The following is a 114,785-nucleotide window of genomic DNA, read 5'->3' as shown; positions in this document are numbered from 1 at the left end:
CTCGACGCGGTAGATGTCAGGGACGTTGATCTTGCCGTTGGCCCGCTCTTCCATGACCGCGACGTCGCGCATCGACGAGAGCAACGCGGAAGGCTCGTCTCCTGCGAGAAACTTCACCGGCGTACGGGACTCATCCGATGCCGCCTTTTCCCGTATTCTATCGACGACACGCTCAGACGCCCACAATTCGAATAACTGCTCGCGCTCCATCGGAACGAACTGACGGCGAAGCGCTTCGAGCGCAGGCTGAATCCACGGATAGTCTTCGTAGAGCTCTTCGAGCCGACTGCTCGATGCCTGACGGACGCCCTCTTGAAGACCGAGATGATCGACCGCGCGCCCTGCTGGAGCGGGATAATGTTCAGCCGCCTTTTTCCAGGCGGTCAGGAAGATGCGTGGAGAACAGGTCTGGGCCGCATCACTTAGGTGAAGTGGTAGCCAGGAATAGACGCGACCGCGCTTCTTGTTGCTCCCCATGAACTCCCCTGCGAGCCCGTTAATGATTCGGGCTTGTGTCTCCTCAGACGACCAAATCTGGGCGCCCGTATTCGGGAGCGCCGCAATCGCGTCCTCCCGCTCCGCAAGCTCCTTGAGCGGACCGCTGGCCTGTGGATCGCGGAGAAGCTCGAACAACAGCAGGCCGTACAGCTCAGCTGGCCGCCAGAACAGGTCGACATGATCGTTCTTAATCTTGGAACTGTCCGGGAAACGGAACAGCTCCTGATCGGCAAACTGGTCGACCCGCATGAAAATCTTCGCGCGGATCGCCCGGAAAGATTGCAGCCCGACAGCCAGCGCCAGAAGCGCGCGGGTCAACTGCCGGATACTTTCCCAATCCCGCCCAAGACGATCGAGCGCATCGAACACCACCAGAAGTGTCTTGCCGGTGCGCGCCGACTCGTCATCGGCCTGCGACAGTATCCTCGAATAGAGATTGGGATCAGTGCCCAGGGAAGCGATGATGCCGTCCAACGATCCGCTGTGCTTACCCGGAAGAGCTCTCGACGCGATCCGGATCATGACCGCCCGCCAGATCAGGTCGGGGTCGCAGCCGCCAGCGTAGAGCGACGTAATCTCGTCGACCGTCGGTGCGGTCGGGCTTTCCTTGCTCGAACCGTTGAAGCCGATGACCACATCGGCGTTCGCGAGCTGCGGATGCTTGTAGACTTCAGCAAGGCGGCTACGCAGATCCCCGCTGAGCAGAGCATGGGTCCAGAAGCTTTTGCCCATACCCCGATTGCCGACGACCAACTGGCGGCGAAGATCGAGAACCCCGCGATGGCCTGCGGGCAGGAAAGCCTCCTCGACCGAGATCGTTGCATTGGGTTCGACCCGCGGTGACGGGTCGAATGCGGCGATCGCGTCACGGAGGACTGCGAAATCTGGCTGGATAGCGTTCACGCGTTCGGCTCGCTGGCAAACGTGGAAGCGTTTATCGCAGCGTCGAGACCGGACAGGAATTCACGATAGGTCTGCTCGTAGAAATTTTGGGTGAGCTGATCGGCATTACGGCCGGGATCGAAATCGACGAAGCTTTGACTGAAGGGCACGATGAGCGGCCAGTGCGGAGCGGACTCGTCCGAGCGCGCGAAGCGAAGCAGATCAATCGCTTCCGCGCCGTCGGTTTCAGCATCGTAGAGATGAGCTGAATAAAGTTCGTACATTTCATCGACAAAGCGTTCCGACACACTCGCGTCAAGGCTCGCCTTGGCGTAGACCGGCTTTAGCATCATGCGCCAATCCGCGTCGCGGCCGGCTGCGGTATCGCGCTGTGCAAGCAACTGGAGCGCCGCGAACAACGCGCGATACCCTTCGATCGTCTGCTTCTGAGCCGTTCCGAACAGGAGAACCGTTGCACCCAAACCCAACACTGCGGGCGCCGCCAGCTCGGACAGGCCCGCGCGACTGTCGATAAAGACCACGTCGTACTGCTCGCGCGCTGTGATGCGGGCGATCATTTTCGAGATCTGCGCTGCGACCGGGATCGAATTGCCCCCCACGACATCTTCGATCATCGCCCGAGAAAGCTTCGGCAGGATATTTTCGGGCTGATTGTTGGATCGCCTGCCCAGCGCGGGAAGAACATCGACGCGTCCGCCGCCGCCCTGGGTCAGCCCGCTTGAGCCGATGAACCGATACAAGTCGCTGTCCGCGATGCCGCCGAGGCCGTCCTCGACAAGGTAGTCGATGGCACCAAACTCCGGCGTACGGTCTGACGCAAGCAGGAGATCGCCGAGACCCGGCGCTTCGAGGTCGAGATCGACCACAAGCACGTTCCGGTTGCGGCGGGCCAGGTCGGCGGCGGCAATCGCAAGCGCCGTCGACCGACCCACCCCTCCCTTTAGGGTAGCGAACACGACGCGGGGCGGATCTGTTGCCACCGAAGTCGGCTCGTCCAGCCAGCCTGCGCCCACGATGCGCCGATCGATGACTTGGCAAAATCGGTCCCCGACCTTGACCGGAAGCCGCTCGGGCGCGGACAGCAACCGCTCGCTTCCGCTGTCGCCGCGAAAGCTGATCGGCCGATCCGTTCGAGCATAGCTTCCCAGCGCCTCGATCAGCGCGGCCCCGAGTTTGTCGCGTTCCGCATCGTCCGCGGCTTCGCGCCCCGCGATGAACGTCAGCTGCCCGGAGGCATCGCGAAGCGCAGTTCCCGCTTCGACAAACTCGCCATCGACGAGGTCGGCGAGCGTGGCGACAAGGACAGCGAGGGAATCGTCGAAAAGGGGTCCGGCCATCACTACGCGTCCATTGTTTCGACGAGACTATGCGCGCTTGCTTTCCAGGCTTCGATCCACCCGGGCTGCACCTCCGCCGCCGGAGCATAGCGCATATCCGTGCTCCAGTTTTGAAAATGATTGGAGTTGGCAATCGCGAGCAGTTCGCCTGACCGCCGTCCCTGAGCCGTGTTGCGCAACTGCGTCTTCAGCTCGGGAAAATGGGCATAATAGGGATCGTCGCGTCGCTCTTTTGGCGGCAGCGGCGCCATGCCGCTGGTCCGCATCAGGGCCTTGATGGCCAGCTCGCCTGCCAAGCCATAAAGATAGCCAGCGACCGCTCTGCATCCCGGCTGTGCCCCGGCAGAAGCGAGCTGATGCAATTCTGTCGCTGCTCTCAAATGGCGCCGCGCCGAGCCCTGCAGATCCTGCCCGTACGCCATCTAATCACCCCCAAGACCCATGTGACAGTCGCGACCGTCGCCCGTCAATTGCCCTGTCCGAAATCTCGGACGGCCCGAGTCGTACGACTATTATGCCTAAAAGCACTGCACCGAAGTCCACAATTGGGCCTCGGCAACTCTACAGGCTTTCTGAACAATCGTCCGTTTAGCGTGCAAGCGATCCGAAAGCTGCCAGTCCGCTTCCGACCCAAACCTCACCCGCCCCGCCCCATCTTCCACGCCTCCCAACTATCCTCCCGCGCCGCCGCCTCCCATTCGCGCTGGGCCTCGGCGATCCGGCGTTCCGCGTCGCGGCGGGCCTTGCGCCGTTCGACGTTGGTCGGTCCGCCCGAGAGAGCGGCGTGCGGGAGCTTCGCGTCGAGCGGGAGGGGCGGGCGCGGGGGATCGCCCAGCTCTTCCCAGACGGCGCGGCGGATCTCCTCCAGGTGGCTGCTGATCGGGCTGGCGAAGAGCGCCTCGGTATCGCCGTAAAGGCCCGGCCGGCGCGTCCACGCGTCGATCAGCGCCAGGCCGCGGCCGCTGCAGTCGAGGATCAGCTCGATATGGGTGAGCTGGCGCAGCGTGAAGTCGGCGGCGACGACCTCGCCGGCCGGACGGTGCCGGCGCTCGGACCAGACCTTGCGCCGTAGCGCTCCAGAATGGGGGAGGCCCCCGGCGATCGTTCCAGGACGGATCGACATTCATCGGGTTGAACGACGACTGAGAAGGAGGGGAAAGTGTCTCGGATCGCCGGAAGTTGTTGGTTCCAGGGCTCAGGCGGCCTGGATGCCTACTCGCCGCGCCGGCGTTCCGTGCCAGAGCCTGGCCTTGTCGAGCGCCCATTGGTCGTCGACGTCGATCCAGTTCAGGTCGCCGCAGTCGAGCGTCAGCGCCGTCCCCTGGTCCGCGAGGACGCGCATCCCCTCGGTCAGCGACGGCGCTTCGAGCCCGCGAAGCGCCGCGAACAGGGCCGGCCCGATCGCGAACACGCCAGTGTCGAAACAGTCATAGGGCTCCAGCCCCTTGCCGATGGCGACGATCCGCTCGCCGTCGGTCTGCACGCGGGTGACGTCGTCGAGGTCGACCCAGTCGCTCCCGATCCGCCGATCGATCGCCAGCCGGGCGCCGGCCGACGCCCCGGCCCGGGCGGTCCGGCGATAAAGCTCGGGCTCCACGAGATGATCGCACATCGCGAGCAAGGCGTCCTCGCCGCCGACGAGCGGCTCGGCGGCCAGGACCGACACGCCGTTGGGCTTGCGGTGGTCGTCGGTCCTGACGGTCTCGACCGCGAGCGACCATGGATGCGCCGCGATGTGCGCCTCGATCCGTTCGGCGCCGTAGCCGAGCACGATCACCGCCCGCGCGAGCCCCGCTTCGGCGAGGCCGCAGAGCGCATGGCCGAGCAGCGAACGGCCGCCCACCATGCACAGCGGCTTCAGCGGCGCCGCGGCGCGGAGACGGCTGCCTTCGCCCGCCGCGAGCAGGATCGCGGTCTCGATCATCTCACTGGACGGTGATGAAGTCTTCGACCGCGCGTGCGGCCAGGTCGTCGGTCATCTGCGTGCGCGGATGCTTGCAGAAGAAGGCCGACGCGGCGTCGATCGGGCCGGCGAGGCCGCGGTCCTTCGCCAGCTTGGCACAGCGGATCATGTCGATCGCCACGCCCGCCGAGTTGGGGCTGTCCTCCACCGACAGGCGCAGCTCGAGGTTCATCGGCACGCCGCCGAACATCGCGCCCTCCATGCGCAGGAAGCAAACCTTGTTGTCGTTCTGCCAGGGGACGTAGTCCGACGGGCCGATATGGACGTTCTCGTCCTCCAGCCGCTCGGCCGCGACCGACTGCACCGCCTCGGTCTTGGAGATCTTCTTCGACGCGAGCCGGCGGTGGTTCGCCATGTTGAGGAAGTCGGTGTTGCCGCCGGTATTGAGCTGGTAGGTCCGCTCCAGCTTGACGCCGCGCTTGGCGAACAGGTCGGTCAGCACGCGGTGGACGATGGTCGCGCCCAGCTGCGCCTTGATGTCGTCGCCGATGATCGGCACGCCGGCCTGGGTGAAGCGCTCGGCCCATTCGGGGTTGCTGGCGATGAACACGGGGATGTTGTTGACGAAGGCGACGCCCGCCTCGAGCGCGCATTCGGCGTAGAATTCGCTCGCCGCCTGCGATCCCACCGGCAGATAGTTCATCAGCACGTCGGTCTTGGTCGCCCGGAGCATCGCGACGACCTCGTCCTTGGTCGGCTCCCTGGCGTCGGAGACGAGGAAGGTGCGGTCGTCGGCATAATCGGCCATGTGGTCGGCGACGCCGTCGAGGATGCGGCCCATCTGCACGATGGCGCCGGTGGGCTCGATCGATTCGCAGAAGATCGCGGTGCAGTTCGGCTTGGCGAAGATCGCCTCGGCGACGTCCTTGCCCACCTTGCGCCGGTCGACGTCCCAGGCGGCGACGACGTGGATGTCGCTCGGCTGATAGCCGCCGAGGTCCCAGTGCATCAGCCCGATCGTCTCGTTCGCGCCGTCGCGGTAATGGGTGAGGCCCTGAACAAGCGAGCTGGCGCAATTGCCGACGCCGACCACGGCGATGTTGATGGTCTTCATGACTTCGTCACGTCCTTTGAGTGGGTAGGGTAGTAGGTGAAGAATGATGCTCGCGCGCCGTGCCCGCGCTTCGGATCAGGCGGGCCTCGACGGCGCGGTGCCAGACCAGCCCGGCGATCAGGATCGCGCTGAGGGGGCCGAGCTCGAACCACCAGAACAGCCGGGGATCGCCGGCCAGGCAGGCGAGGAAGATCGTGCAGACTCGCACATTGGCCGACAGCAGGCTCATCAGCCGCATCGGCCCGACGGCCCGCGCGCCGTATGCGTCGGCAAGCCGTGCCGGGTCGTTCTGGCGACGCAGGCTGTCGTCGAAGGGCGCCGCGAACCGGTCCAGCGTGCCCGCGACCAGGTCGTAGAGCCTTGCGGCCGGATTGCCGCTTGGGATCGGCGCGACGGCCGCGATGCCCTTGCAGCGGCGGTGGAACCGTGCGCGCTCGCCTTCGTAGAGATTGGACTGCAGCGCATGGGCCGCCCCCGCGGTACATGCCAGCGCCCAGCCCTCCGCCGTCCCGATCGACAGCGCCAGAACGACATAGATCAGCACGAAGACGCCGTGATCGCACAGGCCGTCGAGCGTGCGCCCCAGCGGGCTGGCGGTGCCCGTCGCGCGGGCGATCATCCCGTCCAGCCCGTCGGCGATCAGCCAGCCGATCGACAGGAGCAGCCCGGCGAACGCGAACGGCCGCACGTCCCAGTGCGCATAGGCAAGCGCCGCCAGCGTGCCGAGGGCCAATCCGCCCAGCGACACGGCATTGGCCGAGATCCCGCGCGCAATGAACCACGGCAACAGGAACCGGCCTGCGGGGTGGATGATCCAGAGGTTCGTCGGATCCTCGATCCGGCGATCCCGCGACCGATCCGGCGGAGGAGCTGTCATCGGAGTGTCACGTACCGCGCCGCGTGCCTGTTCAGCAAGCGATTTGCAACGGAACCGTCATGCGTGGGACATCTGCTTGTCGCATTCCCGGTCAGGTCGGGCTGGAGACGGCGCGTTCGCGCGGGAATCAGTCGATCCGCCAGCTTCCCAGCGATCCGGCCATGGCCTGCAGCCAATCGAGCACGGCATGGACGTGATGCCCGTTGCCGAACAGCAGGTCGTACACGGTGGCGAAGACGACGGCGGCGATGACGATCAGCAGCTTCATCGGCATGATCCCTCTCGACTCGATAGAATCGCGCGAAATGATCACCGGACGGTAAATAGCGCGCCGGGCGGGGGAACCCGGACGCCTTCCGAGCGTCTCGCGTTGCGAGCGCCGCGGCCAAGACGGCGCCAACCGCAGGAGCTTCCATGGCAAACGAGACGAAGACGACAGGCGGCAGCGCGGCCGATATGGCGCAGAACGCGGCCGAGCGCTTCCAGGCGGCGGGCAGCGCCATGGCCGACCACGGCCAGCAGCTCGGCATCAAGATGCTCGACCAGGCCGAGGCGAACACGCGCGAGGCCTTCGCCGCGATGCGCGCCGCCGCCGGCGCCAAGGACATCGGCGAGGTGATGCGCATCCAGAGCGACTATCTGCGCGACCAGGGCAGCCGCGCGGTGACCCAGGCGCGCGAGATCGGCGAGATGATCGCCAGCTTCGGCCGCGCCACGATCGGGGGCCTCACCGGCAAGGAATAGCATGGCCCGTATCCCAATCCTCCCCCGCCAGGGGGAGGTGGCACGCGAAGCGTGACGGAGGGGGAGGACGCACGCCGATGGTGAGTCGCCGTCCTCCCCCTCCGTCAGCCGGCGGCTGACACCTCCCCCTGGCGGGGGAGGATTGAAACGGGTCCGCACCTCCCATTGATCCCAGCGCCGGCTGGCGCTCGGCGGCGGAAGCGTTAGGAAGGTCCGGTCACCGCCGGAGCCTGCGCTTTGCGTCTTGTGTTTGCATGTCTGTCGCTGCTGCTGGCCGGCGCCGCGCCGGCGCCGCGCGCGCCGCTCGTGCTCGCCGCCGCGAGCCTGCAGGAATCGATGAGCGCGGCTGCCGATGCCTGGGCGCGATCGGGCCATGCGCGGCCGACCATCTCCTTTGCGGCGTCCTCGGCGCTGGCGCGGCAGGCGATCGCGGGGGCGCCGGCAGACCTGTTCGTCTCCGCCGACGAGGAATGGATGGACGCGCTCCAGCAGCGCGGGCTGCTGGTGCCGGGGAGCCGGGCGGATGTCCTGGGCAATCGGCTGGTGCTGGTGGCGCCGCGATCGAGCCGGACGGCGGTACGGCTGGTGCCGGGCGCCGATCTCGCAGGAGCGTTGAGGCGCGGGCGGCTGGCGATGGCCGATCCCGATGCCGTGCCGGCGGGCCGGTACGGCAAGGCGGCGTTGACGCGGCTCGGCGCCTGGCGCGGGGTCGAGGGCAGGGTGGTACGCGCGGAGAACGTCCGTGCCGCGCTGGCGCTGGTCGAGCGCGGTGCCGCGGCGATGGGGGTGGTCTATGCGACCGATGCCGCCGCCTCACGCGCGGTGAGAGTGGTGGCGGTGTTCCCGGCCGGCAGCCATCCGCCGATCCGCTATCCGCTGGCGCTGCTCAAGTCGTCGCGGAGCCCGGACGCGCGCGCGTTCCGGGCGTTCCTGCTGTCGGCGCGGGGGAAGGCGATCTTCGCGCGTTACGGGTTCTCGGTGCGATGAGGCTTAGTACGTCGCCACAAGCGATCGTCACCCCGGACTTGGTCCGGGGTCCACCGTGCAGCATCTCCGCAGCGTGAGCGTGTGCGGCACGGTGGATGCCGGACCAAGTCCGGCATGACGGGGAGGGGAGATGTGCGACCTTGATCCTCTCCGCGCAGGAATGGGGCATCGTCCTCCTCTCGCTCAAGGTCGGCGTCGTCGCGATGCTCGGCCTGCTGCCGATCGCCTTCGGCCTGGCCTGGCTGCTCGCCCGCGCCCGCTTTCCCGGAAAGATCCTCCTCGACGCGCTGGTCCACCTGCCGCTGGTGCTGCCGCCGGTGGTGACCGGCTGGTGGCTGCTGCTGCTGTTCGCGCCGGCGGGGCCGTTCGGGTTTCTCTCCGAGCACGTCCTGTTCCGCTGGACCGGCGCGGCGATCGCGGCGGCGGTGATGGCGCTGCCGCTGATGGTGCGCGCGATCCGGCTGTCGATCGAGGCGGTCGACCGCCGGCTGGAGGATGCCGCACGCACGCTCGGTGCCGGCCGCTGGCGGGTGTTCCGCACCGTCACGCTGCCGCTCAGCGTGCCTGGCGTGCTCGCCGGCACCGTGCTCGGCTTTGCCCGCGCGCTGGGGGAGTTCGGCGCGACCATCACCTTCGTCTCCAACGTCCCCGGCGAGACTGAGACGCTGCCGCTCGCGATCTACGCCGCGCTGCAGGTGCCGGGGCAGGACGCGGCGGTGTGGCGGCTGGCGGCGGTGTCGGTGGCGATCTCGCTGGTCGCGCTGATCGCCTCGGAGCTGCTGGCGCGCCGCGCGGGGAGGGGCGCCCATGCGCTTTGACGTCTCGGTCCGAAAGCGCTTCGCCGACGCCGAAATTGCCGCGTCCTTCGCCAGCGACGCTGCGCTGACTGTGCTGTTCGGCCCGTCGGGGGCAGGCAAGAGCAGCGTGCTCAACATGATCGCCGGGCTGGTGCGGCCGGACGATGGCTGGGTGCGGGTCGACGGGGCCACGCTGTTCGATGCCGCGACCGACGTGCCCGCCGAGGCGCGCCGCGTCGGCTATGTCTTCCAGGAGTCGCGCCTGTTCCCGCATATGCGCGTGCGCGACAATCTCCTCTACGGCCGTCCCCACGACCGGCGGCTGGGGGATGAGATCGACTTCCTCGGCATCGGCCATCTGCTCGACCGCTGGCCGGCGACCTTGTCCGGCGGCGAGGCCAAGCGGGTCGCGATCGGCCGCGCGCTGCTGCGCGATCCTGCCGTCCTGCTGCTCGACGAGCCGCTCGCCTCGCTCGACCGCGCCCGGCGCGAGGAGGTGATGCAGGTGATCGAGCGGCTGCGCGACGAGGTGCGCCTGCCGATCCTGCTGGTGACGCACGACCATGCCGAGGCCGAGCGGCTCGGCGGACAGATCGTGGAGATCGGATAGCGATCTTGCTAGATCCATAACAAGTTATATAACTTCGCATCGAAAGGGCGATGCGATGAACGATATATTGAGCGGCGGCTATCTCTTCCTTGGCAGCCGCCTGAAGCGGCTCGGCGAGCGGATGCAGGCGGACGTGCTGCGGATCGTCGAGGCCGAAGGGCTGCCGATCCAGCCGGCGCAATATCCGCTGCTCGCCGCGATCGAGCGAGATGGGCCGATCACCGTCGGGGAGATCGCGGCGGCGATGGGAGTGAGCCAGCCCGGCGTCACGCGCAACCTGGCGAAGCTGGTCGAGACCGGGCTGGTCGAGACGGTCGACGGCGGACGCGATGCGCGCCGGCGGGCGGTTGCACTGACCGAGGCGGGACGCGCGGCGATGGCGCGATCGAAGGCGACGGTGTGGCCGCGGGTCGAGGCGGCGGCCGCCGAGCTGGCCGCGGGCGGAACCGGGCCGCTGCTCGAACAGCTCGATGCGATCGAGGCGTCGCTTGCCGCGGCGCCGCTCCACCGGCGCACGGTCGCGGCCTCGGGCCTGGCGATCCGCGGCTGGGCGCCCGAGCTCGCGCGCCACTTCCACGACATCAACCTCGAATGGGTCGCGGCGATGTACGAGGTCGAGGACACTGACCGCGAGACGCTCGAGCATCCGGAGGAGATCATCGTCACCCCGGGCGGCGACATATTGTTCGTCGAGGACCGGGAGCTCGGCATCATCGGCACCTGCGCGCTCAGGAAGAGCGGCGACGGCGTGTTCGAGCTGACCAAGATGGGCGTGCGCGAGGCGGCGCGCGGCCGCAAGGCCGGCGAGTTCCTGCTCCGCGCCACGATCCGCCGCGCGCGCGAGCTCGGCGCGACGACGCTCTACCTGCTCTCCAACCGCAAATCGGCGGCGGCGATCCACCTCTACGAGAAGGTCGGCTTCGTCCACGATGCCGGGATCATGGCCCGCTACGGTGCGCGCTACGCCCGGTGCGATGTGGCGATGCGTTACGCGGGCGAAGCGGCGCCGAGATAGTCGAGCTTCCCCACCGGCACGCCCTTCATGCGCAGGATCGCGTAGGCGGTGGTCACGTGGAAATAGAAATTGGGCAGCAGGAAGCCCTGCACATAGCTGAGGCCGGTGAAGGACATGCCGCCGTGCGGGGTCTGCAGGATCACCTCGGCGGCTTCCTTGCCGTCGATCGCGGTACGCGGCACCGACTTGATGAAGTCGACCGTCCTCGCGATCCGTGCCTGCAGCTCGGCGAAGCTCGTCTCGTCGTCCGCCATGGGCACGTTCTCGACGCCGCCGATGCGGACCAGCGCCAGCTTGGCGGTGTCGCTCGCGCGCTGCACCTGGCCGGTCAGCGGCGCCATGTCCGGAAACAGCCGCGCCTCGATCAGCTCGCCATGCGCCATGCCCTGCTCGTCGGCCCAGGCCCGGCCCTTGTCGAGGAACGCCGCCATCGCCGCGAAGCCGCGCAGCAGGGCCGGAACGGTGAGATCGTAGAGTTCGGTCGCCATGCCCGCGCAATTAGGTAGCCGCGCCGTCACTGTCGAGCGACGGAAAAAGAGATAACAATATAAAGATATCTTTATATCTTACTTGACGTCGTGCTCCCGATCGGCGACATTCCCACCGTCGAGGTTCTCCGCCCTTGCGGCGGAGCTAAGACGGGAAGCCGGTGCGGGCCTCGTGCCCAACTCCGGCGCTGCCCCCGCAACTGTGAGCGGCGAGCGGCGGCCGATACGTGTCACTGGGGCGGCAAGCGCTCCGGGAAGGCCAGGCCGGCGTGACGACCCGTGAGCCAGGAGACCTGCCTCCGACGCGATAACGTCCACCGGCGGGGTGTCCGGGTCGGTCGCTGACGTGCCGCGGCCGGGAAGGCTCGTCCGCGCGCGCCCGTGCCCGTCCGGTCGCCCCGCCTTCATCGGGGTATGAAGACCAATGACCGTCACCGTCGCCACGCTCGGCTTCCCGCGCATCGGGCCGCGCCGCGAGCTCAAGTTCGCGCTGGAGAAATTCTGGTCGGGCCAGTCGTCCGGGACCGAGCTGCTCGAATCCGCCGCCGCGCTCCGCGCCGCCGCCTGGGCGCGGCAGAAGGCGCTCGGCGCCGACTGGCTGCCGTCGAACGATTTCTCGCTCTACGACCATGTCCTCGACACCAGCGTGATGCTGGGCGCGATCCCCGATCGCTACGGCGCCGCGCCGGGCCAGGTCGACCTCGCCACCTATTTCGCTATGGCGCGCGGTTCGACCGGGGACGGGGAGGGCTGCGGCCACGGCCATGCCGGCCGCACCGCGCTCGAGATGACCAAGTGGTTCGACACCAACTACCATTACATGGTCCCCGAGCTGACCGCCGGGCAGCAGCTCGCGCTCGCCTCGACCAAGCCGGTCGACGACTATCGCGAAGCGAAGGCGCTCGGCTACGAGACGCGGCCGGTGCTGCTCGGCCCCGTCACCTGGCTGACGCTGGCCAAGGGGCGCGACGTCGATCCCTTCGACTTCCTCGACCAGGCGCTCGGCATCTACGTGACCGTGCTGGAGCAGCTCGCCGCCGCGGGCGCCAAATGGGTGCAGATCGACGAGCCCTGCCTGGTCCTCGACCTCACCGAGCGCCAGCGCACCGCGCTCACCCGCGCCTATGCCCGGCTGGCGCGGGTCGGCGTCGACATCATGCTCGCGACCTATTTCGGCGGGCTGGAGGACAATCTCGCGCTTGCCGCCAACCTGCCGGTTTCGGGGCTCCACGTCGACCTCGTCCGCGCGCCCGACCAGCTCGACGCGGTGCTCGCCAAGGCACCGAAGAAGCTGCTGCTGTCCCTGGGCGTGATCGACGGCCGCAACATCTGGCGCGCCGACCTCGCCAAGCTGCTCGACCGGCTGGAGCCGATCGCCGCGGAGCGCGACCTGATCCTCGCGCCGTCGTGCTCGCTGCTCCACACCCCCGTCGACCTCGCGCTGGAGACCAAGATCGATGCGGAGGTAGCGCAATGGCTCGCCTTCGCGGTGCAGAAGGTCGAGGAGCTGGCGATCCTCAAGACCGCGCTCAACCAAGGCCGCGCGAGCGTCGCCGGTGCGCTGGCGGCCGCCACCAATGCCGCCGCCAACCGCCGCACCTCGCCGCGCATCCACGACCCCGCCGTGGCGGCGCGCGTCGCCGCGGTCACGCCCGACATGCGCGAGCGACGTTCCGGCCACGTCGAGCGTATCGCAGCGCAGGCGGCGGTGCTCGGGCTGCCACGCTTCCCGACCACCACCATCGGCTCCTTCCCGCAGACCGCCGAGGTCCGCCGTGCCCGCGCCGAGCGCAATCGCGGCACGCTGGACGATGCCGCCTATGAGCAGTTCCTGCGCGAGGAGACCGCGCGCACCGTGCGCTGGCAGGAGGAGGCCGGCCTCGACATGCTCGTCCACGGCGAGTTCGAGCGCAACGACATGGTGCAGTATTTCGGCGAGCAGCTCGCCGGCTTCGCCTTCACGGTGAACGGCTGGGTGCAGAGCTACGGCTCGCGCTGCGTGCGGCCGCCGATCCTCTACGGCGACGTGTCGCGGCCGCGGCCGATGACGGTCGAGTGGTGGCGCTATGCCCAGGGCCTCACCGACCGGCCGATGAAGGGGATGCTGACCGGACCCGTCACCATCCTCAACTGGTCGTTCGTCCGCGACGACCAGCCGCGCGAGGCGTCATGCCGCCAGATCGCGCTGGCGATCCGCGACGAGGTGCTCGACCTCGAGGCGGCCGGCGCCAAGGCGATCCAGATCGACGAGGCGGCGCTGCGCGAGGGCCTGCCGCTGCGGCGCCGCGACTGGCCGCATTATCTCGACTGGGCGGTGGACTGCTTCCGCCTCACCGCCGCGGGCGTCGGCGACGCGACCCAGATCCACACCCATATGTGCTATTCGGAGTTCAACGACATCCTGCCCGCGATCGGCGCGATGGACACCGACGTGATCTCGATCGAGACCGCGCGCTCGCAGATGGAGCTGCTGGAGGGCTTCGCCGACTATCGCTACCCGAGCGCGATCGGCCCGGGCGTCTACGACATCCACTCGCACCGCGTGCCCGACGTCGAGGAGATGGTCGCGCTGATGCGTCTCGCCCAGCTCCACCTCGCTCCCGAGCAGCTGTGGGTGAACCCCGACTGCGGGCTCAAGACCCGCAAGTGGGACGAGGTGAAGCCGGCGATCGCCGCGATGGTCGAGGCGGCGCGGCGCCTGCGGGTCGAGGCGCTGGAGCCGGCATGACCGGCACGCATGGCGGTGTCGTCCGGCTGATCGACATGATCTTCCCGGGCGACACCAACCATCACGGCACGCTGTTCGGCGGCGTGGCGCTCGCGCACATGGACAAGGTGGCGTTCCTCGCCGCCTCGCGCCACGGGCGGGCGCCGTTCGTCACCGCCGCATCGGAGCGGATCGATTTCGCCGCCCCGGCGCTCAAGGGCGAACTGATCGAGGCGAGCGGCCGCGTCGTGCGCGTCGGCCGGTCGTCGCTCGACGTCGAGGTCGAGCTGGTGGCGGAGGCGCTTCTCTCCGGCGAGCGGCGGCTGTGTACGCGCGGCCGCTTCACGCTGGTCGCGATGAACGGGGAGGGCGCGCCGCTCCCGCCCCTCGCTGAGCCGGCGCCCGAGCCGGACGGGCTGCGCATGGCCGACATCGTCTTTCCGCCGCAGACCAACCATTACGGCACGCTGTTCGGGGGCGATGCGCTCAGGATGCTCGGCAAGGCGGCGTTCGTCGCCGCCACCCGCCATGCCCGCGCGGTGATGGTGATGGCGGCATCCGAGCGCGTCGACTTCCGCTCGCCGATCGCGGAAGGCGAGATGATCGAGCTGATCGCCACCGTCGACGCGGTGGGGCGCAGCTCGCTCAGGACGCGTGTCGAGCTGTGGGCGGAGGACCTCCTCACCGGCGACCGTCGGCACGCCGCCTCGGCCGCCTTCACCATGGTCGCGGTCGACCCGGCAGGTCGGCCGCGGCGGGTGGAGGTATTCTAGGACTCATCGCCATTTGGAACGAATCCTCCCCCGCCAGGGGGAGGTGGCACGCGAAGCGTGACGGAGGGGGCGGAAGCACGCCGATAGTTTGTCGCCGACCTCCCCCTCCGTCAGCCTGCGGCTGACACCTCCCCCTGGCGGGGGAGGATCAAAGGCGGCGCTCGCTTTCCTCCGGAAAATCCCGATCTAAGATGGACGGGAGGGAATCGCCCTGGGGGGACATGACGGAATGAGGGGGCTCGTGAGGGCATGGTTCGGTGCGCTTGCTGCCGGGGCGTTGGCATGTGCAGCGCCCGCGCATGCGGAATGGTATGAGGCGCGCACCGATCATTTCGTGATCGATATCGACGCCGACGAACCGGCCGCGCGCGAGTTCGCCGAGCGGCTCGAGCGGTACGATGCGGCGCTGCGTCGGCTGTACGGCCTTCCCGACGACCCGGCGACGCATGCCAATCCGGTGCGCATCTTCGTGCTCAAGGCCGGATTGTTCACGCGCGTATGCCAGTGCGGCGGGCTTGCCGGCTACTACCGTCCGCGCGCGGGCGGATCGGTGATCTTCAGCCTCTATGCCCCCGGCTTCGACCGTCATGCCAAGGCGGGGGACATGACCTCGCAGGTGACGCTGCTCCACGAATACGCCCATCACATGATGTATTCGAGCGAGCCGATCGCCTATCCGGTCTGGTTCTCGGAAGGCTTTGCCGAGTTCAACGCGAACGTCGAGTTCCGCGACGACGGGTCGATCGTCATCGGACTGCCCGCCAATTACCGCGCGGGTCTGATTCGCACCCAGGGCGACTATCTCTCGATGCCGCTGGGCGAATTCTTCACCACCGCGACGGCGTCGCCCCTGGTCTATGGACGCGGCTGGCTGCTCACCCATTATCTGATGCTCACGCCGAAGCGGCAGGGGCAGCTCGCCAAGTATCTCCAGCTGATGAACCGCGGCAAACCGAGCCTCGACGCGGCGGGCGAGGCATTCGGCGACGTGCAGGCACTGTGGCGCGAGATGTTCGCCTATTTCGAGGGCCGGATATTGCTGCCGCCGCTCGGCGTACCGCCGCCGGCGAAGCCACCGCATGCGACCGTGACGAAGCTCTCGCCGGGCGTCGCCGCGCTGATGCCGCTGCGCGCGCGATCGGTGAACGGTGCGCGTGGCGGACTTGCGCGCGAATTGGCGCGCGATGCCGCGAAGATCGCCGCAGACTATCCGGCGGACGCGCGCGTGCAGACCGAATATGCCGAAGCCGAGCTTGTGGCGGGGCATCCGGATCTCGCCGCGGCGGCCGCCGATCGCGCGCTCGCGCTCGCGCCCGGCTCGCTGCCGGCGATGCTCGCCAAAGGGCAGGCGGAGGTGCGGCGGCTCGTCGCCGCGAAGTCGACCGATGCCGCTGCCTGGACGGCCGCGCGTGCGTGGCTGATCAAGGCCAACCACGCCGATCCCAACGCGGCGGCGCCGCTCCTCGCCTATTTCCGCAGCTTCGCCGCTGCCGGAACCGAACCTACTCCCGGCGCGGTCAAGGGTTTGCGTCGCGCATTCGTCCTCGGCGCGGAAGACCCGCAGGTACGTATTCAGCTCGCCCGCCACCTCTTCGATCACGACGATGCGCCCGGCGCCCGCACGCTGCTCCAGCCGATCGCCTTCGCTCCTCATGACGACGACGACAAGAATGTTGCGGCCCAGGTGATCGCGCTGATCGACGCAGGCAAGCTTGCTGAAGCCAAGCCGCTGATGGCGAAGATGGCCGGCACTGCCGAGAGAAACTGAGCGCCTGGCAGGCGGTGATATGGTCGCTACACCGCCCGCCTCGGCTTCAGGCGCGGTCGCCTGAACCAGAAGCTCCACACCGCGAAGCTGCCCAGCATCGCCATCGCCAGGCCCGAGCAGGTCATCACCAGTCGATAGGCAAGCCCGCCGACCTTGGCGGCGTGAAGCGGGTAGGCAGTGTTGAACACCTGCGCCCCTCGCGGCAGCGCCAGCGCGTCGCGGGCGGCGAGCAGACGACCGGTGGCGGCGTCGAACCACAGCATCGTGCGGCCGTTCGGGAGCCATTCGGCGGCGCGCCGCATCCTGAAACTGATCGGCTCGCCGGGCTTACGGGGCAGGGTGAGCGTGCGGAAATCCGCATCGGGGAACCGGGCATGGGCCGTGGCCAGCATCGCCGCCCAGTCCGGATGCGCGGCCAGTGCACCGCCGGAGAGCTTGGGCGGCGCCATCGCCGCCCGCGCCTGCGCCGGGGAGGAGAAGGGCGCCATTACGATCGCCGCGACGGGTTTGAAGATCATCATCGTCCCCGTCACCGCCGACAGCAGGAGCAGCGGCGCCATGACGATGCCGAGGTCGCGGTGCTGCATCACGATCGCCGGCCGGCTCATCCGCTTCGGCCACAGCCGGAACGCGAAGGTCCGCCGCGTCCGCCACCACAGGATGGTGCCGGTCACCACGAACAGCACCGCGCACAGCCCGGCGATGCCGATCACCGTCTCGCCGACGTCGCCGGTGAACAGATGGTGGTGGAGGTCGAACAACCACAGCTCGGGCCGCTCCCATTGGCTGCCCCAGCGCGTGACGATGGCGCCTGCCTGATCGGCGTAGGCACCGGCGCCGCCACTGAGACGGAGCTGGTGCAGGCCGAAGCCGTCGCTCGCATAGACGATGCCCTGCACGCCGTGCCCGTCGCCGATCAGCCGCGTGGTCACGGCAGCGAGCGCGGCGGGATCGCGGTTCAGCGCATCGCCGGCATGGGGCAGGGTCCAGCCGAGCCAGGCGTCCTCATGGACCAGGATCGCGCCGGTCAGCCCCATCATGCCGAGGACGAGCCCGACCAGTCCGCCGGTCCAGCGATGGATGAGGTCGAGCCACTTCATCGTCAGAACCGCCACGTCATTAGAACCGGTAGTCCCAGCCGAGCGTCAGCGTGCGCCCGCGCCCGGCGAAATAGCTGAGGTTGTCAGTCGGCAGCCGGGTGTCGCTGCTGTAGTCGATGTACTGGAGGTTGAAGAGGTTCTGCGCGCTCAGCCGGATCGCGCCGAGCCGGCCGGCGTCGTAGCGCACCGTCGCGTCGGTCAGTGTGTAGCCGCCGAAGTCGTTGCGTGGATCGCGCTTCAGGCCCTTGAACGTCCGGGACAGATAGAATTGCGTCTGCACCAGCGCCGAGAACCGGCCCCGCGCATAGCTCGCGGTCAGGTTGAGCCGGTCCGGAGAGATGTTGGTGCCGTCGAGGTCGGTATCGACCCGGCCATCGGCATCGCTGTCGTAGCGCCCGTCGAGATGCGCATAGCCGATCCCCAGCCGCGCGCCCTCGATCGGCAGGCGAACGCCGAGATTGACCTCCAGCCCCTGGATCTCGACCCGCTGGCGCTGCACGTCGAAAATGCCGCCAGGATTGGCGATCAGCAGCTGGCCCTTGTCGCTCGACGACCAGAAATAGGTGACGCTGCCGTCGAGTGGCCCGCGCTTCACCTCCACTCCGATCTCGCGGTTGTTCGAGACGATCGGGCTGATGTCGAGATAGGTGTCGAGGTCGACGTTCAGCTTGTTGATCGCCCGCGTGATGCGGCCGACATCCGGAGCGGTGAAGCCTTCGGCATAGCTCGCATAGGCGCGGATGCCCTCCGTTGGCTCGACGATCACGCCACCATTGATCAGCAGGTCCTCGAACTTCGGCTTGCCGCCGGCGACCGCGACGCCGCCGTAGGTCGACGGACCGCAGGGCGTGCCGGGCGGCAGCGTGGGCGAACAGGCGACGAAGGTGGTCGACGCCAGCGTGTGATAGTCGTCGATCTTGATCTCGACATTCTCCCACCGCGCGCCGCCGGCGAGCCGCACCAGCCCGTCGAACAGCTTGAGGTTGGCCTGGCCGAACGGCGCGAGGCTCCGGAAATCGGTCGGCGGCACCCATGTGCGGCCGGTGGCGATCAGCCGCTGCTCGGTCTTGTCCCACAAGGCGTCGAAACCGAGCGTCACGGTCAGCGCCTCGAAGCCGGGAATGGCGCGTTCGTAGCTGATCTTTGCGCCGATCTTGCGCGACCGGTTCTGCGACTGATCGAACAGCGTGTTGAGGGGAGCGATCGCCGGGTCCTGGAACGTGGGAACCGGAGCGACCTCGCCGCCGAAGGTGTCGCGGCTGCGGTTGAAGAAGACCTGGCTGACGAAATTGCCGCCCCACAGCGCGGTGTCGGTGATCGACAGCGCGACGCTCTCGGTCCGGCTCGCGGCGGGATCGCCCGGCGCGTCGCCGCGGACGGCGCTGGTCGGCACGCCGGTCGCCCGGTTGCCGGGAATGGCGAGATAGTCGCCGTTGCCCTTGAGCTGGAACCGGCTGGCGATCAGGTCGATCCGCCCGGTCTCGCCGAGCTGGTATCCGAACCGCCCGAACAGCGACAGCGCCCGCGAATCCAGCGTCTCGCCCTGGGTAGAGTTGACGCCGATCCGGTGCCCGTTGCCGTCGTAATAGGCGCCGCGCGTCTCATAGGCGGCGCCGACGCTCGCGTCGAAGCGGCCCGCCTTGTACTGCACCAGTCCAGCGGCCTTGCCGCCGAAGCCGTCGTCCTGGAACCCTTCGCTCGCGGTGCCCTGCAGCAGCGCGCGGCCGCTTAGCCCCTCGGTCTTCGGGGCGCCGACCGTCACCTGGTTGACGATGCCGCCGGTGCCGCCGATCCCCTGCAGCGCGTTGGAACCGTAGATCAGCTCGACCCGGTCGACGAAGAAGCCGTCGATGGTGAAGCCGTCGCGGCTGCCGTCGCGCAGCGGCGTCGACTGCGGGATGCCGTTGATCGCATAGAGCGGCGAGCGGCCGCGCAGCGACTCCCCGGCGCCCGACAGCTTCTGGCGGGTGGGGGAGAAGGACGGGGTCAGGTTCGCCACCGCATCGGTGACCGATCCCGAGATCGCGATCTGCTGGTCGAGCGCGGTCTTGTCGATGATGTCGATGGTGAGCGGCAGCGCGTTGGGCGGCAGCACGGTGCGCGCGGCGGTGACGACGATCTCGGTCCCGTCGCCGTCATCCTCGACCGCACGCTCCTGCGCGCAGGCGGGGTGAATCGGCGCAAGCAGCGCCACCAACGGCAACGACCAGAACGAACGACGAAGCATCAATGCCCTCCCAGCGCGGCGCGGCTAGCAGGGCGATCGGGTAAATGCAAATCAATCGCATTAGCTGGCGACAACTAAGCCCCTCCCCTTCAGGGGAGGGGTCGGGGTGGGGCCTGACCCCAAGCAATATGGCATGCCGCACTGCCCCACCCCCTACCCCCTCCCCTGAAGGGGAGGGGCTCAAGTCAAGTCTCCTAACTGTGACACTGAAAGCAACAAAGTCCGCGGACGCCACGCGATACCTCGCTGCCGCCGCTTGATATGTTGCTAATTTAGCCATATTATTGATGGCAATAATAATCGAGAGCGGGGGGAGAGGTGTCGCCGGCGATTAGCGCCCCGTCAGCCGATTGGTCCGCATTCCGCCGCGCCTGCCGATGCGCGATGCCGGCGGGTTCCGTCCGTTCGCGCAATGCAACCCTGACACGCCGAGACGCCGCTCCGCGAGGCCCTTTGCGAGGCCCGGAACGCAACCGGTCGAGATCGGGAGGGCGGCCCCGACGATAACGCCGCCAAGGAGAGGAGAAGCGACATGAACACGATCGTTGCGTCATGTGCCTGCCGCATGTTGCGGCCTTCGCTTGCTGCGGCGGGATTGGCCGCGGCATTGACCCCGGGAACGGTTCTGGCCGATCCACCCTCGACCCTCTACGGCCTCGCCTGGGAGGAGACGTTCAGCGGCAGCGCGGTCGATACCAGCCGCTGGAACTTCCGGACCGACGTCAAGGTGCTGAGCGCCCAGCTCGCCGCCAACGCGGTCATCGACAACGGCCAGCTCAGCCTGCTGATGAAGCAGGAGAATGTGAGCGGCATGAGCTACACCGGCGCCGGCGTCGTCAGCAAGCAGCAGTTCGGCTACGGCTATTTCGAGGTCCGCGCCAAGAACACCACCAACACCGGCTGGCACAACAGCTTCTGGATGATGGCCGGCGACGGCAGCAACACCTACGCCGCCGGCCGCTATCTCGAGATCGACCAGGCCGAGATCGAGACGGCGGACCAGACCCATATCCCCAGCGGACTCAACATCTGGAACGGCCAGGCAGGCACTGGCGGAAAGCTCGCCGCTCCGCGCTGCGCGACCTATGCGCCGGGCGTCAACCTGACGGCGGCCTACCACACCTACGGCGCCGACTGGCGGGAAGGGGCGATCGACTTCTACTTCGACGGCATCAAATATTGCACGATCGCCTATTCGACGACCCAATACCGCCAGGACCCGGTGAACATCTGGCTGACCGCGATCGCCTATCGGGCGCCGGTCTCGGTCGGCGGCACGCCGCAATATTACGACACGGTCCGCTTCTACAAGAAGGACCAGTATGTCATGAACGGCCGCTACGGCTATAGCGAGAGCGGCTCCGGCTGGCAGGACAGCACGCTGGCGGGCTTCGGCCTGATGCCGCAGCGCTATTCATGCACCGCCGGCGACAAGTCGACCTATGCCCCCGGCTTCAACCAGTCGGGCAGCTACCACGTCTATATCTGGAAGACGGCCAATGCCAACGCCGACACCCAGGGCGAGGTGAAGGTGCAGGCGGCGTCGGGCACGACCACCACCACCATCAACTTCGCGACCGGCAGCTCGGGTTGGGTGGACCTCGGCGTCCACAGCTTCAACGCGGGCACCACCAATCCCGCGATCGGCGTCACCAACACCGTCCACGCCGGCTGCCAGCGCGCCGGCGCGGTCAAGTTCGTGCGGGAGGTGTAGATGCGCGTGCGGCGCGCGATCGTGCTGGGCACGGCGGCGCTGGCGATCGGTACGGCCGGCGCCCTCCTGCTGTCCGACGCCGACAAGGACGCGGGCGAGGAGGGTGTCGTCCGCATCGTCTCCGCGCCGTCGGAGGAAGCTCTATCCGTTCCCGCGGAGCCGGCCGCGACTCCGACACCGCCGGCTCCGGTCGACACTGGCGACAGACCGGGCCGGAGAGACGATCCGCCGGCCCCGCACGAGCCCGGCTCGCCCAACTATGCCGAGATCGGCGTGCTCCCGGCGATCTGAACACTCGCGCCGAACAGAAAGCCGCCGCCCGGCATCCCGGACGGCGGCTTCCTTGTCCTTGATCCCGGCCGCGGCCGAGGACGCTTACGGGTTCAGATACTCGCCCGCGTCCTCGTCCGTGCCGTGACCCGACGGCGTCACCGCCGCGAGCGGATCGTCGCCCGTGCCGCCGCTGTCGCGCACGTCGCGGGCCAGCTCCGCCGCATGCTCCTGCGCCGCGCTCTCCGGCGCGATCAGCGTCGCCTGGAGCGCACGCTGCTGCGCGCGGAGCGCCGCGTCGCGGCTGGTCGCCGCCACGCGCAGGCGGTTCATGCCGGCACCGGTGCCCGCCGGGATCAGGCGGCCGACGATCACGTTCTCCTTGAGGCCGTTCAGCGTGTCGACCTTGCCCTGCACCGAAGCCTCGGTGAGCACGCGGGTCGTCTCCTGGAACGACGCGGCGGAGATGAACGACCGGGTCTGCAGCGACGCCTTGGTGATGCCGAGCAGCACCGGCTTGCCCTGCGCCGGCTGCTGGCCGGCCGGGAGCTTGGCATTCTGCTCGTCCATCTCGTCGCGGTCGACCTGCTCGCCCGCCAGCAGCGTGGTGTCGCCGCCGTCGGTGATCTCGACCTTCTGCAGCATCTGGCGAACGATCACCTCGATGTGCTTGTCGTTGATCTTCACGCCCTGGAGGCGATAGACCTCCTGGATCTCCGACACGAGATATTCCGCCAGCGCCTCGACGCCGAGCACCTCGAGGATGTCGTGCGGATCGGGGCTGCCGCCGATCAGGTTGTCGCCACGCTTGACGTAGTCGCCTTCCTGGACGTCGATCACCTTCGACTTGGGCACCAGATACTCGACCACCTCGCCGCCATCCTCGGGCTGGATGCCGATCTTGCGCTTGGCCTTGTAGTCCTTGCCGAACACGACCCGGCCGGAGACCTTGGCGATGATCGCGTTCTCCTTGGGCTTGCGCGCCTCGAACAGCTCGGCGACGCGCGGCAGACCGCCGGTGATGTCGCGGGTCTTGGCCGATTCACGAGCCACACGCGCGACGACGTCGCCCGCCTTCACCTCGGCGCCGTCATCGACCGACAGCACCGCGCCCGGCGCCAGCATGTAGCGCGCGGTCTCGCCCGAACCGCCGTCGAGCAGGGTGAGGCGCGGACGCAGGTCCTCCTTGGTGCGCGCCGAGGCGCGATATTCGGTGACCACGCGCTGGGTGATGCCGGTGGCCTCGTCGGCCTGCTCCGCCATCGTCTTGCCCTCGATCAGGTCCTGGTACTTCACCGTGCCGCCGGTCTCGGTGATCACCGGCATGGTGAAGGGGTCCCACTCGGCCATGCGGTCACCCTTCGAGACGATATGGCCGTCGTCGAACAGCACATAGGCACCATAGGGGATCTTGTGCACGGCGAGCTCGCGCCCGTCCATGTCCACGATCGCCAGCTCGCCCGAGCGGCTCAGCACCACGCGGCGGCCGCGCTGGTCCTCGATGATGCGCAGGTCGCGGAACTGGACGGTGCCGTCGGCCGGCGCCTCCAGGTTCGACTGCTCGTTGAGCTGCGCCGCGCCGCCGATGTGGAAGGTGCGCATCGTCAGCTGCGTGCCCGGCTCGCCGATCGACTGCGCCGCGATCACGCCGACCGCCTCGCCGATGTTGACCGGGGTGCCGCGGGCGAGGTCACGCCCGTAGCACTTGGCGCACACGCCGAACTGCGCCTCGCAGACCAGCGGCGAGCGGATCTTCATCGACTGGATGCCGATCGCCTCGATCTGCGCGACCGCGGCCTCGTCGAGCAGCGTGCCCGCCGGGATCGCGACCTCGTTGGTCTTGGGATCGACCACGTCCTCCGCCGTGGTGCGGCCGAGGATGCGCTCGCCCAGCGACGCGATGGTCGAGCCGCCCTGCACGATCGCCTTCATCTCCAGCGCGCGCTCGGTGCCGCAATCCTCCTCCATGACGACGCAGTCCTGCGACACGTCGACGAGACGGCGGGTGAGGTAGCCCGAGTTGGCGGTCTTGAGCGCCGTGTCGGCCAGGCCCTTGCGGGCGCCGTGGGTCGAGTTGAAGTATTCGAGGACGGTCAGGCCTTCCTTGAAGTTCGAGATGATCGGCGTCTCGATGATCTCGCCCGACGGCTTGGCCATCAGGCCACGCATGCCGGCAAGCTGCTTGATCTGCGCCTGCGAGCCGCGGGCGCCCGAGTGGGCCATCATGTAGATCGAGTTGATCGGGGCTTCACGGCCGTCGTCGAGCCGCTTCACCGCCTTGATCTCGTCCATCATCGCGGCCGCCACCTGGTCGCCGCAGCGGCTCCAGGCGTCGATCACCTTGTTGTACTTCTCCTGCTGCGTGATCAGGCCGTCCTGATACTGCTGCTCGAAGTCCTTCACCTGCTCACGGGTCTCGTCGACCAGCTTCTCCTTCTCGGCCGGGATGACCATGTCGTCCTTGCCGAACGAGATGCCCGCCTTGAACGCGTGGCGGAAGCCGAGCGCCATGATCGCGTCGGCGAACAGCACCGTCTCCTTCTGGCCGGTGTGGCGATAGACGGTGTCGATGACGTCGCCGATCTCCTTCTTGGTCAGCAGGCGGTTGACGGTCTCGAACGGCACCTTGTGCGACTTCGGCAGGCACTCGCCGAGCAGCATGCGGCCCGGGGTGGTCTCGTAGCGCTTGAGATACTCGTTGCCGTCCTCGTCGGTCTGCGGCACGCGGCTGATCACCTTCGAGTGCAGCGTCACCGCACCCGCATCCAGCGCCTGGTGCACCTCGGCCATGTCGGCGAGCAGCATGCCTTCGCCCGGCTCGCCGGTCTTCTCCATCGACAGATAGTAGAGACCGAGCACCATGTCCTGCGACGGCACGATGATCGGCTTGCCGTTGGCGGGGCTCAGGATGTTGTTGGTCGACATCATCAGCACGCGCGCTTCCAGCTGCGCCTCGAGGCTCAGCGGAACGTGCACGGCCATCTGGTCGCCGTCGAAGTCGGCGTTGAACGCCGAGCAGACCAGCGGGTGGAGCTGGATCGCCTTACCCTCGATCAGCACCGGCTCGAACGCCTGGATGCCGAGGCGGTGGAGCGTCGGCGCGCGGTTGAGCAGCACCGGATGCTCGCGGATCACCTCGTCCAGGATGTCCCAGACTTCCTTGCGCTCCTTCTCGACCCACTTCTTGGCCTGCTTGAGGGTCATCGACAGACCCTTGGCATCGAGGCGGGCGTAGATGAACGGCTTGAACAGCTCGAGCGCCATCTTCTTGGGCAGGCCGCACTGGTGCAGCTTGAGCTCAGGCCCGGTCACGATGACCGAGCGGCCCGAATAGTCGACGCGCTTGCCGAGCAGGTTCTGGCGGAAGCGGCCCTGCTTGCCCTTCAGCATGTCGGACAGCGACTTGAGCGGACGCTTGTTGGCGCCGGTGATCGTGCGGCCGCGGCGGCCGTTGTCGAACAGCGCGTCGACCGCCTCCTGCAGCATGCGCTTCTCGTTGCGGACGATGATGTCCGGCGCGCGCAGCTCCATCAGCCGCTTGAGGCGGTTGTTGCGGTTGATGACGCGGCGGTAGAGGTCGTTGAGGTCCGAGGTCGCGAAGCGGCCGCCGTCCAGCGGCACCAGCGGGCGCAGCTCGGGCGGGATGACCGGAACGACGTCGAGGATCATCCACTCCGGACGGTTGCCGGACTCGAGGAAGCTCTCGACGACCTTCAGCCGCTTGATGATCTTCTTGGGCTTCAATTCGGACTTGGTGACCGCCAGCTCCTCGAGCAGCGCCTTGCGCTCGCCCTCGAGGTCGAGGTCCATCAGCATCGCCTTGACCGCCTCGGCGCCGATGCCCGCCGAGAACGCGTCCTCGCCATATTCGTCCTGCGCGTCGAGCAGCTCGTCCTCGGTGAGGAGCTGGAACTTCTCGAGCGGGGTCAGGCCGGGCTCGGTGACGATGTAGCTCTCGAAATAGAGCACGCGCTCGAGCTGCTTGAGCTGCATGTCGAGCAGCAGGCCGATGCGCGACGGCAGCGACTTCAGGAACCAGATGTGCGCGACCGGGGCGGCGAGCTCGATATGGCCCATGCGCTCGCGGCGGACCTTCGAGACGGTCACCTCCACGCCGCACTTCTCGCAGACGATGCCCTTGTACTTCATGCGCTTGTACTTGCCGCACAGGCACTCGTAATCCTTGATCGGACCGAAGATGCGCGCGCAGAACAGGCCGTCACGCTCGGGCTTGAACGTGCGGTAGTTGATCGTCTCGGGCTTCTTGATCTCGCCGAACGACCACGAGCGGATGCGGTCGGGCGAGGCGATCCCGATCTGGATCTGGTCGAAGGTCTCGGGCTTGGCGATCGGGTTCGCGAAGTTGGTCAGTTCGTTCATGGGTAGCTACCCTCTTCTGAATTCTTTTCTCCTCTCCCGTTGGGAGAGGAAGGGGCCCGCTCGGCGAAGCCGAGTGGGAAGGTGAGGGCGATTGTTCCGGCGTCACCCTCACCCTTCCGCCGCGTTCCGCGGCTCCCTCCCTCTCCCAACGGGAGAGGGAGAGTGGTGCCTTACTCCGCCGCCTCGGCCAGGCCGTCGCCTTCGCTCTGGTCCTCGAGGGACTTGAGCTCGACGTTGAGGCCCAGCGAGCGCATCTCCTTGACGAGCACGTTGAAGCTCTCGGGGATGCCGGCCTCGAAGGTGTCGTCGCCCTTGACGATCGCCTCGTAGACCTTGGTGCGGCCGACCACGTCGTCGGACTTCACCGTCAGCATCTCCTGGAGCGTGTACGCCGCGCCGTAAGCCTGCAGCGCCCACACCTCCATCTCGCCGAAGCGCTGGCCGCCGAACTGCGCCTTGCCGCCCAGCGGCTGCTGGGTGACGAGCGAGTAGGGGCCGATCGAGCGCGCGTGGATCTTGTCGTCGACCAGGTGGTGGAGCTTCAGCATGTAGATGATGCCCACGGTCACCTTGCGGTCGAACGCCTCGCCGGTGCGGCCATCGAACAGCGTCGACTGGCCCGAGGTGTCGAGGCCGGCGAGCGCCAGCATGTCCGACACGTCCTTCTCGCGCGCGCCGTCGAACACCGGGGTGCCGAGCGGAACGCCGGTCTTGAGGTTCTCGGCCAGCTCGACGATCTGGCTGGCGTCGCGCCGCTGGATGTCGTCGGCGTAATGCTCGCCATAGACCTCGAGCAGCCGCGTCTTGACCGCCTCGGGCATCTCGCCACCCTTGGCGTCGGGATTGGCCTCGCGCCAATCCTCGAGCGCGCGGTGGATCTGCTGACCCAGGTTGCGCGCGGCCCAGCCGAGGTGGGTCTCGAAGATCTGCCCGACGTTCATGCGCGACGGCACGCCCAGCGGGTTGAGCACCAGGTCGACCGGCGTACCGTCCTCGAGGAACGGCATGTCCTCCTGCGGCAGGATGCGGCTGATGACGCCCTTGTTGCCGTGGCGGCCGGCCATCTTGTCGCCCGGCTGCAGCTTGCGCTTCACCGCGACGAACACCTTGACCATCTTGAGCACGCCCGGCGGCAGCTCGTCGCCGCGCTCCAGCTTCTCGCGGCGGTCCTCGAACTTGTCCTTGATGCGCTTCACGGCCTCGTCATACTGGCCCTTCACGCCCTCCAGGTTCGCCTGGACCGCGTCGTCCTGCACCGCGAACTTCCACCACTCGTGGCGGTCGACGCTGTCGAGCAGCTCCTCGTCGATCACCGAGCCCTTCTTGATGCCCTTGGGCGCCGCGGTCGCGGTCTGGCCCAGCAGCATCTCCTTGAGCCGCGACCAGGTGGCGCGGTTGAGGATGGTGCGCTCGTCGTCCGAGTCCTTGCGCAGGCGCTCGATCTCCTCGCGCTCGATCGCCAGCGCACGCTCGTCCTTGTCGATGCCGTGCCGGTTGAAGACACGGACGTCGACGATCGTCCCCGACACGCCCGGCGGCAGCCGCAGCGAGGTGTCGCGCACGTCGCTCGCCTTCTCGCCGAAGATCGCGCGGAGCAGCTTCTCCTCCGGCGTCATCGGGCTCTCGCCCTTCGGCGTGATCTTGCCGACCAGGATGTCGCCCGGCTCGACCTCGGCGCCGATGTAGACGATGCCCGCCTCGTCGAGGTTGCGCAGCGCTTCCTCGCCGACGTTCGGGATGTCGCGGGTGATGTCCTCCGGCCCGAGCTTGGTGTCGCGGGCCATGACTTCGAACTCGTCGATGTGGATCGACGTGAACACGTCGTCCTTCACGATCCGCTCGGAGATCAGGATCGAGTCCTCATAATTGTAGCCGTTCCACGGCATGAACGCGACGAGCGCGTTGCGGCCGAGCGCCAGCTCGCCGAACTCGGTCGACGGGCCGTCGGCGATCACGTCGCCGGCGCGCACCACGTCGCCCACCTTCACCAGCGGGCGCTGGTTGATGCAGGTCGACTGGTTCGAGCGCTGGAACTTCATCAGCGTGTAGATGTCGACGCCGCTCTCGGTCGCCTCGACGTCGCCGGTCGCGCGGATGACGATGCGGCTGGCGTCGACCTGGTCGACCACGCCGTCGCGCTTCGCCGCGATCGCCGCGCCCGAATCCCGCGCCACCGTCTCCTCCATGCCGGTGCCGACGAACGGCGCCTCGGCCTGGACCAGCGGCACCGCCTGGCGCTGCATGTTCGATCCCATGAGGGCGCGGTTGGCGTCGTCGTTCTCGAGGAACGGAATCAGCGAGGCCGCGACCGACACGAGCTGCTTGGGGCTCACGTCCATCAGCGTGATCTGCTCGGGCAGCGCCATCAGGAACTCGCCGGCCTGGCGGGCGGAGACCAGCTCCTCGACGAAGCGGCCGTCGGCGTCGAGCTCGGCGTTGGCCTGCGCGATCGTGTGCTTGGCTTCCTCCATCGCCGACAGGTAGACGACCTCGTTGGTCACCTTGTTGTCGACGACCTTGCGGTACGGCGTCTCGATGAAGCCGTACTTGTTGACGCGGCTGAAGCTGGCCAGCGAGTTGATCAGGCCGATGTTCGGGCCTTCCGGCGTCTCGATCGGGCAGATGCGGCCATAGTGGGTCGGATGGACGTCGCGGACCTCGAAGCCCGCGCGCTCGCGGGTGAGGCCGCCCGGCCCGAGCGCCGAGACGCGACGCTTGTGCGTCACTTCGGACAGCGGGTTGGTCTGGTCCATGAACTGCGAAAGCTGCGACGAACCGAAGAACTCGCGCACCGCGGCGACCGCGGGCTTGGCGTTGATCAGGTCGTTCGGCATCACCGTCGACACGTCGACCGACGACATGCGCTCCTTGACCGCACGCTCCATGCGCAGCAGGCCGACGCGATACTGGTTCTCCAGCAGCTCGCCGACCGAACGCACGCGGCGGTTGCCGAGGTTGTCGATGTCGTCGACCTCGCCCTTGCCGTCCTTGAGGTCGACCAGCGTCTTGACGACGGCCAGGATGTCCTCGGTGCGCAGCGTCGTCACCGTGTCCGGGCAGTCGAGGTCGAGGCGCATGTTGAGCTTGACGCGGCCCACCGCCGACAGGTCGTAGCGGTCGGGATCGAAGAACAGCCCCGCGAACAGCGACTCCGCGGTCTCCAGCGTCGGCGGCTCGCCGGGGCGCATCACGCGGTAGATGTCCGACAGCGCCTGCTCGCGCTCCTCGGCCTTGTCGGCCTTGAGCGTGTTGCGGATCCACGGACCGGTGGTGACGTGATCGATGTCGAGCAGCTCGATGCGGTCGATGCCCGCCTTGTCGAGCTTCTCGAGGTTCTCGGCCGACACTTCGTCGCCCGCCTCGATGTAGATCTCGCCGGTCTGCTCGTTGATCAGGTCATAGGCGGAATAGCGGCCGAAGATCTCCTCGGTCGGGATCAGCAGCGTCTCCAGACCGTCCTTCTGCGCCTTGTTGGCGGCGCGGGGGCTGATCTTCTGGCCGGCCGGGAACACGACCTCGCCCGACTTGGCGTCGACGATGTCGAACATCGGCTTGGCGCCGCGCCAGTTCTCCGGCGCGAACGGGATCTGCCAGCCGCCCGGACCGCGGACATAGGTCACGCGGTTGTAGAAATAGTTGAGGATATCCTCACTGTTCAGGCCGAGGGCGTACAGGAGGGTCGTCACCGGCAGCTTGCGCTTGCGGTCGATGCGGACGTTGACGATGTCCTTGGCATCGAACTCGAAGTCGAGCCACGAACCGCGGTAGGGGATCACGCGCGCGGCGAACAGGTACTTGCCCGAGGCGTGGGTCTTGCCGCGGTCATGGTCGAACAGCACGCCGGGCGAACGGTGCATCTGGCTGACGATGACGCGCTCGGTGCCGTTGATGAAGAAGGTGCCGTTCTCGGTCATGAGCGGCATGTCGCCCATGTAGACGTCCTGCTCCTTGATATCGATGACCGACTTGGCCTCGGTATCCGGATCGACCTCGAACGCGGTCAGGCGCAGCGTGACGCGCATCGGCGCGGCATAGGTGATGCCGCGCTGGCGGCATTCCTCGACGTCGAACTTGGGGTCCTCAAGCACATAGTCGTCGAAGTCGAGATAGGCGGTGCCGGCGAAATCCTGGATCGGGAAGACCGAGCGCAGCGTCTTCTCCAGGCCCGAGACATGGCCGGTGGCCTTGTCGGAGCGGAGGAACTGCTCGTAGCTCTCACGCTGAACCTCGATCAGGTTCGGCATCTGCACCACTTCGTGGATGTCGCCGAACACCTTGCGGATGCGGCGCTTCACAGTGCCGCTCTCGATCGCCTTGGTCGCCATATGTGTGTTTTGCCTCGTCAGCCGTCGAAACTCTCGCCCCGTGAACCTGGGGCCGGCCGCAGCGGAAGACACGAAAGGCCGCATGTCTCCGGTGTTCGGAAACTGCAGCCTTCGAAGCGTCTTCTAGCCCACGAACCCCAATCCGACCGATGCGCTGCGCGACGACGCATCATTTCCCGAGGCTGTGGTGGAACGCGCCATATAGGAGGGGCGCCAAGCGCTGTCAACGCGTTGCCGAATGCTTCTGTCAGCTTCGCCTCGTCGCTCACGATCAACGCCTTGCCGACGGTTCCGTCCGTTGCGGAGCCGGATCGTCCGCCCGCTCGTTGTAGCTGCGTCATGAAACACAATGCTTACAGCTTCGCCCGCGCGGCCCTGCCGACGATATCGGCCGCCGCGCTCCTTGCCATGCCTGCCGCTGCGCAGGACACGACGCAGACCGCGCCGCCGCCCGTGCGTCCGACGGTGACGACGCCGACCCCGGCGCCCGCCGCACCGCCGCCGGTCGCGACGACGGCTCCGGTTCCTGCGACGCCGGCGCCCTCGACCACGCCGGCCGAGCCCCAACGCCCCCGAGCGACGATCGCCCCGGAGGCGCAGGCCGCGCTCGACGAGGAGGCGGCCCGCCAGGAACGCGCCGCCGCGGCGCGCGCGGAACGCCGCGAACGCGCGGCGGCGGCCGAACGGTCGGAACGCCGCGCAGCGCCGCGGCGGGCCGAGGCTCCCGCACAACGCGCTGAACGCGCTGCGCCTGCACCGGTAGCCGCTCCGGCTCCGGCCGAGCCGGCGAGCGCCCCGGTTGCCCAGGCGACCCCGACGCCGCCTCCGCCGGCCGCGCAGCCTGCGCCCGCGCCGGAGCAGGCGGCTCCGGCCGAAACCGTCACCACCACGACCCAGACCACGCAGACCGAGGCGCAGCGTGGCGGATCGATCTGGCCGTGGCTGATCGGTGGCGCGATCGTGCTTGCCGGTCTCGCCTTCCTCCTGTTCCGCCGCCGCGAGCGGGACGACTATGTCGAAACCTACGACGAAACCTATGAGGAGCCGCACCTCGCGCCCGAACCGGTGATCGCGACCGAGCCGCAGCCTTATGTCGCCGAACCTGCCGCAGCCGCCTATGCCGCCGGCGCCGAGCCGATCCCTGCCGAGGAGAGCGTCGCACCCTCGACCCCCGAGGAGGTGAGCGTCGGCGAAGCGGAGTCGGAGGACGTCGCCGCGCTCACCGCCGCCGCGCCGGCGGCCGACCGGCCGTGGATCGAGATGGCGATGCGCCCGCTCCGCGCCGGTACCAGCGCCGACGAGGCGCTGGTCGAGATCGAGCTCACCGTCGCCAACGCCGGCAATGTCGCGGCGGAGGACGTACGCGTTTCGACTTTCATGCTGCCTGAAGCCGATGCGGGTGAGATGGAGCGGCTGCTCGTCTCCCCGCCCGCCGATGCCGCGGTCGAGCCGGTGACGATCGCGCCGGGCGAGGGCACCCGCATCGAGGCGACGCTGGCCAGGCTGCGCGCCGACCTCGCCGGGGTCGACCGCTTCCGCCCGATCGTGGTCGCCGATGCCCGCTATCGGCTGCCCGACGGCAGCGAGGGACGCACCTCGGCCTCGTTCGTGATCGGTGTCAGCGATGCGGACGGCGAGCTCCGGGGCTTCGATATGGCCGACCGGCGGATGCACGACGACGACGTCGAGGCGCGGCTCCACGGCACCGCGGAGCACGTCTGATCCTTAACTAGGTTGCTAGCCTGTTGATTTCGTCGGGCTCCGGATGTTTGATCGCGCATCCTTCCTCCGGAGCCCGTCTTCATGCTCAAGCCGATCCTGCTCGCCGCCACCGCGCTCATCGCCGCCGCGCCGCTCATCGCCCAGACCGCCCCAGCCGGCGGGGACATCCCGCCCAAGTTCGCGGTGCCGCCCTCGCCCGAGCAGGACTATGACAAGCGCGAAGTGATGATCCCGATGCGCGACGGGACCAAGCTCTACACGGTCATCGTCGTGCCGAAGGGCGCGACCAACGCGCCGATCGTGCTCACCCGCACGCCCTACAACGCCAAGGGCCGCGCCGCGCGCACCGACGACAGCCCGTCGATGCTCTCGACCCTGCCGCTCGCCGACGAGATCTTCGTGAAGGACGGCTATATCCGCGTCTACCAGGATATCCGCGGCAAGTACGGCTCGGAGGGCGACTATGTCGTGACCCGCCCGCCGATCGGCCCGCTCAACCCGACCAAGGTCGACCACACCACCGACGCCTACGACACGATCGACTGGCTGGTGAACAAGGCCAACCTGCCCGAATCCAACGGCCGCGTCGGCATGATCGGCTCGTCCTACGAGGGCTTCACCGTCGTGATGGCGCTCCTCAATCCGCACCCGGCGCTCAAGGTCGCCGCGCCGGAGAGCCCGATGGTCGACGGCTGGATGGGCGACGACTGGTTCCACTACGGCGCCTTCCGCCTCGCCAACATCGCCTGGATCGGCGGGCAGACCGGCTTCAAGGGCAGGGGGGCGCCCCCTCCGACCGGCGGCTGGGACGATTACGACAATTTCCGCACCGGCTCGGCCGGCGACTGGGCGGCGAAGTCCGGCTATGCCCAGCTGCCGTTCTGGAAGCGCATGTCGGAGCATCCCGCCTACGACGCCTTCTGGCAGGGCCAGGCGCTCGACAAGCTGGTTGCCGCCAATCCCTCCAACGTGCCGACGCTCTGGGAACAGGGCCTGTGGGACCATGAGGACATGTGGGGCGCGATCCACAGCTGGGAAGCGCTCAAGAAGGCCGGCAAGGTCGGCAACAACTATCTGGTGATGGGCCCCTGGCGCCACAGCCAGGTCAATCGCGAGGGGCGTGAGCTCGGCCCGTTCGAGTGGAACGGCGACACCGCCGCCCAGTTCCGCGAGGACATGGTGCTGCCCTTCTTCAACCAGTATCTGAAGGACGGCCCGCCCGCCAACCTGCCGACGGTGGCGATCTACAACACCGGCGAGAACCATTGGGACAAGCTCAAGGACTGGCCGCTCGCTTGCCAGGAGGGCTGCCCGTCGCCGCTCAAGCCGATCTACCTCGGCGCCGACGGCAGCCTCGGCTTCGACGCGGGCGCGGCCGGCGGCGACAGCTACGTCTCCGATCCCGCCAAGCCGGTGCCGCACCTGCCGCGCCCGGTGAACTTCGGCGACGGCCGCTGGGGCGATTATCTCGTCACCGATCAGCGCTTCGTCGACGGCCGGCCCGACGTGATGACCTACCAGACCGAGGTGCTGAAGGCGCCGGTCCGCGTCTCCGGCGCGCCGATCGCGGACATCTTCGCCAAGACCACCGGCACCGACGGCGACTTCGTGGTCAAGGTGATCGACGTCTATCCGTCCGAATATGCCACCGATCCCAAGATGGGCGGCTATCAGTGGCCGATCGCGATGGACATCTTCCGCGGCCGCTACCGCGACGATCCGGCGAACCCCAAGCCGATCCCGGCGGGAAAGGTGCAGGAATACAAGTTCCGCCTGCCGACGGTGAACCATGTCTTCCAGCCCGGCCACCGCATCATGATCCAGGTCCAGTCGAGCCTGTTCCCGGTCTACGACCGCAACCCGCAGAAGTACGTCCCCAACATCTTCTACGCGAAGAAGGACGATTATCAGAAGGCGACGGTCACCATCATGCGCGGCGGCGCGACGCCCAGCCGGGTGCTGCTGCCGGTGGTGCCGGTCGACCAGTCGGCGGTGAAGGCGGCGGACTGACGCGGGGCGGCGCGCTACCGGGCCACCTGGAAGCTGGCGCCCGGTTCGTCGTCGAATAGCTCCCATGTCCTGATCCGGCGGGATCGATTCGACGACGATTATCGCCGCCGGGAGGGGGCACGCGTCCATCGTACGATGGAGAGTCCGCTTGGCGCTCCCCCCTTTTTCCAGTATTTCCCGTGCAGTCGGTGGCGTTGCTTAACGGGGGCAGGGCGTGCGCGATCCGATTTCGCTGGCCGTGCTGTCGGACATCATCGGCGCGATCTACGATTGCGCGATCGACCCGGCGCTGTGGCCGGCGACGATGGACATGATCTGCCGCGAGCTCGACTTCCGCACCGGCGCGATCGGCCTGATCGCGCTTCCCGACGGCGAGCAGTTGCTGTCCGCGACCACGGGCTTCGAGGCGCCGTGGCTCGACCGGGCGAGCTTCTTCGGCCCTGAGCTCGTCGCGCAATGGGGCGGTCCCGAAGTCCTCGCCAGCCTGCCGGTCGAGGAGCCCGCCGTCCTCTCGCGGGTGAACCCGGCGGCGATCGCCCCCGACACCAGCGACCGTTTCCATATCGAGTTCAACCGGCCGCAGGGGTTCGTCGATTCGATCTCGGTCGGCCTCGTCCGCGATGCGCGGTCGATCGGCTTCATCGGCTTCAACCGGCATGAGAGCGTGGGCCTGGTCGGCGAGCGGGAGGTCGAAACGCTGCGCCTGCTCATTCCGCACCTTCGGCGCGCCGCTGCGATCAGCCGGCTGCTCGACATCAAGACGATCGCGGCGGCGACCTTCCAGTCGGTGCTCGACACCCTGGCGACGCCCGTGGTGCTCGTCGATGCCCGCCTGCAGAAGATCCACGCCAACCGCGCGGCGGAGGACATGCTTGCGCGCGGCGATCTGCTGCAGCTCAAGAACAACCTGGTGACGCCGCGCACGAAGGGCGCCGCAGCCGCACTTGCGGTCGCGGTCAGGCAGGCGGCCGACGACGAGAGCGCACTCGGCCGCAAGGGCTTCGGCATCCCGATCCGCGGCCTGCGCGACGAGCCCCGCGCGCTCCATGTCCTGCCGCTCCAGCATGGCCGGCTGCGCCCCGGCATCGCCCCTGCCGCGGTCGCCGCGATCTTCGTCTCGCCACTCCAGACGCCGGCCTCGCCGCCTGCCGAGATCATTGCCGCGCTGTTCGACCTGACGGCGGCAGAGCGGCGCGTCCTCGAGAAGATCGTGTCCGGGCACACCGTGACCGAGACCGCGGAGGCGCTCGATATCGGCGTCAGCACGGTCAAGACCCATCTCGTCCGCCTGTTCGACAAGATGAACGTCCACCGCCAGGCCGACCTCGTCGCGCTCGCCGCCTCCTTTGCGCTGCCGGTGCGGAGCTGATCGCCGCCATTGACGGCGCCCCTGCGAGCGCCGATGCGCCCGTCATGAGTCTCGATCCCTTCGCCAACCTGACCGCCGAGCTGCCCAGCTTCGTCACCCACCTCGAATGCTCGATGACCGGCGAGCGCTACGAGGCGGACACGCTTCACGGCCTGTCCCGCGCCGGCCGGCCGCTGCTGGTGCGCTACGACCTCGACGGCGTGAAGGCGGCGATGACGAGGGAGGCGCTGGCCGCCCGCCCGGCCGACCTGTGGCGCTACCGCGAGCTGCTCCCGGTGCGCTCGCCCGCGAACATCGTCAGCCTCGGCGAGAATGCGACGCCGCTGGTCACCCTCGACCGCGTCGGCGCCAAGCGCGGCGGGCGCCCCCCGATCGTCAAGGACGAAGGCCGGCTCCCCACCGGCTCGTTCAAGGCGCGCGGGCTGGTGATGGCGATCAGCATGGCCAAGGCGCTCGGCGTCGCCACCATCGCCATGCCGACCAACGGCAACGCCGGCGCCGCCGCGGCGGCCTATGCCGCGCGCGCCGGGATCGAGGCGATCATCTTCTGCCCCGACGACACGCCCGAGATCAACGTGCGCGAGATCGCCGCGCAGGGCGCGCGCGTCTACCGCGTCAACGGCCTGATCGACGACTGCGGCGCCATCGTGGGGGCAGGGGCCAAGGCCAACGGCTGGTTCGACCTCTCGACGCTCAAGGAGCCCTATCGGATCGAGGGCAAGAAGACGATGGGCCTGGAGCTCGCCGAGCAGCTCGGCTGGGAGCTGCCCGACGCGATCTTCTATCCGACCGGCGGCGGCACCGGCCTGATCGGCATGTGGAAGGCGTTCGACGAGCTGGAGGCGATCGGTTTCATCGGCCCCAGGCGCCCGCGCATGTATGCGGTCCAGGCGGAAGGCTGCGCCCCGATGGTCAGGGCCTTCGAGGCCGGTGAGCGCCACGCTGAACGCTGGGAGAACGCCCACACCGTCGCCGCCGGCATCCGCGTGCCGCGCGCGGTTGGCGACTTCCTGATCCTCGACGCCGTCCGCGCCTCGGGCGGGGCGGCGCTGGCGGTGTCGGACGCGGCGATCCTGGCGGCGGTCGACGAGGCCGCCGGTGACGGCCTGCTGCTCTGCCCCGAAGGCGGCGCCACGCTCGCCGCCTATGATCGCGCGCTGGCGGAGGGCATGGTCGGCAAGGACGAGCGCGTCGTGCTGTTCAACTGCGCGACCGGCCTTAAGTATCCGATGCCGGACAAGTCGCGCACGCTCGACCGGCATGGGGAGATCGATCTGGCGAGCTTGTAGAACTGTCTCCGGTCAGCTGAATCTGTTCCCCGGCGAAGGCCGGGGCCCAGTTGCGAGCCGGTCGGAGCTGGGCCCCGGCCTTCGCCGGGGAAACGGGCTTAACTGAAGATCCCTACAGCCGCCCGCAATCGCTCGGCGCCCTTCGCCCCGCGAAGCGAGCATCGATCCAGTCCAGCGTCGTCCGCGCCTCGGTGCGCGCCACCGTCGCGTGCTCGCCGCCGGGCACGGAGATGTAGCGCACCGTCTTCCCGCGCGCACAGGCGCGCCGGGCGAAATCGAGCGTCACCGCCGGCGCGACGATGACGTCGGCGCTTCCCTCCGCGATCAGCAGCGGCACCGGCACGGCATCGGGGGACGGGCTGTTGGCACGCATCAGCCGCCCCCACGGCTCCTCGCGGCTGAGGTCGAGGTTGCGGATCGCGCGCTGGACCACGGCGATGCCGACGATCGTGCCCAGCCGCGGCTTGGCGTTCGGCTCGATGCAGTTGTTGTCGGCCAGCCGCGTCATCACGTTCTGCGTCGATTTGCGGCCGAAGGTCGACATCGGCGCGCCGTACAGCCGCGACCAGCTCGTTGCCGTGAAGGCCGTCAGCATCGCCCGCGCACGCAGGTCGCTGCCTTCCGACATGTTACGGGCGAGATCGGTCGGCGGCACGATCGCGGCGATGCCGACCAGGTCGAGCTCGGGCGCATAGCGCCGCGCCACCTGCCCGGTCCACAGCGCCGCATGGCCGCCCTGCGATTCACCCCAGACGGCGAAGCGCGTGCCGGCCGCCGCACCCCGAATGCTCCGGGCGGCTCTCACCGCGTCGAGCACCGACCGGCCGGTGTCGACCCCGATCAGATAGGGATGCACCATATCGGAACCGAGCCCCGGATAGTCCGGCGCCACCACGGTATAGCCGCGCCCGATCACCTCGCCGAGCGAAGGGATGACGGTGAAGTTGCTGGCGTCCCGCGACGGCGCGCAGCGCTGCGCCACGCCCGTCGTCCCATGCGTCCAGGCGATCACCGGACGAGGCGTGCCGCCAAGGTCAACAGCTGCGCGCGCATCCGGCGCGATCACCATGCCGGTCACCCGGATCGGCCGGTTCCGCTCGTTCGTCGTCCAATATTGCACCCGCCATGCCCGCATCCCCGCGGGAGCGTCATCGACCGGCTGGGCTGCGATCAGCGTTCCGGCGCGCTGGGCCATTGCGGCGCCGGGCACGGCCAGAAGGGCCGTTGCCAGGATGCTCCCCAGGATTCCTCGCAGGCGACGCATGGCGGCATTCTACCACGTCGCGGCGTGTGACGGAATATTACGGTCCCGGAACCGGTCCTTCACCCCGGCTGCCGTTCGGTCGGCACCGGCGTCAGCTCATAGATCCACAGCGCCTTGGGCTCGCTGCGCGGCACCACCAGCCGCCAGCGGAAGGGCCCGACCCGCTCGACCACGCCGGCGACGTCACGCGAGCGGTCCGCGCCATAGGCGATCGAATTGTCCCCCGGCTTCTTCTGCTGCGCGCCGAGGAAGACATAGCGGTCGCTCTCGTCGGCATAGAGCCAGCCGTTGGGCAGGTCGCTGCCGGTCTGCTTGTTGAAGCTCAGCCGCCCGTCCGCCTCGCCGCCGACGAAGCAGAATTGCGTTGGAAAGCCCTGCGTCCGCCCGCGCTCGACGCGCAGCACGCGGCAATTATAGGACCCGGGCGGCAGGGCAGGGTGATCGAGCGCCGCCTTGGGATCGAGCAGCGTGGTGTCGCCCATCGCCGCCGCGCGCCGGCCGCGTTTTGCGGGGGCGGTCAGCGCCTCGCTCCACAGCGCCGGCAGCGAATCGAGCGCGGCGGCGTCGGCGGGGTCGGCGGTGTCGCGCCAGCCGGGCTTGGCCGGCGCGGGCTCGATCGCGACGGTCGCCCGCGAACGGGTCGTCGACGAGGCGCACGCACTGAGCGCGCAAAGCAGCACGAACAGGGGCCCAAGGGCTCGCATGGGATGTCATCTCGCGTTAGCGGGAGTAAACGGACAATGAATCCAAATGGTAAATAATTGGTTAACGCCGCCACGCGCTTCGCCGCAAAAGCCCCGTGCAGCCGCGGTTCAGGCACCGCGCGCTAGGCCCGAAGCCATGAGGGGCCTGGTCATCTTCGCTGCCGGCGTCGCGGGCGGTTTCGCCGCGCCTGCCGCCATGGCGCAGAACAGCCAGTCGCCGATGATCATCACCGTTCCCGGCGTCGAGCGTTACAGCCTGCCCCCCTCGGGCACGCAGACGCCGGCCCCGACGCCTGCGCCCACGCCGACCCCGACGCCGAGCGCCGCGCCGGTCGCCGCGCCCCCGCCGGTGGTCCCGACGGTGCGGGAGACCTCGCGTCCGTCGCCGCCCGCTGCCACGCTACCGCCCCGCACAGAACCCGCCCGAGCAGCTCCCGAGCCGATCGCAACCCCGACGCCGAGCGCCAGCCCGACTCCGGCGATCACGCCGACCCCGTCCGCGCCGGAGCTCCCACCGGCCGCGGCGCCGTCGCAAGCGACGCCTGCTCCCGCGCCATCCGGACAGGGCGTCCCGTCCTGGCTATGGCTCGCCGGCGGGGCCGCGCTGGCATTGGCTGCAGCGGCCGGTGCCTTCCTCTGGCGCCGCGGCCGTCGATCCGATGCCGTCGAGGAGGAGGAGCTCATCCTCCAGCCGGAGGTCGCGCCCACCCCGCCGCTTGCCGCCGCGTGGCCGTCGCCACCACCGGCGCCGCCATCTCCGGCGCTATCGCCCGTTACTCCCGCCGCACCGGCGCAGCCGCTCACCGTCGAGCTGTTTCCCGCCGGCGTCAGCATCGGCAATGGCGCGGCGACGGTCGAGTTCGAGCTCGCCGTCATCAACACCGGCGGGCAGGCCGCGGACGGTATCCGGATCGCGGCGGGCATGGTCGCCGCCGGCCCCGACCTCGAAGCGCGCATCGCCGCGTTCAGCGCCAGCGCCGGCGCCATGCCGGCCAGCGAGCCGCTGTCGCTCGCTCCTGGCGAGGTGCACCGCGCCCGCGGCAGCCTCACCCTGCCGGTCGAGGCGATGCACGTCGCCAACGTCGGCGGCCGCCCGATGGTGGTGCCGGTGGTGCTGATCCACCTGCGCTGGCGCGGCGGGCTCAGCATCCGCGGCCAGGGCAATGCCTTCATGATCGGCACCGGCGACGCCGGCGTGGCCAAGCTCGGCCCGATCTGGCTCGACCGCGGCCAGCGCCGCTACGCCCCGGTCAGCGCGCGGCGCTTCGACCCGGCCCCCGCCAGGCCGCGCGCCGCTTAGAACCAAAATCCTCCCCCGCCAGGGGGAGGTGGCACGCGAAGCGTGACGGAGGGGGCGGAAGCAGGCCGCTAATGGGTCGCCATCCTCCCCCTCCGTCAGCCTGCGGCTGACACCTCCCCCTGGCGGGGGAGGATTTGAAGATCGATCCGCTCTAAAGCCTACCTCACCGCTCGCTGTCGAGCGCGGCCATCTGTGCCGCCGGATACCGGTCTCCCGCCGCCGCGTCGCGCGGAACGGCCGCCTCGATCGCGGCGAGGTCCTCCGGCGAGAGCGTCACGTCGAGCGCGCCCAGCGCCTCGCTCAGCCGGTCGCGCCGGCGCGCGCCGATCAGCGGCACGATGTCCTTGCCCTGTGCCGCCACCCAGGCGATCGCCGCCTGCGCGACGCTGATCCCGCGCGCCGCCGCCACGCTGCGCAGCGCCTCGACCAACGCCAGGTTCCGGTCGAGATTCTCGCCCTGGAAGCGCGGGCTCATCGCACGAAAGTCGCCCGCGCCGACGGCGCCGCTCTGCCAATGCCCGCCGATCAGCCCGCGCGAGAGCACGCCATAAGCGGTGGTGCCGATGCCGAGCTCGCGCAGCGCCGGCAGAATCCTGTCCTCGGGCCCGCGCGAGACCAGCGAATATTCGATCTGCAGGTCGACGATCGGATGCACCGCCGCCGCGCGGCGAATGGTCTCCACGCCGACCTCGGACAGGCCGATGTGACGCACGTATCCTGCCTGAACCATCTCGGCGATCGCCCCGATCGTCTCCTCGATCGGCACCCTCGGATCGAGCCGCGCCGGCCGGTAGATGTCGACATGATCGACCCCGAGCCGCTGCAGCGAATAGGCGAGCGCGGTCTTGAGCGCCGCCGGGCTGCCGTCGAAGCCGAGCCATCCCCCCGCCGGATCGCGTTGCGCGCCGAACTTCACGCTGAGGAGGTAGCGATCGCGCGGCACGCCCTTCAACGCCTCCGCGAGCAGCATCTCATTGTGGCCCATGCCGTAGAAGTCGCCGGTGTCGAGCAGGTTGATCCCGGCGTCGAGCGCGGCGTGGATCGTCGCGATGCTCTCGCCGCGGTCGGACTCGCCGTACATGCCCGACATGCCCATGCAGCCTAGGCCCAATGCCGAAACCATCGGGCCGGTCGCGCCAAGCTGGTGCTGTTCCATCGTCATCTATCCTTCATTGGAGGGGGATGACGCCAATATGCGCGCTGGCGCGGCGTTCGATAATTGGGCATGATCTGCACATGCTGTGCGCGAAATTGCACAATGGCTGAGCTCGACCTCGCCGACCTGGGCGCGGTGGTCGCCGTCGCGCGCCATCGCGGCTTCCGCGGCGCCGCGGCGATGCAGGGCGTCTCGCCCTCCAGCCTCAGCCAGGCGGTCCGCCGCGCCGAGGAGCGGCTCGGCGTCCGCCTGTTCAACCGCACCACCCGCAGCGTCACGCTGACCGAGGCGGGGGAACGGCTGCTCGATCGGCTCGCACCGGCGCTGGGCGAGGTGAGGGCGGCGCTAGACGCGGTCAACGCCTTCCGCGACAGCCCGACCGGCACGCTGAGGCTCAACGTGCCGACGATCGTCGCGCGCCGTATCCTGCCGCCGATCCTCACCGGCTTCCTCGCCGCCCATCCCGGCATCGCGGTGGAGGTGCAGGCGGAGGACGCCTTCGTCGACGTGCTGGCCGCCGGCTTCGACGCCGGCGTCCGCTACGACGAGCGGCTGGAGCAGGACATGATCGCCGTCCCGATCGGCCCGCGCGTTCAGCGCTTCGCCACCGTCGCCGCGCCCGCCTATCTCGCGCGCCATGGCACGCCGGCGCACCCGCGCGACCTGCTCGCCCACCGCTGCATCCGCCACCGCTTCGTCCACGGTACCCGCTCGACCTGGGAATTCGAGCAGGGCGGCAGGCTGGTCCGCGTCGACCCCGCCAGCGTCGTCGCCACCAACGTCCTCGAGCTGGAGCTGGCGATGGCCGAGGCGGGCATCGGCATCCTCACCAGTTTCGAGGAGCTGGTGGCGGATGCCCTCGACGCCGGCCGGCTGGTGCCGGTGCTGCCGGACTGGTGGCAGAGCTTCTCCGGCCCGTTCCTCTACTATCCCAGCCGACGCCTCATGCCGGCGCCGCTGCGTGCGTTCGTCGACTATCTGCGCGGAGAACAGGGTAGGGCCTTGCCCTGACGTTGCTTTTGCGCGCGTTCGTGCGATAGTCGGCCTACGGGCCTGGCGCGGACGCCCGTTCAGACGATTGTCGTCCAAGTCCGCTCCAGCGGCCGCGCCTGCGGCCAAGGAGCGCCTGATGACGTCCATCGACAGCGATGCGGCACCGCCCGCCATCGGCCTTGCCCCCCTCTTCCTCAAGTTCCTGCGCTTCGGCTGCCTCGCCTTCGGCGGGCCGGTCGCGCAGATCGCGATGATCCGCCAGGCGCTGGTCGAAGAGGAGCGGTGGATCACCGGCGCCCGCTTCAACCGGCTGCTCGCCGTCATGCAGGTCCTGCCGGGACCCGAGGCGCACGAGCTCTGCGTCCATATGGGCATGGTCGCCCGCGGCCGCTGGGGAGGGCTGTTCGCCGGCCTCGGCTTCATGCTGCCCGGTTTCGTGCTGATGCTGGGGTGCGCCGCGGCCTATCAGGCGCTGATCGCGGGGCGGGCAGGGCTCGCCGGCGTGCTGCTCGGCGTGCAGATCGTCGTGGTCGCGATCATCGCCCGCGCGGTCGAGCGGATCGGCCGGCATGCGCTTACCGACCGGCTGCTGGGCCTGCTTGCGCTGGCGAGCCTGATCGCCACGCTGGCCGGCGTCTCCTTCTGGATCCCGCTCGCCACGGCAGGGCTGGTCTATGCCTTCGCGATCCGGCCGGGCGTTGCGATCGCCTTTGCCGCCGGCGGACTGCTGCTCGCCTTCGCCTTCCACGCCCTCGGCGATCCATCCGCCGCCGCGTCGCAGATGCTGTCGGGCGAGGCGACCGCCGCCGCGCTGTTCGTCGCCGGTCTCAAGGGCGGCCTGCTCACCTTCGGCGGGGCCTATACCGCCATCCCCTATGTCCGCCACGACACGGTCGGCCGCGGATGGATGTCCGACGGCACCTTCCTCGATGGCGTGGCGCTGGCCGGGATGCTGCCGGCGCCCTTGGTGATCTTCGGCACCTTCGTCGGCTATGTCGCGGGCGGCTGGATCGGCGCGCTGGCGGTGACGGCGGGCATCTTCCTGCCGGCCTTCGCCTTCTCGATGATCCTGTTCGAGCGCCTGGAGCGGATCGTCGAGAATCCCGCGCTGCACCGCCTGCTCGACGGGATCGCGGGGGCGGTGGTCGGGATCATCGCTGCGACATGCCTGCAGTTAGGGCTCGCGGTCCTCGACCGGGCACCGGCGCTCTGGCCAGTGGCGATCGTCTTCGTCGCGGCATTGACGGCGGCTTGGTTCTGGAAAGGCCGCTTCGCCGTACCGGCGCTGGTCGCCCTCGGCGGAGCAATAGGGGCGGCGCTGTTCTCCTGAACAGCCAAAAAGAAAGGGCGGCCCCGACCGGGACCGCCCTTCCATGTCAACCAAGCAGCGAAGCTTACTTGAGCTCGACGCTCGCGCCGGCTTCCTCGAGCTGCTTCTTGATCTTCTCGGCCTCGTCCTTGTTGACGCCTTCCTTGACGGCCTTCGGAGCCGACTCGACCAGCGTCTTCGCCTCGGTGAGGCCGAGGCCGGTGATCGCACGGACCTCCTTGATGACGTTGATCTTCTTGCCGCCGTCGCCGGTCAGGATCACGTCGAACTCGGTCTTCTCCTCGGCGGCCGGGGCAGCGCCACCGGCGCCACCGACGGCCGGGCCGGCAACGGCGACGGCAGCGGCGGCCGAAACGCCCCACTTCTCTTCGAGCAGCTTCGAGAGCTCGGCGGCCTCGAGGACGGTCAGTTCGGAAAGCTGGTCAACCAGCGCGTTCAGATCAGCCATTTCAATACTCCAATCGGATCAGGTTAAAGTCGGTAGATTGCCAGCGGCTTATGCCGCTTCCTTGTTGCCGTAAGCGCCGAACACCCGCGCCAGCTGGGCCGCGGGCGCCTGGGTGACAGTCGCGAGCTTGGTGGCGGGCGCCACCAGCAGGCCCACGATCTTGCCACGCAGCTCGTCCAGCGACGGCAGCGAAGCGAGCGCCTTCACGCCCTCCACGTCGAGCACCTGCTTGCCCATCGCGCCGCCCACGATTTCGAACTTGTCGTTCGTCTTCGCGAAGTCGACCGCCGCCTTGGCGGCAGCGACCGGGTCGACGGAGGTGGCGAGCGCGGTCGGCCCGGTCAGCAGGTCGGAAAGACCCGCGTAATCGGTGCCCTCGAGCGCGATCTTGGCAAGCTTGTTCTTCGAGACCTTGAAGCTCGCGCCGGCGTCGCGCATCTTCGAACGCAGCTGGGTCGACTGGGCGACGGTCAGCCCGAGGTTGCGGGTGACGACCACCACGCCGACCTCGTTGAAGGTGCGGTTCAGCTCGGCGACGGACTCGGCCTTTTGCGAACGATCCATGCCATTCTCCTCAAAATGAGCCGTGCCTGGGGCACAGCCCGGTCCACTCGCCCGGCCCTTGTGGGGTCGAGCGCATTTGTCCGTGAGGGGCAGGATCATGTCGGCCGCGGCAACGCCTGGCCCGATCCGATGCGCCGGCAGCCGGCGCCCGGAAGAATTCTGTCCCCGTCTAGGCGGGAGATTAAGGCCGGCAGATCCCGGCCACCCGCTGTCTCGGACGGCGCCGGCGCGGGGCGAACCCATGCCGGCAAGCGGGCGCCAATAGCCGGGTGTGGGGAAAAGTCAATCCGGTCGTCTTGGAAGAAGGGGTTCACGCGAAGGCGCGAAGGCGCAAAGAGAAGAAGGATTTGTTCACGCGGAGACGCGGAGACGCGGAGGTGTCTCGCCTGTGGCCCCGTCTCGCGTCAGCGAGACCTTACACCTTGAAGCACGCGACGAGCTTGAAGGCCGCTGGCGCGGCTGAGATCGCAACAGGCGACGTATCTCCGCGTCTCCGCGTCTCCGCGTGAACAAATCCTTCTGTTCTTCTTCTCTTCGCGTCTTCGCGCCTTCGCGTGAACAGAATCATTCCCGCGCGGGCCGAGACGGCCTTACTTCTCCTCCGTCACCCCGGTCGGCGCGCTCTCGTTCGAGCCACCGCCGCTGCGGTCGACGCGGGCGGTCATGCCGGTGGCGTCGGCGTCGTCGTACATCTGCTCGTCGGCGGAGCGGTCATCCGTGACGGCGGGAGCCGGCGTGGCGGTGGCGTTCGCGGTCGGCTCGGCCACCGGCGCCTCGTTCACGACCGGCGGCGCCTCGTTGACGACCTCCTCGGTCGTGGTGTCGACCGCGTCGTTGGTCGGCGCCGGCGTGGGCTCGGAGCCCGAGCAGGCGGCGAGCGTCAGCGCGAGCGCGGAAGCGGCGGCGAGGGCGAGACGGCGGGTGTTCAAGTCGGATTCTCCTGTCGATGGTCAGTTGGCGACCGCGGCCTGCGCGACCGAGCGCTTCTCGATCTTGTCGGCGAGCAGCTTGTCCCAGCCATAGGGATCGCCGCGGAAGTTCATCGTGCCGTTGGCGCTGGCGAAGGCGGTCCAGTAGAGCAGGTACACCGCCACCTGGCGGCTCAATTGCACGCGCTGCGTCTTGCCGGTGTCGACCGCGGCCTGGATCGTCTCCGGCGTCCACGCCGGATCGCTCCGCAGCAGCAGCTGCGCGAGGTCCGCCGGCCGCTCGAGCCGCACGCAGCCATGGCTGGCGAGCCGGTCGTAGCTCGCGAACTTCGCCTGCACCGGCGTATCGTGCAGATACACGGCATAAGGGTTGTTGAAGTCGAACTTGTAGCGCCCGAGCGCGCTCTGCGGCCCCGCCTGCTGCTGGAGGCGGCGGTTCGGTCCCTCGCCGATCACCTTGAAGCCATTGGCGCGAAGATAGCCCGCGCCCTTGGGGAACAGCTCGCGCTGGGCGATGCCGGCGGGGACGTTCCACGGCGGATTGAGCACGATCGAGTGGATCGTCGACTGCAGCATCGGCGTCTCGTCGCCGGGCCGGCCGGTCACGCCCTTCATCGACATGATCGGGTTGTCGCCCTCGAACACGGTCAGCACCGCGGCGGCGATGTTGACCTGGATGCGGTCCTTGGGCAGCTCCGGCGGCAGCCAGCGCCAGCGCTCCATGTTCGCCATGATCTGGCGCACGCGATCCTGCGCCGGCACGTTCAGCGCCGCGAGCGTCTGCGTCGAAACGACGCCGGTCGGCTTGAGCCCGTAGCGCCGCTGCGCCCGCACCACCGCGTCCTTGAGCGCCTCGTCGAACTTGCTCCCGGTCCCCGTCACCTCCGGATCCTCGACCGCCAGCCGCTCGCGCAGCGCCGCCACGCGCGGCCCGGTCGCGCCCAGCGCCAGGTCGGGCCCGGCCGGCAGTGCCTTCCACCCGCCCGCCGCGGCGATCGCGCGATAGCGCTCCAGCCCCTTCTGCAGCCCGTCATAGCCGGCGTAGGGCGGCGGCAGCTGCGCGATCCAGCGGCCGAGACTGTTGCCCTTCACCGCCTCGGCAAAGGCGGGCAGGGGATCGTACGCGCCGGGACGCAGGCCCCAGTCCTCCTCGAAGTCCGCCGTATCGAGCCGCCCGTTGTGCACCGCCCGCGCATAGTCGAGCGCCGCGCGCACCAGCGCGTCGTTCTCGGTCGGGATCGGCCGCTCGTCGCGGGCATAGCGCAGCCCCTGCGCCATCCGCCCCTCGCGCAGCATCTGCGTGAGCTGCGCCGCCTGCTCGGCGCTCAGCTTGGGCAGCGGGATGATCGGGGGTGCCGGCACGAACGGCGCGGGCACCGGCGTATTCTGCGCCGGCGTGCCCGTGGTCGCGGCGGGCGGTGCCTCCACCGGGCCCTTCTGCTGCGACAGCACCTGCGGCGGCAACAGCTGCTGCGGCGGCTTCGGCGCCTGCTGCGCGGAGGCGGGCGCGGCGATCGCGGCGGCAAGCGCGGACCACGCCACCACGAGGCGGGCGCGTCCGAAAAAGGTCGGCTTTACTACAGTCCTGATCGGCATGGCCCGCCCTTACCCCATCCTGGCCCGCGGCTTCAAAGAAAAAGGGCCGGAAAATCCTTTCCGGCCCTTTCTTTGCATGGATGAAGTGGATCGACATTCGATCCTCCCCCGCCAGGGGGAGGTGGCGCCGAAGGCGACGGAGGGGGAGGACGCGACCAACTATCGGCGTGCTTCCTCCCCCTCCGTCAGCCTACGGCCGACACCTCCCCCTGGCGGGGGAGGATTGGAGGTTCAGGCCCCCGCGACCTCGGCCGTGTCGACCTTGATGCCCGGGCCCATCGACGAGCTGACGGCGACCTTCTTCAGGTACTTGCCCTTCGCGCCCGACGGCTTGGCCTTGATCACCGCGTCGACCAGCGCGTCGAAGTTCGCGCGCAGGTCTTCCGCCGGGAACGACGCCTTGCCGATGCCCGAGTGGATGATGCCCGCCTTCTCGACGCGATACTCGACCTGGCCGCCCTTGGCCGCCTTGACGGCCTCGGCGACGTTCATGGTCACGGTGCCGAGCTTCGGGTTCGGCATCAGGCCCTTCGGACCCAGCACCTTGCCGAGCCGGCCGACGACGCCCATCATGTCCGGGGTCGCGATGCAGCGGTCGAAGTCGATGGTGCCGCCCTGGACGATCTCCATCAGATCCTCGGCGCCGACCACGTCCGCACCCGCCTCGCGGGCCTCGTCCGCCTTCGCGCCCTTGGCGAACACGCCGACGCGCACGGTCTTGCCGGTGCCCTTGGGCAGCGTCACCACGCCGCGCACCATCTGGTCGGCGTGACGCGGGTCGACGCCCAGGTTGAGCGCGACCTCGATGGTCTCGTCGAACTTGGCGGTCGCGTGGGTCTTGGCGAGGCTGATCGCCTCATCGACGCCGTAGAGCTTCTCGCGGTCGACCGCGGTGGCCAGCGCCTTCGCCTTCTTGCTGAGCTTGGTCATCGGATCAGCCCTCCACCACTTCGAGGCCCATCGCGCGGGCCGAGCCTTCGATGATGCGGGTCGCCGCCTCGATGTCGTTGGCGTTCAGGTCCTTCATCTTGATCTCGGCGATCTCGCTCAGCTTCGAGCGCGCGATCTTGCCCGCGGAGACCTTGCCCGGCTCCTTCGAGCCCGACTTGAGGTTCGCCGCCTTCTTGATGAGGAAGGTCGCCGGCGGCGTCTTCGTCTCGAACGAGAAGGAGCGGTCCGCATAGACGGTGATCACGGTCGGGATCGGCGCGCCCTTCTCGAGGTCGCCGGTCGCGGCGTTGAACGCCTTGCAGAACTCCATGATGTTGACGCCGCGCTGACCCAGCGCCGGGCCGATCGGCGGCGACGGGTTGGCGGCGCCGGCGGGCACCTGCAGCTTGATATAGCCGGTAATCTTCTTTGCCATGTCACTCTATTCCAAGTTTAGCGGTCCAAGCGACGGCACGGCGGCCGTCTCCCGCAGGGATTTTCCGCTATGACGGAAGCCGGCGCGCATAGCCGAAAGGCTGTTCGGCGGCAACAGCTTCATTTCTGGTTCTCGCGAGGGTGCGAGGATGCGAAGGGAAAAGAAGGAAGAATTTGTTCACGCAGAGGCGCAGAGAGCGCAGAGATGCGTCGCTTGCTATACCTTCGGCCGCGCCAGCGGCCTTCAAAACTGGGCTGCCAGCAACCAGTAATGAGAAGGTCTCGCTGACGCGAGACGGGCATTCCAGGCGACACGCCTCTGCGCTCTCCGCGCCTCTGCGTGAACAAAACTTCTGCCTTGCTCTGACCCTGACCCTGACCCCTAACCGCGCTTGCCACCCCGCGCCGCGGCTGTCGTCAGGTTCAGCGCCACCGCGCTCCGGACGAGCGCCGCCAGCGCCGCCTCATCGATCGGGGCGCCCTCCCGGAAATCGATCGCACGCCGGGTGCCGCCGTCCAGGCTGGCGTTGAACAACCCTGCCGTGTCCTCCAGCGACGCCCCGCGGGCAAAGGTCAGCTTCACCTTGTCCTTGTAGGTCTCGCCGGTGCAGATGATCCCGGCATGCTCCCACGTCGGGACCCCCATCGGGTTCGACGGCTTGCGCCACTTCACCGCCTCGACCACATCCGGATCGGCCGTCCTGATGACGGCGCGCAGCCTGGCCAGCATCGCGCCCCGCCAGTCGCCCAGCGCCGCGATCCGCGCGTCGATCAGCTCCGAGGGCGAACCATCCCCAAGTCCATCCGTCATGACGCTCGTCCTCTCCTACAACCGCTCGCCCGGCAATTTGCTCGCCTGCTTCACCCAGTCGGCGAACTGCGCCTCGTCGAACGCACCCTCGTGGATGTCGAGATAGCGCACCGCCTCGTACTTGGATTTGCCCGGCGGCACGGGGTGCAGCGACGCGCCCTGGAAGAAGGTCACCTTGACGTACCGGGTGAAGCAATGGAACGAGAGGAACCAGCCCTCCTCATCGGCACCATAGAAGGGCGAGTTCCACTTCACCGCCTTGCGCACGCCGGGGACGGTGCGTTCGATCACCGCGTCGATGCGCTGCCCGATCTCGCGCTTCCAGCCCGGCATGGCGGCGATATAGGCCTGCACCGGCGCGTCGCCGTAGCCCTTGGCGATCTGCGGATTGCCGCCCGACAGCAGCTTCGGCTCCACGGCGCTAGGCCCGGCTGCCCGCGCGCCGCGCGTCGCGCCACCGGACGGCATGGGGCAGCACGAACATGTACAGCCCGCTGAACAGCAGCAGGAACAGCGGCGGCAGCGGCGAATAGACCACCCAGGCCGGCGGCTCCCCCAGCGCCATCGCGACGAAATTGGCGATCACGGTCACGGTGAAGACGATCGACAGCCAGCGATGGCCTTGCCGGATCCACGCATTCCAGTTCATCGGAGCCTCCCTCTCTCAGTCGGCGCGCGCCGCGACCTGCTCCAGCCGGGCGAGGAACTGCTGCCATCCCGCCCTGGCGCCACCATAGGCCTGTTTCTGGTCCGGCCGGAAGCCTTGCTGCTCCATGCGCAGCCGCGTGCCGGTACCGGTCGGCGTCAGCGTGAAGGTCACCACGCTCTCCAGGCCGAACGCCGGATCGTCGTGCCGGAAGTTCCAGCTGTAGGCCAGCTCCCGGTCCGGCTCGACGACGAGCACCTCGCAGTCCAGCACGCCGCCCCACTCGCCGGTCAGGTTGAAGCGGTGGCCGACGACGGGAACGAAGTCGTTCTTCATCAGCCATTCCTCGATCAGGTGGGGCAGGGTGAGCGCGCGCCAGACCCGCTCCGGCGGATGCGGGATGTCGCGCTCGACGACGACGCTGCGCGTCTCGGCCATGGTCTCGGTCATTGATCCATCCTTTTCAGCAAATCCTCGAGGTCGTCGAACCGCTGTTCCCAGAAGCCGGTCATCCGGCTCGTCCAGTCGACCAGCGGCGCCAGCGCGCCGCGCTGCGCGCTGTAGTGCGTCTGCCGCCCGTCCTGCCGGTCGCGCACCAGCCCGGCCTGCTTGAGCACGCCGAGATGCTTCGACACCGCCGGCTGCGATACGCCGGCATGCGCGGTCAGCGCCCCGACCGTCTGCTCCCCCTCCCGGCACAGCCGCTCGAAGATCGCCCGCCGCGTTGGATCGGCGAGCGTCTTGAAGAGGATGTCGTGGACGTGCGGCATCGAAACCCATAACTCGTTGGCTATGGGTTGTCGCATAACTCACGAGTTATGAGTCTGTCAACGCAGGGCGCCTGCTCCAAATCCTCCCCCGCCAGGGGGAGGTGTCGGCCGCAGGCTGACGGAGGGGGAGGACGGCGACCCCCTAGCGACGTGCTTCCTCCCCCTCCGTCATCGCTACGCGACGCCAGTGTCAGGTTGACCGTGCCCCGCACGGTCAAGGATCGTCCGGGGGACGATCCGACCTGACACTCCCCTGGCGGAGGAGGATCTGGAGTAGATCCCCCCTAGAAATGTAGGATTTTTCCTGCGACCCCGTCGGAAATGACCAGACCGCTCAACCGCAACCAGGTGATGCAGAACCGCGCATTCCTGCGCGTCCTGCGCCGCACCGGCAACGCCCGCGCCGCCGCCGAGCAGCTCGGCCTCAACCGCTCGATGCTGACGAAGCGCCGCGCCAGGCACCCCGCCTTCGCCGCGCAATGGGACGCCGCGCTCGCCATCGCCCATGCGCGGCTGCACGGTCGTGTCGCCGATGCGGGGGAAGGGGAGCCGCGGCCGGTCCGCACCGCCTCGGGCCGGGTCCAGCTCCGCCGCGCACAGAAGGGATCGCTCACCCGCACCGCGCGCCAGACCTTCCTCGCCGCGCTCAGCGTCACCGCCAACATCCGCCTCGCCGCGGCCGCGGCGGGCTTTTCCCATGCCGCCTTCTACGACCTGCGCCGCCGCGATCCCGGCTTCGCGCGCGAGATGCGGCTGGCGCTCCAGGAGGGCTATGAGCAGGTCGAGGCCGCGCTGCTCGCCGGCTTCGCGGTCGAGGCGCATGAGCATGACGACTGGCGCCACAACGACCGCCCCGCCATGCCGCGCATGACGCCCGACCAGGCGCTGCAGCTCCTCCATCTCCACCAGAAGGAGGCGCGGCTGGCCGAGGTGCCGCCCGAGGCCCGCCGCCGGCGCGGCGAATCCGGCGACGCTTATTCGATGCGCCTCGCCCTGATGCACGAGGCGCGGATGGCCCGCGACCGCGAGGCCTTCCTGATCGCCGAAGCCGCCCGCCGCGCGCGCGGCGGGCCGAGCGGCTGGCCCGGCGAGGTCCCCGTCCTCCCCGATCTCGAGCAGGTGACCGGCTGGAGCAAGGCCGACCCGGCGAAGCCGCCCCACGAACCCCGCCGCGCCCTGTTCGGCGGCTGGCGGATCACCGATTGGGACGGGGATGAAGATGACGGGTGACGGGAGGCAGGCGGACGGGCAATTCGCGATCAACTCATAAATCGGACGACCGGAATCGGTGGTGAACGGTCCGCCCGTTGCCGGGAAAGGAGGTGCATTAGCCGCCGTTGCGCGGCGTCACGCCCGGCATCGTGCGCTCCCTCTCGGCCAGCTCGCTCCTCACCCATGTGGCGACGGCGTCGATGAACAGGCGCACCTGCGGCGACAGGAATGCACGCTCGGCATAGACAAGCGCGACCTGCAGCTCCGAGCCGACGATGCCATCGAGGACGTGCACGAGCGCACCGCTCTCCAGGTGCGGCGCCACGAAGTTGTGCGGCAGGAGTGCGATCCCCAGGCCTCTCACCGCCGCGTCCCGAAGAAGGGCGATTTCGTTCGAGAAGAAAATGCCGTCGACGGAGAGCTTGCCGCCGGAGGCCAGGGGCCAGTGCGTCACCGGCAGCTCGCCGCGCACGAAGCCGAGCAGACAGCGGTGATTGCGGATGTCCCGCTGCGTGCGCGGGACGCCGCGATCCGCCAGGTAAGCGGGTGAAGCGACGGCGATCATCGGATCGCGGAACAGCGTGCGCGCGATCAGGCCGGGCTGGATGTGGCTGCTGGCGCGGAGGGCGACATCATATCCGCCGTGAAGGACGTCGACGATCTGGTTCGAGGTGTGAACATGGACGCGCAGTTCGGGATGATGCGCCGCGAAGTCGCAGATCATCGCGTGGAAGCCGTCACTCATCATCGGCGGAACGGAGACGCGGAGGTCGCCGCGCACGATGTCGTCGGTCGCCCGGACGCTCTGCTCGGCGAGACGCACGGCTTCGAGCGCGATGCAGGCCTGCCGGTAGAACACCTCCCCTACCTCGGTAAGGGTCAGGCTGCGGGTGCTGCGGCGGAGGAGGCGAGCGCCAAGCCGCTCCTCGAGACGAGCGAGACGACGGCTCAGGGTTGCGCGCGGAACCCGCAGCTCCGCCGCCGCGCGTGACAGGGATCTGGCGTCGACCGTCCTGGTGAACGCGACGAGTTCAGCGGTTTCCACGGGGTTGGTCATTTGGATCATATCCTAGCAGATGATGCCAGTTTTCGAGGCATTGTTCCGGTTTTCGATCGAACGCAAATAGGCGGCGACCATGGTCGATCGGACGCCACGCAACCGCGGGCGCATGAAACCGGAATCGAAAGAGCCGATAATGTCATCCAAGAAACTGATCGCCGTATTCGGTGCGACGGGAAACCAAGGCGGCGGCGTTGTTCGCGCCCTGAAAGCACGAGGCGAGTTCAACGTGCGCGCTCTCACGCGCGACCCGAGCAAATATGAAGGCCCCGCCGACGAGGCTGCCGAAGCCGACCTCGACCGGCCGGAGACGCTCGCGGCTGCGCTCGAGGGCGTGCACGGCGTTTTCCTCGTGACCAATTTCTGGCAGGAGGGCACGGACGAGACGAAGCAGGCAACCGCGGCGATCCAGGCCGCGAAGGCCGCCGGTGTGGATCACCTGATCTGGTCGACCCTTCCCAACGCCGAGGCGATCAGCGGCGGCAAGTACAAGCTGCCGCAGTTCAGCGGAAAGGCAAAGCTCGATCCGATCGTGGAGAGTGCCGGCTTCCCGCATCACACCTTCGTCGTACCGCCGGCCTACTATCAGAATTTCTCGGGACCGTTCGGCCCTCAGCCGCAGCCGGACGGCAGCCTGGGCTGGACGCTGCCGATCGATCCGACCGTCCGCTGCTTCCACATGGGCGACATCGACGAGCTGGGCGACATCGTGGCGGGCGCGTTCGCTCGTCCGGACCAAGTGGGCGACGGAGCCTATCTGCCGCTGGTCGGCGATTTCCTGCGCTTCAACGACATCCTCGACGCGCTGCGGCAGCAGGGCCACCAGCTCTCGTTCACGCAAGTGCCTCTTGAGGTGTACGCGAATTTCTTCCCCGGGGCGGACGCGCTGGGTGAGACGCTGGCCTATTACGAGGATTATACCTACCTCGGGCCGAACGCCTCGGGCGGACGGATCGCGCTGGCGAATGAGGTAGCGGGCAAGACCCCGACCAGGTTCGCGGATTGGGCGCGCGCCAATTTCCGGATCGAGCCAGCTCCCCAGCGCTGAATCGGTGGAACGGACGTACATGCGATGCTCGTTCATCGCATGTATGTCCTTCCAGTCTGCGATTCGCTGATCGGCCTAAGGTGAGGCGTTAGCGGTTACTCCCGCGTTCAGGGCATGACGCGTCAGGCCGGTAGATGGCCAGTAACGCCACATTACCCTTTCCCCCCTTAGAGCCTCCCCATGGAAAGGGCGTCCGGATATCAGCCGCACATCGACGGCCTGCGCGCGGTCGCGATCCTGCCGGTGCTGCTGTTCCACGCGCACGTCCCGGGCTTCTCCGGCGGGTTCGTCGGCGTCGACATCTTCTTCGTGATCTCGGGCTATCTCATCACCGGCATCATCGCGCGGGAGATCGACGGCGGCCGTTTCTCGATCCTGCGCTTCTACGAGCGCCGCGCGCGCCGCATCCTGCCGGCGCTGACGGTGGTGCTGGCGGCGGTGCTGCTCGCCGCCGCCGTCCTCTACCTGCCGGGAGATTTCCCGACGGTGCCGCGCTCGGCGCTCGCAGCGGCGTTGTTCGTCTCCAACATCTATTTCTTCTCGAAGGTCGGCTATTTCCAGATGGGCGCCGACGTCGAGCCGCTGCTGCACAGCTGGTCGCTCGGCATCGAGGAGCAGTTCTACATCGGCTTCCCGCTGCTGTTGCTGCTGATCCATCGCCTCGCACCCGGCCGGCGACGCGCGATCGTCGGAGCGATCGCCGCCGGCTCGCTCGCCTGGGCGATCGCGCTGCAGGGCGACCGTTCGGGCTTCGCCTTCTACCTGCTGCCACCGCGCGCGTGGGAGTTGTTCGCGGGCGCGCTGCTCGCGCTCGGCGCGGTGCCGCCGGTGCGGGCGCCCTGGGTGCGCGAGGCGCTCGCGCTGGCCGGCCTCGCCGCCATCGCCGGCGCGGTCGTCGCCTACGGCAGCACGACCCCCTTCCCGGGCGCCGCCGCGCTGCCGCCGGTGCTCGGTGCCGCCGCGCTGATCCATTGCGCGCCGGGCACGGCGGTCGGCCGGCTGCTCGGCCGCGGGCCGCTGATCGGCATCGGCCTCGTCTCCTATTCGCTCTATCTGTGGCACTGGCCGGTGATCGTCTTCGCCCAATATGTGCTCGACCGGTCGCTGTCGGGCTGGCTGAGCGCCGCGGCGATCCTCGTCTCGCTGGCGGCGGCGGTCCTGTCGTGGCGCTTCGTCGAGCGGCCGTTCCGTGATCCGCGGGCGATCGGCCGGCGAGCGATCTTCGCGGCAAGCGCCGGCGCGATGGGAGGGCTGTGCGCGGCGTCGCTGGCGATGGCGATGCTGGGTGGCTGGCCGGGGCGCTTCGCGCCGGAGATCGGACGCATGGCCGCCGCCCGCGACGACGTCAGCCCGGAGCGGGCCCGCTGCCACGACACCGCCACCGCCGGACGGAGGCCCTGCACGCTCGGCGCGCCGGGAGTGGCGCCGACCGCGCTGCTGTGGGGCGACAGCCACGGCGTCGAGCTGTCCTATGCGCTCGGCCGCATCGCCGCGCGGGAGGGGAGGGCGCTGGTCGAGCGCACCCAGTCGAGCTGCCCGCCGGCGCTCGGCTATGCGTCAGGCGCCGCGCCCGGCTGCGCGCGCGTCAACGGCGACGTGCTCGACGCGATCCGCGCCGACCGGCGGCTCCATACCATCTATCTCGCCGGCTTCTGGATGGACCCCGCCTATGACCGGGCATGGCCGGGCCTCGATGCCACGATCGCCGAGCTCCTCGCCGACGGGCGGCAGGTGGTGCTGGTCGGGCCGGTGCCGCCCAACCGCTTCGACGTGCCGCGCCGGCTGGCCCGGCTCGCGCTGGGCGGCAGGCTCGCCGAGGCCGAGGGACGCAGCCGCGCCGACCTCGCCGAGGTGGAGATGCGGATGCGCGAGCTCGCCGGGCGCTGGCGTGGGCGCGACCTCGTCTATCTCGACCCGGCCGACGTGCTGTGCGATGCCAGCCGCTGCGCGCTGCTGGCCGGGGGCAAGCCGCTCTATTTCGACTACCACCACCTGAGCCTCACCGGCGCCGAGCGGCTGCTGCGGGATTTCGCGCGGCGTGGGGCGCTGCCGCTGGGGTGATCGGTTGCCCCAGATACAGAGCCCCAGATACAGAAAGGCCGGGGATGCTTTCGCTCCCCGGCCTTGCCTGATCCCGATCGGGTCGGAGATTACTTGCTGCGCTCGACCTGATCGAAGTCCAGTTCCACCGGTGTCGCGCGGCCGAAGATCGACACGCTGACCTTGACCTTGGACTTGTCGAAGTCGAGCTCCTCGACGATGCCGTTGAAGGTCGCGAACGGGCCGTCGAGCACCTTGATCGAATCGCCGATCTCGAAATCGACCTTGACCTTGGCCTTGGGCGCCGCGGCGGCCTCCTCCTTGGTGTTGAGGATGCGCGCGGCCTCGGCCTCGCTGATCGGCTGCGGCTTGCCCGAGCTGCCGAGGAAGCCCGTCACCTTCGGCGTGTTCTTGACGAGGTGATAGACGTCGTCGTTCATGTTGAGCTTGGCGAGGACGTAGCCGGGGAAGAACTTGCGCTCCGACTGCACCTTCTTGCCGCGGCGGACCTCGGTCACCGTCTCGGTCGGCACCTCGACCGCATCGACCAGCGCGTCCAGGCCCAGGCGGGTCGCCTCGGCCATGATCGAATCGCGGACCTTGTTCTCGAAGCCCGAATAGGCGTGAATGATGTACCAGCGCGACATGTGCGTGTCCGTCTTTCGTGAATTACTTGGCGAGGTTCAGCAGGCCGCGGACGATCGCGTCGAACACGGAATCGATGCCGAAGAAGAACAGGCCCAGCAGCACCGTCATGATCATCACCATCACGCCGGTCATGATCGTCTCGCGGCGCGTCGGCCACACGACCTTGCGGGTCTCGGCCTGCACCTGGCGGATGAATTCGATCGGGGACGTCTTCGCCACTTGGGATCAGCCTTCTGCTCGCGTCTTGCCCGTCAGCGAGCATAGGACCGCCGCCCGGCCCTCATCAAGGCACCGGCGCAGCCCATCCACGCTGTCGGATTGGGGTCGCTATCTAGCGACGACCGCTCTGCAGCGCAAGCGCCGCTATCCGCGATGACGGGGATTGGCAGGAGTGGAGGGACTCGAACCCCCGGCCCTCGGTTTTGGAGACCGATGCTCTACCAACTGAGCTACACTCCTACGGCCCGCGCCCTCTAACGATCCGGTGATCGGGGGGCAAGGGGCGAGGGACGAATCGGCCGCCGCGGGGCCACCTAAGCAAGCGAAATCCTACATTGAAAGTCTTTTCTTCAGGCGGCGCGGGCCTGGCCCGCCGCGCGGCTCGCGAGCGCGCGTGCCTCCTCCACCGGAAGAGGGCGGCCGAAATAATAGCCCTGCACCTTGGTACAGCCGAGCTCCTGGACCATGCGGTGCTCGTCCTCGCTCTCGACCCCTTCCGCGGTGGTCGCCATACCGAGCGACTGGGCGAGCGCCACCACCGCGCGGATGATCGCGATCGCTTCCCTGACGCCCTTCGACGCGGCCTGGACGAAGCTGCGGTCGATCTTGATCGACGAGAAGCGCGTGCGGCTGAGATAGCCGAGCGAGGAATAGCCGGTGCCGAAATCGTCGAGGCTGAGACGGATGCCGAGGTCGAGCAGTTTCTCGAGCACCTGCGTCGCCGCGGTGCCCTCGCGCATGAAGACGCTCTCGGTGACCTCGAGCTCGAGCCGGTCGGCGGGGAGGCCGGAGTTCGCCAGCGCATTGGCGACGACCGCGACGAGCGCGGGATTGTGGAGCTGCTCGGCAGAGATGTTGACCGCGACCCGCACCGGTGCCTCCCACCGCGCGGCCTCATGGCAGGCGGTGCGCAGCACCCATTCGCCGATCGGCGCGATCAGCCGCGCGTCCTCGGCGAGCGGCACGAACTTGGCGGGGGAGATCGGCCCGAGCTCGGGATGGGTCCAGCGCAGCAGCGCCTCGAACCCGGTGAGCCGGCCCGCTCCGGCGTCGACGACCGGCTGATAGGCGAGGTGGAGCTCGTTCTTCTCCAGGGCGCTGCGCAGCGCCATCTCGAGCACGCGCCGCTCCTCCGCCTGCATGTGCAGCTGCGGCTCATAGGCGTGGAAGGTGCCGCCGCCGGCATCCTTCGATCGATAGAGCGCAAGGTCGGCCGAGCGGATCAGCATCTCCGCGGTGCGCCCGTCGCGCGGACCCACGGCGAGGCCGACGGAGGCGCCGATGTAGAGCGTGTGCTGGTCGACCTCATAGGGCTCGCTCAGCGCCGCGATGATCGTGCGGGCGAGCCTCTCCAGGCGCGCCATGTCGGTGCCGTCGCGCACCACCACCGCGAACTCGTCGCCGCCGAGCCGGCCGATCATCTCGTCGTCGGTCATCAGCGCCTTCAGCCGCTCGGAGACGCGGCCGAGCAGCCGGTCGCCGATCGGATGGCCGAGCGTGTCGTTGACCGCCTTGAACCGATCGAGGTCGATCATCATGAAGGCGCAGCGCGAACCCCATTTCTCCGCCTCGGTCATCGCGTGTCCGAGCGCCTCGTGGATGAGCAGGCGGTTGGGGAGGCCGGTGAGCGTGTCGAACCGCGCCATGCGGTTGATCTTGTCGGCGGTCCGGCGCTGGTCGGTCACGTCCGAGCCGACGCCGCGGAAGCCGATGAAGCCGCCGGCCTCGTCATGGCGCGGCGAGGCCGACATCTCCCACCAGCGTTCCTCGCCGTCGACATAGACGGGCAGGATCAATCCGCGGAACGGCTCGCGCGCCTTGAGCTTGTCGGCCATCTCGCGCAGCGCGGCGGCGAAATTGCCGTTCTCCCAGGTCGGGCCGGCCAGCACCTCCAGGAAGGACATGCCGTTGACCGTTCGGGGATCGCGACCGATCGAATGGGCGAAGCGCGGGCTCGCGCGCACGACGCGCCGCTGGGCGTCTATCTCCCACAGCCAGTCGGCCTGGTTATCCTCCTCGAACTCGCGGAGCAGGAGGCTGACGGTCTGGTCGCGTTCGCCGAGCGACAGCTCGTTGGCGCGGATCACCACCAGCGCACGCCCGCGCGCGAAGCACGCCGCCATCAGCACGGCGGTGAACACCGCGACCGCGCCTGCGAAGCCGTACATGTGCATCGCCGCGAAGGAGGTCGCCGCGGCGCTGCCGATCACGAACAGGAAGGTCAATGTCGCCAGCGGCAGCGCCGCCATGGCGAAGGAGGCGGACGCCATCAGCACCGACAGCACGATCCACAGCCCCAGCAAGGTCATCGGATCTGCGTCGAACGCGAACAGCAGCGGAGGCACGGACCAGACCGCGGCCAGTACGATGCCGTCGATCACCGTGCCACGGACGTCGCGGACGGTGGCGGTGCTGGTAGTGCGGTGGCGCGCTGCCAGTCGGCGAAAGGCGACCGCGGAGGCCGCCGCCGCGACGATCGATCCCCAGCTCGCCAGCTCCCACGAGGGCACGAGGGGGGCAAAGGCCAGCACGACCAGGGCAGCACCGATCACGTTGGCGCCGAGCATGAACAGCGCCATCTGGGCGCCGGCGTTCATCTGCGCGGCGCGAATCGGTCCCCAATCGGTCGTATCCGCCGGGTCATAGAGCCCCAGCAGAGCGCGCGCGTCGATGCGCGGCTGCGCGAATTGCGATGTCGTCCCCTCGTCCACCCGCCGTGCCTAGCGGCAAGACGGTTGACGGATCGTTAGGCGCCCGGCGGTTCGATCGCTTTAGGCCAGATTCAAGCCCCTCCCCTTCACGGGAGGGGTTGGGGGTGGGGGAGTGCGGCAGGCCGTCCGGTTCGCGGATGGCCCCCACCCCAACCCCTCCCCCTGAAGGGGAGGGGCTTAGAGCAGACTCACGCGGGCACGCTGAATATCGATCGTCCGCCAAGCGATCTCCGTCGAAGAAGTCGGGCGACCGCCTTACGCCGCGATGTCGTAGGGCTTGATCTCGCCGGTCAGGTAGAGGTTGCGTGCCTTGGCCCGGCTGAGCTTGCCCGAGCTGGTGCGCGGCAGCGTGCGCGGCGGGACCAGCTCGACCACGCAGTTCATGCCGGTGACCGCGCGCACCCGATCGCGGATCGCGTCGCGCAGGCGCGAACGCTCGGCATCGTCGGAGGTGCGGCATTGGACCAGCACCGCCGGCGTCTCCTCGCCGCCCGGCGTGGTGATCGCGAAGGCGGCGATGTCGCCGGCCTTGAATCCGGGGAGCTGCTCGACCGCCCATTCGATGTCCTGCGGCCAGTGGTTGCGCCCGTTGATGATGATCATGTCCTTGGCGCGGCCGACGACATAAACGTAGCCGTCGGACATGTAGCCCATGTCGCCGGTATCGAGCCAGCCGTCGACCAGGCAGGCATCGGTCGCCTCGGGATCGCGGAAATAGCCGGTCATTACCGACGGGCCCTTGCACCACACCTTGCCGATCGCCTTCTCGGGCAGCGGGGTGCCGTCCTCCTCGCGGATCTCGACCGTCATGTCGCGCACCGGCTTGCCGCAGTTGACGATCGCGCGGAAACGCTGCGGCCGGTCCTCGCCCGCGGCGATGCCGGAAAGCTGCGTCTCCTCGACCAGCTCGACGACGATGCCTTCGCCCGGGGGCATGATCGATACGGCGAGCGTCGCTTCGGCGAGGCCGTAGCTCGGCAGGAACGCCTTGGCCTGGAAGCCCGCGTCGCCGAACGCGTCGACGAAGCTCTGCATCACGTCGGGCCGGATCATGTCGGCGCCATTGCCGGCGACGCGCCAGCGCGACAGGTCGAAACGGTCGCTCGCCTTGGTCTGGCTCGACATGCGCCGCGCGCAGATGTCGTAGCCGAAGGTCGGCGAATAGCTGAGCGAGGTGCCGGAGTTGCGGCTGATGAGATCGAGCCACGCCAGTGGCCGGCGCGCGAAATCCTCGGTCTTGAGATAGTCGGTCGAGACCTGGTTGGCGACCACCGACAGGAAGCAGCCGACCAGCCCCATGTCATGATACCACGGCAGCCAGGAGACGCAGCGGTCGCTCTCGATCAGCTGCATGCCGTGGCTGTGCGCGGCGAGATTGTTGAGCAGCGAGCGGTGCGTGATCGCGACGCCATGCGGGAAACGCGTCGAGCCGCTCGAATATTGGAGATAGGCGATATCGTCCGCGCCCGCCTCGGGCAGCTGGGCCTCCGGCGCCTCGCGCGCCGTGAAGCTTTCCCAGTCGATCCCCTCGACGCCCGCGATCCGCGCGGCTTCGTCCGCCATCTGCGCGAGCTCGACCGGATAGAGCAGCATCCTGGGATCGCAGCTGGCGAGCTGGACGCGGAGCTGCTCGATGTAGGAGCTCGCCCCGCCGAAGCTGGTCGGCAGCGGCAGCGGCACCGGCCAGGCGCCGGCATAGATCACGCCGAAGAACAGGCTGGCGAACTCGGCACCGGTCTCGGCGATCAGCGCGATGCGGTCGCCCGGCGCCACGCCGGCCGCGATCAGCCGCCGCGCCTGCGCGAGCGCGTCCGTCCGCAGCTCGGCGAAAGGATAGGCCCGCACCAGCGTGCCGCGCGCGTCATGGAAATTGAGCCCGCGCTTGCCGCGCGCGGCATAGTCGAGCGCCTCGCCGAGTGTCTCGAAATCTGAGAAGCGGCGTGGAAGCGCATCCTCGGTCGGAGTCGCAGCCAGCGCCGCAGGCTGCTCCAAAGGCACCGTGGTCACCGAATTCATTCGTCGTCGCATCCCTCGTCCGCGCTGTGTCCCCCTTGGGGGCAGCGCTAAAATACCGCCACCCCTGCCGTGCGCAGACGTTCAAATTCGGTTGTCACTGTGGCACAAACAAGGCGCATGTCCTCCGCCCGCCCACGCCCCGCTCTCGATCCGTCCGGGCTCGAACGGCTGGCGCTTCGCTATGTCGAACGATTCGCGACCACCGAGACCAAACTCCGCCGCTATCTCGACCGCAAAATCCGTGAGCGTGGATGGGACGGGCCGGCGCCGCCCGATCCCGCAGCGATCGCCCGCCGGATGACCACGCTCGGCTATGTCGACGACGCTGCGTTCGCCGAGGCGCGGGCGGCGTCGATGGCGCGGCGGGGGCTGGGCGCGCGGCGAATCGCCGGCGAGCTCCGCCATGCCGGCATCGGCGAGGACGAGATGGCGGCACTCCAGCCGGTGATCGCGGCACGCGCACGGCAGAGCGCGCTCGCCTTTGCGCGGCGGCGGCGAATCGGGCCCTATGCCGCCGAGCTGCCGGACCGCGCGGCGCGCGAGCGTGCACTCGGCCAGCTCCTGCGCGCCGGACATCCGCTGGAGCTGGCGCGTTGGATCGTCGCGATGAAACCCGGAGAAGTGCCATTTTCGGACGTTGGAGAAACGGTTCAGAATGGCTAGTTCAAAGACTTTGCGCCGCTCGCCGGGCCTGTGTTACAGATCGCCTCCGGGGGAATTTCGATGCGTACCGATGTGGGGCAGGTCGCGACGAGTCATGATATGGATATGTTCGATGGATCCGTCGAACAGGGTAGCGGTTTGACGCCTCCTGAAGTCCATGGTGGCGTCGTCAAATGGTTCGATGTCACGCGCGGGTTCGGCTTCATCGTGGCCGATGATCCCGCCGTGGGCGACATATTACTTCATTTCTCCGTACTTGGCGCGCACGGCCGCCGCAGTCTGCCCGAAGGCGCGCGCGTGGTGTGCGAGACGGTGCGGCGCGAGCGCGGGGCACAGGCGTCGGCGATCCTGTCGATCGACCTCTCCAACGCGGTCGAGGGGCCGCGCAGCCGCGGCGGCGGCGATCGTGCCGACCGGCTGAAGCTGATCGCCGATGCCGGTCCGTTCGAGCCGGTCGCGGTCAAATGGTTCAATCGCCTCAAGGGCTATGGATTCCTGGTGCGTCCGGACGCGCCCGGCGATATCTTCGTCCATATGGAGACGCTGCGCCGCGCCGGTATCGAGGAGGTCGAGCCTGACCAACCCCTGCGCGCCCGCGTCTTCGAGGGCGAGAAGGGGCCGCTCGCGGTCGAGGTCGAGAAGGACGAGTAGTCATGCGTTCGGGATTTGCGAGGACAGCCCTGGCGGCGGCGGGGCTGGCGCTCGCCGCGGTGGCATCGGGTGGTTGCAGCGGCGACGGCGCCGCCAATGCGACCGCGGCGGTCAAGAAGGTCCCGGTCACGATCACCTCCGCGAACGGCAAGCACATCTTCACCGCCGAGATCGCGCGCACGCCGGCCGAGCAGGAGCGGGGCCTCATGTTCCGCACCGATCTCGGCAAGGACGATGCGATGATCTTCACGCCCTATCCGGCCGACGGCGGCCCGCCGCGCGAGGCGAGCTTCTGGATGAAGAACACGCCGACCCCGCTCGACATCATCTTCATCCGCGCCGACGGCACCATCGCGACGATCGCCGAGAATGCGGTGCCGTTCTCGACCGATCCGATTCCGTCGGGCGAGCCGGTGGCGGCGGTGCTGGAGATCGTCGGCGGCCGCGCGGCCGAACTGGGCATCGCGACCGGTGACAAGGTCACCTGGCCCAAATAGAAGACTGACATCCGTGCTCCTGCGAAGACATTCAAATCCTCCCCCGCCAGGGGGAGGTGGCGCGCGAAGCGTGACGGAGGGGGAGGAAGCAAACCGATAGTGGGTCGCCGACCTCCCCCTCCGTCAGCCTGCGGCTGACACCTCCCCCTGGCGGGGGAGGATTGGAGGGCTTCTCGGATCTGAAGACGTTCGACCAGACCGACTCAAAAACTTGGCACCGGCGCGAGGCTCGGCTATCCGCGGCGCATGGGTATCAACCTCAATCCGTTCACCTGGTGGACCGGCGCCACCTGGGGCACCATGGCGGGCCTGCGCGGCAAGACGAAGGTCGGCGAGGATTCGCTCGGCAACCTTTATTACCAAGGCGGGCGCGACACCGCGGGGCGGCCGCGCCGCTGGGTGATCTACAGCGGCTCCAACGACGCCAGCCGCATTCCGCCCGAATGGTTCAGCTGGCTCCACCACCAGATCGACGACGTGCCCGAGCGCGCACTGCCGCCGGTCCGGCCGTGGCAGAAGCCGCCCGTTCCCAATCTGACCGGCACCACCTCCGCCTATCGCCCGTCGGGTGCGCTCGAGGCGGGCGGGGTCCGCGCCGCGGCAACCGGCGATTATGAGGCATGGACGCCCGGCGAATGAGCTGGACGCGCTGGCTCGGCGGCGCCGCGCTCCTGGCCGTGCTGGGTGTGGGCGCCTGGCAGGGCGCCGAATGGTTCGGCATCGGCCGCGCCGCCGCGCCGCCTGCCGCCAATCGTGCCGCGTCGACACCAACGCCCGCACCCGCTCCGGCACCGGTCGCCGTCGAGCAGGTCACGGCGCTGCAGAAGGGCGAGACGCCGATGGCCGACCGCGTCGCGGTGGTCGGCTTCCTCAACAAGCGCAACGGCAACAGCCGCGACCTGACGATGAAGCCGGGCCAGGCGATCCGCATCGGCAACGCGATCATCCGCCTGCGCGCCTGCGAGACGACCGCGCCCTGGGAGCAGGACCAGCTCACCGGCGCCTTCCTCCAGCTCGACGTCCAGGGCACCGACAATGCGTGGCGGCGCGTGTTTTCGGGCTGGGTCTACAAGGAACGGCCGTCGCTGAACGTCGTCCAGCACCCGGTCTACGACGTATGGCCCAAGAGCTGCACGATGTCCTTCCCCGCCACCGGCCCGGATACGGTGACCTTCTCGGCCGCGCCTTCGGGCGCCGGCGGAGAGCGCGGAACGCGGAGCCGGTCGAGCGCGCCCCAATCGCCGTCGACCGAAGGTGCGCCCGTCGCCAGCCCGCCGGCCGTGGTGCCGAGCGCGGCGCCCAGCAACGCATTGTAGTTCGCCCGCGGTACTTCGATCGCGCCCAGCGACGCTAGGTGCTCGGTCTGGAACTGGCAGTCGAGCAGCGCGAACCCGCCGACCCGGAGCCGCGCCACCAGCCAGGCGAGCGCCACCTTCGAGGCGTCGCGCGCCCGGCTCACCATGCTCTCGCCGAAGAAGGCGCGGCCGAGCGCAAGGCCGTAGAGCCCGCCCGCGAGCTGATCGCCGTCCCACACCTCGATCGAATGGGCGAAGCCGCGCGCGTGGAGCGTGACGAACACCTCCTCGATGCTGGGATTGATCCAGGTATCCTCGCGGTCGCCGGACGGCTCGGCGCACAGCGCGATGATCCGCTCGAACGCCGCATCAGCGGTGACGCGGAAGCGATCGTGCGCGATCGTCTTCCTCAGCGATCGCGAGAGGTGGAAACGATCGAGCGGAAGGATCGCGCGATGCTTGGGCTCGACCCAGTAGACGCCCTCGGCATCGCGCGAGTCCGCCATCGGGAACACGCTCATCGCATAGGCGCGGAGCACCAGGTCGGGGTCGAGACGCGTCGGGGCGGCGGGCCGGCTCACGCCGTCAACCTATCCTGCCTAGCCCCCAAGCAAAAGGGCCGGCGGATCGCTCCGCCGGCCCTCGTATCCGGTTGTTGTCCTTCGGGTCAGGCCTTGCAGCTCTGCGCGCCCTTGCCCGGTGCGGTCAGGTCGATCTGCTTCTTGTCGCCGGTCATCGTGTAGCCGTTGCCCTGATAGGGATTGCCCTCGGCATCGGCCTTGAGCTGGATCGGCGATCCGCCCTTGTCGGTGCGCAGGTTCGCCTGCTTGTGGCCCTGAAAGAAGTCCACATAGACCAGGCTGTTGTCCTTGCAGCGGAAGGTCACCGACGCTTCCATCGACGGCGGCAGCTCGACCGGCGGCGCGTTCTTGATCTGCTCGGCGAGCGGATCCTTCGCGCGGGTGTCGACGACCTCGGGCTGGTTGTTGCAGGCGGCGAGCGGCAGGAGCGCCACCGCGGCGAGAGCGGGGAGGAGGCTTTTCATGACGGGGAGGTGCCTTCGCGCACGCAGCAACTAACGTCAAGACCCTAGCTTTGCAGCGATTTGGGACGGTCGTGCATCGCAGCATTTAAGCAGATATCTTGTGTTTCGGCGGGAAGCCCCGGATTTCATTCGTGGAACTCGTCCAGCTCGGGGATGCGCCCGAACGCGATCTTGGTGCCGACCCGATCGATGCGCCCGCCGTGGAGCGGACCGACGGTCACCGCATTGCGCCCGAATCGCTCGTTGATCCGGTCCATCGCGCGGCTGAGCGACAGCGTCCGAGTCTCCCGTGCCAGGGGATCGTCGGGGTCGAGATGGACGAACAGCGAGCCCTGGTCCCCGGCTACCGCTGCGATCTCGGCGAGCGTCACGCCGATCATCCGCAGCCGGAACCCGCCCGGCCGCGCCCGCCCGGCAGCCGCGAGCCGTGGGAAGATCGCGTCGAGTGCGTGCAGCACCGTGAAGCTGTCCTGCGTCGCCGGCAGGCGGATCGAGGTACGCCAGGCCGATTTGTCGTCCTCGAACTTGCCGTGGAGCACGAGCAGGCGGCTGACGTAACCCTTGCGCCGCAGCCGGCTCGCCGCCTTGAGCGCCAGGCGCCGCGCGGTGAGCCGTGCCGGCTCCAGCCCGCGTTTCGAAGGCGAGAGGACGTGGCTGTGCCCGATCGTGCGGCTCTGGGTCGGCTTCTCGGGCAGATCGAGCCCATGGAGCAGGTACCAGAGCCGGTCGCCGTTGATGCCGCCCCACGCGTTCCCCGCATCGCGCGGTCGCCGTTCGCAGAGCTGGCGGATGTCGTTGATCCCGTCGCGCGCCAGCCGCTGCTCCATCTTGGCGCCGATCCCGGCGATGTCGCGGAGCGGCACGTCATAGAGCCGGTGCGGCAGGTCCTCGCCTTCGAGCACCACCAGCCCGTCCGGCTTCACCATGTCCGACGCGAGCTTGGCGAGCAGCCGGTTGGGCGCGATCCCGACCGAACTGGTCAGGCACTCGCCGACATTGGCGCGGATGCCTGCCTTGATCCGGCGCGCCAGCGCCATCGCGGCCTCGCGGCTATTCTCGTTGTCGAGCAGGCGGCAGGCGACCTCGTCGATCGAGCAGACCTGCGTGACCGGAATATGCTTCCAGATCTCCTCGAGGATGCGATTGTGGAACTCGACATATTTCTCATGCCGCGCCGGCGCGATCAGCAGCTCGCGGCACTTGCGCTTCGCCTCCCAGACCGGCGTGCCGGTCGAGATGCCGTATCGCTTGGCCTCGACCGAGGCGGCGATGGCGACGGTGGTGTCGCTGTCGACCGGCGCGACGATCACCGGCTTGCCGCGCAGCTCCGGCGAGAGCTGCTGCTCGACGCTGGCGAAGTAGCTGTTGAGGTCGAGGAACAGCCAGCGCAGCGGCCGCGGCGGAAAGGCGAGCAAAGCGGTACTCGCCGCATCGTTCCTTCCATCCCGGCGACTCAGCTTGGCCATCGTGGAACATTATCAGAACATTCCGACACCCGCGACCGGCGGTGTCCGCCCGCGTCCTAGTCGCCGGCGGACCGGTGGCGGGGATGCGCCACCAGCAGGATATGCGCGGCGCTGTCGATCAGCACCTCGTCGTCGGCGCACAATCGTTCGAGGCGGTCGAGCCGGTGATCGGTCGCGCCATTGCGGATTCCGGGCGGATTCCAATCGGGATGATCGGCGAAGCGGCTGTGGAAGATGTCGAGTCCGGTCACTTCACCGATCGTACAATCGCCGGCAAACAAGGCGCGGAGTTCGGCCGCGCGGAACAGGTGCGAGCCGAACTCGATATGGCGCCCGTCGGTCAAGTCGACCTCCATGCGATCCCGCTCATTGTCCTGACGGAAGCGCGTCGCCGCCTCGATCCCGGCGACGTAGATCGTCGGCAGGCTGCCGGCGGCGCGCACCGTCGCGATCACCGTATCGCGCGCAACCCGTGCCATCGCCGCCGCCGCGGCGGCATGCGCCGACGTCGGCACGTGATTGAGCACGCCATAGAGGCACATCACCAGGTCGCACGAGGCGTCTTCCTCCTCGGCCAGCGCCGTTTCTAGGTCGGTGACCGCGAACTCGACGCCGATCGCCGGATCGGCCAGCGACCGCGCCGCGACATGGGCGAAGGCGATCATCTCGGGCGACGGATCGATGCCGCGCGCCTCGATCGCGGTGAAGCCGAGCTCGCGGGCGCGCTGGACCGTGCGCAGCAGCCAGGTGCCCGGCCCGCAGCCGAGATCGAGGATGCGGATGGCATGGCGGCGCCGGGTGCGGAGCGCCACCAACGCGGCCTCGATCCGCGCCCACAGCGCACGGTCGGCATAGTCGTAGCGTCCGCCGAACGCGAACAGCCCGCGCTCGGTATCGTCGGCGTAGCGGCAATAGGCCCCGCCCGCGCAGTCATAGGCCTGCGCCGCATCCAGCGCGGGCGTCGAGGCGTGGTGTCGGGGACGGCCGTCACGGCCGCCTGGGATATGGCGAGTCGCCATCGCGAAGCTCCGATGAGAGAGGAAGGGAAGAGCGGATCAGCCGCGGAAGCTGGTCAGCGACAGGGGTCCCGGAATCCGGCGGTGGGATCGAGCGGCGGATCGGCCGACGCGTGCGGACGGGAATACGGCTGGCGGAGCAACCGCCGGTTGATCAGCAGCAGCTGGGTGAGGTTGCTGCGATGCTGGCGCCGGAGCCGTCGGCCGAGGCGGAACAGCAGCACCAGATTCCCCAGCGCGAGCGCCGTGGTGACGCCCCAGAGCGCGAAGGGCGCGGTCATGGTGATCGTCCGTCATGCGCTATGCCTGTCCGGCGTGGCGCCGGGGCGGCGGATCGATAAAGGCATGGATCGGGACTCCTTGGCCGGCGGGAAGCCCGCCGCTACGCACGACGCGACCGTTCGCGCCGCCCCGATCAGATAGGCGCGATCCTCATTAAGGTTCGACGGCGAAGGCGGATCGCCGGCATATGCGCGGCGTTAAGGGGCATTAGGTCGCGGGCTCGTAAATAGGGCGGCTTGCGCTCGCGTTGCGGATGTTGCGAAAGAAGCGCAAACCAACCGGATGAGCCTTGTCACCGCCCTCGCAATTTTCGCGTCAATATTGAGCGTACCTCCGCTTCAAGACACACATGAGGCGGAAGGATTCTATGGCGCGGCAGTGACACTCGTGGACGGCGAATGTCGGTTTTGGACTGGAGATGTGGGATTGAATGCCCGTGAATTCCAAAATGACCTGGAGGAGCGGTTTGACCAGGAGCGAGGAATCATCATTTCTTATGCTCGACGAACGCCATCGCGATGTGTTGAACGCGCACGTCGTTCGGCAAGGCGGGCGGGGTTCACGGTGGTGAAGGCAGTGCTTCGTGATGATGCTGGCCCGATAGGCCCTCCACGGAGTGGCAGCTAACCACCAGTTCCGGCCATTCCCGAATAACGATGGCTCAAAGAAAAGCGCGAAGCGCTGACCAGGCTGCTTGCTTGGCGGCGAGGCCGATGGTGTGGAGCGGACTCGAGGAGGGCAGGGCGACCGTCTCGACCGGAATGCCGGCGAGCAACTCCACGCCATGACGATAAGCCGTCCCGCCATTGAAGGCGGCGGCGCGCAGGCGGGGAAGGTTTCTCACGAGTGCCGCAAGGTCATTGGACTCGAGATCGCGGATCGCCGCGTCGCTGCTGCCCTGGCGCCGCGCGCTGGCGACGACATCCCACAGCCCGACGCCGGCCGCGAGCAGCGCCGTCAGCCGCGCATCATAGTCGAGCGGCGCCAGGTCACGCCCGATCACCGGCGACATCAATCGCCAGAACTGGTTCTGTGGATGCCCGTAATAGCGCCCGGCCCTGAGCGACGCCTCGCCCGGCAGGCTGCCGCAGACGAGCAGGCGCGTGTTCGGGTCGACGACGGGCGGGAAGCTGCGTTTGAGCGTCACCGCGCCAAGGTAATGTCGGTGTGGTTGAAGTCGTCGCCCTTGAAAAGAAGGGGTTCGTTGGTGCCTCTGGCCAGAGCGTAGGCGAAACAGTCCCCATAATTGAGACGGGCGCGATGACGACCCTTACCGTATCTGTTGAAGGCTTCCCGACCGATGCGCGCATGATAGGCGTTCATCGGTATCAGCTCGATCCCGAAATGGGCGATGACCAGTTCCAGCCGTTCGCTGAGAACCTCGTCGTCATTGGCATCGATGACGATCGCCGCTTCGAGATAGTTCGCGACCGACATTTTCAGCGTTCCATAGTTCGCGTTCAATATCGGCTCGATCCATGCGGTTTCGGGCTCTTCGCGGAGGAGCGCCACGAGGACGGAGGCGTCGACGATCATCTCGGCAATCCGTGCTCGTCATAAAGCAGATCGCCATGATCGACGGAAAGCATCGCACCCTTCCAACGCATCCGGCTGCCCCGGATAAGGCGATAGAAGGCCATTTCGCGCTCACGCATGGCATTCGGCTCCTTCGCCTTCTCGAGCGCGATCTGCCGCAGCCTGAGGCGGAGAGCGGCGGTGATCGCCTCGGTAATGCTTTCCCCCGTGGCTTCGGCGAGTTCTTCGGCGAGTGCCCTTGCTTCCGCGCTCTTGATATTGAGCTGAACGCCCATTTCTACCTCCGTCGGCGACCTTTCTACCATATAGGCCGCCGCGCCGCCAATTGCACCGCGGATAGTTTCGCTCGCTTGCCGCCGCCGCGTCGCCGCGCCATGTCTGCGCCATGGCCATCACACCCGACACGCTTGCGCTCATCGGCAACACGCCGCTCGTCCGGCTGAAAGGGCCGAGCGACCTCACCGGCTGCGACATCTACGGCAAATGCGAGTTCGCCAACCCCGGCGCCTCGGTGAAGGATCGCGCCGCGCTGTTCATCGTCGAGGATGCCGAGGAGAAGGGCCAGATCCGCCCCGGCGGCACCATTGTCGAGGGCACTGCCGGCAACACCGGCATCGGCCTGGCGCTGGTCGGCAACGCCAAGGGCTACAAGACGATCATCGTCATGCCCGAGACGCAGAGCCGCGAGAAGATGGACACCTTGCGCGCGCTCGGCGCCCAGCTCGTGCTGGTGCCCGCGGCGCCCTATTCGAACCCCGGCCATTTCGTCCACACCTCGCGCCGCATCGCCGAGGAGACGCCGAACGCGATCTGGGCCAATCAGTTCGACAACATCGCCAACCGCCGCGCCCATATCGTCGGCACCGCCGAGGAGCTGTGGGAGCAGATGGAGGGCCGCATCGACGGCTTCACCTGCGCCGCGGGCACCGGCGGGACCATCGCCGGCGTGGGGCTGGGGCTCAAGGCCAAGGACGCCGACGTCACCATCGCGCTCAGCGACCCGCACGGCGCCGCGCTCTACAGCTATTACGCTTGCGGCGAGCTCCAGTCGGAAGGCTCCTCGGTCGCCGAGGGGATCGGACAGGGCCGGATCACCGCCAATCTCGAAGGCGCGCCGATCGATACGCAGTTCCGCATCGGCGACGAGGAGGGGCTCGAATGGGTCCGCCGGCTGCTGGCGGAGGAGGGGCTGTGCCTCGGCCTGTCTTCCGGCATCAACGTCGCCGGCGCGATTCGGCTCGCGCGCGAGCTGGGACCCGGCAAGCGCATCGCCACGATCCTGTGCGATACCGGTTTCCGTTATCTCTCAACGCTCTACAATCGCGAGTGGCTGCAGAGCAAAGGGCTGAGCGTCCCCGAGTGGCTGGAGGCTCGTTGAGGCTTGCGCGGCGGCTCGGTTCGTCACTCGAATCGGCTCGCCTCGACAAGTCCGTTACGAGATGTTACATTTATACCACAGCTATGAAGCCCGCTCCCCAGGATTCATCCCAGACGATGCAACGCGTGCGGGTCGGCATGACCGGCCTGGCGTCGGTGCTCGTGCTGATCGCGCTGGCCAGCGCCGTGTTCAACTCGGCGAGCCGCGCGCCCGCCGAAGCGGTCGGCGCGTCGAAGGCGGCGACCGTCGCCAATCTCGCCGACGCCTCGCTCGACAACAGCACCAAACCCGCCGAGCCGCTCGCCGAACTCGGCGTCGCACCGAGCACCACCGGCGAGGCCGAAGCGACTGCTGCCAAGTAGGCGGCTGGCCAAGCCTCGATTCGCGCCGCCTCGGATATCAATGCTTGCGCACGAACTCCGCGCGCAGGACCAGGCCCTTGATGCCTTCGTAGCGGCAATCGATCTCCTGCGGATCGCCGGTCAGGCGGATCGACTTGATGACGGTGCCCTTGCGCAGCGTCTGGCCGGCGCCCTTCACTTTGAGATCCTTGATGGTGATCACGCTGTCGCCGTCGGCGAGGAGATTGCCGACCGAATCGCGGACCTCGACGCTGTCGGCCGCAGCGGCGCGCGCCGCGGCTTCGGCCGCGGGCACCCATTCGCCCGAAGCCTCGTCGTACACATATTCGTCCGTGTCGCTCATGGTCCGTTCCTAGTCCCGCCCCACGCCGACCAGCGTCAGCCCGGCGCGCGCCGCCTCGGCGGGCGGGTAGATGTTACGCAGGTCCACCAGCAGCGGCGTCTTGAGCGTCCGCGCGATGCGGCCGAGGTCGAGCGCGCGGAACTCGTCCCATTCGGTCACGATCACCAGCGCGTCGGCGCCGTCGATCGCGGCATAGGCGCTGTCGGCGAACGCGACGTCGTTCAGCAGCGGCCGCGCTTGCTCCACGCCCTCGGGATCATAAGCGCGCACCGTCGCGCCCGCGTCCTGCAGCGTCTGGATCACGGCAAGGCTCGGCGCATCGCGCATGTCGTCGGTGTTGGGCTTGAAGGTGAGGCCGAGCACCGCGACGGTCTTGCCCCGCACCTCGCCGCCCATCGCCTTGATCACCTTGCGGCCCATCGCGCGCTTGCGGCTGTCGTTGGCCTGCACCGTCGCCTCGACGATACGCAGCGGCGTGTCGTTGTCGTCGGCGGTCTTGAGCAGCGCCAGCGTGTCCTTCGGGAAGCACGAGCCGCCATAGCCCGGCCCCGCATTCAGGAACTTGCGGCCGATGCGGTTGTCGAGCCCGATGCCGCGCGCCACCTCCTGCACGTCGCCGCCGACCTGCTCGCACAGGTCCGCGATCTCGTTGATGAAGGTGATCTTGACCGCCAGGAAGGCGTTGGCGGCATATTTGGTGAGCTCGGCGGTGCGGCGTCCGACGAACAGCACCGGCGCCGACTGGTTGAGCGACAGCGGCCGGTAGACCTCGCGCATCACCTGCCGAGCGTCCTCGTCGTCGGTGCCGACGATCACGCGGTCGGGCCGCTTGAAGTCGCTGATCGCCGCGCCCTCGCGCAGGAACTCGGGGTTGGAGACCACCTTGGCGCCGCTGTCCGGCGCGACCTCGGCGATGATGCGCTCGACCTCGTCGCCGGTGCCGACCGGCACGGTCGACTTGGTGACGATCACCGCGGGCTTGGTGAGGTTCTCGGCAATCTCCCGCGCCGCGGCGAAGACGTAGGAGAGATCGGCATGGCCGTCCCCACGCCGCGACGGTGTGCCGACCGCGATGAACACCGCGTCGGCATCCTTGACCCCTTCGGCAAGATCGGTGGTGAAGGAGAGGCGCCCGGCGCGGACATTGGCCGCGACCAGCTCGGCCAGCCCCGGCTCGTAGATCGGCATGACGTTGGCGTGCAGCGCCGCGATCTTGCGCTCGTCCTTGTCGACGCAGACCACTTCATGCCCGAAGTCGGAGAAACAGGCACCGGAAACGAGCCCGACATAGCCGGTCCCGATCATCGCAATCCGCAAGAGACGTCCCCTTCAGGGTGTTTGTTCGGACCGGCATCTAATCCGCGGTGGCGGAAGAAGGAAGGGGCGGGGCTTGGCGGCGGTCCGCGGTCCCGATAGCTTGCCATTGTTGCGCGGAAGGGGGAGCCGCCTTGATGAAGCCGTCACGTCACCTGCGCCGATCGATCGCCGTCCTCGCACTGGCGACGACATTCGCCGCCACGCCCGCCGCGGCCGAGTGGCGGGAGGCGACCAGCGATCATTTCCGCATCTATGCCGACGCCGGCGAGAAGTGGTTGCGCGGCTATGCCGAACGGCTCGAGCGGATCGACGCCGCGATGCGCTACATGCGCGGCATGTCGCAGGATCCGGATGCGCGGTCGAACCGGCTCACCGTCTATGTCGCGGGCGGGGAGGGCGCGGTGCAGAAGCTGTGCGGCAAATGCCGCAACGTCGCGGGCTTCTACGTGCCGCGCGCGGGCGGATCGGTCGCTTTCACCGCAGTCACCATGGCGAATGATGTCACCGATCTCAAGTCGGACACGATCCTGTTCCACGAATATGCCCATCACTTCATGCTGGGCTACACGTCGTTGCCGTTGCCGCGCTGGCTGGTGGAGGGGTTCGCCGAGTTCAACGCCAGCGCCAAGGTCGAACGCGACGGCACCGTCGGAATCGGCATGACTGCGATGCACCGCGCCTATGGCCTGCTCGTGCTGCATAAGCTGCCGATCGAGAAGCTGCTCGATCCGCCGGACAAGCCGTTCAGCGCCGAGGAGACCGAGGTCTTCTACGGCCGGAGCTGGCTGCTCACGCACATGCTGACGATGGTGCCGGAGCGCAAAGGGCAGCTCGCCAGCTATCTGACGCTCCTCAACCAGGGCAAGCCGAACCTGGAAGCCGCGCGCACCGCATTCGGCGATCTGAAGACGCTCGACCGCGATCTCGATCGCTACATGAACGGCCGCACCAACTATCTGCGCATCGAACCGTCGAAGGTCCCGATCGGCGAGATCAAGGTCCGCACCCTCAGCCCCGGCGAGGACGCGATGATGTGGGTCCGGATGCGCTCCGACCGCGGCGTCACCCGCGAGCAGGCGCTGGCGCTGGTGCCGGATGCGCGCCGGCGCGCCGCTCCTTTCCCCAATGACGCGGCGGTCCAGGCCCAGCTAGCCGAGGCCGAATATGACGCGGGCAACGACACCGAGGCGGAAGCGGCCGCCGATCGCGCAATCGCTGCCGATCCCCGATCGCGCGACGGCCTGCTCTACAAGGCGCGGGTCCTGATCCGCCGCGCGGTCACCGAAAAGCAGACCGACCCCAAGGTGTGGCAGGCCGCACGCAGCTGGATCGTCAAGGCGAACCGGCTCGATCCCAACGCGGCCGAGCCGCTGCTGCTCTACTACACCAGCTTCGGCGCGCAGCATGTGGCGCCGAGCAAGAGCGCGATCGCCGGCCTCGCCCGCGCCTACGAGCTGTCGCCGCAGGACCAGGGGTTGCGGATGCTCCACGTCCGGCAGCTGCTGATCGATGGCGACGCCAAGGCGGCGCGGACGGTCCTGCTCCCGCTCGCCTATGATCCTCACAACCGTGCGGCGAGCAATCGGGCGCTTGCGCTTCTCCAGCTCATCGACGCGGGCCAGATCAAGGAAGCGCTGGCGGGAACGCCGGAGGAGGATGAGGACGGCGGCGACGATACCGCCGGCTAGCTTCAATCCTCCCGGATCAGGCTCGCATTCCGCGTGTCGCGCATGGTGAGGTAGGTCGCCAGCGACACCCCGATCAGCGCCGTGACGTACCAGTAGAAGCCGCGCTCGAGCCCCTCCTGCTTGAACCACAGCGCGACATATTCCGCGGTGCCGCCGAACAGCGCGTTGGAGATCGCATAGGGCAGCGCCACGCCCAACGTCCGGATATGCGCCGGGAACAGCTCGGCCTTCACCACGCCCGAGATGGACGAATAGCCCGTGGTGATCAGCAGTGCCGCCAGCGCCAGCAGGAACGCCGTCGTCGCATCGCGCGTGCCCTCCAGCGTCGTGAAGATCGGATAGGTCAGCAGCACGCCGAGCACGCCGAAGCTCACCATCAGCGGCTTGCGCCCGATCCGGTCGCTGAGCGCGCCGCCGAGCGGCTGGGCCAGCATGAACAGGAACAGCGACCCCGCGCTGATCCACGACGCGGTCTCGCGGCTGAAGCCGCTCGTGTTGACCAGGAACTTCTGCAGGTAGATCGAATAGGCATAGAAGGCGAGCGTGCCCCCGGCGGTGAGCGCCAGCACGATCGCGAACTCGCGCGGATGCTCGGTCAGCAGCCGTCCGAACGAGGAGCGCGGTGCCCCCTCGGCGCGTGCGTTCTCGAAGCTCTCGGTCTCCGACAGGCGCCGGCGGATGTAGAAGACGATCACCGCCAGCCCCGCCCCGATCGCGAAGGGGATGCGCCAGCCCCAGGCATCGAGCGCCGCCTCGCTCATCACCGCCTGCAGCACCAGCAGCACGCACAGCGCCACGAGCTGGCCGGAGATCAATGTGACGTACTGGAAGCTCGCGAAGAAGCCGCGGTGGCGCCGCCCCGCCATCTCGGACAGATAAGTCGCCCCCGCGCCATATTCGCCGCCGACCGAGATCCCCTGCATCAGCCGCGCGAGCACCAGCAGCGCAGGGGCGGCGACTCCGATCGTCTCATATCCCGGCGTCACCGCGATCAACAACGAGCCGAGGCACATCAGCGTCACCGACAGCGCGAGGCCCGCCTTGCGCCCGTAGCGGTCCGAATAGACCCCCATCCACCACCCGCCGAGCGGCCGCACCAGGAAGCCGACCGCGAACACCGCGGCGGAGCTGAGCAGCTGCGCGGTGCGGTCGCCTTCGGGGAAGAAATGGGGCGCGAAATAAAGGGTGAAGGCCGAATAGGCGTACCAGTCGTACCATTCGACCAGGTTGCCCGCCGATCCGCCGATGATCGAACGCAGGCGATGCGGTTTCGGACGCGTCGTGGCGATAGCTTCCTCCAGGGTTGCAGGCAAAGGTAAGCTGAGAGTGTCGTGCCCGGCAACTGGTCGCGGATTCACTCGACGGCAATCGCGAATGCTCAGCAGCTTGAGGTTATGCTCAACCGCACCTTCTGTTCACGACGCGTCGGGGGTAAGGTTTCTACATGAGCCTCGAGAACACCGCGGAAGACTTCAACCCGAGGATATTGATTGCAGCAGCAAAAGCCGTTGCCCACGAGCTGATTTGTTCCGAAGACTGTTCGGCGGCTAGCGTCGGGGCCGCATTGATGACCTCGTCGAATACGATTCACACCGGGGTCTGCATCGACACTGCTTGCAGTCTCGGTTTTTGCGCAGAACACGCGGCTATCGCCGACATGCTCAAGCACCGCAAAACACATATCCTCGCCATTGTCGCCGTGAATAGCGATGGCGATGTGATGCCGCCGTGCGGGCGTTGCCGTGAATTGATGCGACAGGTGGATCCCAGGAATTGGCATTCGCGCATCATCGTCTCGGACGATGCGGTCGCGACGTTAGAGGAACTCATGCCTTACAGCGGCCCAAGCGCCGCAGGGGAGAACCAATGATGGTCGATCCTGGCAATCGACGCTCGCCTGCTGTTATCGCGAGTTCGTCGCCCGGGATTGATGATACCCCCGATACCATTCGACGAACCTCCCGATTCCCTCGGCGAGCATCACCTTCGGCCGATATCCGGTCAGCGCGTTGAGCGCGGAGATATCGGCATAGGTCGCGGTGACATCGCCCGGCTGCATCGGCCGCATGATCTTCTCCGCCTGCCGTCCGAGCGCGCTCTCCAGCGTCCCGATCATCTCCATCAGCCCGACGGGCTTGCTGTCGCCGATGTTGAGGATGCGCGGCGCCTTGCCCTCGGGGGGGCGGTCGAGCGCGCCGACGATCCCGTCGACGATGTCGTCGATATAGGTGAAGTCGCGCGCCATCCTGCCTTCGCCGTACACTTCGATGGGCTCGCCGGCGAGGATGCGGCGGGTGAAGCTGAAATAGGCCATGTCCGGCCGTCCCCACGGACCGTAGACGGTGAAGAACCTGAGACCCGTCTGCGGGATGCCATAGAGATGGGCATAGCTCGCGCTCATCAGCTCGCAGGCGCGCTTGGTGGCGGCGTATAGCGAGACTGGGGCGTTGACCGGGTCGCTCTCGCGAAAGCCCGAGCCGTCGAGCGGCCGGTCGCCATAGACCGAGCTCGACGAGGCATAGACGAGATGCTCGAAGCCCGGCGCATGCCGCGCGGCTTCGAGGATCGCGAGATGTCCGGCCAGGTTGGAGCGCTGATAGGCGAACGGATTGTCGAGGCTGTAGCGGACCCCCGCCTGGGCGGCGAGATGGACGATCCGCGTCATCCCGCTCTCCCTCACCAGCGTCGCGACCGCCTCGGCATCGGCGATATCGAGCCTTTCCATGCGGAAGCCGTCACGTCCCGCGAGCGTCGCCGCCCGTGCCTTCTTGAGGGCCGGATCGTAATAGTCGTTGAAATTGTCGACCCCGACCACCGTTTCGCCGCGGTCGAGCAGTCGATGCGCGACGGCATGGCCGATGAAGCCGGCCGCGCCGGTGACGAGGATGGGAGAGGGGCTCATGCCCCCCGATTATCGTTCGCGCGCCGATTGCGCCAGCGGAACGGCGCGGGGAAGCAGCCCCAGATTGCGCACTGTCCAGCGAACCCCGCCGATCGCCGGCGCCAGCGCGGCCAGCCACGGCCGGTCCGCCAGGCGTGCGCGGTCGGTCGGATTGGCGGATTGGGCCCGCAATTGCGCCCATTTGTAGCGCCAGCTCGGGCGGAGAAGGAATTGCGAGGCGGTAACGGCCAGCGGAATTCCGGTCGGGTTCCTGCTTTCCTCGGTCTCGTTCCGGCCGGTCATGCAGCCGAGGGCTATGCGGACGAGGCGCCGGATCGCGCGATCGGCGCGCAGTCGGTTCGCCAACGCGTCCGGCAATTCCAATCCCAATAACGCTTCGCCGAGCAACAGTGCCTGTGCGGAGCAGCGTCCGGCCCCCATAGCATCGGCCATGGCATGAAGCTCCGCGACCGAAACGGAGGCGCTGCGGACCATCCCTGCCAGATCGGCCAGCCATTTGAGACGGGTCCAGCCATGCATCGCTCCATGCGCGACGAGATGTGCGTAAAGCTCAGGCACGGCCAGGGTCTCGACCTCGGCGCCTGACTGCAGCGCCACCGTCTGCCGCGGACTGCGCGCCGTGAGGGCAGGCACGAGCAAGGGATTGTGAAGGATTCGGCCGTGAAGCTCGATGCAGGTGCCATGAACAGGATGGCGCCAACTCGCTTCCTTGGCATGACGGAACCAGGCGGCGAGGGCGGCGGGCGGCAGATCGGGCGCGGGCGTGTTCCGTATATAGCCGGCATCGTCGAGCGCCGCCGCCGCCGCCGGGAGCGCGTCCGGCTCCACGACCACGTCGATGTCGATCGAATGCTTCAGCAGCGGATTGCCATAGGCGAGCGCGCCGAGCGGCATGCCCTTCAGGAACAGCGGCCGCGCGCCTGCCGCCCTCAGCGCCTGATCGAGACGGATCGTCTCGGCGATTTGGCGAAGCCCGTTCGCCGCCATGCTCCGGGCGAGCTCCTTCAGCTCGCCGGCGATCTCGTCTGGCGCGCCGCCGCAGCGGCGGACGCCGTCGGCCGTCAACCCGATCACCCGATGGCGTCGGGCGATCGCCACGACGCGGCTCCAGTCGGTGACGGCCCGGCTTGCGTTCGTAATGGCCGACTCGCGCCCGGGATCGGCCGGCGCCCGGCAACAGGCACAGACGAACCGGAACTCCGCGCTTGCATTCAGAGGCGTCATCGCCAAGGCGTGCCGCCTCGGCCGCGGCCTGGCAACCTCCGTAAGGACCACTTCGGCGGCTTGCCTTTCCGGGCGTCCGCTGCTAGGGGCGGCGCTTCCCGCTGCGGGTGTTTGCTCGCGGCGCACTTCCATTTGGACCGGAGTTTGGCGGATTTATGCAGATCATCGTTCGCGACAACAATGTCGACCAGGCGCTGCGCGCGCTCAAGAAGAAGCTGCAGCGTGAGGGCGTCTATCGCGAGATGAAGCTGCGCCGTCACTATGAGAAGCCGAGCGAGAAGCGCGCCCGCGAGCGTGCCGCCGCGGTCCGCCGCGCGCGCAAGCTCGAGCGCAAGCGCATGGAGCGTGACGGCGTCAAGTAAGCCTCGACCGTCGCGCGTCCGCGCGATGGCCTGAGTCAATTTAGTCAACTTTTCTCCTGCCGGCCGCCCGCCGGGGACTAGGACGCCAGCCATGTCGACGGTCACCGCCGTTCCGATTCCGCCCACCAAGCGGCGGGTGATCGTTTACCTCGTCCTCGGTATCCTGCTCGCGGTGGCCGCGGCGGCGGCGCTGGCATGGCAGATGCCGACCGATCCGGCGCTGGCCTTCCTCGGCAAGAACGCGCGGCAACCCGGTGTGGTCACCACGGCCTCCGGCCTTCAGTATAAGGTGCTGGAGAAGGGCCAGGATGGCCCGTCCCCGACCGATACCGACGTCGCGCTCGTCAATTACGAGGGCAAGCTCGTCGACGGCACCACCTTCGATAAGTCACAGCAGCCGACGCCGATGCCGGTCGCCGGCGTCGTGCCGGGCTTCTCCGAAGCGTTGAAACTCATGCACAAGGGCGCGAAGTACCGCTTCTGGATCAAGCCGAGCCTCGGCTACGGCGCGAAGGGTGCCGGGCCGATCCCGCCCAATTCGATGCTGGTGTTCGACGTCGAGCTGCTCGATTTCCTGCCCGAGGCGGTGATCCGCCAGATGCAGATGCAGCAGCAGATGCAGAATGGTGGGGAACCGAATGTTCCCGGCGGACCGAACGGTGTTCTGGGAGCGCAGCCTGGTCGTTGATCGCCTGCGCCTCATGTGTTGACGAAACGACAGTCCTGGATGGCGTTGTCTCTCATCGTTCCTGCTGCTGATTACGCCCAATGAGGAAAGTGACCCGACGGGATTGGCTCGCCCTATCTGCTCCGGCCATTGCCAGTATTCTGGTGGCCTATTTTCATAGTCAGCAGAAGGGATGGGTCGCAGGTATAGCGACCGGAGCAATCATGTTTGCTTTCGCCGTTTGGATATGGCGGCGACAAATCATCAAATATCCCGAAGACACTTGGAAAGCCCGCCTCTAGGCAATTTGTCCACGCCGCCTAGAAACAGCGGAGGTTGCTAGATTGCAAAGCTGCCGCAGAACCGCGCGGTGATCGAAACGGTCGCGGGCATGAAGAGCATATTAGCCGCACGTGCCTGTCAACGTCGAGATGGGGCAGTCGAGGAACTGCTTTTCGCTTCGGCGAAATATCAGCCGGTGCTGCCAACCGCTCGTGCGGCGCTCGATCTCGAAGGATGAAGCGCGTAGCGTCGGTCGGTAGTCGGAGCGGCTGATCGCCGAACATGTATCGCTGCGCGGAGTGCGGGACGCGGCAATGCATCTATGAGGATTTGCCGGCGCTGGCCGGCTCAGCCAGGGTCGCTTCTATCCCGCTACGATCATCTCGCTGACGCGACTGCGCTCCGTCGCGCAAGAAACCATGCCGCTGAAAGTTTCATCCTCGACATCGGGAGGAAACTATCGGTAAAGGCCGATGGCTGCGGGGAAGGACAGCCTAGAGCTATCAGTACCGCTTCCGCCTACGCGGCCTTGTCTCGGATGAGGAGCGAGGATCGAGCATCGGAGTAAACGTTGATGTCCGTAAGAGTCCTGTCCGGTCACAACGATTAATGTTCCGGTCTTTGCTCCGCACCACCATGGAGTAGTTGGCGAACGCCCGTGCAATATGACCTCCAGTATCCTGTCGCATCATAGTCATTGGCATCGTCTGCGATGGCAGATGTTTTGGGGCGTGGTCGCAGCCATTCTGCCGATTGCCGCGCGTGCGATCTTTATGCCACAAGCGGAACAAGTTTTTTTTGTGACGGCGTATGCCTTCTGGGGGAGTTTGGTAGGAATATTTTCTGGTATCATATTGGCCCGGAATCTTGGGCGCTATCCAGGAGTCGAAAAGGCTTCGGCAATTATTCCTAGTTTTTCGGTAACATTTGGAATTGTATTTGCAGTATTTTTACTGCTGCGCTTGGATTACAGCCGATGGATTTTGATTGGCGCATATATCTGCGCCGTTGGCATATTTTACCTTGGATATGCGCAGGTTTTCGGACGTAAGCGCCTGACCATCGGTGCCCTGTTGCGAGAAGACGACGCACTTTTGGATATCGAAGGTGTCGATTGGGTTCCGTTGGAGAACCCGGGACAGCAAGTCTCAGAAATGGATGCCATCGCCGTCGATCTTCGTGCGGACCTTCCTGTCGAGTGGGAACGGCGCATCGCGGATTTCGCACTGTCGGGGATTCCTGTCTACCACAGCAAGCATCTGGCGGAATCGCTAACCGGCCGCGTCGAACTCGAGCACTTGTCTGAAACCAGTTTTGGCACTTTGTCGCCCCCATATGCGTATATGGCCCCCAAACATCTGGCAGATCGGATTGCGGCGGCCGTGGCGCTCGTTCTGCTGTCGCCGTTGTTGATCGTTGTGGCGATCCTGATTCGTTTCGATTCACCCGGGCCTGCAATTTTCAAACAACAACGCGTCGGGTTTCGTGGTAAGCCGTTCATCGTTTACAAGTTTCGGACCATGCGTATCAAAGCGCCGGGTGATGAGGAGGGCCGAGACGAAGCGATCACCCGCGCCAACGACGATCGTATTACCTCTTTGGGTAAATTCCTGCGCCGGTCCCGCATCGACGAGCTGCCGCAAATCATCAATGTCCTCAGGGGGCAGATGAGTTGGATCGGCCCCCGACCCGAAGCGCGGGTTCTGTCGAGTTGGTATGAATCCGAGATCCCATTCTATCGCTATCGACATGTGGTGCGGCCAGGAATCACCGGCTGGGCGCAAATCATGCAAGGACATGTAACGAATGTCGATGATGTGAGAAGTAAATTATATTACGATTTCTATTATATTAAAAATTTTTCTTTGTGGATTGATAGTCTAATCATCGTTCGTACATTTGTCACCATGGTTACTGGATTTGGTGCAAAATAATCCTTGAGATTATTTATTATAGTATCTGAGGGGCTATGGGTAAACTAGAAATATCTTTGAAAATGGAAAATAAGTCGGCGGTCATAGGCGTCATTGGCCTGGGATATGTCGGTTTGCCGCTGGCCCTGCGCTTCTCCGAAGTGGGCTACCCGGTCCTCGGTTTCGATATCCATCCCGGTAAGGTCGAGCGCCTCAACGCCGGCGAGACGCTGATCGAGCATATTCCATCCTCCGCGGTTGCCGCCGCGCGCTCGCGGAGGTTCAGTGCCACAACCGATTTCTCGCGAATCGGGGAAGCGGATGCGCTTATCCTGTGCGTGCCCACTCCATTGACGAAACACCGTGAGCCGGACCTGTCGTTCGTTCTCAATACGCTGGAATCACTCCTGCCGTTTCTGCGTCCAGGCCAGATCCTGTCGCTCGAGAGCACGACTTATCCGGGCACGACGGAGGAGGAGTTGGCGCCGCGGATCGAGCGCAGGGGCTTTACCATCGGCGAGGACGTGTTCCTGATCTACTCGCCTGAACGCGAAGATCCCGGCAATCCCAACTTCAGCACTAACACGATCCCGAAGATCGTTGGCGGCATGACGCCCGCGTGCCTTGATGTCGGCCTGGCATTATATGGTAAAGTGATCGATAAATTGGTTCCAGTTAGCTCAACTCGAGCAGCTGAACTCACCAAGTTGCTTGAGAACATTCATCGCGCGGTGAATATCGGTCTAGTCAATGAAATGAAGATTGTCGCCGACAAGCTCGACATCGACATCCACGAAGTGATCGCCGCCGCTGCTACGAAACCATTTGGCTTCACCGCCTATCAGCCGGGGCCAGGGTTGGGCGGCCACTGCATTCCGATCGATCCCTTCTATTTGACGTGGAAAGCACGCGAATATGGCGTGCATACGCGTTTCATCGAGCTTGCCGGGGAGGTCAATTCGGCCATGCCCGATTATGTTATGATGAAGCTTGTCGCGGCTCTCAACGAGCGTTCCAAGCCGTTGAAGGGTAGCAAGGTACTGGTACTTGGTATCGCCTACAAGAAGAATGTCGACGACATGCGTGAATCTCCTTCCATCGTCCTGATGGAGAAGCTGCGCGATGCCGGTGCTGATGTAAGCTATTACGATCCGCATGTCCCGATCTTCCCGGAGACGCGGGAGCATCATTTCGACCTTTCCAGCATTACTCTGACCGAGGCAAACATCGCGGATTTCGATTGCCTCCTGCTCGCTACCGATCACGATCGATTTGATTATGAGCTTATCGCACGTGCTTCACTGGTCATTGATAGCCGCGGACGGCTTCCGGCCGCGGCCAATGTGGTGAAGGCGTAATCGCATGACAGCATTTGTTCCCATAAAGGGTCGCAAAGTCCGCTTCGCCCTGGTCGGATGCGGTCGCATTTCCAAGAATCATCTCGATGCGTTGGGCGCGCTCGCTGAGGATGCTGAGCTGGTGGATGTGTGCGACATCGATCCTGCCGCCCTGCGTGCGGCAGGCGAGCGGTCCGGCGCGACATGCCATGACTCGCTCGATGCGATGCTGGCGTCCACGACGGCCGATGCCGTGATCTTGACGACGCCCAGCGGCATTCATCCGGCGCAGGCCATCGCCGTCGCGCGTAGCGGCCGCCATGTCGTGTCGGAAAAGCCGATGGCGACCCGCTGGTCGGACGGGTTGCGCATGGTGCGCGAGTGCGACGAGGCCGGCGTGCGGCTGTTCGTAGTCAAGCAGAACCGTCGCAACGCCACGCTGCAGATGCTCAAGCGGGCAATCGAGGCGGACCGTTTCGGACGTATTTATCTGGTAGCTCTCAACGTTTTCTGGACCCGCCCGCAAGATTATTACGACGCTGCCAAATGGCGCGGAACCTGGGAGTTCGATGGGGGCGCGCTGATGAATCAGGCAAGCCATTACATCGACCTGCTGAGCTGGTTGATCGGGCCGGTGGAAAGCGTCCAAGCTTATTCGGCAACGCTGGCACGCAAGATCGAGGCGGAAGACACGGCGGTTGCCAGCCTGCGCTGGCGTTCTGGAGCGCTCGGCAGTCTGAGCGTGACGATGCTGACCTATCCCAAGAATCTTGAAGGGAGCATCACTGTCCTAGGCGAGAAAGGGACTGCGCGCATCGGTGGCGTCGCGGTGAACGAAATGAAGGAATGGAGCTTCGCCGAACCGCACCCCGACGATGCCGCCATCGAGGAAGCCAGCTATCACACCACTTCGGTGTACGGCTTCGGCCACCCGCTCTATTATCGCAACGTCATCGACGTGCTGCGCGGCGAGGCGGAGCCGGAGACGGATGGCCGAGCGGGTTTGCAGTCGCTGGAATTGCTGACCGCCATCTATCGTGCCGCGCGCGATGGCACGCGGGTCGCATTGCCACTGGAGCGATCCGCGTGAAAGCCCATGAAACCGCGATCGTCGATCCCGGCGCCGTCATCGGGGAAGGTACACGGATCTGGCACTGGACTCATGTATGCGCAGGCGCGCGGATCGGGGCGGGCTGCTCGCTCGGACAGAATGTGTTCGTTGCCAATGATGTGATCATTGGTGACAACGTCAAAATCCAGAACAACGTCTCTGTCTATGATGCCGTGACGCTGGAAGACGATGTGTTCTGCGGGCCCAGCATGGTTTTCACCAACGTTTACAATCCGCGTTCGGCAGTCTCGCGTAAGGATGAGTACCGGCCTACGCGCGTAAAACGTGGCGCCACGCTGGGAGCCAACTGTACGATCGTGTGCGGCGTCACGATTGGGGAGTATGCCTTCGTCGGCGCCGGCAGTGTCGTAAATCGAGACGTTGTCCCCCATGCGCTTATGATCGGCGTTCCGGCGCGGCGGGCAGGATGGATGTGCCGGTGCGGGCTGCGCCTCGTCGGTCAGGGAGAGGTGCGCTGCGCGTGCGAGCGCACCTATACGGTAAGCACGGAAAGCTGCGTGGAGCATGACTGACAAGATCGAATTCATCGACCTCAAGGCGCAGTATCGCGCGCTCAAGCATAAAGTCGACGCCCGCATCGCCACCGTACTCGATCATGGCCGTTTCATCATGGGGCCGGAGATCGCGGAACTCGAGCAGCGGCTGGCGGCCTATGTCGGGGTGGAGCATTGCATCGGCGTCGCGTCGGGCACGGAGGCCCTGCTGATTGCCCTCATGGCGCTTGATGTCGGGCCCGGCGACGAAGTCATCACCACGCCCTTCACCTTCGCGGCCACGGCGGAAGTCATTGCGCTGGTCGGCGCCACCTCGGTGTTCGTCGATATCGACCTGGCGGACTGCAACATCGATGCGAGTCTGATCGAACGGGCGATCACGCCGGCTACCAAGGCGATCATCCCGGTATCGCTCTATGGACAGTGCGCCGACATGGACGCGATCAACGCAATCGCCGCGCGCCACGGCGTGACGGTGATCGAAGATGCGGCGCAGAGCTTCGGGGCGACCTATAAGGGCCATCGCAGTTGCGGCGTGTCGACGATCGGCTGCACCAGCTTCTTCCCGAGCAAGCCGCTCGGCTGCTACGGTGACGGCGGCGCTATCTTCACCACCGACGCCGCGCTCGCGCAGGCCATGCGCGAGATCCGCGTCCACGGCCAGAGCAAGCGCTACCAGCACGACCGGGTCGGCGTAGGGGGGCGGCTGGATACGATCCAGGCCGCGATCCTGCTCGCCAAGCTGGAGACCTTCGAGGAGGAAGTCGCGGCCCGGGTCCGTATCGGCGATCGTTATCTGGCGATGTTTGAGGGCGCGCCCGGCATCGACGTGATCCAGGTGGGGCGTGACAGAAGCTCCGTATGGGGCCAGTTCACAATCTTGGTCGAGGACCGCACAAAGTTTGTCGCGCACCTCACGGCCGCCGGCATCCCTACCGCAATCCACTATCCGATCCCGTTGCATCGCCAACCCGCCTATGTCGAACTCTGCCGGCTGGCGGGGTCGCAGGATCGCGCCGAGTGGGCGGCCGCCAGGGCGGTCAGTTTGCCAATGCACCCATTTCTGTCCGCCGAACTTCAGGATCGGATCGTCGAGGCCGCGCTGAAGGCAGCGCAAGCCTAGTTACAAACGGGTAAGGCGACTGATGCGCCCGTGGAGAAATATCCGTAAATCACCGTTTGCGCGCAGCGTTGGCGGCATGATGGCATATACAGCAATCGGCCAGAGCGTGTACCTTCTGACCGGACCGTTCATAGGGAGAATATATTCTCCCTATGAGTTTGGACTGTACGGCCTGTTTTTCACCTTCGCGGTGACAGCGGTCGGGATCATATTCCTCAACTATGATTTTGCCATACCTGCAGCGAGCTCCGACGATGATGCGCGAGCCCTGACCAGGGGCGCTTTCACGCTCGCGCTGGCGCTGACACCGCTTGCCGGCATGGTCATGGCAGCGATGATTCTGTTCCAGGTGGCGGCGTTCGGAGGCCTGCCCCTCACCGCACCATTGATGCTTATGGCACTTCTCTCCAGCCAAGGTTTGGTCCAGCTGCTGCAGAACTGGAGCATCCGCCGTCACGAGACCGTCGTCATCGGAAAAGCCAGCGTGACGATGAACGTCGTGCGCGGCGCGACACAGATCGCGCTCGGGGCGCTGCTGCCGAGCTGGTGGATACTCGCGGCCGGAGAGGTTCTGGGAAGGATCGGAAATGCATTTCATCTGGCGCGGATATCGCCCGCGCCGGGATCAGATATCGCGCCTCGGGGCTTGCAGCAGGAGGCGGTACCGAATGCATTGCGCCGGTATCGCCAGTTCCCGCTGGTTCTGCTTCCTTCTCAGGTCATCGACGGCAGCGTCGCTTTCATCCAGTCAGCCGGACTGGCCTATCTCTTCGGTGCGTCGGGACTCGGTCTCTTTTTCATGATGCGCCGTACGCTGGACCTGCCGGTTGCCTTCGCATTCAGGAGCCTGAGCGACGTCTTCTACGCGAAATTGGCGCAGGATGCGCGGCAGGCGCCGGAACGCGTGCGTCCATTTTTCGTTCGCAGCGTTCTGTTGATTATGGGCTTCGGCTTTGCCGGAGGCATTCCGGCCATGTTCGCGAGCCCGACCCTATTCGCCTTCATTTTTGGTGCTGAATGGCGGGAGGCTGGCGTGCTGGCCGCAATCATGGCGCCCGCCTCGATCATGAATCTTGCAGTTGCGCCGGTCGCTCGCGTCTTTGCGCTGACGACTCGACCGTATCTGCGATACTGGTTCACTGGAATCAATCTGCTGGGAACGATTGCCGCGCTCGTTGCGGCCTGGGCATGGCCTCTGAACCTTACGTGGACCACGGCCTGCCTCTCGGCAGTGACATTCACGGCATATGTTGCCTATTTTGCGGCTGGGTATGTGGCGAGCGCAGCGCTGATCGGACAGGAACCAGGAACCGTAAGGAGCATCCCTTGATCGATGTCTCACGGCGTGGGTCGTTGGGCGCAATGTTGACGATGTCGGCCTCCGGATCCGTCTCGTTGAAGCATTTCCCTCCGCATGGCACCGTTGTATCGGTGACGGATTTCGGTGCTGTCGGGGATGGCCGCGCCGATGACACGAATGCGTTCAGAGCGGCGCTCAGCGCCGGCGCCCATGTGTTGGTTCCGCCCGCGCTGAAGCACTATCGCATCACGCGGTCGATCACGCTGCAGCGTCCAGGCCAGCGGCTCGTCGGGTTCGGCCCGCTTTCGCGCATCGTCTTTGATCCCCAGACAGGGCGGCAGGAAAACCTCTTCATCACGCAGCAGGATGATAGCGGTTTCAGCCAGCTGCATCTCACGCCGAGCGCCACGACGAGCAGTCTGTTCGAAGGATGGGCGATCGTGATCGTCGGTGCGCGGCGCGTCGTGGTGGAGGATTGCCAGTTCAGCGCGATGCGGCGAGGTGGCGTGCTGTTGTCGGACAGCAACGACTGTCGCGTCATCGGAAACAGCTTCATCGACAGTCTCGTGAAGGGCGATGGCAGCGAGCGTCAGGCAACGACTGGATACGATGTTCTAGTCGCGGGTGCCTCCTCCCGAAACCTGATCCAGGGCAATCAATGCTTCAGCGGCGTCGGAGTCGCGATCGGTTGTCAGACGGTGACGGCAGGTAAATCCCAGCATGGGAATATCGTCAGGGATAACACCATCGTCGGCTATCCCTGCTACGGTATCATGGTTTATCTGAGCGCCCCGACGGACAGCATCAATGGCGTGAACATTGAAGGCAATGTCATAGAGGACGTCAGCGGCAGCATCTGGACTGACGGAAAGACGCTCTTCTACGGATGCGGGATATATCTCCAGACCTGCAACGACATGATCGTTACCGGAAACCGTATCCTGAGAACCAATACGGACCGACGACTTCCGTTTTCTGGAAGCGCCGTCCCCGCGGCGATCGGAATCAGCGGCTTTGGCAATGCTGTAATCTCGGGAAACATTATCGATACCTGTCACCACGGGATCGCCAGCATCCAGACAACCGCACCGCCAAAGCCGGGCGACGGTACGATCGTCGCGGATAATCTGATGCGAAATTGCGACGGTGCCGGGGTCTGGTTGGCCGACGGCGTGGCTGCCACCGTACATGACAATCGCCTCATCGCGACACCGGGGAAGGGCACGCACGGCATTTTCGTGGGCCAGTTCGCCTCCACCTGGATGGACGCGTTCTCGGTGCGGGGAAACGACGTGGCGAATTTCGCCGTCGGCGTGGAGGTGAGCGGGGCGAAGATACCGAAGGCAGAAATCTCCTCAAATCGGATCAGGGGGGCAACCGGGAACGCAATCCACTCCGCGGCGGCAACCACCATCATCCATTTCAACGAGACTGAGGGCCGATTTGGCATCAGCATCGCTCCGACAGCGGTCCGCGGGTTCTGCCGCGACAATGTCGTGACGGCATCCAAGACCGGGATCATCGACGATGGCGGCAGCGGTATAGTCGTCGAGGACAATGCGGTGACTGCCAAAGCACCGTTCAGCACATCGATCGCGCAGACGCTGCCGGCGGGCAGCGCACCGGCGGTGCTGCCAAAGCGCTGGTTCCGCAAACAGGAATCTAGTCCAATCACGGAGCTTCAAGGCGGATTCGAGGGGCAACGAATCTCGATCATTGCCGATGCGCCGTTCATATTGCGCAATAGCAGTTCGATGATAATGCGGAGCGGCGGCGACGTCGAAGTCGCGCGCGGTACAGTTATCACGCTCGTCCGCTTGGAGGGTGTTTGGCGTCAAATGATGTAAGCGTGATAATGAAGGTCGATAAAGCAACATTTGACTAACTGAGTCTCATTGCAAGTTACTAGCTCAGATGGGCAATCCGATATGCTATCGGTGGAGGCGGTTCGTTGAAAATTCTCATCATGTGTGACCTGTTTGATGAAAATATCGGTTCCCAAGAAAACATTCTTGTGAAATATTTTCGTAAACACGGTCACCAGGTGACGATATTTACTTCAACATACGAATCAGTTTTTGACTTTATTGCTAATCGGCACGATGCGACGAAGCCAGGTATGGTGTATTACATTGACGATTTGAAAGTAATACGTGCCCAATTTCGGATGAATTTACTTCATAAACTCCGTTCCTATCGGGGTGTCAAGGAAGCCATCAAAGAAGTGGCGCCGGACATGATATTCATGCTCGATATCATGCCGGATATGCTTGAGGTTGTTCGTTACAAAAAGCGAAATCCACATGTTCGATTTGTAATGGATTATCACGCTGACTACAGCAATTCTGGAAAAAATTGGGCATCCATAAAGATACTTCATGGCGTACTGCGTAAATTTATATTATATCGTGGATTGCCATATCTTGATGCGATTTATCCAGTCACTCCTGGATCCGGAGATTTTCTTAATGAGGTTTATGGGGTAAGCTGGGATCAGATGACATTGCTCCCTTTAGGGGCGGATATGGATAGTGGCATCGAGATCGCTCGACGCGAGGAAGGCCGCGCCCTGCGTAAAGAGCTGGGGATAGCGCCCGAGACAAAGGTGATCTTCTCGGGGGGGAAGTTCGCCAAGCTCAAGCGCACCGAGTTGCTGATAGAGGCTGTGCGGAGGCTGCCGCATCAGCCAATCGAGCTCGTGATTGTAGGCGCGGCAAATATCGGTGAGGAGGAATATGCAGCCATGTTGCGGGAGGTCGCAGGCGATGACCCGCGCATTCATTTCGTCGGGTGGCAGGACAACGCGGGCCTGTTCCGCTTCATGGACATGGCCGATCTCGCCATCTTTCCTGCCAGCCAGTCGAGCCTCTGGGTCCAGGCGGTGTCCATGGGATTGCCGCTGGTCGTCGGCAATTTCGGCGCGCAGGATACGTCTTATATGAACGCGCATGACAATATCATCGAGCTGTCACGCGACGAGATACGCGCCGATCGGCTCGCCGAAATAATCGAGGAGCTGGTTTCCGATCCGGAGCGTCTGGCGTCCATGGCCGCCGGCGCCCGGCGAACCTTCGAGGAGGTTCTTGACTGGGATACGCTCGTGGGGAAGGTGACCGGTCAATCCGAATCCACGAGCCGGATCGAGCGCGCTTCCGCCTAAAACAGGAGAGTGTTTTGTCGAACATTCTGGTGAATGGGCTGAAGTCAAAAGTCGGTGGTGGGAAGATTATATTTGATACTTATCTTCGTCTCCTGGCCGAGAGCGAGCCAGATGATACCTATTTTGTCCTGACGCCAGATAGATGCAGCTATGCTAGTTTTGAATCTGATAATATCAAGATAATTGATATTCCGCGCTGGGCGCACAGTAATTTAGCAACGCTGCCGCTATATCGATTCATCATGCCAAACCTTTTGAACAATCTCGGGATAGATGCTATATTGAATTTCGGGGATATTGTTATCCCAACGGACGTGCATCAAGTGTACAACTTCGATTGGGCGTTCGCCGTATATCCGAATCATGCGATATGGGGGAAGCTGCCTTTACGAGACAAGGTGTTCTTCAGATTGAAGCTCCATTTTTTTGAGGCGTATTTGCGAAGAGCCGCCGTAATCATGGCTCAAACACAGGCAATGAAGAGCCGTCTCGAGGCGCGCTATCGTTTAGACAATGTGGTTCTGGTTCCTGCCGCGGTGACCGTGGCCGAGGCCTCATCGTCGAAAAAATCTGTATTCGACCTGCCGAAAGGCCGATTCAAGTTCGTGTATCCGGCGAATTACTATCCTCATAAGAATATTGATATCCTCGAGCGCGTCGCCGCGGAACTCAAGGCGCGCGATGTCGATGTCGTGATCGTGCTGACGATCGATCCGAAGGAGCATGAAGCGGCAGGGCGGTTTCTGGATCGGATCAAGTGCGGCAACCTAGACGACGTTCTGATAAACGTCGGCCGCGTCTCCGCCGAGTATATTCCGGCGCTCTACCAGGCTTGCGACGCGCTGCTGATGCCGACGTTGCTCGAGACCTTCGGTCTCCCCTATGTCGAGGCGATGGATCATCGAAAGCCGATCGTCACATCAGATATGGATTTTGCGCACGCCGTCTGCGGCGAGGCTGCGCTGTATTGCGACCCGATGGACCCATTGTCGATCCTGGCGGCAATGGAGCGCGTCTGGCAAGACGAAGAGGTGCGCGCCTCGCTCGTCACCAATGGTGTGCGGCGGTTAAGCGCAATGTGGGATTGGCCAAGAGTTTTCGCGGAATATCAGTCTCTTGTCATGCAGGGGTTGGCGGGGCGCTCGCCTATCGGCGAGCAGGGAGTTGCATCTTCATGAGCGGTCCGGAAATCGGAATAATCGAGTCGACGCCAGATTGCAGCGCGATCGGATGTCAGGAGTCGATCTTCAGTATCGGCCGGACCGTCAATATGATTATTGGCTTGGTATATTTGATAACATTCAGGCAGGTGTACTGGAGTTACATCAGTTTGGAATGGGGCTATACTGGTCTGATATATAGTGATCTCAATTTTTATGAATTATCATTTATATATTTGTCCGTTGCTATAGTATCGCTTTTTCTTCCTTCAAAATTCAACAGGCCATCCTCCATAATCATATGGTTCATGTACGCCTTCTTGTATGTGCCCACTATGGCAATCACAATGATGATTGGTGCAAAGGGGGCGGGAGAATACATACCAAGCCTGGCATCTTTCTCGATCGGCTTTCTGTTGATATGCCATATAACTAATAAATCTCATGTGGAGAATCCAAGCGACGGATTTGAGCCTGGATACCTATTGGTAAGTGTCATTGCAATTCTATTTGCTTTAAGTACGGTTGTTATATGGTATGTTTTCAATGACATCATGACCTTTGCTGGCATAGATGATGTTTACGTCCAACGATTCGTCGCTGCAGATCGGACCGTCGGGGTTACGGGCTATCTGCGCACCTACTACGGCTCTATTTTCGCCCCTCTGTTGATCGCGATTGGGGCGGCGCGCCCTTCCCGGTGGCCGCTGGTGATATTGGGAATACTGGGTATGATCATGTCATACATGGTCGATGCGTCCAAGATATCGCTGGTTATTCCCTTGGCCATGCTTGTCACAGCCGCCGCGTTCCGTTGGTCTGGCCTGAAACTCTACCACTTCACTGCGGGTATGGTAATGATATGTCTCGTTAGCGCCCTGCTGACGAGTTCAACGCGGTTTGTGCGCTTCCTTGCGGATCTTATTCTGCTTAGGTCTATATCCATTCCTGCGCAGACGTTTGCTCAATATTACGACGTGTTTTCGGTCAAGGGATATACTTGGTGGAGCAACCTGTCCGGATTGAATCTCATTTTGCCGCCGCCTGCCACCTTTCGGCTTGATCAGTTCTGGCCCGTCCTAGGTCAGATAGTCGGCGCGGAGTATTATGGTTTCTACAGTCGCGTGAATCTTAACGCTAACCCATTTGTGGGTGAGGGGGTGGCCGCTGCGAGCTGGTTTGGCGTACTGGTGATTTCGATTGTTCTGGCTTTCTATCTTAAGTTTTTGGACCAACTCTCGGCGAAATGGAATCGGCAACTGGTGCTCGTATTGATGGTGCCGGTCGGGCTCACGTTGACCAACGTGCATCTATCGACGTTCCTGGTCTCGTTCGGCGGGTTGGCATGGCTGGCCCTGTTCCGCTTTTATGGTCCGAGAGGCGAAGTTTGACCAGGCGCTGACCTCGCGCTTTCTCGGGTCGGCGAACGATGCTGGGATCCAGACCCATAACCGGCAAGGCCCTGGACTGAACTGATTTTGGCGCAGAGCTAGGAGTGAGGAGAGAGCGATGCGGATAGCATCGTGACTGACGAGCGATAACGCCATGCGCCAAAATCCGCTCGTTGCTGCGCGTTCGCGTTCAGGAGCCCGCTGGTCGGCGTTGCTTGCTTGCGCGTAGCTTCAGCTACACGTCTGCGCCGTGCTTCTTGCCGGTGCGCCTCTTCGGGCGATCCAAGGCATTGCCGATTTTGGGTCTGGATCCTAAGGGGTGACATCGCAACGAGAAGTCGCGACAAATTCAAGCGTTAATGCCTTACGCGAGAGACAACGTGCGTCCATATCAAATTTGTAACAACTGCATCATGGATACGAGTGACTCGAGCATAGTGTTCGACGAGCGTGGATGGTGTGATTATTGTAACAACTATTATGATAACATCCTGCCAAATTGGCACCCCGACGAGCGCGGGGAGCGTGAGATTATGGCGCAGGTCGAGCAGATCAAGCGCGATGGCAGAGAGCGTGATCATGATTGCCTGATCGGCCTCAGCGGCGGAGTCGACAGTAGTTATGTTACGTACATAGCCAAGGAAAGATTCGGCCTTCGTCCGTTACTCTATCACGTTGATGCGGGGTGGAATTCTCAGCAGGCGGTCAACAACATAGAAAGGCTGGTGGACGGGTTAAACCTCGATCTTTTCACGGAAGTCGTGGACTGGCCAGAAATGCGTGACCTGCAGCTTGCCTTTTTCAAGGCGAGTGTACCGCATCTGGACACGCCGCAGGATCATGCGTTCTTTGCGGGACTCTATAACTTCGCCGCGAAGAACAAAGTGACCTACATTCTGACCGGCGCGAACTATTCCACCGAATGTGTGCGCGAGCCGCTAGAATGGCACTATCACGCGTCCGACCTGCGCCAGCTGAAGGACATCCATCGCCGATTCGGCACTCGACCGCTCAAGAAATTTCCTCTGGCGGGAGTGCTGCGCTTCAAAGTGTGGTATCGCTTTGCCAAGGGCGTGCGTGTCGTGAAGCCACTCAACTACATTCCCTTCCGTAAGGAGGCGGCGATGCAGGAGCTGATCGACCGGTTCGGATGGCAGCGCTACGCTCACAAGCACTATGAATCGCGTTTCACCCGCTTCTATGAAAGCTACTGGCTGCCGACCAAGTTCGGATACGACAAGCGCCGCGCGCATTTTTCGAGTCTGATCCTCACTGGTCAGATGACGCGGGATGAGGCGCTTGGGAAGGTAGCCGTTCCCGCCTATGATCCAGAGACCATTGCCGAGGATTTTGAATATATCGCGACCAAACTCGGCATCTCGGTCGCCGAGCTCCGGGCGTTGCACGACGGCCCGAACAAGACCTTCCGCGACTACAAGAACGACAAGATGATTATGGATCTGGGCGCAAGGATTCTTCGTATGGCTGGTATCCAGCGGGCGATCATCCGTTGATCTCCATTGTCGACTACGGCTTGGGGAACATCGGGGCGTTCCTCAACATGTACAAGCGGATGAACGTGCCTGCCAAGGCAGCGCGCACCGCCGCCGAGCTCGCGGATGCTGAGCGGATCGTGCTGCCCGGCGTGGGTGCGTTCGATCACGCCATGGAATTGCTAGAGGTGTCTGGCATGCGTCCGCTGCTCGAGGAGAAGGTGGTGGGCCACAAGGTGCCGGTGATAGGCATCTGCGTCGGCATGCAGATTCTTGCTGACAGCAGTGAGGAAGGGCGCGGGCGGGGACTTGGCTGGATTCCGGGTACGGTGCGGCATTTTCGTTCAATGCCGCTGCCGGAGAAGCTGCCGTTGCCGCACATGGGCTGGAACGATGTCGAACCTTTATCGAATGGTGGAGGGTTGTTCCAGGGGCTGGAGCGGGATGCCCGCTTCTATTTCCTCCATTCCTTCTATTACGCATGTGCCGATCCAGCCGACCAGGCGGCCACTGCGACCTATGGGGCGCCATTCGCGTGCGCGGTGCGGCGTGGCAATGTCTGGGGGGTGCAGTTCCACCCCGAGAAAAGTCATCATTTCGGCGCGATGCTGCTCAGGAATTTTGCTGATCTCTAGGGTGTAAGCGGCAGGTCGCGATGATCAACGACAGTGCGAAGAGGGGCAATGGTGGGAAATTCTCCTAACGCCCGGGATATCCGGGACAAGATTTGGCCGGAGGGCGCCGTTCTTGGCGATGCGGATCGGTGCATCACCGCACCAAGTGCCTTGGATGCTCTCAAGCCAAATGGGCTCAGCTTTCTTTCGCGTCCTCTCACCGAGGAGCGGCTGAGTGAGCTTCGCGGTAAGCTCGCGGGCGTTACGTTGATCTGCGAGGAGAGCGCCGTCGATACCTTGCGGGGTTTGCAGGACACGACGCTGATAGTCGTTCCTGCCGCGCGGCTCGCGTTTATGCGTGCCGTGAAGCACTTCTTCGCGCCGGCCCGTCCGCCTGCAGGCGTACATCCTACGACGGTGGTCGATGAAACGGCCCAGCTCGATCCTAGCGCTTCGATCGGCCCTTTCTGCTTGATCGGACCGGGCTGTGTCATTGGTGCGGAATGCGTGATCGGGCCCAATGTGTCGCTGATGCAGGATGTCCGCCTTGGTAGTCGCGTAACGATTGCCGGCGGCACCGTGATTGGCGCTGACGGCTTCGGCTACGAGCGGAACGAGATAGGGGAACTGGAGAAGTTCCCCCATGTCGGCGGCGTCGTGATCGGTGACGACGTCGAGATCGGATCAAACACTAGCATCGACCGCGGAACGCTCAATCCCACCATTATCGGCGCCCGTGCTCGCATCGATAACCAGGTCCATGTCGCGCATAATGTGATAGTTGGCGAGGACGTGGCGATTATCGCCGAAGCGATGATCGGTGGCAGCGTCAAGATCGGCGATCGCGCATGGATTGCGCCTTCCGCGACCATCATGAATCAGGTGACGATTGGTGCGGATGCGGTCGTTGGCCTGGGAGCGGTGGTCGTTAAGCCCGTGCCGGATGGCATGACGGTCATGGGAGCGCCGGCGCAGGCGGATGCCGAGTTCCGCCGGACCCGCGCCGCTTTGAAGAGGTTGGCGGATGCTGACTAATGCGTTGAGCGGTTTTGTGCTTGACCGCTATCGGTCACTCCTCGTTCGTCTTCGCGATAACGGCTATTCCTCGGTCAGGTTGCAGGATTTGCGACCGGAGGAGCCCTGCATGTATCTCCGGCACGACGTCGACCTTTCGTTGGAGCATGCGGCCACAATGGCTCAGGTCGAGGGAGAGATGGGCGTTACCTCGACCTATTTCGTGCTACTGTCGACGGACATATACAACCCGGCATCGGCGAAGAGCCGGGCGCTGATGACCCAAATTATGGACTGTGGGCACGAGATCGGCCTGCATTTCGATGCCACGCAGTATCCCGCGTGCGATCTCGACGTCGCCGCCGAGCGCGAGTGCGATATCCTTTCCACGCTGACCGGGCGTCCGGTTGATACGATATCCTTCCATCGTCCCGCACCGGAGCTTCTCAATCTCTCCAGACGATTTGCCGGCCGGCGACACACTTATGAGCCCGCGTTCTTCTCTGAGATCGCCTATATCTCCGATAGCAATGGCGGGTGGCATTATGGCCACCCGCTGGATCATCCGGCGATTGCCGCAGGAACGGCGGTTCAGCTACTGACCCATCCGATCTGGTGGGTGGGGGACGGCGAGCGCGAAGCTGTCCCGCTTATTCGCAATTTTGTCTCTGCGCGGATGAGACATATCGACGATGCCGTTGCCGGCACGGTAACGGCCTATGGCAAGTGGCGGGCAGCTCTGATGGAAGGCAATCCTGCATGATGACGGCGTTCCCGTTCGACAATGACCTATTCGCACGGCGCAAGAACCTCGCGGAGCTCTGACATGTTGCGACCGCGCATCATTCCCTGTTTGCTGATCCATGAAGGCGGCTTGGTGAAGACCGTGGGGTTCAAGGATCCCAAATATGTCGGCGATCCGATCAATGCGGTTAAAATCTTCAACGAGAAGGAGAGTGATGAACTCGTTGTGCTCGATATCGATGCGACTGCGAACGGTGTAGAGCCCGACTACGCCGTAATCGCGCATCTGGCGGCAGAATGCCGTATGCCACTTTGCTACGGCGGCGGGGTACGGACCGCAGCGCAGGCGAAACGGATCATCGGCCTGGGCGTCGAGAAAGTCGCCATTAGTGCGGCGGCGGTCGAACGGCCGGAGCTAATCGCCGAAATTGCGGCCGAGATCGGGCGGCAAAGTGTCGTGGTAGTACTCGACGTCCGCAAGAAGATGCTTGGCGGCCATGAGCTGCGCACACGCAATGCGAAACGTGCCCACAAGATTGATCCGATCGCCTTCGCCCAGGAAGCGGCGCGGCTCGGTGCCGGCGAGATCGTGGTGAATTCAATCGATCTCGACGGAACGATGAAAGGTTACGATCTGACGTTGGCCACGCGGGTTCGAGAGGCGGTGGGCGTGCCGGTCACTTTCCTGGGTGGCGCTGGATCATTGGACGATATCGAGGCGCTGATCCGCGAGGTCGGCGTGGTCGGAGCGGCTGCCGGCAGCTTATTCGTGTTCAAGGGCGCCTATCGCGCGGTGCTCATCAATTATCCGGCGCCGGACATCAAGGAGGCCATGGTGCGCGCCGCGCTCGCCGCCTGATTAAGGAAAGAGAATGTTCACAAACAAGATTCTGCTTATCACCGGCGGTACTGGCTCCTTCGGCAATGCAGTGCTGCGTCGCTTCCTCGATTCCGGCCTGCGCGAGATCCGAATCTTCAGCCGTGACGAGAAGAAGCAGGACGATATGCGCAAGCTGTACAACAGCTCGCGGATAAAATTCTATCTGGGCGACGTGCGTGATGAGCGCAGCGTGGCGCCGGCGATGCGCGGGGTAGATTATGTCTTCCACGCCGCGGCGCTGAAGCAGGTGCCGAGCTGCGAATTCCATCCGATGCAGGCGGTGCGCACCAATGTCTTCGGCACCGAGAATGTTTTGACCGCGGCCGTCGCCGCTGGCGTGAAGCGTGTCGTTTGCCTGTCGACGGACAAAGCTGTTTATCCGATCAACGCCATGGGTATCAGCAAGGCGATGATGGAAAAGGTGATGGTCGCGTCCTCGCGCAATTTGGAGGGCACCGGCACCGTTATCTGCGGTACCCGTTACGGCAATGTGATGGCGTCGCGTGGATCGGTGATCCCGCTGTTTGTCGATCAGATGCTGGCTGGGCGCCCGATCACCATTACCGATGGCAACATGACGCGATTCATGATGACACTCGACGATGCAGTCGAGCTGGTGCTTTATGCCTTCACCCACGGCAACAACGGCGACATCTTCGTCCAGAAGGCGCCGGCGGCGACCGTCAACACACTCGTGGCAGCGATGAAGGAACTGCTTCACCGGCACGACCACGAAGTGCGCGTCATCGGCACCCGTCATGGCGAGAAACTGTTCGAATCCCTACTGAGCCGCGAGGAGCGCGCAGTCGCCGACGATATGGGCGACTATTTCCGCGTACCGCCTGACGGACGCGACCTCAACTATGACAAGTTTGTCGAGCAAGGCGAAGCGCGGCTGAGCCAGGGCGAGGAATATAATTCGCACAATACTCGTCGGCTCGACGTCGAAGGCATGAAGGAGTTGCTGCTCAAGCTGCCGTTGATCCATCGCGTGCTGCGCAACGAACCGATTTCCGAGGATGCCTACGCATGAAGGTCCTGGTTACTGGCGCGAACGGCTTCATGGGGCGCAACGTGGCAGTGCGCCTTGGCGAAGTCGGTCATACGGTGCTGGCGATCAGCCGCGATACCGACGCGCAGAGCTGGCTGAACGCCGTGCGCGAGGCGGAACTCGTCGTCCATCTGGCAGGAGTTAATCGTCCCGCCGATGTGGCGGAATTTGAAACCGGCAATGTGGGACTGACCCGTCAACTTTGCACCATGTTGGCTGAGGCCGGCAATCCAGCGCCGATCATCTATTCCTCCTCTATCCAGGCCGATCGCGATCAGCCTTATGGCAACAGCAAGGTCGCGGCCGAGGCGGTCCTGCTTACGCATGGCGAGGCTTCGAGCGCGCCGATCGCGATCTTTCGCTTGCCTAATGTGTTCGGCAAATGGGCGCGGCCCAATTATAATTCCGCAGTAGCCACCTTCTGCCATCGCGTCGCGCGTGGCGAGACGATCGAGATTCATGACCCGAGCGCAACGCTGCGGCTCGTCTATGTCGACGATGTCGTTGAAGTGTTCCTGCGCTTGATCGAGCAGGGCGTCTCAACCGGATATCATGAGGTGACGCCCGCTTATCAGACGACCGTGGGCGAGCTGGCGGAGATTATCCGCAGCTTTCCGGAGAGCCGTGGCACCCTGACGACACCGCGCGTCGGCACAGGGCTGACGCGCGCCCTGTATTCCACCTATTTGAGCTATCTGCCGGTCGATCTGTTCGACTACAGAGTGCCGATCCACGCCGATCTGCGCGGCCGCTTCGTCGAGATGCTGAAGACTTCTGATAGCGGCCAATTCTCCTATTTCACCGCCGGCCCCGGCATCACGCGTGGCGATCATTATCACCATAGCAAGGTCGAGAAGTTCCTCGTCATTTCTGGCCGTGCGCATTTCGGCTTCCGCGATCTTCAAAGCGGACAGCGTCACGAGATCGTCGTGGAGGGGCATGAGGGCCGGATCGTGGAAACGATTCCGGGCTGGACGCATAACATCACCAACATCGGCGACAACGAACTGATCGTCATGCTGTGGGCGAACGAGATTTTTGACCGCGCCCGGCCCGACACCGTCGCCATGAAAGTCTGACTGCCATGAAGAAGCTGAAGGTGATGACCGTGGTCGGCACGCGACCGGAAATCATCCGCCTGTCGCGAGTGCTGTGTGCGCTGGACGCGCATTGCGATCATATTCTGGTCCATACTGGCCAGAACTATGATTACGAGCTGAGCCAGGTGTTCTTCGACGATCTCGGCATCCGCAAGCCGGATCACTTCCTCGAGGCCGCCAAGGGCAGCGCCTCGGCTACGATCGGTAATATCCTGATCGCCATGGAGGACGTGCTAAAAGTGGAGCGGCCCGATGCGCTCCTCGTGCTCGGTGATACCAACAGCTGCCTGTCGGTGATCCCCGCCAAGCGCCGCCGCGTGCCGATTTTCCATATGGAGGCTGGCAATCGCTGCTTCGACGCGCGCGTGCCGGAGGAGACGAACCGCCGGATCGTCGATCACACCGCTGACGTGAACCTGACTTACAGCGATATCGCGCGCGAGTATCTCCTTGCCGAGGGGCTGCCGCCCGATCGCATAATCAAGACCGGCAGCCCCATGTTCGAGGTGCTCCACCACTATATGGACCGGATCGACGCGTCCGATGTGCTCGAGCGGCTTGGCCTCGCCGAACAGGATTATTTCGTGGTCAGCGCGCATCGCGAGGAGAATATCGAGTCCGATCGAACCTTCTTTCGCCTGGTCGAAATCGTGAACCATGTTGCCGAAACCTATGACCGGCCCGTGATCGTCTCGACGCATCCTCGAACCAAGAACCGGATCGATGCGGCCGGTATCTCGTTCCATCCCCAAGTCCGGCTTGGAAAGCCGCTCGGCTTCCACGATTATGTGCGGCTGCAAAAATCGGCGCGCATCGTGCTTTCGGACAGTGGCACGATCACAGAGGAATCGTCGATCCTGAACTTCCCGGCGGTCAACATCCGCGAGGCGCACGAACGGCCCGAAGGGATGGAGGAGGGGGTGGTGATGATGACCGGCCTCAGCCTCGAACGCGTGCAGCAGGCCATGGCGATCCTGGCGACGCAGGGCCGTCGCGAGCAGCGCGACCTGCGCCTAGTTGCCGATTATTCAATGCCAAACGTGTCGGCCAAGGTGGTGCGCATCCTGCATAGTTATACGGACTATGTTCGGAGAGTGGTGTGGAGGGAATATTGAGAGCCGCCGCGTTCCGCGCGATGCCCCTTTGGTCTAACATGGCGTCTGTCTGAAAGAGTATGGGATTTCAAGGATATGGTCATTCAGACGAAGCTTTCCGCCGAGCAGATCGAAGCCTTTTATCACGATGAATTCGTCGATGATCAGGTCAGGGATTTCCGCGATATGCTGGGCAGCGGCCGTGGCGGCAAGCGAGTGGTCGATATCGGGGGCGGTTGTGGATTTTTCGCCAGGCAGCTGGCGGAAATGGCGGGCGAAAGCACGCGGGTGATCGACATGGATCCGCGCTCGATTGAGGAATGCCGAAAGCTGGGGGTCGATGGCCGCATCGGCGATGCGCTCTCGCCGATTGCGGACGGCGACGAAGGCGTGGTCACGTTCAATCTGATCCTGCACCATCTCGTCGGCGCCACTGAAGCGGAAACGCGTCAGCTTCAGATCAAGGCTCTGAGGGCGTGGCGCGGCAAAGTAGATTACTTGTTCGTCAATGAATATATCTATCAATCCTATGCGTTGAACTTATCAGGTCGGCTGATATATGAAATAACTTCGAGCCGGCTTTTATCAGCCATCGCTAAGAGAATCTCCGATTTCGTTCCTGCGTTCAAGGCTAACACCTTTGGGGTTGGCGTGCGGTTCCGATCTCATGAAGAATGGCGAGCACTCTTCGCCGAGGCGGGTTATCGCGTGACCGACAGTCGCATCGGCCGAGCTGAGCGCATCTCTACGCCATTGCGCGCGCTGTTGATCAAGGCGATCCGACGGGACAGCTTCGTACTAGTGCCGGCTTGATCAAGATGAATAGGCGGGAACCGGATTCTGAAAGAGCGCTTCGTCTACTTATCGTCAGTCAATATTTCTGGCCAGAAAATTTTCGGATCAACGACCTGTCTGCGGAGCTTGTAAGGCGTGGCCATGAAGTAACTGTACTGACGGGCAAACCTAACTATCCGGAAGGATATATCTTCCCGGCCTATCGTGCCGATCCGGCTGCGTTCGATCGCTTCGGCGATGTGCCGGTCATACGGGTACCGGTCATTCCACGGGGGCAATCGAGCCTGTGGCTCATGCTCAACTATCTAAGCTTCGCAATCAGCGCGTCGCTGGTCGGTACATGGAAGCTGCGCGGCCGGCCGTTCGACGCGATCTTCGTTTTCCAGACGTCGCCGATCACGGCGGCGTTACCGGCAGCGCTGCTGCGCAGGCTGAAGCGCGCGCCAATGCTGATGTGGATCCTCGATCTATGGCCCGATACGCTTTCGGCGATCGGCGTGGTGAAATCGCCGCGCTTGCTCAGCGCCGTGGGGAGGCTGGTGCGCTTCGTCTATGCGCAGTGCGATCGTATCCTCGTGCAGTCGCGCGCATTCGAACCGAAGGTGGCGAGGCTTGCCGGCGGGGCCGGCAAGATCCGCTATTTCCCCGGCTGGGCGGAAGCGATCTTCGACACGGGGAGTGCCGCGCCCGTCGAGGCTGCGCCGGAACTCGCTCCCTATGCCGATGATTTCAAGATTCTGTTCGCGGGCAATATCGGCGAAGCGCAGGATTTTCCCGCGATACTGGACGCGGCCGATGCGCTGCGCGACACGCCCGGCGTGCGATGGCTTGTCGTCGGCGATGGCCGCGCTGCGCCGCAGGTGCGCGAGGAGATCCGGCGGCGTGGGTTGACCGATCGGGTCGTCCTGCTCGGCCGTTACCCGCTAGAACGTATGCCATCCTTCTTTGCCGGTGCGGATGCGCTGCTGGTGACGTTGCGCAACGAGCCGGTCTGGAGCATGACCATCCCGGGTAAGGTTCAGAGCTATCTCGCCGCGGGAAAGCCATTGCTCACCATGCTGGATGGCGAGGGCGCGCGCGTGATCAAGGAAGCCGGGGCGGGACTGGTGGCGCCAGCGGGAGACGGTCCAGCACTCGCCGCCCAGGCACGGCGTCTGATGGAGATGGATGGGGAGCAGCGGGCGTCGATGGGGCGGAACGGGAGGCGCTATGGCTTACAAGAGTTCGGCAGGCAGCATATGGTAGATGCCCTAGTATCATGGATCGATGAATGCCGCGTTGGGAAGAAATCGATGGACGTGCCGACGGCAACGAGGAGTTAGAGTACCGACATGGCATCGAAACCGCGCCTAATGGCCAATTTTCGGCCGAGTCTGGCCTTCATTCTGCTGGCGGCGTTGCTCGGTATGCTCTGGCTTGCCGGGGGGGCATCGCAAGCCGGCGTATTGGGACAGGCAGTTGTTCGCACTGCCGCCTGGGCCGCGATTATTTTGTTCTTTCTTTTCGGCGAGCGCGTTTCTCCGATTGCTTGGCCGGTGGCGTTGCTGATGGGCGCGGCGCTGGCGATTGCGCTGCTGCAAATCATCCCGTTACCGCCAGCTGTTTGGCAAGCATTGCCAGGTCGCCAGCCGCTGATAGAAGCGGCGGTAGCGAGCGGACAGACGCAACCTTGGCGGCCCTTGTCGATCGTGCCCGATGCCACGCTCAATGCGGCGTTCTCGTTAGTCGTGCCATTCGCGGTGTTGTTGCTGGTGGTCGGACTTCGGGAAAATGAGCAGAGGTGGCTGCCTGGGATGTTGCTGATTGGAGTCTTACTGTCGAGCCTTGTGGGGCTGCTGCAATTTTCCGGAGCTCCATTCGACAACCCGTTCGTCAATGATTCAGTCGGGGAAGTTGATGGAACCTTCGCCAATCGCAACCACTTCGCGATGTTCACGGCGCTCGGCTGCCTTATCGCGCCGGTATGGGCGTTTTCGGCCGGCAGCGTGTCCAGATGGCGCGCGCCAACCGCCTTGGGGCTGCTGTTGCTCTTCGCCCTAACCATTCTGGCAAGTGGGTCGCGTGCCGGGATCATTGTGGGAGGACTCGGAATCGTAATCGGCCTGGTGCTTGCCTGGTCGCGAATCCGGCGCCGGCTGACCACCTATCCGCGGTGGGTGACCTGGGTATTAGTCGCGGGCGTGGTTGCAGCCATCGGCATCGCTGTGTTGCTTAGCGTTGCCGCGGGGCGTGCAGTTTCGATCAATCGTGTGTTCGTGGCCGATACGGGGACGGACATGCGCGTCCGTGCGTTACCGACCGTGTTGGCGATGGTGCAGGAATATTTTCCATTTGGCGCCGGACTCGGAACCTTTGATCCGGTGTTTCGGATGCACGAACCATTGGGTCTGCTGAAGCCGACCTATTTGAACCACGTACATAACGATTGGCTTGAGATCGTACTCGACACGGGACTGGCTGGCCTACTGCTGCTGTTGGCCGCTGTGGGATGGTGGCTATGGGCAAGCGTTCAAGCATGGTGGCTTCGACCGGATAGGCACCATCCGCTCCCACGCCTGGGCAGCGCCATGTTGTTGCTGATTTTTGTCGCCAGCATTTTCGACTATCCCTTGCGGACACCGATGATGATGGCCATGGCAGTGATCGCAGGGATATGGCTGAACAACTGGTCGAAAACGACCGGTTCGTCAGCTTTACCGGCCTCTAAACAGCATCTATAGCCCGCCCGGCTCCTTTATCTGGAAATTTTCGAGCGTATGCGAAAGGTTATCACCGCTTCCCTTTTGGCGATCGCCGTTTCGGCGTGCGCCCATCGGGAGCCCATGGTATCGACGGCGCAATTGACCGTGGTGAAGAACAGCACGACGCTGCCTGCGCCAACGCGGCAGGATCTGACCGTGGGGGATCGTCCGGCTCTGATCGGACCGCTTGATACGATTCAGATCGATGTCTTCAACGTGCCCGATCTCAGCCGAGAAGTGCAGGTCGACGCGAGCGGCCGGATAGCCATGCCGCTTGCGGGCACGATCGATGCACGCGGAAAGACGTCGGAGGAGCTGGCGCAGGCGATCGAAGCGGCCTTGAGCGGGCGTTACGTCCGCAATCCCGAAGTGACGATCAACATCAAGAGTTCGGTCAGCCAGGTCGTCACGATCGACGGCCAGGTCGTTGAACCGGGGTTGTATCCCGTCACCAACCAGATGACGCTGATGCGTGCGATCGCATCGGCCAAGGGTCTTGCGGAGTTTGCGCGGCAAGATGACGTCGTCATTTTGCGTACTGTCGAAGGACGTAAGATGGCCGGGCTGTATAATATTGCGGCAATACGGCGTGGGGCATATGACGATCCGCCAATCTACGCCAATGACGTGATAGTCGTCGGAGATTCTCCGCAGCGCCGGTTGTTCCGGGACTTCGTGTCGCTGTCGCCCCTTCTCGCCGCTCCTTTAGTGGCGTTTCTGCAATAAGGTGGCCGACGCATGAATATGGTTATATCGAACCCACACGCCGGCAGCGGTCCCACGACGGGTCGTGTTTTGAGCGGCGCTCGGTCGCCTAGCATCGAGAAGATGTCGCTTATCCGCCAATATTTGCGCGTCGCCTTGCGCTGGCGTTACGTCATCATCGGCATGGTTGCCGCCTGCTTTCTTCTGGGCCTGATCGCGACACTCTTGATGACGCCGAAGTATACGGCAGTGGCGACGGTCGAGATTTCGCGTGAGACGAGCAAAGTCACTGATTTTCAAGGCGTCGAGCGCGAAGGTGGCATCGCAGATCAGGAATTCTATCAAACTCAATATGGCCTGCTGAAGGCGCGTTCGCTGTCGGAGCGCGTCGCCAATCAATTGCGTCTCGTAGATGATCCGAAATTCTTCGAGATGTTCGGCGTGGCCGGCAATGAGTCGGCGTTCCAGGTCATCCAAGGGCGTTATTCTGCCGCGGGGCGTGCCGATCGTCTTCGTACAGCCGGAGAAATTTTACGCCGAAACCTCTCGATTAATCCTACACGATTGTCGCGTCTGGTCGATATCTCTTTCACCAGCCCCGAGGCGGCATTCTCCGCTAAAGTTGCCAATGCCTGGGCTGATAACTTCATCCAGACCAATCTTGAACGTAAGTCGCAGGCCACGTCCTATGGGCGCAATCTGCTGCAGCGCCAGTTGACCCAGGCAAAGGAACGACTCGACGAATCCCAACGGCAGTTAGTGAGCTATGCTTCTGCACAGCAGATTATCAATCTGCCCGCCCAAGGCGGTGCGGAAGGAAGCGCGACCGCCGAGCGCTCGATCGTCGCCGACGATCTCGCCAACCTCAACACCGCGCTAGTGCGGGCGACTGCCGAGCGCATCCAGGCCGAAGCGCGTTATCAGCAGGCTGGGCGCGCGGGTGCATCAGCCGAAGCATTGAGCAATGCGGCAATCAATAATTTACGCCAACGCCGCGCAGAGTTGGCTGCGGAATACCAGCGATTGATGGTGCAGTTCGAGCCCGGCTATCCGGCCGCGAAGGCGATCCAGTCGCAGATCGATCAGCTCGATCGGTCGATCGGTCGCGAGGAGAATCGGGTCTCGGGGTCGCTGCAAGCCAGTTATCGTGAGGCGCAGGAACGTGAGCGCGCGCTGAAAGATAAGGTTGATCAGCTCAAGTCGAGTTATCTCAACCTGCGTCGCCGCAGCATTCAATATAATATCTATCAGCAGGAAGTAGATACCAACCGCGTCCTGTATGATGGGCTCCTCCAGCGCTTCAAGGAGATCGGCGTCGCTGGCGGCGTCGGTATCAACAACATCTCCGTTGTGGATGCTGCCGATGTGCCGCAGAAGCCTTCAAGCCCGCGCCTAATGCTGAACCTTGCTCTTTCCTTGCTTGCAGGGCTGGCTCTTGGCGGACTTGCGGCCTTCGCGCTTGAGCAAATGGACGAGGCGATCACAGATCCGGGCGAGGTCGAGCGGCGACTTGGCTTGCCGCTCCTAGGCTCGGTGCCCAAGGTTGCGGACATCACGCCGAAGGACGCTTTGCTCGATCGGAAGTCGGAGCTGGTTGACGCCTATCTTGCGGTCCAGACCAATCTTGCGTTCACCACGGAGCATGGGGTTCCGCGCTCGTTTGCGGTTACCTCGACGCGTCCGGCGGAGGGCAAATCGACCAGTGCGCTGGCCCTTGCCACCACGCTTGCTCGCGCGCAGCGCAAGGTTATCCTTGTTGATGGCGATATGCGTTCACCGTCCATCCATTACCTCGGCGGAGTTAGCCATGATCGCGGACTCAGCAACTTCCTGACCGGCGATGATAACATCGCCTCGCTCATTTTCCCGATGCGCGATTTGGGCTTCACCGCCATGTCTGCGGGGCCGGTCCCGCCCAACGCGGCCGAATTGCTGACCGGCAATCGCCTGTCGCTGTTGATCGACCGGTTGCTTGAGGAATATGATCACGTTGTGATCGACTCCCCGCCGGTTATGGGCTTGGCCGACGCCCCGCTAATCGCAAGCCGGGTGGAAGGTGTGATATATGCGGTTGAATCACACGGCATCCGCTCAAGCTTGGTCAAGACCGCGCTTGGGCGACTAGCAAGCGCCAATGCCCGCATTTTTGGCGGCATTCTCACCAAGTTCGAGGCACGCAAGGCGCATTACGGCTACGGCTACGAATATGGCTATGGTTACGGCCGTAGTGACAAGGCAAAGGCGTAAGCTGGCTGTGCCGCGACGATCCGTCTTGGCGAGGCGTACCCGGAAAGAATGGATGGTACGCGGTGCGCTGACGATAGTCGCGGCGGTGCTAGGCTATGTTTCGATCACCCATACGGTGGCGGCGATAGCGGCGCGTAGAAACGCCGAGCTCGCTCATCGCCTAGCACCCGGCAATGGTCCAATTGCGGCGCGGTTGGCACTATCTCTGGCAGGACCGGAGGCAACGCCTGCCGACCGCCAGCGAGCGAACTTGCTCGCGCGACGGGCCTTATTACGGGATGCAACGACAGTACCGGCCGTCGTTGCGCTTGGTATGAACGCCGAGATTCGTGGTGACCATGCGACGGCCCAGCGGCTTTTTGCATATTCGCAGAAACTATCGCGCCGCGATCTACAAACACAGTTCTGGGCGATCGAGGACGCGGTCGGACGCGGTGACGTTCCGGAAGTGCTACATCATTATGATATCGCCTTGCGTACAAGCGTGGCGGGCGCGGGTATTTTGTTTCCTTTGTTGGCAGCTGCTGCCAATGAAGCAGAGGTCCGCTCCGAACTAATCAAGATTTTAGCAACTCGGCCGAACTGGAGCGAGAGCTTCATTGGTTATATTGCTGGAGCTGGCCCTGATCCGCGATCGACTGTCGCATTGTTCCTTGGATTGCGGCGTGCCGGAATCGCTGTACCAAAGACTACGTTGGCTCCACTGATTAACGCGCTGGTGACCGGCGGTTTTGTGGAGGATGCATGGCGCTATTATGCGTCCGTGGTCCCGGGCGTCAATCGGGATACTTCGCGCGATCCCGAATTTGCCGCCGATATGGACCCGCCGTCGTTATTTGATTGGATGCCGATCAACGACGGCAGCGTGACCACGTCGATTCAGCGTGGCGATGGGAAGGATGGCGTGTTCGATTTCGCCGCGCCAGCAAGCATAGGCGGCCCATTGTTGCAGCAGTTGCAGCTATTGCCGCCGGGTATCTATCGCATTGCGGGCTCCAGCAGTGGGATTCAGCAAGAAGAGTCTGCCCGGCCTTACTGGGTGCTCAGCTGCAGGCGGGATGGGCGCGAGTTGGGTCGTGTACCGCTACCTAATTCAACGGGAACAAATGGTCGTTTCGCAGGTAACTTCACCGTTCCGGTGGATTGTCCGGTGCAGACGCTGATATTGGTTGCACGACCTTCTGATGCTGTGGCGGGCCTGTCCGGCCAGATCAATCGCGTGCAGCTGGCGCCGGTGCGGCGCGCACGATGATGGTGAAGCTGGCGAGGCGTGGCAGCGTGCCGATCGTTCTGGGACTAGCTGCCTTATTGCCAGCGGCCGGGCAAGCACAGAGCCAGGCGAAGGATCCGCAGATTGCGGTGCCGCGCCAGCAATCGGCGCAGCCCAATCGAGCGGGACAGGTCGCAAGCTCATCCGTTGGTGAAGTTGGGCAACGCCAGACGAATGAACAGCGGGGGCCTAACACACAGCCAACCGCGCGTCTCGATACCCGTATCAACAATCGTGTGCAGAATCGCATCGGTAACCGGATCGACAGGAGTTACTATCAGCAAGCTGACGCTGCCTCCTCGTTTGCCCTCGCGGAGGAGAAGACGCGCGAACCGGGGCGGCGTAATTGATCTCGTAACCTACGGCCCGCGCGGATTCATCGTAAATCACCGACGGCTGCGGCAAGGTGGATCGTGGCCCTGAAGTTCAACCGGTTGTAGTCACGTATGACGATGCGTTTTAACTTGACGTGTTCTGACATGCTCCCCTGAACTCCTCCAGTTTGAGCCAGGGCGAGAACCCATAAACAGGATTCCCTTGGCGTGTAGAATGTGGTTCACACTCCTGGTCGGAGTTGGTAGTGCCGGACGAGTTTTGGTTGAGTGACAGGCAGCGGGACCGGCTGGACCGTTGCTGCCGAAAGGTGCCGCGAGTAGCTGACCGGCAGGTGATCAGCGGGATCGTGCATACACTGCGGTCGGGTGCCGCGGGAAGAGCGCGCCGGTGATCTACGGTCCACACAAGATGCCGTGCGCCCGGTACAGGCGCTGGCTTGAGAAGGGCGTATGGCGCGCCGTGTTCGAGGCGTTGGCCGCCGAGGGGATACACCGGCAGAGGTGCTGATCGACAGCGCGCACGTAGAGGTGAACCGTTCGACAGCAGGTGAAAAAGGGAGAGAGAGCTCACGCCCCAGGCGATCGGTATCAGCGGGGGTGGCCGCAAAACCAAGCTCCGCGCCATCACTGACGCGCAGGGCCGGGCCCGGCGCAGGGCCCCAAACATCCCGCCAAAGATCAACCGGCGCTGGAACGCTGCTTCAGCCACCCACTCTGGGCCGCAACGCTATCGAGCGCATGTTCTGCCGCCTCAAGGAAGCCGTGTGGCCGAGCAGGATCGACCTGACGTTGCAATCGCCCACCAGTGCAAAACGTTGGCCGAGTTCGACCTTGAGCGACTGGCGTTCGTTGATGAGACGGACGCGATCGTCTTCATCGGCACGGTCATTGGATAGTGCAGGCCTTCACTGCCTACCTAACGCGCGATGACCCCTTGTTCCCAATGCTGTTGTCTATCCGATGACGGACAGCTTCTTATGAATAGCAAACGCGTGCTAGCGGGGAATGGGTCCACTCTACCCCATTTCTCGCGCTATAGTCCCGACCTCGAACTGATCGAACAGCCTCCGCCAAGATCAATATCTCGCTCAAACGTATCGCGTTGCGATCGATCGAATCCGAATCTGGTGAGGGAACAATAAAAAACGGCGGTCGATTGACCGCCGTTTTTCGAATTCAGTTACGACCGGCTGAGATCAGTTGCTGTCGGGATCGTCGTTGCCGCTGTCGAACACGCCCGCAGCGATGCCGATGCCGCCCAGGGCGACGATCGCGGCGACCACGCCCAGGACCGGCGAGAGGTTGCTGCCGTCCTTGGCCTTGGTGCCGGCGCGGACCGACTTGGACGAAGCGACCGACAGCTTGGCCGCCGGGTTTGCGCTCGCAGCAAGCGCAGGGCTGGCGATCAGCATGAGCGCCGAAGTCGCTGCAGCAAGATTGGCAAGACGCATGTCAAACTCCCTTTATGACCATTTCCACCCGAATGGCGGCGACTAAGTCCCCGGATTCCAATGGCACAGGCTATCGCCGGGTGCAACTGGCTTCTCGCAAGGCGCAACGGCGATTGCCAGCAAAACCCTATGCTTCGATTAAGATTCGATCAAACCTGTTGCACAATAGCCGCGCTGCGCGCGCCGGCGCCGCTGCCGGCCGTCGAGAGATACCAGCGCTCGCTCGATTCCAGGCCGATCGCGGTCAGATTGCCGGTGGCGAAGGCGCCGGTGTCGATCCCGATTCGGTTAGGCTGCTCGTCGACCCCGTCGGAGACGGTATGGCCGTGGACGACGATGCTGCCGTGATCGCGTTTCGAATTCAGGAATTCGCCGCGGATCCACTTGAGATCGCTGGGGGATTGCTCCTCGACCGCGACGCCGGGGCGGATTCCGGCGTGGACGAACAGATAGTCTCCGATCGCCACGTAAGGTTCGAGGCTGCCCAGGAAGGCGACATGGTGGGCCGGGACGCGCCTGCGGGCGAGATCGCGCAGATCGGTCAGCGTGCCGGCTTCATATTCCGCTTCGGTGATGCCGTAGCTGAGCAGCGTCTCGCGTCCGCCGTTCTGGATGAAGAAGCGCATCGCCTCGCCGCGTTCCGAGCGGAGCGCGGCGAGCAGCATCTCCTCGTGATTGCCGGCGATCACGCGAATGTTGGGGCGCTCCGCCTTCAAACGCATCACGCGCTCGACCACGCCGCGCGACTGCGGGCCGCGGTCGATCAGGTCGCCGAGGAAGATCAGCTGCGACCGTGCCGGCCCGCGGGCGGCATCGTCGGCCTCGATCCGCTCGAGGAGGCGGTCGAGCAGGTCGAGGCGGCCGTGGACGTCGCCGATCGCGTAGACGCGTTCCCCTTCGGGAACGCTCGACGGTGCAGCGGGTAGAGGAAGGCCGAAACGGCGAAGCAAACTCAAAGCCACTCGTTCACCTAAGGCGCAGTTGGAGGTGCCAATAGTCCTTGGGGAGGCTTGGCGCAATCGCGGGAGCAATCAAGGGCTTGCCCGGCCGCGCGGCGGCGCTATCGCCTCCGGAATGGACAAGATCGGGCGGGGCGGTCGCCGGCTGCGGCGGGGAGTTCGGTGGTGGTTGCCTGCGCTGCTCGCGCTGGCGGCGCCGGTCGTGCCGGCCGCGCAGGCGCAGACGACAGGCGTTACCGACGTGCTCGCGGCGTTGCGGGCGGAGGACCTGCGCGTGGCGGCGATCGCGGAGCGGCTCACGCTCGCCAACCGGGCGCTCTGCCGCGATCTCGCCCTGCGGACGGGGCTGCAGATCCACGACCTCTCCCAATATGCGGTCGCGGCGAGGGGGGAGGCGCGCCGCTTCTTCGGCTTCGAGGCGCCGATCGCCGTCGAGGGCGTGGTCGCGGGGAGCGCGGCCGAGCGGGCGGGCATCCGCGCCGGCGATTCGATCGTGCGGGCGAACGGCGAGGTGCTGGAGCCGGGGCCGATGGATACCGGCAAGGCCGAATCGACCGACCGGCTGATCGCCGCCGAACGGCGGCTGCGGGAGCGGGCGGCATCGGGGGAGCTGCGCCTCGACCTGCTCCGCCAGGGACAGCCGCTGACGATCGCGTTCAAGCCCGACATGGGCTGCGCGAGCCGGTTCGAGGTCGTCGTCAAGGACAGCTATGACGCGCAGGCCGACGGGACCACGGTCCAGGTCACGACCAAGATGGTCGAGGCGATCGACAGCGACGACGAGCTCGCCTTCGTCATTGCGCATGAGCTGGCGCACAATATCCTGCGCCATCGGGTCCGGCTTGACCAGGCCGGCGTCCAGCGCGGGCTGTTCGAGGCGATCGGCCGGTCGGTCGGCTATATCCGGCGCAGCGAGATCGAGGCAGACATCCTGGGCAGCGCGCTGATGGCCAATGCCGGCTATGATCCGGTGGCGCCGGCGCGGTTCTGGCGCTGGTTCGGCAAGGCTCATTTCAACAGCATCCTGCTGGCGCGCACCCATCCGCGCTGGACGCTGCGCGCCAAGCTGCTCGACCGCGAGGCGGCGGCGTTCGCCGCGTCGCCGGAGCGGCCCTATGTCCCGCCGATCCTGGCCGAGCGGGACAAGCCGATGAGCAACGACTGGCAGGCGCTGGTTGCGGGGCTGTAGGAACCGATCGACATTCAGATGTTGATCGCCCCGACGTCGGCGCGTCCTAAAAAATCCTCCCCTGCAAGGGGAGGGGGACCATTCGCGTCAGCGAATGGTGGAGGGGTGTCGCGCTATAGATAGGGGGACACCCCTCCGCCACGCTTCGCGTGCCACCTCCCCTTGCAGGGGAGGATTTTGGGACGATGCCGCGCGGCCGGTATCTGAATGTCGATCCGTCCCAGGGACAGGCGCCGGAAACCCGCGGAAAACCGTCGAAGGTCACGAAAGTCATAGGTAGAACGCCCCCTGATCCGAGGCCGCATCCGGTATCAGGGTACCCGAAAATGTTGACTAAGTTGACTGAGGTCGCGTGTTTGCGGGCCGATGCGCCCGGTAGCTGCACGGTTGCGGCGGGATGCGACGCGGACGCGACAGCAATGCGGCATGGACGCGACACGAGCGCGCCGCGACGCGACATGGACGAGATCGACGGGATCAAAGAGCGGACCGAGGCTTGCGCGGTTCGGACCGGATGAGCCAAGCAGGCGAAATCCTACATTGCAAAGGAGAGGAGGCGAGCTGGCGGCGTTCGGCTCCGGATCGGCGTGCGGGTCCCACCTCTCACCGGGGAGGATCGAAGAAGGCGCCTCCAGTATGTCGACTCGTCTTTAGGCGTAGACTCATGAACTTCGGCGACCGCTAGCGCCCCAATTGCGGACCTTGCGATTTCCCGGTTAAGTGCGTCTATGAACGCAGCTCGATTGGTCCAAGCAGGTTTTTTCATCACTGCGATAGCGGCCCTGGCCGTCATATTTTTTGGAATTGGCGGCTGGGCGGGCATGGCGGTAGCGGTAGCGCTTACGATGCCGTTTACCGCCCTAATAATGTTCGGAATGAAGTGTCCGAATTGCGGCGTCAGCTACTACTTCGCGCCGTCGAAGGATGGATGGAACATAACCGGAGCGAACATGCTCGCGCCTGTTGCCACGCACTGCCGGAAATGCGGAGCCGCCCGATAAGTTGGAAACAAGTATCTTCCGCTAACCACCCAGTCTCGGTCATTCCCCGCTATGAGCTCACGGTCTAGCTCGCCAACCGGAGCGCGTCCTGGGCCGCCCTGACGCGAGGCTGGTCGGGCCAGATGCCGCGGGTGTCGTAGACCGCCTTGTCGGCGCGCTCGTCGAGCGGGACCGACTTGAACACGTCGTGGTCGACCAGCACGACCAGCACCGGGCAGGTCTCCAGCGCGGTGTCGATGTCGGTCAGCGTGGCGCCGGTGTCGGCGAAATCGTCGGGTAGCGCGCGGGCATGGGGCTCGACGATGCGGATGCGCTCGCCGAAGCGCGTCGCCAGCGCCGCCGCCACCTTGAGCGCGGGG

105 protein-coding genes, 1 tRNA gene, 1 pseudogene and 1 riboswitch (2 of these 108 running past the window's edge) are annotated in these 114,785 nt (G+C 65.5%); of the genes and pseudogenes, 58 read left to right on the top strand and 49 right to left on the bottom strand.

The window, feature by feature from the left end:
- The 8 genes from LZK98_RS15810 to LZK98_RS15775 all read right to left on the bottom strand — a co-directional run.
- A protein-coding gene (locus LZK98_RS15810; RefSeq protein WP_233783489.1) for a hypothetical protein crosses the window boundary here: on the bottom strand, positions 1-1,401 show its 5' portion. Its footprint begins 51 nt before the window's first position; 1,401 of the gene's 1,452 nt are visible here — the first part of the coding sequence; its start codon is at positions 1,399-1,401; the stop codon falls past the left edge of the window.
- Positions 1,398-2,738 carry a ParA family protein gene (locus LZK98_RS15805; RefSeq protein ID WP_233783488.1) on the bottom strand — a complete coding sequence of 447 codons (1,341 nt, stop codon included), beginning with the start codon at positions 2,736-2,738 and terminating at the stop codon, positions 1,398-1,400. The genes LZK98_RS15810 and LZK98_RS15805 overlap by 4 nt, the downstream gene beginning before the upstream one ends.
- A 2-nt stretch (positions 2,739-2,740) precedes the next feature.
- Positions 2,741-3,160, bottom strand: a complete 420-nt coding sequence (locus LZK98_RS15800; protein WP_233783487.1) for a hypothetical protein — start codon at positions 3,158-3,160, stop codon at positions 2,741-2,743.
- Positions 3,161-3,375: 215 nt separating this feature from the next.
- Positions 3,376-3,861, bottom strand: coding sequence for a hypothetical protein (locus tag LZK98_RS15795; protein ID WP_233783486.1), 486 nt, complete (start codon positions 3,859-3,861; stop codon positions 3,376-3,378).
- A gap of 72 nt (positions 3,862-3,933) precedes the next feature.
- The gene (locus tag LZK98_RS15790; protein WP_233783485.1) at positions 3,934-4,662 is read right to left on the bottom strand and encodes a phosphocholine cytidylyltransferase family protein; all 729 of its coding nucleotides are present in this window, start codon (positions 4,660-4,662) and stop codon (positions 3,934-3,936) included.
- 1 nt (position 4,663) lies between these two features.
- A complete protein-coding gene (locus tag LZK98_RS15785; RefSeq protein ID WP_233783484.1) occupies positions 4,664-5,755 on the bottom strand; it encodes an inositol-3-phosphate synthase in 1,092 nt (363 codons plus the stop codon).
- 7 nt (positions 5,756-5,762) lie between these two features.
- Positions 5,763-6,542 carry a CDP-alcohol phosphatidyltransferase family protein gene (locus LZK98_RS15780; RefSeq protein ID WP_233783483.1) on the bottom strand — a complete coding sequence of 260 codons (780 nt, stop codon included), beginning with the start codon at positions 6,540-6,542 and terminating at the stop codon, positions 5,763-5,765.
- A 217-nt stretch (positions 6,543-6,759) separates the two neighbouring features.
- A complete protein-coding gene (locus tag LZK98_RS15775; protein ID WP_233783482.1) occupies positions 6,760-6,900 on the bottom strand; it encodes a hypothetical protein in 141 nt (46 codons plus the stop codon).
- Positions 6,901-7,046: 146 nt separating this feature from the next.
- Between LZK98_RS15775 and LZK98_RS15770 the strand changes: the two genes are divergently transcribed.
- The 5 genes from LZK98_RS15770 to LZK98_RS15750 all read left to right on the top strand — a co-directional run bounded on the left by LZK98_RS15770 (position 7,047) and on the right by LZK98_RS15750 (position 10,785).
- On the top strand, positions 7,047-7,376 hold the full coding sequence (locus tag LZK98_RS15770; protein WP_233783481.1) for a phasin family protein: 330 nt from the start codon (positions 7,047-7,049) through the stop codon (positions 7,374-7,376).
- 237 nt (positions 7,377-7,613) lie between these two features.
- Positions 7,614-8,363 (top strand): molybdate ABC transporter substrate-binding protein, encoded by a 750-nt coding sequence (gene modA / locus LZK98_RS15765; RefSeq protein ID WP_233783480.1) that lies wholly within the window; start codon positions 7,614-7,616, stop codon positions 8,361-8,363.
- Between the two features lie 140 nt (positions 8,364-8,503).
- Positions 8,504-9,181, top strand: a complete 678-nt coding sequence (gene modB, locus LZK98_RS15760) for a molybdate ABC transporter permease subunit (protein WP_406693355.1) — start codon at positions 8,504-8,506, stop codon at positions 9,179-9,181.
- Positions 9,171-9,770, top strand: coding sequence for an ATP-binding cassette domain-containing protein (locus tag LZK98_RS15755; RefSeq protein WP_233783479.1), 600 nt, complete (start codon positions 9,171-9,173; stop codon positions 9,768-9,770). Before modB ends, LZK98_RS15755 begins: the two co-directional genes overlap by 11 nt.
- A gap of 55 nt (positions 9,771-9,825) precedes the next feature.
- Entirely contained in the window at positions 9,826-10,785 is a 960-nt protein-coding gene (locus LZK98_RS15750) for a bifunctional helix-turn-helix transcriptional regulator/GNAT family N-acetyltransferase (protein WP_233783478.1), read from the top strand.
- Here LZK98_RS15750 and LZK98_RS15745 read toward each other — a convergent pair.
- Positions 10,758-11,273 carry a DUF1993 domain-containing protein gene (locus LZK98_RS15745; RefSeq protein WP_233783477.1) on the bottom strand — a complete coding sequence of 172 codons (516 nt, stop codon included), beginning with the start codon at positions 11,271-11,273 and terminating at the stop codon, positions 10,758-10,760. The genes LZK98_RS15750 and LZK98_RS15745 overlap by 28 nt on opposite strands.
- Positions 11,274-11,377: 104 nt before the next feature.
- Positions 11,378-11,588: riboswitch (cobalamin riboswitch) on the top strand.
- 109 nt (positions 11,589-11,697) lie between these two features.
- Here LZK98_RS15745 and metE point away from each other — a divergent pair.
- The 3 genes from metE to LZK98_RS15730 all read left to right on the top strand — a co-directional run bounded on the left by metE (position 11,698) and on the right by LZK98_RS15730 (position 16,521).
- Positions 11,698-14,001, top strand: coding sequence for a 5-methyltetrahydropteroyltriglutamate--homocysteine S-methyltransferase (gene metE, locus LZK98_RS15740; protein ID WP_233783476.1), 2,304 nt, complete (start codon positions 11,698-11,700; stop codon positions 13,999-14,001).
- Positions 13,998-14,753, top strand: a complete 756-nt coding sequence (locus LZK98_RS15735) for an acyl-CoA thioesterase (protein WP_233783475.1) — start codon at positions 13,998-14,000, stop codon at positions 14,751-14,753. The genes metE and LZK98_RS15735 overlap by 4 nt, the downstream gene beginning before the upstream one ends.
- A gap of 241 nt (positions 14,754-14,994) precedes the next feature.
- Positions 14,995-16,521 carry a DUF1570 domain-containing protein gene (locus tag LZK98_RS15730; protein WP_233783474.1) on the top strand — a complete coding sequence of 509 codons (1,527 nt, stop codon included), beginning with the start codon at positions 14,995-14,997 and terminating at the stop codon, positions 16,519-16,521.
- 26 nt (positions 16,522-16,547) lie between these two features.
- Here the strand turns inward: LZK98_RS15730 and LZK98_RS15725 are convergent, their stop codons facing one another.
- Positions 16,548-17,621 (bottom strand): PepSY-associated TM helix domain-containing protein, encoded by a 1,074-nt coding sequence (locus LZK98_RS15725; RefSeq protein WP_233783472.1) that lies wholly within the window; start codon positions 17,619-17,621, stop codon positions 16,548-16,550.
- Positions 17,622-17,640: 19 nt separating this feature from the next.
- Positions 17,641-19,848 carry a TonB-dependent receptor gene (locus LZK98_RS15720; protein WP_233783470.1) on the bottom strand — a complete coding sequence of 736 codons (2,208 nt, stop codon included), beginning with the start codon at positions 19,846-19,848 and terminating at the stop codon, positions 17,641-17,643.
- A 532-nt stretch (positions 19,849-20,380) separates the two neighbouring features.
- On the opposite strand from LZK98_RS15720, the gene LZK98_RS15715 reads away from it, so the two are divergent.
- On the top strand, positions 20,381-21,562 hold the full coding sequence (locus LZK98_RS15715; RefSeq protein WP_233783468.1) for a family 16 glycosylhydrolase: 1,182 nt from the start codon (positions 20,381-20,383) through the stop codon (positions 21,560-21,562).
- A complete protein-coding gene (locus LZK98_RS15710) occupies positions 21,563-21,853 on the top strand; it encodes a hypothetical protein (protein WP_233783466.1) in 291 nt (96 codons plus the stop codon).
- A gap of 84 nt (positions 21,854-21,937) precedes the next feature.
- Here the strand turns inward: LZK98_RS15710 and rpoC are convergent, their stop codons facing one another.
- Both rpoC and rpoB read right to left on the bottom strand, forming a co-directional pair.
- Positions 21,938-26,212 (bottom strand): DNA-directed RNA polymerase subunit beta', encoded by a 4,275-nt coding sequence (rpoC, locus tag LZK98_RS15705; protein ID WP_233783464.1) that lies wholly within the window; start codon positions 26,210-26,212, stop codon positions 21,938-21,940.
- Between the two features lie 170 nt (positions 26,213-26,382).
- Positions 26,383-30,537, bottom strand: coding sequence for a DNA-directed RNA polymerase subunit beta (gene rpoB, locus LZK98_RS15700; protein ID WP_233783462.1), 4,155 nt, complete (start codon positions 30,535-30,537; stop codon positions 26,383-26,385).
- Positions 30,538-30,876: 339 nt separating this feature from the next.
- Here rpoB and LZK98_RS15695 point away from each other — a divergent pair, with 339 nt between their 5' ends.
- From LZK98_RS15695 to LZK98_RS15680, 4 genes are all read left to right on the top strand, one after another.
- Positions 30,877-32,259 carry a hypothetical protein gene (locus LZK98_RS15695; RefSeq protein WP_233783459.1) on the top strand — a complete coding sequence of 461 codons (1,383 nt, stop codon included), beginning with the start codon at positions 30,877-30,879 and terminating at the stop codon, positions 32,257-32,259.
- A gap of 81 nt (positions 32,260-32,340) precedes the next feature.
- On the top strand, positions 32,341-34,269 hold the full coding sequence (locus tag LZK98_RS15690) for a CocE/NonD family hydrolase (protein ID WP_233783457.1): 1,929 nt from the start codon (positions 32,341-32,343) through the stop codon (positions 34,267-34,269).
- Between the two features lie 214 nt (positions 34,270-34,483).
- Positions 34,484-35,638 (top strand): helix-turn-helix transcriptional regulator, encoded by a 1,155-nt coding sequence (locus LZK98_RS15685; protein ID WP_233783455.1) that lies wholly within the window; start codon positions 34,484-34,486, stop codon positions 35,636-35,638.
- Between the two features lie 44 nt (positions 35,639-35,682).
- Positions 35,683-36,927, top strand: a complete 1,245-nt coding sequence (locus LZK98_RS15680) for a threonine synthase (protein ID WP_233783453.1) — start codon at positions 35,683-35,685, stop codon at positions 36,925-36,927.
- Between the two features lie 112 nt (positions 36,928-37,039).
- Here the strand turns inward: LZK98_RS15680 and LZK98_RS15675 are convergent, their stop codons facing one another.
- On the bottom strand, positions 37,040-38,122 hold the full coding sequence (locus tag LZK98_RS15675; protein ID WP_233783451.1) for an alpha/beta fold hydrolase: 1,083 nt from the start codon (positions 38,120-38,122) through the stop codon (positions 37,040-37,042).
- A gap of 128 nt (positions 38,123-38,250) precedes the next feature.
- On the bottom strand, positions 38,251-38,895 hold the full coding sequence (locus LZK98_RS15670) for a DUF4893 domain-containing protein (protein ID WP_233783449.1): 645 nt from the start codon (positions 38,893-38,895) through the stop codon (positions 38,251-38,253).
- A 136-nt stretch (positions 38,896-39,031) separates the two neighbouring features.
- On the opposite strand from LZK98_RS15670, the gene LZK98_RS15665 reads away from it, so the two are divergent.
- A complete protein-coding gene (locus LZK98_RS15665) occupies positions 39,032-40,195 on the top strand; it encodes a hypothetical protein (protein ID WP_233783447.1) in 1,164 nt (387 codons plus the stop codon).
- 163 nt (positions 40,196-40,358) lie between these two features.
- Here LZK98_RS15665 and LZK98_RS15660 read toward each other — a convergent pair whose 3' ends face one another.
- A complete protein-coding gene (locus LZK98_RS15660; protein ID WP_233783445.1) occupies positions 40,359-41,351 on the bottom strand; it encodes an aldo/keto reductase in 993 nt (330 codons plus the stop codon).
- A 102-nt stretch (positions 41,352-41,453) separates the two neighbouring features.
- On the opposite strand from LZK98_RS15660, the gene LZK98_RS15655 reads away from it, so the two are divergent.
- The gene (locus LZK98_RS15655; protein WP_233783443.1) at positions 41,454-42,362 is read left to right on the top strand and encodes a LysR family transcriptional regulator; all 909 of its coding nucleotides are present in this window, start codon (positions 41,454-41,456) and stop codon (positions 42,360-42,362) included.
- 118 nt (positions 42,363-42,480) lie between these two features.
- Positions 42,481-43,674 carry a chromate efflux transporter gene (gene chrA / locus LZK98_RS15650; RefSeq protein WP_233783441.1) on the top strand — a complete coding sequence of 398 codons (1,194 nt, stop codon included), beginning with the start codon at positions 42,481-42,483 and terminating at the stop codon, positions 43,672-43,674.
- A 64-nt stretch (positions 43,675-43,738) separates the two neighbouring features.
- On the opposite strand, the gene rplL is transcribed toward chrA, so the two are convergent.
- The 11 genes from rplL to LZK98_RS15595 form a co-directional block, all read right to left on the bottom strand.
- Entirely contained in the window at positions 43,739-44,122 is a 384-nt protein-coding gene (gene rplL, locus LZK98_RS15645) for a 50S ribosomal protein L7/L12 (RefSeq protein WP_233783439.1), read from the bottom strand.
- A gap of 48 nt (positions 44,123-44,170) precedes the next feature.
- On the bottom strand, positions 44,171-44,686 hold the full coding sequence (rplJ, locus tag LZK98_RS15640) for a 50S ribosomal protein L10 (RefSeq protein ID WP_233783437.1): 516 nt from the start codon (positions 44,684-44,686) through the stop codon (positions 44,171-44,173).
- 590 nt (positions 44,687-45,276) lie between these two features.
- The gene (locus LZK98_RS15635) at positions 45,277-45,615 is read right to left on the bottom strand and encodes a hypothetical protein (RefSeq protein ID WP_233783435.1); all 339 of its coding nucleotides are present in this window, start codon (positions 45,613-45,615) and stop codon (positions 45,277-45,279) included.
- A gap of 21 nt (positions 45,616-45,636) precedes the next feature.
- Complete coding sequence (locus LZK98_RS15630; protein WP_233783433.1) at positions 45,637-47,211, bottom strand: L,D-transpeptidase family protein; 1,575 nt, start codon at positions 47,209-47,211, stop codon at positions 45,637-45,639.
- Between the two features lie 231 nt (positions 47,212-47,442).
- Complete coding sequence (gene rplA, locus LZK98_RS15625) at positions 47,443-48,141, bottom strand: 50S ribosomal protein L1 (protein ID WP_233783431.1); 699 nt, start codon at positions 48,139-48,141, stop codon at positions 47,443-47,445.
- 4 nt (positions 48,142-48,145) lie between these two features.
- A complete protein-coding gene (rplK, locus tag LZK98_RS15620; RefSeq protein ID WP_233783430.1) occupies positions 48,146-48,577 on the bottom strand; it encodes a 50S ribosomal protein L11 in 432 nt (143 codons plus the stop codon).
- A 381-nt stretch (positions 48,578-48,958) separates the two neighbouring features.
- Positions 48,959-49,387, bottom strand: coding sequence for a DUF1801 domain-containing protein (locus LZK98_RS15615; RefSeq protein ID WP_233783428.1), 429 nt, complete (start codon positions 49,385-49,387; stop codon positions 48,959-48,961).
- 15 nt (positions 49,388-49,402) lie between these two features.
- The gene (locus tag LZK98_RS15610; protein ID WP_233783426.1) at positions 49,403-49,804 is read right to left on the bottom strand and encodes a DUF1801 domain-containing protein; all 402 of its coding nucleotides are present in this window, start codon (positions 49,802-49,804) and stop codon (positions 49,403-49,405) included.
- A gap of 4 nt (positions 49,805-49,808) precedes the next feature.
- Positions 49,809-50,036, bottom strand: coding sequence for a hypothetical protein (locus LZK98_RS15605; protein ID WP_233783425.1), 228 nt, complete (start codon positions 50,034-50,036; stop codon positions 49,809-49,811).
- A gap of 15 nt (positions 50,037-50,051) precedes the next feature.
- Positions 50,052-50,483: an SRPBCC family protein gene (locus tag LZK98_RS15600; RefSeq protein ID WP_233783424.1), complete on the bottom strand. Its 432-nt coding sequence runs from the start codon at positions 50,481-50,483 to the stop codon at positions 50,052-50,054.
- Positions 50,480-50,803 carry an ArsR/SmtB family transcription factor gene (locus tag LZK98_RS15595; protein WP_233783422.1) on the bottom strand — a complete coding sequence of 108 codons (324 nt, stop codon included), beginning with the start codon at positions 50,801-50,803 and terminating at the stop codon, positions 50,480-50,482. The genes LZK98_RS15600 and LZK98_RS15595 overlap by 4 nt, the downstream gene beginning before the upstream one ends.
- Before the next feature lie 321 nt (positions 50,804-51,124).
- Between LZK98_RS15595 and LZK98_RS15590 the strand changes: the two genes are divergently transcribed.
- Positions 51,125-52,033 (top strand): hypothetical protein, encoded by a 909-nt coding sequence (locus LZK98_RS15590; RefSeq protein WP_233783420.1) that lies wholly within the window; start codon positions 51,125-51,127, stop codon positions 52,031-52,033.
- Between the two features lie 97 nt (positions 52,034-52,130).
- On the opposite strand, the gene LZK98_RS15585 is transcribed toward LZK98_RS15590, so the two are convergent.
- A complete protein-coding gene (locus LZK98_RS15585) occupies positions 52,131-53,072 on the bottom strand; it encodes a LysR family transcriptional regulator (protein ID WP_233783418.1) in 942 nt (313 codons plus the stop codon).
- A 79-nt stretch (positions 53,073-53,151) separates the two neighbouring features.
- On the opposite strand from LZK98_RS15585, the gene LZK98_RS15580 reads away from it, so the two are divergent.
- Complete coding sequence (locus tag LZK98_RS15580) at positions 53,152-54,123, top strand: NmrA/HSCARG family protein (RefSeq protein ID WP_319937507.1); 972 nt, start codon at positions 53,152-53,154, stop codon at positions 54,121-54,123.
- Between the two features lie 180 nt (positions 54,124-54,303).
- Positions 54,304-56,184, top strand: a complete 1,881-nt coding sequence (locus tag LZK98_RS15575; RefSeq protein WP_233783414.1) for an acyltransferase family protein — start codon at positions 54,304-54,306, stop codon at positions 56,182-56,184.
- Positions 56,185-56,273: 89 nt separating this feature from the next.
- Here the strand turns inward: LZK98_RS15575 and nusG are convergent, their stop codons facing one another.
- From nusG to LZK98_RS15550, 5 genes are all read right to left on the bottom strand, one after another.
- Positions 56,274-56,810, bottom strand: a complete 537-nt coding sequence (nusG, locus tag LZK98_RS15570; RefSeq protein WP_233783413.1) for a transcription termination/antitermination protein NusG — start codon at positions 56,808-56,810, stop codon at positions 56,274-56,276.
- A gap of 22 nt (positions 56,811-56,832) precedes the next feature.
- A complete protein-coding gene (secE, locus tag LZK98_RS15565; RefSeq protein WP_233783411.1) occupies positions 56,833-57,030 on the bottom strand; it encodes a preprotein translocase subunit SecE in 198 nt (65 codons plus the stop codon).
- 164 nt (positions 57,031-57,194) lie between these two features.
- Positions 57,195-57,270 (bottom strand) — tRNA-Trp (locus tag LZK98_RS15560).
- 110 nt (positions 57,271-57,380) lie between these two features.
- Complete coding sequence (locus LZK98_RS15555) at positions 57,381-59,741, bottom strand: putative bifunctional diguanylate cyclase/phosphodiesterase (protein ID WP_233783409.1); 2,361 nt, start codon at positions 59,739-59,741, stop codon at positions 57,381-57,383.
- Positions 59,742-59,996: 255 nt separating this feature from the next.
- The gene (locus tag LZK98_RS15550; RefSeq protein WP_233783407.1) at positions 59,997-61,757 is read right to left on the bottom strand and encodes a fatty acyl-AMP ligase; all 1,761 of its coding nucleotides are present in this window, start codon (positions 61,755-61,757) and stop codon (positions 59,997-59,999) included.
- 117 nt (positions 61,758-61,874) lie between these two features.
- Here LZK98_RS15550 and LZK98_RS15545 point away from each other — a divergent pair, with 117 nt between their 5' ends.
- The 5 genes and pseudogenes from LZK98_RS15545 to LZK98_RS20720 all read left to right on the top strand — a co-directional run.
- A complete protein-coding gene (locus LZK98_RS15545) occupies positions 61,875-62,420 on the top strand; it encodes a RecX family transcriptional regulator (RefSeq protein WP_233783406.1) in 546 nt (181 codons plus the stop codon).
- A 105-nt stretch (positions 62,421-62,525) separates the two neighbouring features.
- Entirely contained in the window at positions 62,526-63,071 is a 546-nt protein-coding gene (locus LZK98_RS15540) for a cold shock domain-containing protein (protein WP_233783404.1), read from the top strand.
- A gap of 2 nt (positions 63,072-63,073) precedes the next feature.
- On the top strand, positions 63,074-63,568 hold the full coding sequence (locus LZK98_RS15535; protein ID WP_233783403.1) for a DUF192 domain-containing protein: 495 nt from the start codon (positions 63,074-63,076) through the stop codon (positions 63,566-63,568).
- A 246-nt stretch (positions 63,569-63,814) separates the two neighbouring features.
- Positions 63,815-64,207 (top strand): NADH:ubiquinone oxidoreductase subunit NDUFA12, encoded by a 393-nt coding sequence (locus LZK98_RS15530; protein WP_233783401.1) that lies wholly within the window; start codon positions 63,815-63,817, stop codon positions 64,205-64,207.
- Positions 64,189-64,641: pseudogene (locus LZK98_RS20720) on the top strand (DUF2155 domain-containing protein); the annotation flags it as partial. The gene LZK98_RS15530 and the pseudogene LZK98_RS20720, both read left to right, overlap by 19 nt.
- A gap of 35 nt (positions 64,642-64,676) precedes the next feature.
- Here the strand turns inward: LZK98_RS20720 and aat are convergent.
- The 8 genes from aat to LZK98_RS15485 all read right to left on the bottom strand — a co-directional run bounded on the left by aat (position 64,677) and on the right by LZK98_RS15485 (position 70,483).
- Positions 64,677-65,384, bottom strand: a complete 708-nt coding sequence (aat, locus tag LZK98_RS20620) for a leucyl/phenylalanyl-tRNA--protein transferase (RefSeq protein ID WP_319937565.1) — start codon at positions 65,382-65,384, stop codon at positions 64,677-64,679.
- Between the two features lie 146 nt (positions 65,385-65,530).
- Positions 65,531-65,908: a hypothetical protein gene (locus tag LZK98_RS15515; protein ID WP_233783399.1), complete on the bottom strand. Its 378-nt coding sequence runs from the start codon at positions 65,906-65,908 to the stop codon at positions 65,531-65,533.
- 125 nt (positions 65,909-66,033) lie between these two features.
- Positions 66,034-67,374, bottom strand: a complete 1,341-nt coding sequence (locus LZK98_RS15510; RefSeq protein WP_233783397.1) for a Y-family DNA polymerase — start codon at positions 67,372-67,374, stop codon at positions 66,034-66,036.
- 56 nt (positions 67,375-67,430) lie between these two features.
- Complete coding sequence (locus LZK98_RS15505) at positions 67,431-68,393, bottom strand: class I SAM-dependent methyltransferase (RefSeq protein WP_233783395.1); 963 nt, start codon at positions 68,391-68,393, stop codon at positions 67,431-67,433.
- Between the two features lie 53 nt (positions 68,394-68,446).
- Complete coding sequence (locus LZK98_RS15500; protein ID WP_233783394.1) at positions 68,447-68,671, bottom strand: hypothetical protein; 225 nt, start codon at positions 68,669-68,671, stop codon at positions 68,447-68,449.
- A 662-nt stretch (positions 68,672-69,333) separates the two neighbouring features.
- Entirely contained in the window at positions 69,334-69,819 is a 486-nt protein-coding gene (locus tag LZK98_RS15495) for a DNA-deoxyinosine glycosylase (protein ID WP_233783392.1), read from the bottom strand.
- The gene (locus LZK98_RS15490) at positions 69,816-70,208 is read right to left on the bottom strand and encodes a type II toxin-antitoxin system VapC family toxin (protein WP_233783390.1); all 393 of its coding nucleotides are present in this window, start codon (positions 70,206-70,208) and stop codon (positions 69,816-69,818) included. Before LZK98_RS15490 ends, LZK98_RS15495 begins: the two co-directional genes overlap by 4 nt.
- A complete protein-coding gene (locus tag LZK98_RS15485) occupies positions 70,205-70,483 on the bottom strand; it encodes a type II toxin-antitoxin system VapB family antitoxin (RefSeq protein ID WP_233783388.1) in 279 nt (92 codons plus the stop codon). Before LZK98_RS15485 ends, LZK98_RS15490 begins: the two co-directional genes overlap by 4 nt.
- A 110-nt stretch (positions 70,484-70,593) precedes the next feature.
- Between LZK98_RS15485 and LZK98_RS15480 the strand changes: the two genes are divergently transcribed.
- On the top strand, positions 70,594-71,586 hold the full coding sequence (locus LZK98_RS15480) for a cysteine synthase A (protein ID WP_233783386.1): 993 nt from the start codon (positions 70,594-70,596) through the stop codon (positions 71,584-71,586).
- 116 nt (positions 71,587-71,702) lie between these two features.
- Positions 71,703-71,948 (top strand): hypothetical protein, encoded by a 246-nt coding sequence (locus LZK98_RS15475; RefSeq protein WP_233783384.1) that lies wholly within the window; start codon positions 71,703-71,705, stop codon positions 71,946-71,948.
- A gap of 37 nt (positions 71,949-71,985) precedes the next feature.
- Here the strand turns inward: LZK98_RS15475 and LZK98_RS15470 are convergent, their stop codons facing one another.
- Together LZK98_RS15470 and LZK98_RS15465 are read right to left on the bottom strand one after the other, a co-directional pair.
- Entirely contained in the window at positions 71,986-72,291 is a 306-nt protein-coding gene (locus tag LZK98_RS15470; protein ID WP_233783383.1) for an alkylphosphonate utilization protein, read from the bottom strand.
- A gap of 9 nt (positions 72,292-72,300) precedes the next feature.
- Complete coding sequence (locus LZK98_RS15465) at positions 72,301-73,608, bottom strand: UDP-glucose dehydrogenase family protein (RefSeq protein WP_233783381.1); 1,308 nt, start codon at positions 73,606-73,608, stop codon at positions 72,301-72,303.
- 134 nt (positions 73,609-73,742) lie between these two features.
- On the opposite strand from LZK98_RS15465, the gene LZK98_RS15460 reads away from it, so the two are divergent.
- Entirely contained in the window at positions 73,743-75,296 is a 1,554-nt protein-coding gene (locus tag LZK98_RS15460) for a hypothetical protein (RefSeq protein WP_233783379.1), read from the top strand.
- Positions 75,297-75,298: 2 nt separating this feature from the next.
- On the opposite strand, the gene LZK98_RS15455 is transcribed toward LZK98_RS15460, so the two are convergent.
- Positions 75,299-76,597, bottom strand: coding sequence for an MFS transporter (locus LZK98_RS15455; RefSeq protein ID WP_406694219.1), 1,299 nt, complete (start codon positions 76,595-76,597; stop codon positions 75,299-75,301).
- A gap of 143 nt (positions 76,598-76,740) precedes the next feature.
- Here LZK98_RS15455 and LZK98_RS15450 point away from each other — a divergent pair, with 143 nt between their 5' ends.
- Positions 76,741-77,166 (top strand): cytidine deaminase family protein, encoded by a 426-nt coding sequence (locus LZK98_RS15450; RefSeq protein WP_233783375.1) that lies wholly within the window; start codon positions 76,741-76,743, stop codon positions 77,164-77,166.
- Positions 77,167-77,199: 33 nt separating this feature from the next.
- Here the strand turns inward: LZK98_RS15450 and LZK98_RS15445 are convergent, their stop codons facing one another.
- Entirely contained in the window at positions 77,200-78,198 is a 999-nt protein-coding gene (locus LZK98_RS15445; RefSeq protein ID WP_233783373.1) for an NAD-dependent epimerase/dehydratase family protein, read from the bottom strand.
- Positions 78,199-78,207: 9 nt separating this feature from the next.
- Positions 78,208-79,422, bottom strand: coding sequence for a nucleotidyltransferase family protein (locus tag LZK98_RS15440; protein ID WP_233786612.1), 1,215 nt, complete (start codon positions 79,420-79,422; stop codon positions 78,208-78,210).
- Between the two features lie 155 nt (positions 79,423-79,577).
- Between LZK98_RS15440 and rpsU the strand changes: the two genes are divergently transcribed.
- From rpsU to LZK98_RS20560, 28 genes are all read left to right on the top strand, one after another.
- Positions 79,578-79,784 carry a 30S ribosomal protein S21 gene (gene rpsU, locus LZK98_RS15435; RefSeq protein WP_146570052.1) on the top strand — a complete coding sequence of 69 codons (207 nt, stop codon included), beginning with the start codon at positions 79,578-79,580 and terminating at the stop codon, positions 79,782-79,784.
- Positions 79,785-79,875: 91 nt separating this feature from the next.
- Positions 79,876-80,472, top strand: a complete 597-nt coding sequence (locus tag LZK98_RS15430) for an FKBP-type peptidyl-prolyl cis-trans isomerase (protein WP_233783371.1) — start codon at positions 79,876-79,878, stop codon at positions 80,470-80,472.
- A 926-nt stretch (positions 80,473-81,398) separates the two neighbouring features.
- Complete coding sequence (locus tag LZK98_RS15425) at positions 81,399-82,667, top strand: sugar transferase (protein WP_233783369.1); 1,269 nt, start codon at positions 81,399-81,401, stop codon at positions 82,665-82,667.
- A 35-nt stretch (positions 82,668-82,702) separates the two neighbouring features.
- Entirely contained in the window at positions 82,703-84,004 is a 1,302-nt protein-coding gene (locus tag LZK98_RS15420; protein ID WP_233783367.1) for a nucleotide sugar dehydrogenase, read from the top strand.
- Between the two features lie 4 nt (positions 84,005-84,008).
- Positions 84,009-85,073: a Gfo/Idh/MocA family protein gene (locus tag LZK98_RS15415; protein WP_233783365.1), complete on the top strand. Its 1,065-nt coding sequence runs from the start codon at positions 84,009-84,011 to the stop codon at positions 85,071-85,073.
- Entirely contained in the window at positions 85,070-85,627 is a 558-nt protein-coding gene (locus tag LZK98_RS15410; RefSeq protein ID WP_233783363.1) for an acyltransferase, read from the top strand. Before LZK98_RS15415 ends, LZK98_RS15410 begins: the two co-directional genes overlap by 4 nt.
- Positions 85,620-86,732 (top strand): DegT/DnrJ/EryC1/StrS family aminotransferase, encoded by a 1,113-nt coding sequence (locus LZK98_RS15405; RefSeq protein WP_319937506.1) that lies wholly within the window; start codon positions 85,620-85,622, stop codon positions 86,730-86,732. The genes LZK98_RS15410 and LZK98_RS15405 overlap by 8 nt, the downstream gene beginning before the upstream one ends.
- Positions 86,733-86,754: 22 nt before the next feature.
- Positions 86,755-88,062, top strand: coding sequence for a lipopolysaccharide biosynthesis protein (locus LZK98_RS15400; RefSeq protein ID WP_233783362.1), 1,308 nt, complete (start codon positions 86,755-86,757; stop codon positions 88,060-88,062).
- Positions 88,059-89,879 carry a right-handed parallel beta-helix repeat-containing protein gene (locus LZK98_RS15395; protein WP_233783360.1) on the top strand — a complete coding sequence of 607 codons (1,821 nt, stop codon included), beginning with the start codon at positions 88,059-88,061 and terminating at the stop codon, positions 89,877-89,879. The genes LZK98_RS15400 and LZK98_RS15395 overlap by 4 nt, the downstream gene beginning before the upstream one ends.
- 104 nt (positions 89,880-89,983) lie before the next feature.
- Positions 89,984-91,192 carry a glycosyltransferase family 4 protein gene (locus LZK98_RS15390; RefSeq protein ID WP_233783358.1) on the top strand — a complete coding sequence of 403 codons (1,209 nt, stop codon included), beginning with the start codon at positions 89,984-89,986 and terminating at the stop codon, positions 91,190-91,192.
- Between the two features lie 14 nt (positions 91,193-91,206).
- A complete protein-coding gene (locus tag LZK98_RS15385; protein ID WP_233783356.1) occupies positions 91,207-92,370 on the top strand; it encodes a glycosyltransferase in 1,164 nt (387 codons plus the stop codon).
- Positions 92,367-93,743, top strand: coding sequence for a hypothetical protein (locus tag LZK98_RS15380; RefSeq protein WP_233783354.1), 1,377 nt, complete (start codon positions 92,367-92,369; stop codon positions 93,741-93,743). The genes LZK98_RS15385 and LZK98_RS15380 overlap by 4 nt, the downstream gene beginning before the upstream one ends.
- Before the next feature lie 359 nt (positions 93,744-94,102).
- The gene (locus LZK98_RS15375; RefSeq protein WP_233783352.1) at positions 94,103-95,257 is read left to right on the top strand and encodes an N-acetyl sugar amidotransferase; all 1,155 of its coding nucleotides are present in this window, start codon (positions 94,103-94,105) and stop codon (positions 95,255-95,257) included.
- Positions 95,254-95,871 (top strand): imidazole glycerol phosphate synthase subunit HisH, encoded by a 618-nt coding sequence (hisH, locus tag LZK98_RS15370; protein WP_233783350.1) that lies wholly within the window; start codon positions 95,254-95,256, stop codon positions 95,869-95,871. The genes LZK98_RS15375 and hisH overlap by 4 nt, the downstream gene beginning before the upstream one ends.
- A 48-nt stretch (positions 95,872-95,919) precedes the next feature.
- Complete coding sequence (locus LZK98_RS15365; protein ID WP_233783348.1) at positions 95,920-96,885, top strand: UDP-3-O-(3-hydroxymyristoyl)glucosamine N-acyltransferase; 966 nt, start codon at positions 95,920-95,922, stop codon at positions 96,883-96,885.
- On the top strand, positions 96,875-97,627 hold the full coding sequence (locus LZK98_RS15360; RefSeq protein ID WP_233783346.1) for a polysaccharide deacetylase family protein: 753 nt from the start codon (positions 96,875-96,877) through the stop codon (positions 97,625-97,627). The genes LZK98_RS15365 and LZK98_RS15360 overlap by 11 nt, the downstream gene beginning before the upstream one ends.
- 63 nt (positions 97,628-97,690) lie before the next feature.
- The gene (locus tag LZK98_RS15355; RefSeq protein WP_233783344.1) at positions 97,691-98,467 is read left to right on the top strand and encodes an AglZ/HisF2 family acetamidino modification protein; all 777 of its coding nucleotides are present in this window, start codon (positions 97,691-97,693) and stop codon (positions 98,465-98,467) included.
- A gap of 13 nt (positions 98,468-98,480) precedes the next feature.
- Positions 98,481-99,521 carry a polysaccharide biosynthesis protein gene (locus LZK98_RS15350; RefSeq protein ID WP_233783342.1) on the top strand — a complete coding sequence of 347 codons (1,041 nt, stop codon included), beginning with the start codon at positions 98,481-98,483 and terminating at the stop codon, positions 99,519-99,521.
- Complete coding sequence (gene wbjC, locus LZK98_RS15345; RefSeq protein WP_233783340.1) at positions 99,518-100,618, top strand: UDP-2-acetamido-2,6-beta-L-arabino-hexul-4-ose reductase; 1,101 nt, start codon at positions 99,518-99,520, stop codon at positions 100,616-100,618. The genes LZK98_RS15350 and wbjC overlap by 4 nt, the downstream gene beginning before the upstream one ends.
- A 23-nt stretch (positions 100,619-100,641) precedes the next feature.
- Positions 100,642-101,754 carry a non-hydrolyzing UDP-N-acetylglucosamine 2-epimerase gene (wecB, locus tag LZK98_RS15340; RefSeq protein ID WP_319937505.1) on the top strand — a complete coding sequence of 371 codons (1,113 nt, stop codon included), beginning with the start codon at positions 100,642-100,644 and terminating at the stop codon, positions 101,752-101,754.
- Positions 101,755-101,829: 75 nt separating this feature from the next.
- Entirely contained in the window at positions 101,830-102,546 is a 717-nt protein-coding gene (locus LZK98_RS15335; RefSeq protein WP_233783337.1) for a class I SAM-dependent methyltransferase, read from the top strand.
- A gap of 5 nt (positions 102,547-102,551) precedes the next feature.
- Complete coding sequence (locus LZK98_RS15330) at positions 102,552-103,850, top strand: glycosyltransferase family 4 protein (RefSeq protein WP_233786610.1); 1,299 nt, start codon at positions 102,552-102,554, stop codon at positions 103,848-103,850.
- Between the two features lie 9 nt (positions 103,851-103,859).
- On the top strand, positions 103,860-105,248 hold the full coding sequence (locus tag LZK98_RS15325; RefSeq protein ID WP_233783335.1) for an O-antigen ligase family protein: 1,389 nt from the start codon (positions 103,860-103,862) through the stop codon (positions 105,246-105,248).
- 102 nt (positions 105,249-105,350) lie between these two features.
- Positions 105,351-105,995 (top strand): polysaccharide biosynthesis/export family protein, encoded by a 645-nt coding sequence (locus LZK98_RS15320; RefSeq protein WP_233783333.1) that lies wholly within the window; start codon positions 105,351-105,353, stop codon positions 105,993-105,995.
- Between the two features lie 102 nt (positions 105,996-106,097).
- Complete coding sequence (locus LZK98_RS15315) at positions 106,098-108,221, top strand: GumC family protein (protein WP_233783331.1); 2,124 nt, start codon at positions 106,098-106,100, stop codon at positions 108,219-108,221.
- Between the two features lie 52 nt (positions 108,222-108,273).
- The gene (locus LZK98_RS15310) at positions 108,274-109,473 is read left to right on the top strand and encodes a hypothetical protein (protein WP_233783330.1); all 1,200 of its coding nucleotides are present in this window, start codon (positions 108,274-108,276) and stop codon (positions 109,471-109,473) included.
- Positions 109,470-109,841, top strand: a complete 372-nt coding sequence (locus LZK98_RS15305; RefSeq protein WP_233783328.1) for a hypothetical protein — start codon at positions 109,470-109,472, stop codon at positions 109,839-109,841. The genes LZK98_RS15310 and LZK98_RS15305 overlap by 4 nt, the downstream gene beginning before the upstream one ends.
- Before the next feature lie 749 nt (positions 109,842-110,590).
- Complete coding sequence (locus tag LZK98_RS20560; RefSeq protein ID WP_264757855.1) at positions 110,591-110,722, top strand: hypothetical protein; 132 nt, start codon at positions 110,591-110,593, stop codon at positions 110,720-110,722.
- 300 nt (positions 110,723-111,022) lie between these two features.
- Here LZK98_RS20560 and LZK98_RS15300 read toward each other — a convergent pair whose 3' ends face one another.
- Complete coding sequence (locus LZK98_RS15300) at positions 111,023-111,277, bottom strand: hypothetical protein (RefSeq protein ID WP_233783326.1); 255 nt, start codon at positions 111,275-111,277, stop codon at positions 111,023-111,025.
- A gap of 149 nt (positions 111,278-111,426) precedes the next feature.
- On the bottom strand, positions 111,427-112,233 hold the full coding sequence (locus LZK98_RS15295; RefSeq protein WP_233783324.1) for a metallophosphoesterase family protein: 807 nt from the start codon (positions 112,231-112,233) through the stop codon (positions 111,427-111,429).
- Positions 112,234-112,405: 172 nt separating this feature from the next.
- Between LZK98_RS15295 and LZK98_RS15290 the strand changes: the two genes are divergently transcribed.
- A complete protein-coding gene (locus tag LZK98_RS15290; RefSeq protein ID WP_233783322.1) occupies positions 112,406-113,425 on the top strand; it encodes a M48 family metallopeptidase in 1,020 nt (339 codons plus the stop codon).
- Positions 113,426-114,490: 1,065 nt separating this feature from the next.
- Here the strand turns inward: LZK98_RS15290 and wecC are convergent.
- Positions 114,491-114,785: the 3' end of a UDP-N-acetyl-D-mannosamine dehydrogenase gene (gene wecC, locus LZK98_RS15285; RefSeq protein WP_233783320.1), read on the bottom strand. 1,001 nt of this gene lie beyond the right edge of the window; only the last 295 of its 1,296 coding nucleotides appear in the window; its start codon lies beyond the right edge, outside the window; the stop codon is at positions 114,491-114,493.

The organism is Sphingomonas cannabina, assembly GCF_021391395.1.
In the GTDB taxonomy this organism is placed as follows: domain Bacteria; phylum Pseudomonadota; class Alphaproteobacteria; order Sphingomonadales; family Sphingomonadaceae; genus Sphingomonas; species Sphingomonas cannabina.
The sequence above is the reverse complement of the archived record's forward strand: the minus strand, read 5'-3'. Positions and strand labels throughout refer to the sequence as shown.

Bases quoted from the DNA above. Each gene is read 5' to 3' on its own strand.
- LZK98_RS15655 (WP_233783443.1), top strand. From the start codon at position 41,454: ATGGCTGAGCTCGACCTCGCCGACCTGGGCGCGGTGGTCGCCGTCGCG.
- LZK98_RS15350 (WP_233783342.1), top strand. From the start codon at position 98,481: ATGTTCACAAACAAGATTCTGCTTATCACCGGCGGTACTGGCTCCTTC.
- LZK98_RS15800 (WP_233783487.1), bottom strand. From the start codon at position 3,160: ATGGCGTACGGGCAGGATCTGCAGGGCTCGGCGCGGCGCCATTTGAGA.
- LZK98_RS15675 (WP_233783451.1), bottom strand. From the start codon at position 38,122: ATGGCCCAGCGCGCCGGAACGCTGATCGCAGCCCAGCCGGTCGATGAC.
- LZK98_RS15365 (WP_233783348.1), top strand. From the start codon at position 95,920: ATGGTGGGAAATTCTCCTAACGCCCGGGATATCCGGGACAAGATTTGG.
- LZK98_RS15460 (WP_233783379.1), top strand. From the start codon at position 73,743: ATGAAGCCGTCACGTCACCTGCGCCGATCGATCGCCGTCCTCGCACTG.
- LZK98_RS15300 (WP_233783326.1), bottom strand. From the start codon at position 111,277: ATGCGTCTTGCCAATCTTGCTGCAGCGACTTCGGCGCTCATGCTGATC.
- LZK98_RS15745 (WP_233783477.1), bottom strand. From the start codon at position 11,273: ATGGCGACCGAACTCTACGATCTCACCGTTCCGGCCCTGCTGCGCGGC.
- LZK98_RS15585 (WP_233783418.1), bottom strand. From the start codon at position 53,072: ATGACCAACCCCGTGGAAACCGCTGAACTCGTCGCGTTCACCAGGACG.
- LZK98_RS15530 (WP_233783401.1), top strand. From the start codon at position 63,815: ATGGGTATCAACCTCAATCCGTTCACCTGGTGGACCGGCGCCACCTGG.
- LZK98_RS15335 (WP_233783337.1), top strand. From the start codon at position 101,830: ATGGTCATTCAGACGAAGCTTTCCGCCGAGCAGATCGAAGCCTTTTAT.
- LZK98_RS15575 (WP_233783414.1), top strand. From the start codon at position 54,304: ATGGAAAGGGCGTCCGGATATCAGCCGCACATCGACGGCCTGCGCGCG.
- LZK98_RS15485 (WP_233783388.1), bottom strand. From the start codon at position 70,483: ATGGGCGTTCAGCTCAATATCAAGAGCGCGGAAGCAAGGGCACTCGCC.
- LZK98_RS15550 (WP_233783407.1), bottom strand. From the start codon at position 61,757: ATGAATTCGGTGACCACGGTGCCTTTGGAGCAGCCTGCGGCGCTGGCT.
- LZK98_RS15415 (WP_233783365.1), top strand. From the start codon at position 84,009: ATGACAGCATTTGTTCCCATAAAGGGTCGCAAAGTCCGCTTCGCCCTG.
- rplJ (WP_233783437.1), bottom strand. From the start codon at position 44,686: ATGGATCGTTCGCAAAAGGCCGAGTCCGTCGCCGAGCTGAACCGCACC.
- LZK98_RS15735 (WP_233783475.1), top strand. From the start codon at position 13,998: ATGACCGGCACGCATGGCGGTGTCGTCCGGCTGATCGACATGATCTTC.
- rplA (WP_233783431.1), bottom strand. From the start codon at position 48,141: ATGACCAAGCTCAGCAAGAAGGCGAAGGCGCTGGCCACCGCGGTCGAC.
- rplK (WP_233783430.1), bottom strand. From the start codon at position 48,577: ATGGCAAAGAAGATTACCGGCTATATCAAGCTGCAGGTGCCCGCCGGC.
- rplL (WP_233783439.1), bottom strand. From the start codon at position 44,122: ATGGCTGATCTGAACGCGCTGGTTGACCAGCTTTCCGAACTGACCGTC.
- LZK98_RS15510 (WP_233783397.1), bottom strand. From the start codon at position 67,374: ATGGCCAAGCTGAGTCGCCGGGATGGAAGGAACGATGCGGCGAGTACC.
- LZK98_RS15470 (WP_233783383.1), bottom strand. From the start codon at position 72,291: ATGAGCGACACGGACGAATATGTGTACGACGAGGCTTCGGGCGAATGG.
- LZK98_RS15695 (WP_233783459.1), top strand. From the start codon at position 30,877: ATGAAACACAATGCTTACAGCTTCGCCCGCGCGGCCCTGCCGACGATA.
- LZK98_RS15315 (WP_233783331.1), top strand. From the start codon at position 106,098: ATGTCGCTTATCCGCCAATATTTGCGCGTCGCCTTGCGCTGGCGTTAC.
- rpoC (WP_233783464.1), bottom strand. From the start codon at position 26,212: ATGAACGAACTGACCAACTTCGCGAACCCGATCGCCAAGCCCGAGACC.
- nusG (WP_233783413.1), bottom strand. From the start codon at position 56,810: ATGTCGCGCTGGTACATCATTCACGCCTATTCGGGCTTCGAGAACAAG.
- LZK98_RS15535 (WP_233783403.1), top strand. From the start codon at position 63,074: ATGCGTTCGGGATTTGCGAGGACAGCCCTGGCGGCGGCGGGGCTGGCG.
- LZK98_RS15425 (WP_233783369.1), top strand. From the start codon at position 81,399: ATGACCTCCAGTATCCTGTCGCATCATAGTCATTGGCATCGTCTGCGA.
- LZK98_RS15505 (WP_233783395.1), bottom strand. From the start codon at position 68,393: ATGGCGACTCGCCATATCCCAGGCGGCCGTGACGGCCGTCCCCGACAC.
- LZK98_RS15670 (WP_233783449.1), bottom strand. From the start codon at position 38,895: ATGCGAGCCCTTGGGCCCCTGTTCGTGCTGCTTTGCGCGCTCAGTGCG.
- chrA (WP_233783441.1), top strand. From the start codon at position 42,481: ATGACGTCCATCGACAGCGATGCGGCACCGCCCGCCATCGGCCTTGCC.
- LZK98_RS15805 (WP_233783488.1), bottom strand. From the start codon at position 2,738: ATGGCCGGACCCCTTTTCGACGATTCCCTCGCTGTCCTTGTCGCCACG.
- LZK98_RS15715 (WP_233783468.1), top strand. From the start codon at position 20,381: ATGAACACGATCGTTGCGTCATGTGCCTGCCGCATGTTGCGGCCTTCG.
- aat (WP_319937565.1), bottom strand. From the start codon at position 65,384: ATGAGCGTGTTCCCGATGGCGGACTCGCGCGATGCCGAGGGCGTCTAC.
- LZK98_RS15775 (WP_233783482.1), bottom strand. From the start codon at position 6,900: ATGAAGCTGCTGATCGTCATCGCCGCCGTCGTCTTCGCCACCGTGTAC.
- LZK98_RS15305 (WP_233783328.1), top strand. From the start codon at position 109,470: ATGATGGTGAAGCTGGCGAGGCGTGGCAGCGTGCCGATCGTTCTGGGA.
- LZK98_RS15790 (WP_233783485.1), bottom strand. From the start codon at position 4,662: ATGATCGAGACCGCGATCCTGCTCGCGGCGGGCGAAGGCAGCCGTCTC.
- LZK98_RS15450 (WP_233783375.1), top strand. From the start codon at position 76,741: ATGAGCCTCGAGAACACCGCGGAAGACTTCAACCCGAGGATATTGATT.
- LZK98_RS15360 (WP_233783346.1), top strand. From the start codon at position 96,875: ATGCTGACTAATGCGTTGAGCGGTTTTGTGCTTGACCGCTATCGGTCA.
- LZK98_RS15380 (WP_233783354.1), top strand. From the start codon at position 92,367: ATGAGCGGTCCGGAAATCGGAATAATCGAGTCGACGCCAGATTGCAGC.
- LZK98_RS15375 (WP_233783352.1), top strand. From the start codon at position 94,103: ATGCCTTACGCGAGAGACAACGTGCGTCCATATCAAATTTGTAACAAC.
- LZK98_RS15540 (WP_233783404.1), top strand. From the start codon at position 62,526: ATGTTCGATGGATCCGTCGAACAGGGTAGCGGTTTGACGCCTCCTGAA.
- LZK98_RS15720 (WP_233783470.1), bottom strand. From the start codon at position 19,848: ATGCTTCGTCGTTCGTTCTGGTCGTTGCCGTTGGTGGCGCTGCTTGCG.
- LZK98_RS15665 (WP_233783447.1), top strand. From the start codon at position 39,032: ATGAGGGGCCTGGTCATCTTCGCTGCCGGCGTCGCGGGCGGTTTCGCC.
- LZK98_RS15330 (WP_233786610.1), top strand. From the start codon at position 102,552: ATGAATAGGCGGGAACCGGATTCTGAAAGAGCGCTTCGTCTACTTATC.
- LZK98_RS15725 (WP_233783472.1), bottom strand. From the start codon at position 17,621: ATGAAGTGGCTCGACCTCATCCATCGCTGGACCGGCGGACTGGTCGGG.
- LZK98_RS15430 (WP_233783371.1), top strand. From the start codon at position 79,876: ATGTCGACGGTCACCGCCGTTCCGATTCCGCCCACCAAGCGGCGGGTG.
- LZK98_RS15770 (WP_233783481.1), top strand. From the start codon at position 7,047: ATGGCAAACGAGACGAAGACGACAGGCGGCAGCGCGGCCGATATGGCG.
- LZK98_RS15595 (WP_233783422.1), bottom strand. From the start codon at position 50,803: ATGCCGCACGTCCACGACATCCTCTTCAAGACGCTCGCCGATCCAACG.
- LZK98_RS15440 (WP_233786612.1), bottom strand. From the start codon at position 79,422: ATGACGCCTCTGAATGCAAGCGCGGAGTTCCGGTTCGTCTGTGCCTGT.
- LZK98_RS15580 (WP_319937507.1), top strand. From the start codon at position 53,152: ATGGTCGATCGGACGCCACGCAACCGCGGGCGCATGAAACCGGAATCG.
- LZK98_RS15545 (WP_233783406.1), top strand. From the start codon at position 61,875: ATGTCCTCCGCCCGCCCACGCCCCGCTCTCGATCCGTCCGGGCTCGAA.
- LZK98_RS15755 (WP_233783479.1), top strand. From the start codon at position 9,171: ATGCGCTTTGACGTCTCGGTCCGAAAGCGCTTCGCCGACGCCGAAATT.
- metE (WP_233783476.1), top strand. From the start codon at position 11,698: ATGACCGTCACCGTCGCCACGCTCGGCTTCCCGCGCATCGGGCCGCGC.
- LZK98_RS15475 (WP_233783384.1), top strand. From the start codon at position 71,703: ATGCAACGCGTGCGGGTCGGCATGACCGGCCTGGCGTCGGTGCTCGTG.
- LZK98_RS15710 (WP_233783466.1), top strand. From the start codon at position 21,563: ATGCGCGTGCGGCGCGCGATCGTGCTGGGCACGGCGGCGCTGGCGATC.
- LZK98_RS15605 (WP_233783425.1), bottom strand. From the start codon at position 50,036: ATGAACTGGAATGCGTGGATCCGGCAAGGCCATCGCTGGCTGTCGATC.
- LZK98_RS15320 (WP_233783333.1), top strand. From the start codon at position 105,351: ATGGTATCGACGGCGCAATTGACCGTGGTGAAGAACAGCACGACGCTG.
- LZK98_RS15660 (WP_233783445.1), bottom strand. From the start codon at position 41,351: ATGGAACAGCACCAGCTTGGCGCGACCGGCCCGATGGTTTCGGCATTG.
- LZK98_RS15515 (WP_233783399.1), bottom strand. From the start codon at position 65,908: ATGAAAAGCCTCCTCCCCGCTCTCGCCGCGGTGGCGCTCCTGCCGCTC.
- wbjC (WP_233783340.1), top strand. From the start codon at position 99,518: ATGAAGGTCCTGGTTACTGGCGCGAACGGCTTCATGGGGCGCAACGTG.
- LZK98_RS15600 (WP_233783424.1), bottom strand. From the start codon at position 50,483: ATGACCGAGACCATGGCCGAGACGCGCAGCGTCGTCGTCGAGCGCGAC.
- LZK98_RS15750 (WP_233783478.1), top strand. From the start codon at position 9,826: ATGAACGATATATTGAGCGGCGGCTATCTCTTCCTTGGCAGCCGCCTG.
- LZK98_RS15690 (WP_233783457.1), top strand. From the start codon at position 32,341: ATGCTCAAGCCGATCCTGCTCGCCGCCACCGCGCTCATCGCCGCCGCG.
- LZK98_RS15325 (WP_233783335.1), top strand. From the start codon at position 103,860: ATGGCATCGAAACCGCGCCTAATGGCCAATTTTCGGCCGAGTCTGGCC.
- LZK98_RS15400 (WP_233783362.1), top strand. From the start codon at position 86,755: ATGCGCCCGTGGAGAAATATCCGTAAATCACCGTTTGCGCGCAGCGTT.
- LZK98_RS15785 (WP_233783484.1), bottom strand. From the start codon at position 5,755: ATGAAGACCATCAACATCGCCGTGGTCGGCGTCGGCAATTGCGCCAGC.
- LZK98_RS15630 (WP_233783433.1), bottom strand. From the start codon at position 47,211: ATGCCGATCAGGACTGTAGTAAAGCCGACCTTTTTCGGACGCGCCCGC.
- rpoB (WP_233783462.1), bottom strand. From the start codon at position 30,537: ATGGCGACCAAGGCGATCGAGAGCGGCACTGTGAAGCGCCGCATCCGC.
- rpsU (WP_146570052.1), top strand. From the start codon at position 79,578: ATGCAGATCATCGTTCGCGACAACAATGTCGACCAGGCGCTGCGCGCG.
- wecB (WP_319937505.1), top strand. From the start codon at position 100,642: ATGACCGTGGTCGGCACGCGACCGGAAATCATCCGCCTGTCGCGAGTG.
- LZK98_RS15405 (WP_319937506.1), top strand. From the start codon at position 85,620: ATGACTGACAAGATCGAATTCATCGACCTCAAGGCGCAGTATCGCGCG.
- LZK98_RS15490 (WP_233783390.1), bottom strand. From the start codon at position 70,208: ATGATCGTCGACGCCTCCGTCCTCGTGGCGCTCCTCCGCGAAGAGCCC.
- LZK98_RS15480 (WP_233783386.1), top strand. From the start codon at position 70,594: ATGGCCATCACACCCGACACGCTTGCGCTCATCGGCAACACGCCGCTC.
- LZK98_RS15615 (WP_233783428.1), bottom strand. From the start codon at position 49,387: ATGACGGATGGACTTGGGGATGGTTCGCCCTCGGAGCTGATCGACGCG.
- LZK98_RS15420 (WP_233783367.1), top strand. From the start codon at position 82,703: ATGGGTAAACTAGAAATATCTTTGAAAATGGAAAATAAGTCGGCGGTC.
- LZK98_RS15680 (WP_233783453.1), top strand. From the start codon at position 35,683: ATGAGTCTCGATCCCTTCGCCAACCTGACCGCCGAGCTGCCCAGCTTC.
- LZK98_RS15445 (WP_233783373.1), bottom strand. From the start codon at position 78,198: ATGAGCCCCTCTCCCATCCTCGTCACCGGCGCGGCCGGCTTCATCGGC.
- LZK98_RS15355 (WP_233783344.1), top strand. From the start codon at position 97,691: ATGTTGCGACCGCGCATCATTCCCTGTTTGCTGATCCATGAAGGCGGC.
- LZK98_RS15310 (WP_233783330.1), top strand. From the start codon at position 108,274: ATGGTACGCGGTGCGCTGACGATAGTCGCGGCGGTGCTAGGCTATGTT.
- LZK98_RS15590 (WP_233783420.1), top strand. From the start codon at position 51,125: ATGACCAGACCGCTCAACCGCAACCAGGTGATGCAGAACCGCGCATTC.
- LZK98_RS15795 (WP_233783486.1), bottom strand. From the start codon at position 3,861: ATGTCGATCCGTCCTGGAACGATCGCCGGGGGCCTCCCCCATTCTGGA.
- LZK98_RS15500 (WP_233783394.1), bottom strand. From the start codon at position 68,671: ATGACCGCGCCCTTCGCGCTCTGGGGCGTCACCACGGCGCTCGCGCTG.